This window comes from Streptomyces sp. NPDC057438, assembly GCF_042802995.1.
Taxonomy (GTDB): domain Bacteria; phylum Actinomycetota; class Actinomycetes; order Streptomycetales; family Streptomycetaceae; genus Streptomyces.
This window is the reverse complement of sequence record NZ_JBHVDD010000028.1, coordinates 1-94,598: the sequence shown is the minus strand read 5'-3', so window position 1 is coordinate 94,598 and position 94,598 is coordinate 1. Positions and strand designations below refer to the sequence as shown.

Annotated in this window: 74 protein-coding genes and 3 pseudogenes; 38 read left to right on the top strand and 39 right to left on the bottom strand. The window is 72.9% G+C overall.

What is annotated here, in order from left to right:
• Window positions 1-115: 115 nt before the first annotated feature.
• Window positions 116-1,183: a phospho-N-acetylmuramoyl-pentapeptide-transferase gene (gene mraY / locus ACFU5F_RS18050; RefSeq protein WP_383887941.1), complete on the bottom strand. Its 1,068-nt coding sequence runs from the start codon at window positions 1,181-1,183 to the stop codon at window positions 116-118.
• 445 nt (window positions 1,184-1,628) lie between these two features.
• Between mraY and ACFU5F_RS18045 the strand changes: the two genes are divergently transcribed.
• Window positions 1,629-2,129, top strand: a complete 501-nt coding sequence (locus ACFU5F_RS18045) for a hypothetical protein (RefSeq protein ID WP_383887939.1) — start codon at window positions 1,629-1,631, stop codon at window positions 2,127-2,129.
• A 48-nt stretch (window positions 2,130-2,177) separates the two neighbouring features.
• On the opposite strand, the gene ACFU5F_RS18040 is transcribed toward ACFU5F_RS18045, so the two are convergent.
• From ACFU5F_RS18040 to ACFU5F_RS18030, 3 genes are all read right to left on the bottom strand, one after another.
• Window positions 2,178-3,146, bottom strand: a complete 969-nt coding sequence (locus ACFU5F_RS18040) for an aldo/keto reductase (protein WP_383887937.1) — start codon at window positions 3,144-3,146, stop codon at window positions 2,178-2,180.
• Window positions 3,147-3,223: 77 nt separating this feature from the next.
• The gene (locus ACFU5F_RS18035) at window positions 3,224-4,525 is read right to left on the bottom strand and encodes an MFS transporter (protein WP_383887935.1); all 1,302 of its coding nucleotides are present in this window, start codon (window positions 4,523-4,525) and stop codon (window positions 3,224-3,226) included.
• Window positions 4,526-4,672: 147 nt separating this feature from the next.
• Complete coding sequence (locus ACFU5F_RS18030; RefSeq protein WP_383887947.1) at window positions 4,673-5,278, bottom strand: LysE/ArgO family amino acid transporter; 606 nt, start codon at window positions 5,276-5,278, stop codon at window positions 4,673-4,675.
• 79 nt (window positions 5,279-5,357) lie between these two features.
• On the opposite strand from ACFU5F_RS18030, the gene ACFU5F_RS18025 reads away from it, so the two are divergent.
• On the top strand, window positions 5,358-6,266 hold the full coding sequence (locus ACFU5F_RS18025) for a LysR family transcriptional regulator ArgP (protein WP_383887933.1): 909 nt from the start codon (window positions 5,358-5,360) through the stop codon (window positions 6,264-6,266).
• 6 nt (window positions 6,267-6,272) lie between these two features.
• Here the strand turns inward: ACFU5F_RS18025 and ACFU5F_RS18020 are convergent, their stop codons facing one another.
• The gene (locus ACFU5F_RS18020; protein WP_383887931.1) at window positions 6,273-6,947 is read right to left on the bottom strand and encodes an NUDIX domain-containing protein; all 675 of its coding nucleotides are present in this window, start codon (window positions 6,945-6,947) and stop codon (window positions 6,273-6,275) included.
• 103 nt (window positions 6,948-7,050) lie between these two features.
• Between ACFU5F_RS18020 and ACFU5F_RS18015 the strand changes: the two genes are divergently transcribed.
• A complete protein-coding gene (locus ACFU5F_RS18015) occupies window positions 7,051-7,728 on the top strand; it encodes an AIM24 family protein (RefSeq protein WP_383887929.1) in 678 nt (225 codons plus the stop codon).
• Window positions 7,729-7,823: 95 nt separating this feature from the next.
• The gene (locus ACFU5F_RS18010) at window positions 7,824-8,450 is read left to right on the top strand and encodes an alpha-ketoglutarate-dependent dioxygenase AlkB (protein WP_383887927.1); all 627 of its coding nucleotides are present in this window, start codon (window positions 7,824-7,826) and stop codon (window positions 8,448-8,450) included.
• 117 nt (window positions 8,451-8,567) lie between these two features.
• Here ACFU5F_RS18010 and ACFU5F_RS18005 read toward each other — a convergent pair whose 3' ends face one another.
• Window positions 8,568-9,785: an FAD-dependent monooxygenase gene (locus tag ACFU5F_RS18005; RefSeq protein ID WP_383887925.1), complete on the bottom strand. Its 1,218-nt coding sequence runs from the start codon at window positions 9,783-9,785 to the stop codon at window positions 8,568-8,570.
• A 338-nt stretch (window positions 9,786-10,123) separates the two neighbouring features.
• Here ACFU5F_RS18005 and ACFU5F_RS18000 point away from each other — a divergent pair, with 338 nt between their 5' ends.
• The 3 genes from ACFU5F_RS18000 (at window position 10,124) to ACFU5F_RS17990 (ending at window position 11,931) form a co-directional block, all read left to right on the top strand.
• Window positions 10,124-10,495 carry a tyrosinase cofactor gene (locus tag ACFU5F_RS18000; RefSeq protein WP_383887923.1) on the top strand — a complete coding sequence of 124 codons (372 nt, stop codon included), beginning with the start codon at window positions 10,124-10,126 and terminating at the stop codon, window positions 10,493-10,495.
• A gap of 63 nt (window positions 10,496-10,558) precedes the next feature.
• Complete coding sequence (locus ACFU5F_RS17995) at window positions 10,559-11,383, top strand: tyrosinase family protein (RefSeq protein ID WP_383887921.1); 825 nt, start codon at window positions 10,559-10,561, stop codon at window positions 11,381-11,383.
• 95 nt (window positions 11,384-11,478) lie between these two features.
• A complete protein-coding gene (locus ACFU5F_RS17990) occupies window positions 11,479-11,931 on the top strand; it encodes an SRPBCC family protein (RefSeq protein ID WP_383887919.1) in 453 nt (150 codons plus the stop codon).
• A gap of 32 nt (window positions 11,932-11,963) precedes the next feature.
• Here ACFU5F_RS17990 and ACFU5F_RS17985 read toward each other — a convergent pair whose 3' ends face one another.
• A complete protein-coding gene (locus ACFU5F_RS17985; protein ID WP_383887918.1) occupies window positions 11,964-12,701 on the bottom strand; it encodes a ribonuclease H in 738 nt (245 codons plus the stop codon).
• A gap of 61 nt (window positions 12,702-12,762) precedes the next feature.
• Window positions 12,763-13,572, bottom strand: coding sequence for a VOC family protein (locus tag ACFU5F_RS17980; protein WP_383887916.1), 810 nt, complete (start codon window positions 13,570-13,572; stop codon window positions 12,763-12,765).
• A 195-nt stretch (window positions 13,573-13,767) separates the two neighbouring features.
• Between ACFU5F_RS17980 and ACFU5F_RS17975 the strand changes: the two genes are divergently transcribed.
• The 3 genes from ACFU5F_RS17975 (at window position 13,768) to ACFU5F_RS17965 (ending at window position 16,300) form a co-directional block, all read left to right on the top strand.
• The gene (locus ACFU5F_RS17975) at window positions 13,768-14,190 is read left to right on the top strand and encodes a DUF6153 family protein (protein ID WP_383887914.1); all 423 of its coding nucleotides are present in this window, start codon (window positions 13,768-13,770) and stop codon (window positions 14,188-14,190) included.
• A 138-nt stretch (window positions 14,191-14,328) separates the two neighbouring features.
• Window positions 14,329-15,018, top strand: a complete 690-nt coding sequence (locus ACFU5F_RS17970; RefSeq protein ID WP_383887912.1) for a DUF3105 domain-containing protein — start codon at window positions 14,329-14,331, stop codon at window positions 15,016-15,018.
• Window positions 15,019-15,379: 361 nt separating this feature from the next.
• Window positions 15,380-16,300, top strand: coding sequence for an SGNH/GDSL hydrolase family protein (locus ACFU5F_RS17965; RefSeq protein ID WP_383887911.1), 921 nt, complete (start codon window positions 15,380-15,382; stop codon window positions 16,298-16,300).
• A 15-nt stretch (window positions 16,301-16,315) separates the two neighbouring features.
• On the opposite strand, the gene ACFU5F_RS17960 is transcribed toward ACFU5F_RS17965, so the two are convergent.
• Together ACFU5F_RS17960 and ACFU5F_RS17955 are read right to left on the bottom strand one after the other, a co-directional pair.
• Complete coding sequence (locus ACFU5F_RS17960; RefSeq protein ID WP_383887909.1) at window positions 16,316-17,323, bottom strand: TerC family protein; 1,008 nt, start codon at window positions 17,321-17,323, stop codon at window positions 16,316-16,318.
• A gap of 156 nt (window positions 17,324-17,479) precedes the next feature.
• Entirely contained in the window at window positions 17,480-17,959 is a 480-nt protein-coding gene (locus tag ACFU5F_RS17955; protein ID WP_383887908.1) for a VOC family protein, read from the bottom strand.
• Between the two features lie 218 nt (window positions 17,960-18,177).
• On the opposite strand from ACFU5F_RS17955, the gene ACFU5F_RS17950 reads away from it, so the two are divergent.
• The gene (locus tag ACFU5F_RS17950) at window positions 18,178-18,834 is read left to right on the top strand and encodes an ATP-dependent Clp protease proteolytic subunit (RefSeq protein WP_383887906.1); all 657 of its coding nucleotides are present in this window, start codon (window positions 18,178-18,180) and stop codon (window positions 18,832-18,834) included.
• Window positions 18,834-19,436, top strand: a complete 603-nt coding sequence (locus tag ACFU5F_RS17945; protein ID WP_383887904.1) for a ClpP family protease — start codon at window positions 18,834-18,836, stop codon at window positions 19,434-19,436. Before ACFU5F_RS17950 ends, ACFU5F_RS17945 begins: the two co-directional genes overlap by 1 nt.
• A 37-nt stretch (window positions 19,437-19,473) precedes the next feature.
• On the opposite strand, the gene ACFU5F_RS17940 is transcribed toward ACFU5F_RS17945, so the two are convergent.
• Window positions 19,474-19,872 carry a helix-turn-helix domain-containing protein gene (locus tag ACFU5F_RS17940; RefSeq protein ID WP_383887902.1) on the bottom strand — a complete coding sequence of 133 codons (399 nt, stop codon included), beginning with the start codon at window positions 19,870-19,872 and terminating at the stop codon, window positions 19,474-19,476.
• An 85-nt stretch (window positions 19,873-19,957) separates the two neighbouring features.
• Window positions 19,958-20,551 (bottom strand): DinB family protein, encoded by a 594-nt coding sequence (locus tag ACFU5F_RS17935; protein ID WP_383887901.1) that lies wholly within the window; start codon window positions 20,549-20,551, stop codon window positions 19,958-19,960.
• Between the two features lie 242 nt (window positions 20,552-20,793).
• Here ACFU5F_RS17935 and ACFU5F_RS17930 point away from each other — a divergent pair, with 242 nt between their 5' ends.
• The gene (locus ACFU5F_RS17930; protein ID WP_383887899.1) at window positions 20,794-22,263 is read left to right on the top strand and encodes an esterase; all 1,470 of its coding nucleotides are present in this window, start codon (window positions 20,794-20,796) and stop codon (window positions 22,261-22,263) included.
• A gap of 34 nt (window positions 22,264-22,297) precedes the next feature.
• Here ACFU5F_RS17930 and ACFU5F_RS17925 read toward each other — a convergent pair whose 3' ends face one another.
• Window positions 22,298-23,620: a DUF6777 domain-containing protein gene (locus tag ACFU5F_RS17925; protein WP_383887897.1), complete on the bottom strand. Its 1,323-nt coding sequence runs from the start codon at window positions 23,618-23,620 to the stop codon at window positions 22,298-22,300.
• A 213-nt stretch (window positions 23,621-23,833) separates the two neighbouring features.
• Here ACFU5F_RS17925 and ACFU5F_RS17920 point away from each other — a divergent pair, with 213 nt between their 5' ends.
• Window positions 23,834-25,120, top strand: a complete 1,287-nt coding sequence (locus ACFU5F_RS17920) for a streptophobe family protein (protein WP_383887895.1) — start codon at window positions 23,834-23,836, stop codon at window positions 25,118-25,120.
• Window positions 25,121-25,260: 140 nt separating this feature from the next.
• On the opposite strand, the gene ACFU5F_RS17915 is transcribed toward ACFU5F_RS17920, so the two are convergent.
• On the bottom strand, window positions 25,261-26,613 hold the full coding sequence (locus ACFU5F_RS17915; protein WP_383887945.1) for a lysine N(6)-hydroxylase/L-ornithine N(5)-oxygenase family protein: 1,353 nt from the start codon (window positions 26,611-26,613) through the stop codon (window positions 25,261-25,263).
• 106 nt (window positions 26,614-26,719) lie between these two features.
• On the opposite strand from ACFU5F_RS17915, the gene ACFU5F_RS17910 reads away from it, so the two are divergent.
• Window positions 26,720-27,667: a methionyl-tRNA formyltransferase gene (locus tag ACFU5F_RS17910; protein ID WP_383887893.1), complete on the top strand. Its 948-nt coding sequence runs from the start codon at window positions 26,720-26,722 to the stop codon at window positions 27,665-27,667.
• A 39-nt stretch (window positions 27,668-27,706) separates the two neighbouring features.
• Here ACFU5F_RS17910 and ACFU5F_RS17905 read toward each other — a convergent pair whose 3' ends face one another.
• The 3 genes from ACFU5F_RS17905 to ACFU5F_RS17895 form a co-directional block, all read right to left on the bottom strand.
• Window positions 27,707-28,621 (bottom strand): ABC transporter ATP-binding protein, encoded by a 915-nt coding sequence (locus ACFU5F_RS17905; RefSeq protein ID WP_383887892.1) that lies wholly within the window; start codon window positions 28,619-28,621, stop codon window positions 27,707-27,709.
• A gap of 4 nt (window positions 28,622-28,625) precedes the next feature.
• Window positions 28,626-29,735 carry a FecCD family ABC transporter permease gene (locus ACFU5F_RS17900; RefSeq protein WP_383887890.1) on the bottom strand — a complete coding sequence of 370 codons (1,110 nt, stop codon included), beginning with the start codon at window positions 29,733-29,735 and terminating at the stop codon, window positions 28,626-28,628.
• Between the two features lie 369 nt (window positions 29,736-30,104).
• A complete protein-coding gene (locus ACFU5F_RS17895) occupies window positions 30,105-31,145 on the bottom strand; it encodes a FecCD family ABC transporter permease (RefSeq protein ID WP_383887889.1) in 1,041 nt (346 codons plus the stop codon).
• A gap of 196 nt (window positions 31,146-31,341) precedes the next feature.
• Between ACFU5F_RS17895 and ACFU5F_RS17890 the strand changes: the two genes are divergently transcribed.
• Entirely contained in the window at window positions 31,342-50,301 is an 18,960-nt protein-coding gene (locus ACFU5F_RS17890) for an amino acid adenylation domain-containing protein (RefSeq protein ID WP_383887887.1), read from the top strand.
• Window positions 50,302-50,315: 14 nt separating this feature from the next.
• Window positions 50,316-50,525 carry an MbtH family protein gene (locus tag ACFU5F_RS17885; protein WP_013005929.1) on the top strand — a complete coding sequence of 70 codons (210 nt, stop codon included), beginning with the start codon at window positions 50,316-50,318 and terminating at the stop codon, window positions 50,523-50,525.
• A 73-nt stretch (window positions 50,526-50,598) separates the two neighbouring features.
• Here the strand turns inward: ACFU5F_RS17885 and ACFU5F_RS17880 are convergent, their stop codons facing one another.
• The 3 genes from ACFU5F_RS17880 to ACFU5F_RS17870 are packed head-to-tail and all read right to left on the bottom strand — an operon-like array spanning window position 50,599 to window position 55,252.
• Window positions 50,599-51,669 carry an iron-siderophore ABC transporter substrate-binding protein gene (locus tag ACFU5F_RS17880; RefSeq protein WP_383887885.1) on the bottom strand — a complete coding sequence of 357 codons (1,071 nt, stop codon included), beginning with the start codon at window positions 51,667-51,669 and terminating at the stop codon, window positions 50,599-50,601.
• Window positions 51,669-53,537 carry an ABC transporter ATP-binding protein gene (locus ACFU5F_RS17875; protein ID WP_383887883.1) on the bottom strand — a complete coding sequence of 623 codons (1,869 nt, stop codon included), beginning with the start codon at window positions 53,535-53,537 and terminating at the stop codon, window positions 51,669-51,671. Before ACFU5F_RS17875 ends, ACFU5F_RS17880 begins: the two co-directional genes overlap by 1 nt.
• The gene (locus ACFU5F_RS17870; protein ID WP_383887881.1) at window positions 53,534-55,252 is read right to left on the bottom strand and encodes an ABC transporter ATP-binding protein; all 1,719 of its coding nucleotides are present in this window, start codon (window positions 55,250-55,252) and stop codon (window positions 53,534-53,536) included. Before ACFU5F_RS17870 ends, ACFU5F_RS17875 begins: the two co-directional genes overlap by 4 nt.
• 310 nt (window positions 55,253-55,562) lie before the next feature.
• Here ACFU5F_RS17870 and ACFU5F_RS17865 point away from each other — a divergent pair.
• Both ACFU5F_RS17865 and ACFU5F_RS17860 read left to right on the top strand, forming a co-directional pair.
• Window positions 55,563-55,835: pseudogene (locus ACFU5F_RS17865) on the top strand (amidohydrolase family protein); the annotation flags it as partial.
• A 124-nt stretch (window positions 55,836-55,959) separates the two neighbouring features.
• Window positions 55,960-56,646: a hypothetical protein gene (locus tag ACFU5F_RS17860; RefSeq protein WP_383887879.1), complete on the top strand. Its 687-nt coding sequence runs from the start codon at window positions 55,960-55,962 to the stop codon at window positions 56,644-56,646.
• A gap of 4 nt (window positions 56,647-56,650) precedes the next feature.
• Here the strand turns inward: ACFU5F_RS17860 and ACFU5F_RS17855 are convergent, their stop codons facing one another.
• Both ACFU5F_RS17855 and ACFU5F_RS17850 read right to left on the bottom strand, forming a co-directional pair.
• A complete protein-coding gene (locus ACFU5F_RS17855) occupies window positions 56,651-57,142 on the bottom strand; it encodes an SRPBCC family protein (protein WP_383887877.1) in 492 nt (163 codons plus the stop codon).
• Window positions 57,139-57,531, bottom strand: a complete 393-nt coding sequence (locus ACFU5F_RS17850; protein WP_383887875.1) for an ArsR/SmtB family transcription factor — start codon at window positions 57,529-57,531, stop codon at window positions 57,139-57,141. The genes ACFU5F_RS17855 and ACFU5F_RS17850 overlap by 4 nt, the downstream gene beginning before the upstream one ends.
• A 349-nt stretch (window positions 57,532-57,880) precedes the next feature.
• On the opposite strand from ACFU5F_RS17850, the gene ACFU5F_RS17845 reads away from it, so the two are divergent.
• On the top strand, window positions 57,881-58,345 hold the full coding sequence (locus ACFU5F_RS17845) for an RpiB/LacA/LacB family sugar-phosphate isomerase (RefSeq protein WP_383887873.1): 465 nt from the start codon (window positions 57,881-57,883) through the stop codon (window positions 58,343-58,345).
• On the opposite strand, the gene ACFU5F_RS17840 is transcribed toward ACFU5F_RS17845, so the two are convergent.
• From ACFU5F_RS17840 to ACFU5F_RS17825, 4 genes are all read right to left on the bottom strand, one after another.
• A complete protein-coding gene (locus tag ACFU5F_RS17840; protein ID WP_383887871.1) occupies window positions 58,317-59,321 on the bottom strand; it encodes a serine/threonine-protein kinase in 1,005 nt (334 codons plus the stop codon). The two genes, ACFU5F_RS17845 and ACFU5F_RS17840, sit on opposite strands and share 29 nt — an antisense overlap.
• Complete coding sequence (locus ACFU5F_RS17835) at window positions 59,314-59,997, bottom strand: hypothetical protein (protein WP_383887869.1); 684 nt, start codon at window positions 59,995-59,997, stop codon at window positions 59,314-59,316. Before ACFU5F_RS17835 ends, ACFU5F_RS17840 begins: the two co-directional genes overlap by 8 nt.
• Before the next feature lie 5 nt (window positions 59,998-60,002).
• Entirely contained in the window at window positions 60,003-62,330 is a 2,328-nt protein-coding gene (locus ACFU5F_RS17830; RefSeq protein ID WP_383887867.1) for an FHA domain-containing protein, read from the bottom strand.
• Window positions 62,331-62,444: 114 nt separating this feature from the next.
• Entirely contained in the window at window positions 62,445-62,855 is a 411-nt protein-coding gene (locus tag ACFU5F_RS17825) for a hypothetical protein (protein ID WP_383887865.1), read from the bottom strand.
• Window positions 62,856-63,279: 424 nt separating this feature from the next.
• On the opposite strand from ACFU5F_RS17825, the gene ACFU5F_RS17820 reads away from it, so the two are divergent.
• Entirely contained in the window at window positions 63,280-63,669 is a 390-nt protein-coding gene (locus tag ACFU5F_RS17820; protein WP_383887863.1) for a nuclear transport factor 2 family protein, read from the top strand.
• Window positions 63,670-63,787: 118 nt separating this feature from the next.
• Window positions 63,788-64,066, top strand: coding sequence for a DUF1905 domain-containing protein (locus ACFU5F_RS17815; RefSeq protein WP_013005916.1), 279 nt, complete (start codon window positions 63,788-63,790; stop codon window positions 64,064-64,066).
• A 14-nt stretch (window positions 64,067-64,080) separates the two neighbouring features.
• On the opposite strand, the gene mgrA is transcribed toward ACFU5F_RS17815, so the two are convergent.
• On the bottom strand, window positions 64,081-65,079 hold the full coding sequence (mgrA, locus tag ACFU5F_RS17810) for an L-glyceraldehyde 3-phosphate reductase (protein WP_383887861.1): 999 nt from the start codon (window positions 65,077-65,079) through the stop codon (window positions 64,081-64,083).
• A 125-nt stretch (window positions 65,080-65,204) separates the two neighbouring features.
• On the opposite strand from mgrA, the gene ACFU5F_RS17805 reads away from it, so the two are divergent.
• On the top strand, window positions 65,205-66,110 hold the full coding sequence (locus ACFU5F_RS17805) for a LysR family transcriptional regulator (RefSeq protein WP_383887859.1): 906 nt from the start codon (window positions 65,205-65,207) through the stop codon (window positions 66,108-66,110).
• Here ACFU5F_RS17805 and ACFU5F_RS17800 read toward each other — a convergent pair.
• Window positions 66,100-67,740, bottom strand: a complete 1,641-nt coding sequence (locus tag ACFU5F_RS17800) for a helix-turn-helix domain-containing protein (protein WP_383887857.1) — start codon at window positions 67,738-67,740, stop codon at window positions 66,100-66,102. The two genes, ACFU5F_RS17805 and ACFU5F_RS17800, sit on opposite strands and share 11 nt — an antisense overlap.
• 244 nt (window positions 67,741-67,984) lie before the next feature.
• On the opposite strand from ACFU5F_RS17800, the gene ACFU5F_RS17795 reads away from it, so the two are divergent.
• Together ACFU5F_RS17795 and ACFU5F_RS17790 are read left to right on the top strand one after the other, a co-directional pair.
• Window positions 67,985-68,605 (top strand): hypothetical protein, encoded by a 621-nt coding sequence (locus ACFU5F_RS17795; RefSeq protein WP_383887855.1) that lies wholly within the window; start codon window positions 67,985-67,987, stop codon window positions 68,603-68,605.
• Between the two features lie 126 nt (window positions 68,606-68,731).
• Window positions 68,732-69,247, top strand: coding sequence for a DinB family protein (locus ACFU5F_RS17790; RefSeq protein WP_383887853.1), 516 nt, complete (start codon window positions 68,732-68,734; stop codon window positions 69,245-69,247).
• A gap of 28 nt (window positions 69,248-69,275) precedes the next feature.
• On the opposite strand, the gene ACFU5F_RS17785 is transcribed toward ACFU5F_RS17790, so the two are convergent.
• The 3 genes from ACFU5F_RS17785 to ACFU5F_RS17775 all read right to left on the bottom strand — a co-directional run bounded on the left by ACFU5F_RS17785 (window position 69,276) and on the right by ACFU5F_RS17775 (window position 72,288).
• Window positions 69,276-70,343, bottom strand: a complete 1,068-nt coding sequence (locus ACFU5F_RS17785) for an adenosine deaminase (protein ID WP_383887851.1) — start codon at window positions 70,341-70,343, stop codon at window positions 69,276-69,278.
• A 94-nt stretch (window positions 70,344-70,437) separates the two neighbouring features.
• Entirely contained in the window at window positions 70,438-70,836 is a 399-nt protein-coding gene (locus ACFU5F_RS17780) for a VOC family protein (RefSeq protein WP_383887849.1), read from the bottom strand.
• A gap of 240 nt (window positions 70,837-71,076) precedes the next feature.
• The gene (locus ACFU5F_RS17775) at window positions 71,077-72,288 is read right to left on the bottom strand and encodes a hypothetical protein (protein WP_383887847.1); all 1,212 of its coding nucleotides are present in this window, start codon (window positions 72,286-72,288) and stop codon (window positions 71,077-71,079) included.
• Window positions 72,289-72,895: 607 nt separating this feature from the next.
• On the opposite strand from ACFU5F_RS17775, the gene ACFU5F_RS17770 reads away from it, so the two are divergent.
• The gene (locus tag ACFU5F_RS17770) at window positions 72,896-73,402 is read left to right on the top strand and encodes a hypothetical protein (protein WP_383887845.1); all 507 of its coding nucleotides are present in this window, start codon (window positions 72,896-72,898) and stop codon (window positions 73,400-73,402) included.
• A gap of 269 nt (window positions 73,403-73,671) precedes the next feature.
• On the opposite strand, the gene ACFU5F_RS17765 is transcribed toward ACFU5F_RS17770, so the two are convergent.
• Window positions 73,672-74,559: a glycoside hydrolase family 19 protein gene (locus ACFU5F_RS17765; protein WP_383887843.1), complete on the bottom strand. Its 888-nt coding sequence runs from the start codon at window positions 74,557-74,559 to the stop codon at window positions 73,672-73,674.
• 269 nt (window positions 74,560-74,828) lie between these two features.
• Window positions 74,829-75,182, bottom strand: a complete 354-nt coding sequence (locus ACFU5F_RS17760; RefSeq protein WP_383887943.1) for a MarR family transcriptional regulator — start codon at window positions 75,180-75,182, stop codon at window positions 74,829-74,831.
• Window positions 75,183-75,471: 289 nt separating this feature from the next.
• Between ACFU5F_RS17760 and ACFU5F_RS17755 the strand changes: the two genes are divergently transcribed.
• Together ACFU5F_RS17755 and ACFU5F_RS17750 are read left to right on the top strand one after the other, a co-directional pair.
• The gene (locus ACFU5F_RS17755) at window positions 75,472-76,515 is read left to right on the top strand and encodes an acyl-CoA dehydrogenase family protein (protein ID WP_383887841.1); all 1,044 of its coding nucleotides are present in this window, start codon (window positions 75,472-75,474) and stop codon (window positions 76,513-76,515) included.
• A gap of 55 nt (window positions 76,516-76,570) precedes the next feature.
• Window positions 76,571-77,071 (top strand): GNAT family N-acetyltransferase, encoded by a 501-nt coding sequence (locus ACFU5F_RS17750; RefSeq protein ID WP_383887839.1) that lies wholly within the window; start codon window positions 76,571-76,573, stop codon window positions 77,069-77,071.
• A 10-nt stretch (window positions 77,072-77,081) separates the two neighbouring features.
• On the opposite strand, the pseudogene ACFU5F_RS17745 reads toward ACFU5F_RS17750, so the two are convergent.
• The 3 genes and pseudogenes from ACFU5F_RS17745 to ACFU5F_RS17735 all read right to left on the bottom strand — a co-directional run.
• Window positions 77,082-77,306, bottom strand: a pseudogene (locus ACFU5F_RS17745) (alkanesulfonate monooxygenase); the annotation flags it as partial.
• 257 nt (window positions 77,307-77,563) lie between these two features.
• Window positions 77,564-79,654, bottom strand: a complete 2,091-nt coding sequence (locus ACFU5F_RS17740; RefSeq protein WP_383887837.1) for an MMPL family transporter — start codon at window positions 79,652-79,654, stop codon at window positions 77,564-77,566.
• 170 nt (window positions 79,655-79,824) lie between these two features.
• On the bottom strand, window positions 79,825-80,331 hold the full coding sequence (locus ACFU5F_RS17735; RefSeq protein WP_383887835.1) for a MarR family winged helix-turn-helix transcriptional regulator: 507 nt from the start codon (window positions 80,329-80,331) through the stop codon (window positions 79,825-79,827).
• A 126-nt stretch (window positions 80,332-80,457) separates the two neighbouring features.
• Here ACFU5F_RS17735 and ACFU5F_RS17730 point away from each other — a divergent pair, with 126 nt between their 5' ends.
• Complete coding sequence (locus tag ACFU5F_RS17730) at window positions 80,458-81,987, top strand: SDR family oxidoreductase (protein ID WP_383887833.1); 1,530 nt, start codon at window positions 80,458-80,460, stop codon at window positions 81,985-81,987.
• Between the two features lie 143 nt (window positions 81,988-82,130).
• On the top strand, window positions 82,131-83,492 hold the full coding sequence (locus ACFU5F_RS17725) for a cryptochrome/photolyase family protein (protein ID WP_383887831.1): 1,362 nt from the start codon (window positions 82,131-82,133) through the stop codon (window positions 83,490-83,492).
• Here the strand turns inward: ACFU5F_RS17725 and ACFU5F_RS17720 are convergent.
• Window positions 83,426-84,508 (bottom strand): MerR family transcriptional regulator, encoded by a 1,083-nt coding sequence (locus ACFU5F_RS17720; RefSeq protein ID WP_383887829.1) that lies wholly within the window; start codon window positions 84,506-84,508, stop codon window positions 83,426-83,428. The two genes, ACFU5F_RS17725 and ACFU5F_RS17720, sit on opposite strands and share 67 nt — an antisense overlap.
• Before the next feature lie 100 nt (window positions 84,509-84,608).
• On the opposite strand from ACFU5F_RS17720, the gene ACFU5F_RS17715 reads away from it, so the two are divergent.
• The 4 genes from ACFU5F_RS17715 to ACFU5F_RS17700 all read left to right on the top strand — a co-directional run bounded on the left by ACFU5F_RS17715 (window position 84,609) and on the right by ACFU5F_RS17700 (window position 88,490).
• A complete protein-coding gene (locus tag ACFU5F_RS17715; protein WP_383887827.1) occupies window positions 84,609-85,184 on the top strand; it encodes a sigma-70 family RNA polymerase sigma factor in 576 nt (191 codons plus the stop codon).
• 315 nt (window positions 85,185-85,499) lie between these two features.
• Window positions 85,500-85,955 (top strand): SPW repeat protein, encoded by a 456-nt coding sequence (locus ACFU5F_RS17710; RefSeq protein ID WP_383887825.1) that lies wholly within the window; start codon window positions 85,500-85,502, stop codon window positions 85,953-85,955.
• A gap of 125 nt (window positions 85,956-86,080) precedes the next feature.
• Window positions 86,081-87,331 carry an aminoglycoside phosphotransferase family protein gene (locus tag ACFU5F_RS17705; RefSeq protein WP_383887823.1) on the top strand — a complete coding sequence of 417 codons (1,251 nt, stop codon included), beginning with the start codon at window positions 86,081-86,083 and terminating at the stop codon, window positions 87,329-87,331.
• A 274-nt stretch (window positions 87,332-87,605) separates the two neighbouring features.
• Complete coding sequence (locus ACFU5F_RS17700) at window positions 87,606-88,490, top strand: GNAT family N-acetyltransferase (protein ID WP_383887821.1); 885 nt, start codon at window positions 87,606-87,608, stop codon at window positions 88,488-88,490.
• Between the two features lie 22 nt (window positions 88,491-88,512).
• Here ACFU5F_RS17700 and ACFU5F_RS17695 read toward each other — a convergent pair whose 3' ends face one another.
• Window positions 88,513-89,307: a GNAT family N-acetyltransferase gene (locus tag ACFU5F_RS17695; protein WP_383887819.1), complete on the bottom strand. Its 795-nt coding sequence runs from the start codon at window positions 89,305-89,307 to the stop codon at window positions 88,513-88,515.
• Window positions 89,308-89,522: 215 nt separating this feature from the next.
• Between ACFU5F_RS17695 and ACFU5F_RS17690 the strand changes: the two are divergent.
• Window positions 89,523-89,849, top strand: a pseudogene (locus ACFU5F_RS17690) (hypothetical protein).
• A 60-nt stretch (window positions 89,850-89,909) separates the two neighbouring features.
• Entirely contained in the window at window positions 89,910-91,076 is a 1,167-nt protein-coding gene (locus tag ACFU5F_RS17685) for an acyltransferase family protein (protein ID WP_383887818.1), read from the top strand.
• Here ACFU5F_RS17685 and ACFU5F_RS17680 read toward each other — a convergent pair.
• Window positions 91,054-91,902, bottom strand: a complete 849-nt coding sequence (locus tag ACFU5F_RS17680) for a GNAT family N-acetyltransferase (RefSeq protein ID WP_383887817.1) — start codon at window positions 91,900-91,902, stop codon at window positions 91,054-91,056. The genes ACFU5F_RS17685 and ACFU5F_RS17680 overlap by 23 nt on opposite strands.
• Window positions 91,903-92,248: 346 nt before the next feature.
• On the opposite strand from ACFU5F_RS17680, the gene ACFU5F_RS17675 reads away from it, so the two are divergent.
• Both ACFU5F_RS17675 and ACFU5F_RS17670 read left to right on the top strand, forming a co-directional pair.
• Entirely contained in the window at window positions 92,249-93,886 is a 1,638-nt protein-coding gene (locus tag ACFU5F_RS17675; protein ID WP_383887815.1) for an alpha/beta hydrolase, read from the top strand.
• Between the two features lie 124 nt (window positions 93,887-94,010).
• Window positions 94,011-94,541, top strand: coding sequence for a DUF4232 domain-containing protein (locus ACFU5F_RS17670; protein ID WP_383887813.1), 531 nt, complete (start codon window positions 94,011-94,013; stop codon window positions 94,539-94,541).
• Window positions 94,542-94,598: the final 57 nt, after the last annotated feature.

Below are 94,598 nucleotides of genomic sequence, written 5' to 3'. Positions count from 1 at the left end.
GGTTGTGGGGGGGGGGCCGGGCGCCCGGGGGGGGGGTGTCGGGGGGGGCGCCCCCGGGCGGGGGCCCGGGGGGGGGGGGGGGGGCCCCCCCCCCGCCCCCCGCCGCCCGGCCCTCTCAGCCGGCTGCCCACGCCGTGTAGAACAGGCCGAGGCCGGCGATCACACAGATGCCCTGGATGGTCCAGAAGCGGACCACGACCAGGACCTCGGACCAGCCCTTGAGTTCGAAGTGGTGCTGGAGCGGGGCCATCCGGAACACCCGCTTGCCGGTCAGCTTGAACGAGCCGACCTGGATGACCACCGACAGGGTGATCAGGACGAACAGCCCTCCGAGGACGGCGAGGAGCAGCTGGGTGCGGGAGCAGATCGCGAGACCGGCGAGGGCGCCGCCGAGGGCGAGGGACCCGGTGTCACCCATGAAGATCTTGGCCGGCGAGGTGTTCCACCACAGGAACCCGAAGCAGGCACCCATCAGCGCGGCCGCGACGACGGCGAGGTCGAGCGGATCGCGCACCTCTATGCAGGAGGCGGGGTCGGTGAGTTCCATGGCGTTGGCGCAGGAGTTCTGGAACTGCCACAGGCCGATGAAGGTGTAGCCGCCGAAGACCATCACCGACGCGCCGGTGGCGAGACCGTCCAGACCGTCGGTCAGGTTCACCCCGTTCGACATGGCCAGGATCATGAACAGGGCCCACACGACGAACAGCACCGGCCCGATGGTCCAGCCGAAGTCGGTGACGAACGACAGCTTCAGGGAGGCCGGCGTCTGGCCCCGCTCGTCGGCGAACCGGATGGCGAGCAGGGCGAACACGATGCCCACGATCAGCTGGCCGGCCATCTTCGCCCCTGCCCGCAGTCCCAGTGAGCGCCGCTTCACGATCTTGATGTAGTCGTCGAGGAACCCGACCATGCCCATGCCCGCCATCAGAAACAGCACCAGGAAGCCGGGGTACGTCGGGCTCTCCCCGGTGATGACCTTGGTCGCGGCATAGGCGACGAGGGTGGCCAGGATGAAAGCGATACCGCCCATCGTGGGCGTGCCGCGCTTGCCGGCGTGGCCACGCGGGCCGTCGTCACGGATGTACTGCCCGTAGCCCTTCCGGGCCAGCAGCTTGATCAGCAGCGGTGTGCCGATCAGCGTCAGGAACAGGCCGATGGCCCCGGCAAACAGGATCTGGTTCATCGGACGGCGGTCTCCCCATCGGTCGCGCTCTGATACGCGACGGCCTCACCGGTGTCGCTGGTTCTCACGGGCCCCACCCTATGCAGACACCTGATCTTCGTACGGCGGCGGGTAGTTGACGGTGAAGAGACGGTGCTCCGGCCGTTCCGTGCCTGGCCGCCGCGGTGCACGTCGGCCTCGCCGCGCGTACGGCGAGGGTGGTCCCGGGGAGCGTCGTCCACGGCGGCGGGTGATCCCAGAGAACCGCGTTCCAGCCACGGCGCCGCTCATCGGTCACTCGAAACGGTGCTCGCGGCACGGCCGGTCCACGGGCGGCGTCCGGGGCTCCACCGTGGCGAGCGCCCCGCGGTCCGGGCGCCGACCGAGCGTCCGGCACGGCTCGCGCCACCCCTCCCCCACCGGGCCCCCGCTCCGTCCTCCGGCCAGGGCTGAGACACTGCACGTCATGGCCACCTTCACTCCCGCGCGCGCCCTGCTCATGCTGACCACCGGGCTGACCTGTCTGCTGATGGCGGTCGGCGCCCTCATAGGCGCGCTGATCGGCGGCGGTCCCGTCGCACTGGGGGCGGCCGTGTGCGCCGGGCTGGTCGGCATGGTGGGCTCGCTCATCGTGCGCCGACGGGCCATGGCCCACTTCGCCATGGCCCAGCGGCAGGCCGGGCAGCGGGGCTATGCCGAGGGCATCGCGCACGGCGTGCTCATCCATGTCACCGCCTACGAGGCCGCCGTCTTCCCCCGCACCGGGCCGCACGGCGTCAGCTCCGAGGAGCGTGAGGCCCGCCGTACCATCGCCTACCGTATGGCCGCCCTCGACGAGGTGCCCCAGAAGGTCCGGGTGGCCGCCGCGGACGCCCTCGCCCTCCTCGACAGGACCGACCGTGAGGGCGCCGAGGAAGCCCTGGCCCGCCTCGCCACCACCGTGCGCCTGGAGTACGCCCGGCTGTGAGACCCGCGCGGCAGGCGCCCGCCCCTCACCGGCCGGGCGCCGCCGGTCTCAGTGTCCGCTGATCGCGCGGGGCGTGTAGGGCCGCTCCAGTTCCTCGATCTCCTTGTCCGTCAGGGTGACGTCGAGTGCGGCGACGGCGTCGTCGAGGTGGTGGGGCCTGGTCGCGCCGACGATGGGCGCGGTCACGGTGGGGCGGCTCAGCAGCCACGCGAGGGCGACCCGGGCGCGGGGCACGTCGCGCTCACCGGCGATCCGGGTGACGGCGTCGACGATCTCGCGGTCGCCGTCCTGGTAGAGGGTCCTGCCGAAGTTGTCGCTCTCGGCGCGTGCGGTGACGGTGCCCCAGTCACGGGTGAGACGGCCGCGGGCGAGCGGGCTCCAGGGCAGGGTGGCGACGCTCTGGTCCTCGCACAGCGGCAGCATCTCGCGCTCCTCCTCGCGGTAGAGGAGGTTGTAGTGGTTCTGCATGGACACGAACCGCGTCCAGCCGTGCAGGCGCGCGGTGTGCTGCATCTTGGCGAACTGCCAGGCGTACATCGAACTGGCCCCGATGTAGCGGGCCTTGCCGGCCTTCACGACGTCGTGCAGCGCCTCCATGGTCTCCTCGACCGGGGTGCGCGCGTCGAAGCGGTGGATCTGGTAGAGGTCCACGTAGTCGGTGCCGAGGCGCCGCAGGCTGGCGTCGATCTCCGTCATGATCGCCTTACGGGACAGGCCCAGGGCGTTGGGCCCCTGGTGCATGGCGCCGTTCACCTTGGTCGCGAGGACGATCTCCTCGCGCCGCGCGAACTCGGCCAGCGCGCGGCCGACGATCTCCTCGCTGGTGCCGTCGGAGTAGACGTTCGCCGTGTCGAAGAAGTTGATCCCGGCGTCCAGCGCCCGCCGGATCAGCGGGCGGGACGCCTCCTCGTCCAGGGTCCACTCGTGGGGGCCTCGGTCGGGGAGTCCGAAACTCATGCATCCCACGCAGATCCGGGACACGTCCAGACCGGTCGGGCCGAGCTTCACGTACTGCATCGTTGCGACTCCTGCCTGTGGGGTGTGCGGCTGCCCAGCGTACGGAACGGCGGCGGAGGAACGGAGGGGCCGATCGGTCAGATCCGGTACCGCCTCAGGTCCGGTGTGACGGTCGCCAGGAGCAGCATCGCGGCGATGACGAGCAGGCCGCCGCCGACCACGGCCGTCCGGGCCCCGAAGGCCGCGCCTGCGGTGCCGTGCAGGACGTCGGCGAGCCGGGGTCCGCCGGCGACGACCACGGTGAAGACGCCCTGCATCCGGCCGCGCATCTCGTCGGTGGCGGCGGACAGCAGGATGGCACCGCGGAAGATCATGGAGACCATGTCCGCGACCCCCGCGGCGGCGAGGAACAGCACCGCGAACCAGAGGCTGGTGGTGAGCCCGAAGCCCGTGACGGCCGCGCCCCAGGCCATGACGGCCACGATCACCATGAGTCCGTGCCGGCGGGAGCGGGAGAAGGTGCCCGACATCAGACCACCGACCAGGGCGCCGACGGGGACGGCGGCGAACAGCAGGCCGAGGGCGAGACCTTCGCCGTAGGGCGCGTACGTGGTGTCGGCCAGTTGGGGGAAGAGGGCGCGGGGCATGCCGAGGACCATCGCGATGATGTCGGCGAGGAAGGACAGCAGGAGCACCTTGTGCAGGGCGATGTAGCGGAAGCCCGCGAGGACCTCCCGCCAGCCGGCGCGTCGGGGCTTCGCGTTGTCCAAGGGGGGCAGGGAGGGCAGCTTGTGGACCGCCCAGAGGGTGACGCACAGGGCCAGCGCGTCGATCAGGTACAGCTCGGCCAGGCCGATGACCGGGATGAGGGCGCCGGCGAGCAACGGGCCTGCCACCAGGCCCAGTTGCATCACGGTCGAGCCGAGGGCGGCTGCGGCCGCCAGTTCACCGGCGGGGACCAGCCGGGCCACGGAGGCGTTGCGGGCGGGTGAGTTGAGACCGAAGAACGCCTGCTGGAGGGCGAGCAGGGCCATCAGCGCCCACACCGATTCCAGCCCGATGACGGCCTGTACCCAGAACAGCACCGAGGTGGCGGCGATGCCGGTGTTGGTGACGAGCAGCAGGGTGCGGCGGTCCACGCTGTCGGCGACCGCGCCGCCCCACAGGGCGAACACCACCAGGGGCAGCAGACCGGCGAGGCTCGCGTAGCCGACCCAGGCGGAGGAGCCGGTGATGTCGTAGATCTGCTTGGGTACGGCGACGGCGGTGAGCTGGCTGCCGACGGCCGTCACGATGGTGGACGACCACAGCCGACGGTAGGCGGGGCGGCGCAGGGGGCGGGTGTCCATCGCCCAGCGGTGACGGCCCCGGCGGGGCGGCGTCGGGGCGTCGCCCTCCGGTGCGGTGTCGTCGCCGGCGCTGCTCTCGGTGGTGTCCACGGGCATCCTGATGCTCGATACATCTTTCGATTCGGGCACCACTATCGCGGAGATCACCGCTGCCGGGACAGGCAGCCGCGCAGCCGTCTCACATGCTGTCGCCCCCGCGCCTCACCGGGGAGGGTCGCCGTGTCCCGCCGGAGGGGATCACGCCCCGGCGATCAACATCCCGCCGAGCGCGAGCATCGTCACCGCGACCAGGCCGTCGAGGACCCGCCAGGCAGACGGGCGGGCCAGGAAGCGGCTGAGCAGGCGGGCACCGAAGCCGAGCGCGGCGAACCAGCACAGGCTGGCGAGGCCGGCGCCGAGGCCGAAGGTCCAGCGCAGGGGGCCACGGTCGGAGGCGATGGAGCCGAGCAGGAACACGGTGTCGAGGTAGACGTGGGGGTTGAGCCAGGTCAGGGCCAGACAGGTGAGGACGGCCCGCCGTCGTGAGCCCGCCGACCCGTTGTCCGCGCGCAGGGCGGCGTCGCCCGGCCGCAGGACGCGGCGGACGGCCAGGGCGCCGTAGACCAGGAGGAAGCCGCCGCCGACCAGGGCGACCGCCTTCAGCGCGCCGGGCCAGGCGACGACCACCGCGCCGACCCCGGCGACGCCGAGGGCGATCAGCACCGCGTCGGAGAGGGCGCAGATGGCCACGACGGGGAGCACGGCGTCGCGGTGCAGTCCCTGGCGCAGGACGAAGGCGTTCTGGGCGCCGATGGCGACGATGAGGGAGAGGCCGGTGCCGAATCCGGCCGCGAGGGCGGTCATTTCGCTGAACACACCCTCGACGCTAGGAAACGCACCACCCATGCGTACAGCTAAAGATTCTTACGTATCATTAGCATTCGTGATGTCTCAGCTTCCGGCCGACCTGGTGCGCACCCTGCTGACGGTGGTGGACGAGGGTACGTTCGACGCGGCCGCCGCCGCCCTGCATGTGACACCGTCGGCGGTCAGCCAGCGGGTCAAGGCACTGGAGCAGCGGGTCGGCCGGGTCCTGCTGGTCCGCGCCAAGCCGGTGCGGACGACCGAGTCCGGTGAGGTGATCGTCCGGTTCGCGCGCCAGCTGGCCCGCCTCGAACACGACGCGCACACCGCGCTCGGCATGACCGGCGCCGACGAGACCACGCGGGTGTCCATCGCCGTGAACGCCGACTCGCTGGCCACCTGGTTCCTGCCCGCCCTCACCCGCGTGCCCGAGGAACTGCGCCCTTGCTACGAACTGCTGCGCGAGGACGAGCAGCACACGGCCCGGCTGCTGCGCGAGGGTCTGGTGACGGCTGCGGTCACCTCGGCGCCGGACGCCGTGGCCGGGTGCTCGGTCCGGCCGCTCGGCCGGATGCGGTACCTGCCGTGCGCCTCGCCCGGCTTCGCCGAACGGTGGCTCGGCGCCGGAACGGACGTGCCGCTCGAAGACGTGATCACGGACGCGCCGGTCGTGTTCTTCGACCGGCGGGATGACTTCCAGAACGTCTTCGTCCGCCGCCTGACGCGGGGCCGTCCGGCCGGGGCGCGCCGGCACTACGTGCCGACGTCCGAGGGCTTCGCCGACGCCGTGGCCTCCGGGATGGGCTGGGGCATGGTGCCCGCCGCGCAGGCCGAGCCGTTGCTCGCCGCCGGACGGCTCGTGGACCTGGCCCCGGAGCGACCCGTGGACACCCCGCTGTTCTGGCAGCAGTGGAAGCTCGACTCGCCGACGCTGACTGCCGTGGCGGACGCGGTCGCCGCGGAGGCCGCCGAGGCGCTCGACCCCTGAGTCGGCTCATCCGGGGGCGAACGGCCCTTCCAGCGCCGCCCACTGGAGCAGCATGATGGTCTTGGCGTCGGCGATCTCCCCGCTGCGGATCATCTCCAGGGCCCTACGGAAGGGCAGTTCGACGAGTTCGATGTCCTCGCCCTCCTCGTCGAGGCCCCCACCCTCGTGCGTACGGGTCGAGGGGCCGTACGAGGCGGCGTAGAAGCTCACGCGTTCGGTGACCGAGCCGGGGCTCATGTAGATGTCGAAGACGTGCTGGATCTCGCCGATGGTGTGGCCGGTCTCCTCGATCACCTCACGCCGTACGGCGATCTCGGGGTGCTCGTCCTCCTCGTCGAGCAGGCCGCCGGGTGTCTCGATCAGCATTCCGTCGGGGTGCCCGTTGACGTACACCGGGTAGCGGAACTGGCGGGTGAGCAGGACAGTTTCGCGCCCGGCGTCGTAGAGGAGGACGGTGGCGCCGTTGCCCCGGTCGTGCGTCTCGCGCTCCTGGGTGCTCCAGGTGCCGTCCGCGTGCTGGAAGTCGAAGGTCGTCGTGCGCTCCACGTACCAGTGGCTGGACAGCAGTCGCACGTCCCGGACCTTCACGCGCGGGTTGCCGGTCAGGTCCCGGCCGGTGCGGTCGAGCCCGGTGCGGCCCCGGCGGTCCGGGAGGTCGACGCCGACGGTCTTGTTGGTCATGCGTCCGCTTCTACCACCCCGGCCACGGCCTTGTCAGTCGCCTCAATTGGCGTGCACCGCGCGTCGCTTGGCGGAATCGGGCGCTCCGGGACAGCATGCCCGTATGAAGAGTGATCTTTTCTCCCACGAGAACATGGTGCAGCTGGCCCACGCGCCCGGCATGACCCTGCAGAACGCCAAGTCCATCAAGTACGCGGTCAACGGCGAGATGCTCGCCCGGCAGGGCGCGATGATCGCCTTCCGGGGGAACCTGCAGTTCGAACGCAAGGGCCAGGGCATGGGCGGCATGCTCAAGCGCGCGGTCACCGGGGAGGGGCTGCCGCTGATGGCGGTGCGCGGTCAGGGCGAGGCCTGGTTCGCGCACGAGGCGCAGAACTGCTTCATCGTCGATGTCGAGCCGGGCGACGTGTTCACCGTCAACGGCCGCAACGTGCTCTGTTTCGACGCCTCACTGTCCTACGAGATCAAGACCGTGAAGGGGGCCGGCATGACCGGCGGCGGTCTGTTCAACAGCGTGTTCACCGGGCAGGGCAGACTGGGTCTGGTGTGTGACGGCAATCCGCTGGTCATCCCCGTCTCACCGCAGCTGCCCGTGTTCGTCGACACCGACGCGGTGGTGGGCTGGACGGCACATCTGAACACCTCGCTGCACCGCTCCCAGTCCTTCGGCTCGATGATCCGGGGCGGCTCCGGGGAGGCCGTGCAGCTGAAGCTGGAGGGCGAGGGCTTCGTGGTCGTGCGGCCGAGCGAGGTGACACCGCAGAAGGCCCAGCAGCACTGACCGGGCGGTGGTGGACGAGGGAGCCCCGCGACCGACCTGGGCGGATCCGACATCTCGCTCGAACAAGCTGTCGAATCTGGGAGTACGCTGGCCATATGGCCATGCACCTCCAGGGCTCCCTCTTCGACCAGTCCGACGACCTCCGCCTCGGCCCCCTCGACGGGCTACGCCGGCGCGAGCTGGGCGCCGGCGCCTGGATCGACCTGCTGCCCGGCTGGCTCACCGGTGCCGACGCCCTCTTCACCCGACTCGCCGAGGAGGTGCCCTGGAAGGCGGAGCGGCGGCAGATGTACGAGCAGGTCGTGGACGTACCGCGACTGCTTGCGTACTACGGCGCCGAGGACGCCCTCCCCGACCCCGTCCTGGACGAGGCCCGGGAGGCGCTGTCCACGCACTACGGCTCCGAGCTGGGCGAACCGTTCGCCACGGCGGGGCTGTGCTTCTACCGCGACGGCCGCGACAGCGTGGCCTGGCACGGCGACCGGATCGGGAGGGGCGCCCGGGAGGACACGATGGTGGCCATCCTGTCCGTGGGCGACCCCCGCGACCTGGCCCTGCGTCCGCACGGCGGCGGGGAGACCCTGCGGTTTCCGCAGGGGCACGGCGACCTGATCGTGATGGGCGGCTCCTGCCAGCGCACCTGGGACCACGCGGTCCCGAAGTCGACACGGGCGGTGGGGCCGCGCATCAGCATCCAGTTCCGGCCGCGGGGCGTGCGCTAGGGCCCTTCTGCCGGATCTCCGCGGCGTCGCGACGCCCGGCACGCCGAGAGCACGCACCGAACGCCGCTCCTTCTCCCATGGAGACCCGTCAGACGGGCCCTGGCCCGAGTGCCTGAGCTACATCCGGTCGGCGTCGGCGAGGGCCCGCGCCTGTGAGGACCGGGCCAGCCTGGGGCCCAGCCAGCGCTTGAGGCGGCGCAGGGCCTCCAGGCGGCCCGCCGCACGGTCGAGGCGGTAGTAGAGCTGCGGCGGCACGTACGGCAGCAGCGGGGAGTGCCGCTGGCCGAGGAGCGCGAACATCTGTTCCGGGGGCAGGTCGATGTACCGCTGGATGTTCTCGTACCACTGCGCGCTGTGGCGGGCCGCGCTCTGCAGCCGCAGCAGCTCCGACTTGCGCCGCCCCTCGTACGCGGTGAGCGCCGCCTCCGTGTCCGGGTGTGCGCCGAGGGACTCGGCCAGGCAGATCGCGTCCTCCAGGGCGAGGGTGGTGCCGGCGCCGATGGAGTAGTGCGTGGTGTGGGCGGCGTCGCCGAGCAGGACGACGTTGCCGTGGTGCCAGGCGCGGTTGGTCAGCGTGCGGAAGTTGAGCCACTGGGCGGTGCCGTCGTCCTGGGCCCGGCCGAGGAGCGGGTGCCCGTCCAGGATGCCGGCGAAGATCTTCTCCAGCAGGGCGAGCCCGTCACCCTCGCCGAGACGGTCCAGACCCAGGCCGCTCAGCGTCCGCGGGGAGCACTCGATGACACAGGTGCTCTGCTCGTCGCTGAACGGGTAGGCGTACGCCCAGATCCAGCCGTGGTCGGTCTCCTGGAAGGAGAAGGTGAACGCGTCGTGGACCTTGCTGGTGCCGAGCCAGATGTAGGCGTTGCGGCCGAGCGTGATGTCACTGCCGAAGCGGTCGGCGTGCCGCTCGCGCACGGTGCTGTTGACCCCGTCGCCCGCGACGACGAGATCGGCGTCCGGGAGGTCGTCGGCCGTGATGCCGTCCTCGTACGCGACGCGGACGCCCAGGTCCCGCGCCCGCTCGGCGAGCAGTTCCAGCAGGCGGCGCCGGCCGATGCCGAAGCCCCGGTCGCCCGGCTGGACCGTCGTGCGGTCGCGGACGTGGGCGACCCCGCGGTTCCAGGTGACGGAGTTCTCGCTGATGGCGAGAGCCGTCTCGGGATCCTTCTCGCGGAGCTTGTCCAGTAGCTCGGCCCAGTAGGTCACACCCCAGCCGTAGGTCGATCCGGCCGGGTTCCGTTCATGGACGGTGATGTCGTGGGACGGGTCCTGCCGCTTCATCAGGATCGAGAAGTACAGGCCTGCGGGTCCGCCGCCGACGCACGCGATCTTCACGCACACTCCCATTTCGCTGCGCAAAGCGATCAATTGACCACGAAGAGTAGCAGTGCGGGCGCGCCCCGGAATCGCGTCACTTTGCGCGCGTGACAGCCGTCACCCGATCCGCACACCTCCCGCAAGATCATCGGCCACACCCCCCGCGTCGGGCGGAATCTCTCCCTCCACCCCTGCGCGAAGATCCGCCACAGCAAGATCATCTTCGTTCAATCTTGCACGACATGTACGCGATTGTCCTGATCTCAGCCAACCGGATTCCGGGAATTTCCCCCGTTCCCCACTTGATCGATAGGCATGACGGGTCATCAATCACCCCTTGTCCAGAAGGTTCTCGCATGCCCGACATCACCCGCCGCCACGCCCTCGGAGCGGCGGCCGCCCTCGCCGCGACCGTCGGCGCCCCGCTCACCGCCGCCGCGGACGACCACGAGACCCACCAGGGTCACCAGGGCGCCGCGGCCCCCGAGACCTTCGACGAGGTGTACCGGGGCCGCCGCATACAGGGGCACGCGGCCGACGGCGGCGCTCACCATCACGGCGGCGGGTACGCCGTGTTCGTCGACGGGGCCGAACTGCACGTCATGCGCAACGCCGACGGCAGCTGGATCAGCGTCGTCAGCCATTACTCCCCCGTGCCGACCCCGCACGCCGCCGCCCGCGCCGCGGTCGACGAACTCCAGGGCGCCCGTCTCGTCCCCTTCGGCTGACCCGCACCCGCAGCACCGGAACCACCCGAGCCACCCCGAACCACCGCAAGGAGCCGCAGAGCCATGACCATACGCAAGAACCAGGCGACCCTGAGCGCCGACGAGAAGCGGCGCCTGGTCGACGCCCTGATCGCACTGAAGCGCTCCGGCCGCTACGACGAGTTCGTGACGACCCACAACGCCTTCATCCTCGGCGACACCGACAACGGCGAACGCACGGGCCACCGTTCGCCGTCCTTCCTCCCCTGGCACCGCAGATTCCTGCTGGAGTTCGAGCGGGCCCTGCAGTCCGTGGACCCCGCCGTCGCGCTGCCCTACTGGGACTGGACGGCCGACCGCACGACCCGGTCCTCCCTGTGGGCGCCGGACTTCCTCGGTGGCACCGGACGCAGTCGCGACGGACGGGTGATGGACGGACCGTTCGCGGCGTCCACCGGCAACTGGCCCGTCAACGTACGCGTCGACGGCCGTACGTATCTGCGCCGCTCCCTCGGCGGCGCGGTGCGCCAGTTGCCGACCCGGGCCGAGGTGGACTCGGTGCTGGCGATGTCCACGTACGACATGGCGCCCTGGAACAGCGCCTCGGACGGCTTCCGCAACCACGTGGAGGGCTGGCGGGGCGTCAACCTGCACAACCGGGTGCACGTCTGGGTGGGGGGACAGATGGGCACCGGCGTCTCCCCCAACGACCCGGTCTTCTGGCTGCACCACGCCTTCGTGGACAAGCTGTGGGCCGACTGGCAGCGTCTGCACCCCGGCTCGGCCTACGTACCGGCGGCCGGGACGCCGAACGTGGTCGATCTGAACGAGCCGATGAAGCCGTGGAACGACACGAGTCCGGCAGCACTGCTGGACCACACCGCGCACTACACCTTCGACGCCGCCTGACCACGTTGATCCCCGGGGGACTTGGGTACCCGCTCCGGACGCGCCCGGGGCGACCCGGTCGCGACCGACACGCAACCGATGTGAGGAGGCGACCGATGACCCAGATCGAGGAGTCCGTCGAGGTCCACGTCCCCGTCCGGACCGCCTACAACCAGTGGACGCAGTTCGAGACGTTTCCCGAGTTCATGAGCGGGGTCGAGCGGATCGAGCAGCGTTCGGACACACTCACGCACTGGGTGACCAAGGTGGACGGCGTGCGGCGGGAGTTCGACGCGGAGATCACCGAGCAGATTCCGGACGAGCGAGTGGCATGGACGACCGTCGGCGGCGAGGCCCGTCAGGCCGGCGTCGTCACCTTCCACCACCTCTCCGAGGAACGCACGAAGGTCATGCTGCAGATGGTCTTCGAGCCCACGGGCACCGCCGAGAAGGTGGCCGACAAGCTCGGGGTCGTGAAGCGGCAGACCAAGGGCGACCTGGAGCGCTTCAAGACCTTCATCGAGAAGCGCGGCCGGGAGAGCGGGGAGTGGCGCGGCGCCGTCGTGTGACGCCGCACCCCACGCGTCGTGCCGTGCGGCGGCTACTCGGCTCCGGCCGACGCCGCCGTACGGCACTCCGGGTGGCCCCAGCCCTGGTCGTTCTTGGCGATGGGTTCACCCGCGGCGTACGAACGGCCGCACAGACAGCGGCCGGGGAACTTCGCCTTGATCGTGCGGGACGAGCCCGAGGACGAGGACGACGAGCTGCCCCGGGTGCCGGGCCTGCCCGATTTCCCGGACTTCTTCGCCGCGCTCCAGCGGGACGGGACGGTGTCGGGCGCGGCCGGCGGCTCCGGGGAGCCCAGCTCGGTACCGGCCGGCTCCTGGACGACGGCCGCCTGGCTCGCCGCACGGTCGGCGAAGTCGTTCAGGGGGTCGCCGTCGACCTGGTGCGCGGGCACGTAACGGAAGTCCACGGTACGGCCGGTGAGCAGCTCGTCGATACGGACCACGAGTTCCTGGTTGGCGACCGGCTTGCCGGCGGCCGTGCGCCAGCCGTTGCGCTTCCAGCCCGGCAGCCAGGTGGTGACCGCCTTCATCGCGTACTGGGAGTCCATCCGGATCTCGATCGGAACCGCCGGGTCGGTGGCCGCCAACAGCCTCTCCAGCGCGGTGAGTTCGGCGATGTTGTTGGTGGCCCTGCCCAGCGGGCCCGCCTCCCAGCGCGAGGGGGTCTCGTCGTCCTCGGCGACCACCCAGGCCCAGCCCGCTGGTCCGGGGTTTCCCTTGGAGGCTCCGTCACAGGCGGCCACGACACGTTCCGGCATGCACTCGATCATGCCATGCGCGAGGGCGTGGGACCGTCCACGGGTCCCACGCCCCCGCGCGTCCGGCAGCGCCTCAGTCGACGTCCGTGAGCGTCGGCATCTCGCCCTGCGTGGTGCCGACGTCGATGACCGAGAAGGACGCGCCCTGCGGGTCGCTGAGCGCGGCGAAGCGGCCGAAGGGGGTGTCCATCGGGCCGAAGCGCAGGACGCCGCCCCGCGCGGTGGCCCGGGCGACCGCGTCGTCGCAGTCGGGGACGGTGAAGTACACGTTGATGTACGAGGGCACCTCGGGCGGGAAGTCCTCCGCGGTCATGTTCATCCGGCCGAGCAGCGGCTTCTGTCCCAGGTCGAAGACCCGGAAGTCCATGTGGGGGTTACCGGGGTCGTCCATCCGCTTGGAGCGGAAGGAGAAGACGGCCGGGAAGAACGCGTCCGACTTCTCGGGTTCACGGGTGAAGATCTCGGCCCACACATACGCGCCGGGTACGCCCATGGCTTCGAAGCCCTCGTGGACGCCCGCCTGCCAGCCGCCGAAGACGACGCCGTCCGGGGAGCGGGCCAGCAGCATGGAGCCGAACTCACCGACCTGCATCGGCTCCATCAGCACCTCGCCGCCGTTCTCACGGATCCTGGCCGCGGTGGCGTGCACGTCGGACGAGGCGAAGTACAGGCACCAGGCGGACTGGCCCTCCTGGCCGGGCATCGGCGGGACGACCGCGGCCACCGCCTTGCCGTCCGCGTACGCCTGGGTGTAGTTGCCGTACTCGGACGACGACTCGCCGAACGTCCAGCCCAGTACGTCACCGTAGAAGGCCTTCGCCCCCTCGACGTCGCTGAACATCGCGTCGACCCAGCAGGGCGTTCCCTCGGCTTGTGCGGCCATCGCGCCACTCTCCTCGGTTCGGCAGGTGGTTTCCCCGGCTCTCACGCTAGCCAGGACCGGTGCCGCACGCGCGCCGAAGGGGACGGATCGCGTGAAACCGGCACGGGATGCGCGGGGCGGGACCACGACTGTGCGGCGTCTGATAATTTCAGCGGCGCTCGCACTCTCGTTCGCCTCGACTCGTGAGGTGGCTCCATGCCCGGCCGGCCGTTCAGACCTACGGCGCTGCCGTGCGTCCGGGGCCGGTCGGCGCGCGTGCTGCTCGTGGTCGTGTCGGCCGTGACCACGTTCCTGTTGTTCTGCGCGGGCTCGCCTCCCGGTGACACTCCGGCGCAGCGCCCGCACACGGTCTCTGCGGGGCCTCGGGCGGAGGTTCCCGTCGCCGCGCGAGCGGGTCAGGTGGACCGCGATCCCTGCGAGCACCGTCCCGGCGGACGCGACTGCCACTCCCCCGACCCCACCGCGGTGCTCGTCCAGGTGCCGTCGCCCGGCGCCGACCACACCGCCACCTCCTGGCAGCCGGTGACGGCCGGGGCCCCGGTGGCGCCCGCCGGTTCGCGGGAGCCGGGGCGGTCCCGCCCTCCCGATCTCCACGAACTGCAGTTGCTCCGCGTCTAGGCCATGCGCCGGGAGCCCCGTGGGCCCCGCGGAGATCCCTCCGCGGGGCCCAGCGCGGGCACCGGCCCCCGCGACAGATCCGAGACGACCAGCAGCACCGCCCGGCCGTACGCGGCACGGCGGGGAGAAGGACACCCCATGGCTTCATCCAAGGCGAAGGCCAACAACGGCGGCCCGAAGGGCAGGAACAACAGCCCCAAGGCGAGGGAGGCGGCGCGGCGCGCCCGTGTGGAGGAGATACGCAAGGCCGAGCAGGCGCGTGAGCGACGGACGCGGGTGCTCATGATCGGCGTCACCACCGCCATCCTCGCCGGGCTCGTCGGCGGCGGCTGGTACCTCATCGACTCCGCGCAGGACAAGGAGGCCGCGGAGGCGGCGGCGAAGGCCGCGCCGGTCGACGGGGTCAAGAGCTGGTCCAAGCTCACCCAGAACCACGTCACCGAGCCCGTCGAGTACAAGATGAGCCCCCCGGTGGGCGGCGACCACAACCAGGTGTGGGTCAACTGCGACAAGCAGGTGTACACCAAGGCCGTGCCGAACGAGAACGCGGTGCACGCGCTGGAGCACGGCGCCGTCTGGATCACGTACAACGACAAGGCGGCCGAGGCCGACGTCAAGTCGCTGACCGGCCTGGTGAAGAAGACGACGTACTCGTTCATGAGCCCCTACGAGGACCAGTCCTCCCCCATCGTGCTGAGCGCCTGGGAGCACCAGCTGAAGGTGGACAAGGCGTCCGACCCGCGGGTGCGGAAGTTCCTGAACAAGTACATCCAGGGCGAGCAGACGCCGGAGCCGGGTGCCGCGTGCAGCGGCGGCATGACCCCGTGACCTGAGCGCTGACGGGGGCGCCCGGCCGGACCGGGCGCCCCCGTGTGCCCGCGAGGGCACGACCGCCTCGGCTCCGCCGCTCACCCGGGTGCGCTGCGCCCGGGCCGCACGGTAGCGGGCTGTCCGACCTCGCAGGACCCCACGGGCGGCTGGGTGACTGGGTGTCGAGCCGACGGAGTGAGCGAGCCGCGAGTCGTACCACGGGCCTCGGCGGGCCGTCCGGGTACGGGATCGCCCCCCGGGCCGCACGGGCCGGCGCACCGGCCGGGGCCTTCCGCGTGGCCGACACATGTCTTCCGCCGCGCGGCGGGCTGTGCTTGCCTGGGGAACCGTTTTCGATGGCCGGGGCCGGAGTCGCCGTATGCGCAGGGCGTGGATCGTGGGAGTGGCGGGAGCGGTGCTCGCCGCGCTGTCCCTGGGCGCGTGCGGGGATCCGGAGTCCGCGCCGGACGGGCCCCCGCCCTCGGCCACGGCGCCCGACCCGTCACCGACCACCCGTTCGCGGGCCACCACCGCGCCCCGGGACAGCGAGGCCGCGAAGCCGGCGCCGAAGGTGCTCTACCTCGGGGACTCGCTGGCCGTGGAGAACCAGCGCGTCCTCGGCACTCTGCTGAAGGACGGTCTCGGCGCCCGCTACACGAGCGTGCCGTACGGGGGCACCACGCTGTGCGACTACCTGGAGGGCACGGCCGACCGGTCGCTCGTCCCGCCCCGGGACAAGGCGGCCGCACTGGTGCGCCGGCTGCGTCCGGACTACGTGGTCCTGCAGTTCTGGGGCAACGCGTGGGACTACACGCCCTGCATGGACGGCGTCACCTACGGCAAGGCCCGCGCGGAGTACTTCCGGCGGTACGAGGCCGCCGCCGACGGGCTCACCGAACAGATCGCGAACGCGGGCGGCGAGCACCGGCCCACGATCGTCTGGGTGCTCCAGGGCCCGGACCCGATGACCCCGGACCGGGTCCGCCGTGTGAACGCCCTGTACGAGAGGCAGGCCGAGGACTCCGGCGACCTCACCGCGGACGCCGGCCGGGCCGTGAGCCCGGCCTCGGACCGCTACACCTGGACCCAGTACCTGCCGTGCACCCCGTACGAACGCGCGCACGACGGCTACTGCACCCAGCCGGACCGGGCCCGTACCGCCCTCCACCACGACAAGGACTATCTCCACTTCTGCCTGGCCCCGACGACGTCCAGGCCGAGGCCCTGCCCGGTCGTGTCCCCCGGCATCACGCGCATGGCCCGCGCGATCACGCGGGCCATCGCCGACGACGCGTCCTAGAGCCGTGGATCCGGCCTAGACGGGCTGCGAGGTGTGCTCGTCGTCCCCCGCGGCCGTGTTCTGTCCCCGCCGGTCCCGCTCCCGCTGTCGCCTGGAGGCCCAGAGGCTGGTGGCGGTGGTGACGGCGAGGACGAGGACGATGAAGCCGAGGGAGAAGGGGATGGTGATCTCGGGGACGTGGACGCCGGACTCGTGCAGGGCGTGCAGGACGAGTTTGACGCCGATGAAGCCGAGGATGATCGACAGGCCGTAGGAGAGGTGGACGAGCTTCTTCAGCAGGCCGCCGATCAGGAAGTACAGCTGACGCAGGCCCATCAGGGCGAAGGCGTTGGCGGTGAAGACGATGTACGGGTCCTGGGTGAGGCCGTAGATCGCGGGGATGGAGTCGAGGGCGAACAGGACGTCGGTGGAGCCGATGGCGAGCATCACCACCAGCATCGGCGTCATCACGCGCCCGCCGTTCTCCTCCACCCACAGCCGGGTGCCGTGGTAGCGGTCGGCCACCCCGAAGCGTTTCTCCACGGCCTTGAGGAGCTTGTTCTCCTCGTACTCCTCCTCGTGGCCGCTCTTGCGGGCGTCCTGCACCAGCTTCCAGGCCGTGTAGATCAGGAACGCGCCGAAGAGGTAGAACACCCAGGAGAAACTGGAGATGATCGCCGCGCCGGCGGCGATGAAGACCGCACGCAGCACCAGGGCCATCAGGACACCGACCATCAGCACCCGCTGCTGGTACTGCGGGGGCACCGCGAACTTCGCCATGATCAGCACGAAGACGAAGAGGTTGTCGACGCTGAGGGACTTCTCGGTGACGAACCCCGCGAAGAACTCCCCCGCGGGCCCGCCGCCGCCGAAGGCCAGCACGCCCAGGCCGAACGCGACCGCCAGGGCGATCCACACGGCCGACCAGATCCCGGCCTCCTTCACCGACACCTCGTGCGGTTTCCGGCCGATGAAGAAGTCGACGGCGACCAACAGCCCCAGGGCCACGATCGTGAGCAGCCAGGTGGACAGCGAGACGTTCAAGGTTCCTCCGGGTCACAGGCGTTGCACGGGAAAGCCTCACCGGAGTCCTTTGCGACCGCTACCCGGCCCAGGTAAAGAATGACCGAAATCGCGGTGCCCGGCTGGTGGGAGGCCCGGCCGGGAGGGCCGCCCACCGGAAGGAGGATGTGCGGACCGCTACTCGCCCGCGTACGCCTTCTGCAGCGCGGCGAGGTCGAGCTTGCCCATCGCCATCATCGCCGCCGTGGCGCGGGCCGCCTTCTGCGCGTCCGGGTCGCTGATCATCTCGATGAGAGCGGTGGGCACGACCTGCCAGGACACGCCGAACCTGTCCTTGAGCCAGCCGCAGGGGCCGGGCTCGCCCCCCTCGGTGAGGCTGTTCCAGTAGTAGTCGATCTCGTCCTGGTCGGCGCAGAGGATCTGGAAGGAGACGGCCTCGGTGAACGTGAACTGCGGGCCGCCGTTGAGGGCGACGAACCGCTGGCCGTTGGCCTCGAAGTCCACGGTGAGCACCGTGCCGGCGGGCTGGTGCGCGCCCTCGCCGTAGTGGGTGACCCGGCCGAGCCGGGAGTTCTTGAAGATCGAGACGTAGTGGGCGGCCGCCTCCTCCGCCTGGCCGTCGAACCACAGGCAGATGGTGAATCCGTCGCTGGACATGAGTGCCTCCTCGGGGCGGGGTGTGTCGTCTCTGTATCGACCGGTCCCGCTGCCGAAACTCATCGGTGGCGCGGGCATCCGCTGGGGAGGAGCACGGCGGGCGACCGGCCTCTGCTGTCGGCTAATCTGCCGTGGGCAGAGAAAGTCCAGGTGAGGGGGGTTCGTGGGGAGGGTGGAGTCAGCGGCCACCACGGTCGCGTCCATCCGAGGGAGGAAAAGTGACTCCATCGACCACCGGCCGGGCCCCCGCGTTCGCCCCGCGCGCCGAGGAGGGCGACACCCCGGCGTCCCGCTTCGACGACCATCTCGCCGCGCAGCTCCTCGCGCAGCGGATCGTCTTCCTGGGCACCCAGGTCGACGAGGTCTCCGCCAACCGGGTCTGCGCCCAGTTGCTGCTGCTGTCGGCGGAGGATCCGCGCACCGACATCAGCCTCTGCATCAACAGCCCCGGCGGTTCGGTCACCGCGGGCCTCGCCGTCTACGACACGATGCGGCTGATCCCGAACGACGTGTCGACGCTGGCGATGGGCTTCGCGGCGAGCATGGGCCAGTTCCTGCTGAGCGTGGGCGCCCGCGGCAAGCGCTACGCACTGCCCAACGCGCGGATCATGATGCACCAGCCGTCGGCGGGCATCGGCGGCACCACCGCCGACATCGAGATCCAGGCGGAGAACCTGGAGTTCACCAAGCGCGCCATCGAGCGGATCACCGCCGAGCACACCGGCCAGAGCGTGGAGACGATCTCCCGGGACGGCGACCGCGACCGCTGGTTCACGGCCGAACAGGCCAGGGAGTACGGGATGGTCGACCGGGTCGTCGAGGCGCTCGACGACGTACGGCCGGCCACCTCGCGCCGACGGATGGGGCTGCAGTGATGGGGACGTACACGATTCCGAACGTGGTCGAGCGGACGGCGCAGGGCGAGCGGTCCTACGACGTGTTCAGCCGGCTCCTGTCCGAGCGGATCATCTTCCTCGGCACCGAGATCGACGACGGGGTGGCCAACGTCGTCATCGCGCAGCTGCTCCATCTGGAGTCCTCGGCGCCGGAGAGCGAGATCGCGATCTACATCAACTCGCCCGGGGGATCGTTCACTTCGCTGATGGCGATCTACGACACGATGTCCTACGTACGTGCGCCGGTATCGACGTTCTGCGTCGGGCAGGCGGCCTCGACGGCGGCGGTGCTGCTGGCGGGCGGGGACGCCGGGCGGCGCTTCGTGCTGGAGCACGCGCGGGTGCTGCTGGGGCAGCCGGCGAGCGGGGGCCGTCAGGGCACGGTCTCCGATCTCGCCCTGCAGGCCAAGGAGATGGTGCGGATCCGGGCCCAGGTCGAGGGTGTGCTCGCGCGGCACACGGGGCGCGAGGTGGCCGATCTGCGGGCCGACATGGACCGGGACAAGGTGTTCACGGCTCAGGAGGCGGTGGCCTACGGGCTGGCGGACGAGGTGCTGAACCGGCGGCTGGTGGGGGTCTGAGGGCCCGCGCCCCGGCGAGGGGCGCGGGGTACGGCAGTCAGGCCACGAGGCACAGGCCGTCGTAGGGGGCCCGGGGGGTCCTGCGGGTGGCGTGGCGGGTCAGCTCCGTCTGCGCCAGCGACAGCAGGTCACCGAGGCCCAGGCCGAGGGCCTGGGCGGCGGCCGCGAGGACCTCCGAGGAGGCCTCCTTGCGGCCTCGTTCCACCTCGGAGAGGTACGGCATCGAGATGCGGGCCTCGTCGGCGACGTCCTTCAGGGTGCGTTCCTGTGCCAGCCGTTCGCGGCGCAGCACGTCGCCGACCAGGTCGCGCCAGAGGGGTTCCCTGGCAGGGGGAGCGGCCGGGCCGACCGGACGGACCGGGCGGGCGGCCGCCGGGCCCGTCGGCGCCGGGCGCAGCGGGATGACTCGGGCTTCGTTCGAGGCGTGTCGGCTCACTTCTCCAGCCTAGGAACTCGAGGCGGGAGGGGAAGGGGGCGGCGTTCCGCCCTCAGGGAAATCGCCGGGTGGCGGCTCCGGGGCGTCACTCGCCGATGCGGCCGTCGATGCGTTCGCGCAGGAGGTCGGCGTGGCCGTTGTGCCGGGCGTACTCCTCGATCAGATGGACCAGGACCTCGCGCAGGGCGATGGGCTCGCCGTCGTGGCGTCCGGTGGCCGCGAGGTCGGGGGCCGCCGCCACGAGGCGTTCGGCGAAGTCGACCTCGCCGCGCCAGGTCCGCCAGGCATCGGCGACGGCGTCCGGGTCCGCCACGGCGTCGTTGAAGTCCCCGTCCGGGTCGTCCCCGGCGCGATAGTGGCGCGGCGACGGGGGCTCCCCCGCCAGCACCTGGCGGAACCAGTACTGTTCGACGCCCGCGAGGTGGCGTACGAGGCCGAGCAGCGACATGTTCGACGGTGGCACCGAACGGCGGGCCAGGGCCTCGGCGTCCAGATCCGCGCACTTCAGCTCCAGGGTCAGCCGCTGGTTGCGCAGATACCCGACCAGCGTGGCCCGCTCTCCCTCGAAGCCTCCGTCGCCGCGCGGATCTCCTTCGGGGCCGACGAACCGGTCCCCCCAGCCGGGTTTCCGCTCGGGCAGGGGCTGTTCGTCGGGCCGGGTCACACCAAGGTCACTCATACGCAGGAGCATCGACGGTCATGGTGCCGCCGCGCCACCCCATTTCCGCCGGTCACGCCGCGTCGGCGTGCTCCGGCGGCGGGGCCCGGGGGCAGGTCCGGAGGCTAAGCCTCCTGAACCGGCCGTGGATTCCCGTACAACCCTTGCTCACCACGAGGTGTCGAACACGGCGCCGGACAAGGAACGGGCCCTTTCCGGACACCCCCGCGCTGCCCGGCCGTTCTTACTTCCAGGAGCCGAACATGCGCAAGAACCGTTCGGCAGCGCTCGCCGCTGCCACATTTCTTCTTGTCTCGGGCGCGGCCATCGCCACCGCGCCGTCCGCCTACGCCGGCGCGCCCGGCAGCACACGGGCCGGTGACCGCAACAGCGACTTCAACGGCGACGGTTACGAGGACATCCTGGTCGGCGCGCCCGGAGCCACCGTGAGCGGCAAGCAGGGCGCCGGCCTGGTGACCGTGCAGTACGGCTCGTCCAAGGGCATCGGCACGAGCAATGCCACCCGCTTCAGCCAGTCGACGTCGGGGGTCGCGGGCGCGGCCGAGACGGGAGACGGGTTCGGCCGGGCGGTCGCCACGGGCGACCTGGACGGCGACGGGTACGACGACGCCGTGGTGGGCATCCCCGGCGAGGACATCGGCACGCTCAAGGACGCGGGCGGCGTGGCCATCCTGTGGGGTTCGAAGGCCGGGCTCCAGGGTGCCGCGAGCGACTGGCTGGAGACCGAGGAGCCCGCCGCGGGCGAGCAGTTCGGCACCGGTCTGGCCGCCGGCCGCTTCACCGCCGAGACGGACGGCGACATCCTCGCCGTCCTCGACCCGTACGGAGTGGAGCTGTTCGCGTACGACGAGGCGGCGCGCGGCCCGATGCGCCGGGAGTCCGCCCAGCGGTTCGACGCGAAGGCCGAGGCCCGTGACATCCGGCCCGTGTCCATGACCACCGGAGACTACGACAAGAACGGCTTCGCCGACCTCGTCGTGTCGGGGCTGAGTCTGGGCGACGAGCCCGGGTACGGGTGGTCCGCGTATCTGTCGGGCAACGCGGACGGACTGAAGTACGAGCGCGATCTGCGTGGCGGTCCGGTCGCGGCGTCCGGGGACATCAACAACGACGGTTACGACGACCTGGTGACCGGTGATCCGAACTCCCCGGACGACCAGCCGGGTGAGACGCAGACGGGCGGGCTCGTCGGCGTGCGCCTCGGGGGTCCGGACGGCCCGGCGGCGGACCCGGACTGGTGGGTGCAGGACTCCCCGGGCGTGCCCGGTGTCGCCGAGGCCGGTGACGGCTGGGGCTCGGACCTGTCGGTCGCGGACACCGACGGGGACGGGTTCGCGGACGTGGCGATCGGCGCCGCGGGCGAGGACATCGGCACGGTGAAGGACGCGGGCGCCGTGTGGGTGCTGCGCGGCTCCGCCGCCGGGCTGACCTCGGCCGGCGCCCGGTCCTGGGACCAGAACTCCGCGGACGTGCCGGGCGCCGCGGAGAAGGGCGACAAGTGGGGCGCCCAGGTCCGGCTGACCGACCCGAACGGCGACGGACGCTTCGGGCTGCTGGCCGCCGCGCCGGGCGAGAACACCGGCGACGGTCATGTCTGGGTGCTCTCGGCGGGCTCGGGCGGTGTCACGGCGGCCGGGTCGTGGACGTACAACGCCGCCTCCCTCGGGGCGCCCCATGTGAACGCCCTGTTCGGGTCCGCGATCGACGAGTGAGGCGACGGGGCCCCGAAACGGCCGCGCGAGCCGGTCAGGAATCCGGGTCGGCCGGATCCGGGACACCGTCGAGGGATGCCGACCCGGTGGTCGTGGTGTCGTCCGGCGGCGCGTCGGCCGTCTCGGGGCTCTGCGGCGGTGTCGTGGGCCCGGTGGTCGGTGTCTCCGGCACCGACGGGGGCGAGGTGGACGGGGTCGCGGAGGACGAGGAGGGGCAGGGGCTGGCGCTGCCGTCGGAGTCCCTCTTCTCGGGGTTCTTCGTCGCGTCGCTCGGGGACGAGGGGCACGGCTCGGGGGATTTCGAGGGCGGTTCCTCGGAGAACGACGTCGACGCCGACGGGGAGGGCTGGTTGACGGGCGGGGTGGTCTTCTTGTCCTTCCCGCCCGTGTCACCGGCGGGGCGGGTGAACCAGTCGTCGTGCTCGGGGTCGTAGAGGACGAACACATCGACGACCACGGTGGAGCGCTCGACGACCACGACGTTCTGCGGCCGGTACGACGGCCAGGAGTCGCCCTTCGGCTCCGGTGTGGTCTTCAGCGCGACCGGCGGCTTCAGCGGGTTGCCGCACGCGCAGCGCACCCGGGGGACGCCCCGGTCGTCGATGAGGACGGCCGTGCCGGACTGGAGGACGGCCTGGTAGCTGGTGGCGGCCCCGTCGCGGTAGCCGTGGTTGGTCACCCGGGTGTCCATGCGCAGCTGTACGGGGGTCAGTGAGCGCAGATAGGCGGGTACCCCGGAGGAGTCGACACCGGCGACGGAGGCGAACGCGTCGTTCTTGGCGGGGTTCGCCCCCAGCACCTTGATCTGCTTCTCCACGTCACAGCTGGAGACGTTGCGCGTGCCGCCGTAGAGGCCGGGGGACGAGCCGTCCACGGCACGGGTCACGTTGGCGGGTTCCGAGCTGCTCGGTGTGGCCGTGGGGGTCTCGGGCACGGTGGAGCTGTCCGTGGCCGTCGACTCGGTGAACGGGTCGGGGCCCGCCTTGCCTGCGGCCTGGAGAAAGACCTCGCCGCCGGCGGAGCCGCCGGAGTCGTCGGAGCGGGTGAAGACGACGATCAGGACCACCGCGACGAGAGCCGCGGTGACCATGAGGGCGACACGGGGAGCGGACCGCCACCACGGATGACCGGGGCTTCCGGGGCCGCCGGTTCCTCCCGAGCCGCCCGGGCCACCCCCGGAGCCGCCGGTGCCGCCCGGACCGCCGGTGCCACCGGGGCCCGAGGCGTCGTCCGGTGGCACCGGGGCGCTCGGCCGCGTGGGGCTGGGCGGGGCGGTGGGACCGGGCTGCTGCGGCCCGGACAGAGGACCGGAGGGCGGTCCTGTGGGACGGCCGGAGGACGGCTGTTCGGAACTCACGGGTCTTCTCCCGGCGTAGGGATTTCGCGGCGAAGCACTGGGACCGATGTCAGTCGATTGATCGACGTCGGTCGATGCACATGTTTAACCGCTTTGTGACTCTTTTCTCCGTAACAGGGCCATTGTGTCCTCTGGTCCCGCGGCGCCCGCAAGCCGAACGAGGCCGGGTGCTCCGGCGCGCGGAGTGTCACCGCCGTGCTTAGCGTGGCAAGAGTGAGCCCTCGGACCCTGTCGCCCCGGCAGCCCACCGCACCCGAGCGGGCGGTCGCCCGCCACGGCTGGCTCCACGCCCTCGCGACCGTGCTGGCCGGGCTGATCGCGATGATCGTGGTGGCGTCCCTCGGCCTGTGGGCGGCGGGCGCGGCGGACCTCCCGGACGGCGCGTTCCCCCGGGTCGTCGCGGCCACCGTCGTGACGGCGGTCGGCGGCACGATCGAGCTGTCCGGGGGCGCCGGCTCCCTCGCCGAGACCCGGGCGGGCCTGACCGTGATGCCGCTGTCGGTGACCGTCGTGGGCGCGCTGGTGATCGCGGCCGGGTTCCTGCGGCCGTTGCGTCATCGGGCGGTGACGGGCGCGGCCGAACTCGCCGGCTGGGCCGCCCGGATCGCCGTCCTGTGGCTGGCGGCGCTGACCGGCCTGGCGCTCTCCGCCCGGCAGAGCTTCGACATCCCGCTCGGCGACGTGGGCGACCTCCTCGGCACCTCCGCCGACGTGGGGTTCGAGGCGGCCATGGCGCCGACCCTGTTCTTCGGACTGGTGTGGCTCGCCGGGGTTCTCGTCCTGGCGCTGCTGGTCGCGCGCGGGGCGCCGCTGCCCGCGCGGCTGCTGCGGTCCCAGGAGTCGGTGCGCCCGGCCGCGTACGCGATGGTCGGCCTGCTGCTGGCGTGCCTCGCCATCGGACTGGTGATCGCGGCCGTGGTCGCGATCACCCGTGGGCACGCCGCGGAGACCGCGGCGCTGATCCTGCTGGGCCTGCCGAACGTGGTGTGGCTCGCCTTCACGATCGGCCTGGGCGCCACCTGGGACAGCCAGGTGGAGGGCCCCTTCGGGCTGCCGATGCCGAAGATCCTGGACGAGGTCGTGCGCGGGCCCGACGTGTCCACCCTGAACCTGGGCTCGCTCGCCGAGTACGACGGCCGGGTGTGGTGGTTGCCCGCCGTGAACGCCGTGCTGCTGCTCGTGGCCGCGTTCGTGATGGCTGCCCGCTCCCCCGCCCGGATACGGCTGTGGCAGCACGCCGTGCACATGGCGGCCGCTCTCGCGCTGACGGTCCTGATGGTCTGTCTCGTGGCCCGGATCTCCGCGCACTACGGGCTGTCGGTCCTCGGTATCGGTGACCTCGGCGGCGGCCTGGGCGGGGAACTGTTCCTGCGGCCCCACCTGTGGACCGCGCTCGGGCTCGCCGTGCTGTGGGGACTCGTGACCGGGTTCCTGGGCGGGGCGCTGGCCAGGGGTGTGCGGCGCCGGGGCGCGGTCGGCGAGGGCGCCGGCCGCCGGTAGGCGGGGCGCGGGCGTCCGGGAGCGGGCGCCGGGCGACGCCCGCGTGGAGGGGCGCCGCGCGGCCTGCGGCGCCCCGGTCTCAAGCGCTCACGTGCACGCCCTGGGGGCACCGCTCACGCTCACGCCTTCGGGGCCGCCGCTCACGCCTCCGTCGTCGTCAGTCTCTCCGCGCGGCGGGAGAGGAGGGAGGCGCAGATCTCCCCGGCGCGGACGGCGGTGGTGGAGAGCAGTGTCGAGGTGAGGCCGTGGGTGTGCTCGGTGCCGCCCTGGAGGTAGATGTCCGCGCTGACGTCGGGGGCGGTGGCCACGCGGTGGTCACGGCCGACCTGGAGGGCGTCCTCCTCGTCGCGCAGGCAGAGCTTGCCGATCTCGCCGAGGTTGTCGCCGACCCCGCGCGGCCGGTAGCCGGTGGCGTGGACGAGGAGGTCCGCGGAGAGGGTCTCGCGCTCCCCCGTCGGCAGGAACTCCACGGTGACCCGGACGTCGTCCGTGCCCGCCTCCACCTCGCGCAGGCGGGAGACGTTCATCATCCGCAGCCGTTCCCGGCCCTGGACCTTCTCCTGGTACATGGTCCGCGACAGCGACTCGATCAGATCCATGTCCACGACGGAGTAGTTGGTGCTGCGGTGGTAGTCGAAGAGGGACTGCTTCACCTCACGGGGCGAGCCGTAGTACAGGTCGACGGCCTCGGGGTCGAAGATCTTGTTGGCGAAGGGGCTGTCGTCGGCGGGCGTGTAGCCGTACTTGGCGAAGACGGAGCAGATCTCGGCCTCGGGGAAGCTGCGGTGGAGGTAGTCCACGGCCTCCGCCGCACTCTGTCCGGCGCCCAGGACGACGGCGCGGCGTATCGGGCGGCCCGAACGCTGGGCCTGCGCGACGCGGGGCAGCAAGTCGCTGGTGTGCCAGACGCGGTCGGACAGGACCGCGTCCGGCGGGAGGTGCGGTTCCAGGCCCGCGGCCACACAGATGCTGCGGGCACGGCGGACGGTGAACCGCTCCGGGTCGCCGGGGGTGCGGCTGGTGACGTCGAAGTAGCGGATCTCGCCGTCCCGGGTGACGGGGCGCACGGAGACGACCTCGGCGGAGTACTCGACGAGGTGGGAGACGCGGGCGGCGGCCCACTCGAAGTAGTCGTGGAACTCGATGCGCAGCGGGAAGAGGGTCTTCAGGTTGAGGAAGTCGACGAGCCGGCCCTGGTCGCGCAGGTAGCACAGGAAGCTGAAGTCGCTGGTGGGATCACGCATCGTCACCAGGTCCTTCAGAAAGGACACTTGCATGGTGGCATCGTCGATGAGCATGCCGCGGTGCCAGCCGAACCGGGGTTGTCTCTCCAGGAAGCCGACCCGCAGCCCGTCCTCGGGGGCGGCCCCGGCGGAGTGTTCGTGCAGCGCGATGGCGAGTGCCAGATTCGACGGGCCGAATCCGATCCCCAGTACGTCGTAGATGGAATCCGGCCCGGTGTGCAGCATCGTCACCGCGTCATCGCCTTTCATCGAGAAAAGGGGTCCACACAGTCGCCCCAGCAGGAACACCGCCTCCCCCAGCAGAGACATGTTAGATAAGGTAAGCCTTACCTAGCAACGGTTGAGGAGGGCTCATATGCGGATCGCCATGTTCGGATACCAGACGTGGGGACACCGGACGCTGCGTGCGCTGCTGGATTCCGGACACGATGTGGTACTCGTCGTCACCCATCCCCAGAGCGATCACGCGTACGAGAAGATCTGGAACGACTCGGTCGCCGATCTCGCCGAACAGCACGGTGTACCGGTGCTGTTGCGCAACCGGCCGGGCGACGAGGAGCTGCTGCGCGCACTCAAGGAGGCCGATCCGGACCTCATCGTGGCCAACAACTGGCGGACCTGGCTGCCGCCCGAGATCTTCGACCTGCCGGCGCACGGCACGCTCAACATCCATGACTCGCTGCTCCCGACGTACGCGGGGTTCTCCCCGCTCATCTGGGCGCTCATCAACGGCGAGCAGGAGGTCGGCGTCACCGCCCACCGCATGGACGGCGAACTCGACATGGGCGACGTGCTGTTGCAGCGTTCGGTGGCGGTCGGGCCGAAGGACACGGCGACGGACCTGTTCCACCGCACGGTCGACCTGATCGGGCCGTTGGTCACGGACTCACTCGAACTCATCGACTCCGGCAGGGCCGTGTGGACGCCGCAGGACCGCTCCCGGTCGAGTTTCTTCCACAAGCGGTCCCTGGAGGACAGCCGGATCGACTGGACCTGGCCCGCCGAGGACCTGGAGCGCTTCGTCCGGGCGCAGTCCGACCCGTACCCCAACGCCTTCACCCACCACCGGGGCGAGCGGATCCGGATCGTCGCCGCCTCCGTCTCCGAGGGTCGCTACGGCGGCACGCCGGGTCGGATCTTCATCCGGGAGGGCGACGGGGTCGTGATCGTGGCGGGTGCCGACGCCCGCTCCGGGCGGCTGCCGGGACTGGTGGTCGAGCGGGTGCGGACGGAGGACGGCACGGAGTACGCGGCGACGGACTACTTCCGCACGATGGGTGGTTATCTGACGGCCCGCCCGTGACGGGCCGTCGGTGAGGCAGGGGGCGTCGGCGGCCGCGGGTCAGCCGGCGGCGCCCGACACGGGCACCGCGGCCTTCGCCGCATCCGCGCCGGTGCCCTCGTGGTGACGGCCCATCGGGATGACCAGGGGGGTACGGCTGACGGGGTCCTCGCCGACGACGCAGCGCAGCCCGAAGACGTCCTCGACCGTCGCGGCGGTGATGACGTCGGCGGGGGCGCCCTCGCCCGCGATGCGCCCGCCCTTCATGGCGATGATGTGGTCGGCGTACCGGCAGGCCTGGTTGAGGTCGTGCAGGACCATGACGACGGTGCGGCCCTGGTTCCGGTTGAGGTCGGTGACCAGGTCGAGGACGTCGATCTGGTGGGCGAGGTCGAGGTACGTCGTCGGCTCGTCCAGCAGCATCACGGGGGTGCCCTGGGCGACGGCCATGGCGATCCAGGCCCGTTGGCGCTGTCCGCCGGAGAGTTCGTCGACGGGCCGGTGCGCCAGGTCGGTCATCGCGGTCGCCCGCAGCGCCTCGTGCACGGCCTCCTCGTCGCTGCGCGACCACTGCCGCCACCAGGTCTGGTGCGGTGAACGCCCCCGCCCCACCAGGTCGACGACCGTCAGCCCCTCGGGGGCCACGGGCGTCTGCGGGAGGATGCCGAGCTTCTGTGCGAGGGTCCGGGTCGCCATGGTGTGCACCGCGCGGCCGTCGAGGTGGACGGCACCGGCCTTGGGTGTGAGCAGCCGCGCCAGCGCGCGCAACAGGGTGGACTTGCCGCAGGCGTTGGCGCCGACGATGGCCGTGACGCGGCCGGTGGGGATGACCAGGTCGAGGCCGTCGACGACGATCCGGTCGTCGTAGGCCAGGCGCAGACCCTCGGCGCGCAGTTCGGGCCCGTCGGCACGGTCGCCGGCGGACGCGTCCGCGCGGGCCTCGCGCTCCGCGGCCGGTTCGTACTTCGATGACACGTCTTCAGCCTCCTGAACCGGCGCGGTTGGCGCGGATGAGCAGCCACAGCAGGACGGGGGCGCCGAGCACCCCGGTGACGATCCCGACCGGGAGTTCCGTGCCCGGGACGATCTTCCGGGCGGCGAGGTCGGACACGAGCACCATCACGGCACCGGTGAGGCCCGCCGCGAGGGGTGGCGGGAACGGGGTGCCGGCCAGGCGCTGGGCGATCTGGGGCGCGGCGAGGGCCACGAAGGCGATCGGGCCGGCGGTCGCGGTACCGAAGGCGACGAGTCCGACCGAGATGAGCAGGACGGCCACCCGGACGATGTGGACCCGGGTGCCGAGGCCCCTGGCGACGTCGTCCCCGAGCTGGAGCACGCGGATCTGCCGGCCGAGCAGTACGGCCGGGGGCACGAGCACGGCCATGGTGAGGGCGAGCGGGCCGATCTGGTCCCAGGTCCGGCCGTTGAGGTTGCCGACGAGCCAGCCGAGGGCGGCCTGCGCCTGGAAACGCTGGCCGCGGGCCAGGAGGTAGTCGGTGATGCTGGTGCAGACCCAGGAGACGCCGATACCGACGAGGACGATGCGGTAGCCGGTGGTGCCGCGTTTCCAGGCCAGGACGTACACCAGCAGCCCGGCGGCCAACGCGCCCAGCAGGCCCAGGGCCTGGGTGCCGAGGCCGCCGTCCCAGCCGAGGACGATCCCGGCGACGACCACCGCGCCCGCGCCCTGGGTGATGCCGATCATGTCGGGGCTGGCCAGCGGGTTGAGCGTCACGGTCTGGAGCAGGGCCCCCGAGATGCCGAACGCGATGCCGACGAGCAGTCCGGCCAGGGCACGCGGCAGCCGCAGCTCGTGGACGATCAGCTCGGTGCCGGGGTCGCCCGTGCCCACGAGGGCCTTCAGTACTTCGGTGAGCGGCAGGTCGATGTCGCCGACGGAGGTCTCCACGGCGAACGCGAGGAACGCGGCGGCGGCGAGCAGCAGGGAGACGGCCAGCAGCCGGGGCCGTACGACACCGGAGACGGGCGGCATCGGAAGCCGGAAGGCGAGACGGTCGGCCGTTCGCCGCCGGGCAGCCGCCTCCGCGCCGCCCTTGGCGGGCGGCACGGGCACGAGGTCGGTCGTCATCGGCTCACCACTCCACGGCTCCGGTCTTCATGGGGCATCGTCACCACGGTTTCGCAGGCGGGGAGTCGGCTAGGGCCCTTCTGACGGGTCTCCGTGGGAGAAGGAGCGGCGTTCGGTGCGTGCTCTCGGCGTGCCGGGAGGAAGACCTCGTACTGGACGTACGTGGGCTTTGGCCCGGTGCGGCGAGAGGGCGTGCCGGGCGTCGCGACGCCGCGGAGATCCGTCGGCAGGGCCCTGAGCGAGAGGTCGGCGGTCACGGGTCGGCGACGCGCGCGGGCGGCCGTCGCGGGTCGGCGGGATTCCCGAGACCCGGCGGTCACGGACCGGGTGTCCGCCGGAGGCCGACACCTCCCCCGTCGAGGCGTCATCTCACAGCTCCGCGAGGCGTCGGCGGCGTACCAGGGCGATGAAGAAGGGGCCGCCGAGGAAGGCGACGAGGATGCCCGCCTGGATCTCGGTCGGGCGGGCGATCAGGCGGCCGGCGATGTCGGCGGCCAGCAGGAGGCAGGGGGCGAGGACGGCCGACAGGGGCAGCAGCCAGCGGTGGTCCGGGCCGATACCGGCCAGTTGGGCGAGGACGCGGGCGATGTGCGGGACGACCAGGCCGACGAAGACGACGGGTCCGATGACGGCGACCGCTCCGCCGGTGAGGAGGGTGACGGCGACGACACCCTGGACTCGGATCAGCCCGAGCTTGAGACCGAGCGACTTCGCCACGTCGTCGCCGAGCGCGAGGCTGTTGAGGGCCGGGGCGCAGGCGAGGGCGAGGAGCGCGCCGACGGCCAGGAACGGCAGGACGCGCAGCAGGACCCCCTCGTCCTGGTCGGCGAGCGAGCCGGCGCTCCAGAACCGGTACCGGTTCAGGGCGTCCGGGTCGGTGAGCGCGATGGCGCTGGTCAGCGAGAACAGCAGGGAGGTCACGGCGACCCCGGCCAGGGCGAGCTTCACCGGGGTGGAGCCGGACCGGCCGAGTCCGCCCAGGAGGTACACCAGGACGCTGGCGGCGAACGCGCCGCCGAAGGCGAACCAGATGTAGCCGTACACCGACGAGATGCCGAGCACACCGACCGAGAGGACCACCGCGAAGGCGGCGCCCGCGCTGACGCCGAGGATGCCGGGGTCGGCGAGCGGATTGCGGGTCAGCGCCTGCATCAGCGCGCCGGAGAGACCGAGGGCGGCGCCGGTGGCGAGTCCGAGCGCGGTGCGCGGCAGGCGTACGGACCAGATGACGGTGTCGACACGGGCGCTCGGGGCGTCGCCGAGCAGGGTGTGCCCCACCTGGTCGAGGGGGACGCCGAGCGCGCCGAACGCCATCGACAGGGCGCACAGGGTGAGCAGGGCCGCGCCCGAGAGCGTCAGCAGCAGTGCCGCGCGGGGGCCTTTCGCCGCCCGGACCGAAGAGGTCCCCACGTCTTCAACTTTCTTTGATGAGGCTTGCCTTAACTGTAGGGCGAGTGCGGGTCGAACTGTAGGGCCTCGGTGGATTGCCGTCCCGCCCTCGGGGCAACCCTCACCAGGAGACGCTGTGAATTAGGTAACCCTTACCTTAGTATGTCGGCGACCCGGCTCAGAACCGGACCCCGACCTGGTGGGAAGGCTCACTGCTGTGTGCGGTACCGAGGAAGTCCTGGCCTACTGGCGGCGGCTGCTGACATCGCCGCCGCTCGAGATCTCACTGCCCGCCGACCGGCCTCACCCGCCCCACCCCCTGCCCGAACGCGACACCCGCGTACGGGTGGACGTCCCGGACGCTCCCGACGCCGTACATCTGGCCGCCTTCGTCGCCCTGCTGCACCGCTACACCGGGGCGACGGACCTGACCGTGGGCCATGACGGGCTCCCGCTGCGGGTGTCCGTCGAGCACGACCCCTCGTTCGCCGAGCTGGTGCGGCGCGTGACGCAGGCGCACGAGGAGGCGGAGACCCACCGGGTGCCGGTCGGGCTGCTGGTCGAGGAGCTGCGGCCCCGGCCGACGCGCGGCGGCGGCCTGTTCTTCAACACGGCCCTCGCCACCCGCGCACGGCCCGTCGGCGACCTGCCCGGCCCGGTCGACGTGCTGCTGGAGGTCGGCGAGGGCTCCGCCCGGGCCGCGTACCACCCCGGCGTCTTCGACGCCACGACGATCGAACGGCTCCTCGGCCACTACCGCACGCTCCTCGCCGACGCACTCGCCCGGCCCGAGACCCCGGTCGCCCGCCTGGACCTGATGAGCCCCGAGGAGTACCGCCAGGTCGTCCTCGCCTGGAACGACACCGCGCACGCGGTGCCGGCGGACACCTGGCCGGCGATGTTCGCCGAGCAGGTGCGGCAGCGGCCGGACGCCGTGGCGCTGGTCTTCGAGGACGAGGAACTCACCTACGCGGAGCTGGACGCGCGCGCCAACCGCCTGGCGCACGCGCTGCTCGCGCGGGGCGCGGGCCCCGAGCGGATCGTCGCCCTGGCCCTGCCGCGCTCGGCCGAGCTGATCGTGGCGGAGGTGGCCGTCCTCAAGGCGGGCGCCGCCTACCTGCCGATCGACCACGACTACCCGGCGGACCGCATCGCGTACATGCTGGGCGACGCGCGGCCCGTCTGCCTGGTGACGACCGTGCAGACCGCGCGGGACCTTCCCGGCCCCGCCGACGGCATGACCGTCCTGGAGCTGGACACGCCCGCCACGACGGCCGAGTTGGCCGGGCGTCCCGACCATGATCCCGCCGAGGCGGACCGCGGCGGACCGCTCACCGTCCTGAACGCCGCCTACGTCATCTACACCTCCGGCTCGACCGGCCGCCCCAAGGGCGTCACGCTCTCCCACGGCGGGGTGGCGAAGCTGGTGGCCACGCAGAGCGAGAGGTTCGGCATCGGCCCGCACAGCCGGGTGCTGCAGTTCGCCTCCCCGAGCTTCGACGTCGCCTTCTGGGACCTCTGCCTCGGGCTGCTGTCCGGCGGTCGGCTCGTCGTCGTGCCCGCGGAGCTGCGGGTGCCGGGTGCGCCGCTCGCCGACTACGCGAACGCACACGGCATCACCTTCATGATCCTGCCGCCGGCGCTGCTCGCCGCCATGCCCGAGGACGTCGAACTGCCGCCGACCGCCACGCTGTTGGCGGGCACCGAGCGGGTCTCCCCCGAGCTGGTGGGGCGGTACGCGCGCGGGCGGATGATGTTCAACGCGTACGGCCCGACCGAGGCCACCACCAACTCCACGCTCGGACTGTGCGACCCGGACATCCCGGCCGGGGCGATCGTCCCCATCGGTGTGCCCGACCCGGGCACCCGGGCGTACGTCCTGGACACGTACCTGCGGCCGGTTCCCGCCGGGGTCACGGGTGAGCTGTATCTCGGGGGCGCGGGCCTGGCCCGGGGTTACCTGGGCCGCCCGGACCTGACCGCCGAGCGCTTCGTCGCGGACCCGTTCGGGGAGCCCGGCGAGCGGCTCTACCGCACCGGCGACCTGGTCCGCCGACGGGCCGACGGGCGGCTGGAGTTCCTCGGGCGCGCCGACGCCCAGGTGAAGATCCGCGGGTTCCGGATCGAGCCGGGCGAGATCGAGTCGGTGCTGCGCGGCCACCCTGCCGTCGACCAGGTCACCGTGATCGTCCGCGAGGACCGGCCCGGCGACCGCCGCCTCGCCGCCTACGTCGTCCCCGCCCTCGACGCGCAGCACGACGCGGACCCGGACGAACGCGTCGAGGAGTGGAAGGAACTGCACGAACTGCTCTACGGGGCCGCCGGCAGCGAGGACTCGGGCGGGGCGCAGCCCGAGGATTCCGGCCTCCGTGAGAATTTCGCGGGCTGGAACAGCATGTACGACGGCACGCCGATCCCCGTCGAGGAGATGCGCGAGTGGCGGGCTGCGACCGTCGAGCGCATCCGTGAACTCGGCACCGGACAAAAGGTGCTGGAGATCGGCGTCGGCAGCGGGCTGATCCTGTCCCGGATCGCGCCCGAGTCCGAGGCGTACTGGGGCACCGACCTCTCGCCGGCGGCCGTCGCGGCCCTGCGCGCCCAGGTCGACACCGATCCGGAGCTGGCCGCGAAGGTCGAACTGCGGGCCCGGCCGGCCCATGACACCGACGGGCTGCCCGCCGGGTACTTCGACACCGTCGTCATCAACTCCGTCGCCCAGTACTTCCCCAGCGAGGAGTACCTGGCAGACGTCCTGCGTCAGGTGTCGGGGCTGCTGGCCCCCGGCGGCCGGATCTTCGTCGGCGACGTCCGCAATCTGCGGCTGCTGCGCACGCTGCGCGCCGCCGTGGAGACCCGTCGGACGACCGGCGGTGACGAGGCGGACAAGAGCGCGCTGCGGACGGCCGTCGAGCAGTCGGTGCGCTGGGAGGGCGAACTCCTGCTCGACCCGGACTTCTTCGCGGCCCTGGAAGGCTTCGACGCGGAGATCCGCGTCAAGCGGGCCACGCACCACAACGAGCTGAGCCGGTACCGGTACGACGTCGTCCTGCGCCCGGGGGCCCCGACGGCCGCCCGGGAGCTGCCGGAGCTCGACTGGGCGACGGCCGGCGGGCTCGCCGGACTGGCCGAGCTGCTGACCGGTCGGCCGGACGGGCTCCGCGTCACCGGTGTGCCCAACGCACGCCTCGCGGACGATCTGGCGGACCTGCGGCGGCTGGAGGGCAGCAGCCGGGAGGCGGCTTCCGGCGCCGACCCCGAGGACCTGTGGGCCCTGGCGGCCGAGCACGGCTACCGGGCGGCGCTCACCTGGAACGGGAACGCCGACGACGGCGCGTTCGACGCCGTGCTCGTCCTGGACGGGCCCTTCGGACCCCTGTACCGGACGGCCGGCGCCTATCCCCACGCCAACCGGCCGGCCCCCTTCCGTGACGTGACCGCGCTCATGCGGACGCTGCGCGGACACGCGGCCGAGTGGCTGCCCGACTACATGGTCCCCGCGGCCTTCGTGCCGCTGCACGCCCTGCCGGTCACGCCCAGCGGCAAGATCGACGCACGCGCCCTGCCCGCCCCGGACTACGCGACCATGAGCTCCGGCCGCCCCCCGCGCACCCCCCGCGAGAAGCTGCTGTGCTCGCTGTACGCCGAGGTGCTGGGGCTGGAGTCCGTGACGGCCGAGGACGACTTCCTCGCGCTCGGCGGCGACAGCATCAGCGCCATCCAACTCCTCATCCGTGCCCGGGAGTCGGGCCTCAGACTGACCACCCGTGAGGTGTTCCGGCACCGTACGGTGGAGGCGCTGGCGCAGGCCGCCGTCGAGCGGGTCGCCGAGCGCCCCGCCGACGAGCCTCTGGTGGAGGCCGACGAGGCCGAACTCGCGGAGATCCAGGGCACGCACCCGCTGCCGGTCGAGGAGCTGCTGCCGCTCACCCCACTCCAGCAGGGCTTCTTCTTCCACGCCCTCACCGGGGGCGACGGGGACACCTATGTCGTCCAGCAGGTGCTGGACCTCGCAGGCCCCGTCGACGCCTCCCTGCTGCGCCGGGCCGCTCAGCACCTCCTGGACCGGCACGCCCCGCTGCGGGCCGCGTTCCGGCAGCGCCCGGACGGCACCCCGGTGCAGATCATCACGCGGCACGCCGAACTGCCCTGGCGGGAGGTCGACCTGTCCGCGCAGGACGGCGAGGTCCGCGAGTCACTGGGCGACGCGGTGGCCGCGGACGAACGCGCCCGGGGCTTCGACCTGGCCGCGCCGCCCCTGCTGCGCTGCGCCCTGGTCCGCCTCGGCGGGGAGCGCAGCCGCCTCGTTCTGACGTTCCATCACATCGTGGCGGACGGCTGGTCCTTGCCGGTGCTGCACCGTGAACTGATGGCGTCCTACGGCACCGACGCACCCCCGCTCCCTTCCGTGGCCCCCTACCGCGGCTTCCTGCGCCGCCTGGCCGGGCAGGACCGCGACGCGGCCCGTACCGTCTGGCGCGACGCGCTCGCCGGACTGGACGAGCCGACACGGCTGGTCGGCGACCCCGCCGACACGGCACCCGTTCGTCCGGAGCACGTCCGGGTGGAGCTTTCCGAACGGACGACCGCGCGGCTCACCGAGCGGGCCCGCGAGTACGGGATCACCCTCGGCACGGTCGTCCAGGGCGCCTGGGGTCTGCTGCTCGGCAGGCTGACCGGCCGGGACGACGTGGTGTTCGGCACCACGGTCTCCGGGCGCGACGGCGAGGTCGAGGGCATCGCCTCGATGGTGGGCCTCTTCATCAACACCCTGCCGACCCGCTTCCGTTGGAGCCCGCGCGAGTCGCTGGGGACGCTGCTCGTCCGGCTCCAGGAGGAGCAGGCCCGGCTGCTGGACCACCAGCACCTCGGTCTCGCCGAGATCCAGCGGCTCTCCGGGCACGCGGGCTCCGGCGAACTCTTCGACACCCTCGTCGTGTTCGAGAACTACCCGGCCGAGACCGACCTGCGGGACGCCTCGGGCGCCGTCCGCATCACCGGCGACGCCTTCCACGACGCCGTGCACTACCCCCTCGCCCTCGTCGTGAAGCCCGGCCGGCGGCTCGACCTGCGGCTCAAACACCACGCGGAACGCCTCGGCGGCGACACCGCGCGCACGCTGGGCGACCGGCTGGCCCGAGTCCTGGAGGCCATCGCCGAGGCACCGGACCGCGCGGCCGCCACCGTCGACCTTCTCTCCCCCGACGAGGCCCTGCACGCCCACCCCGCCGGCGAGGAACGCCCCGTACCGGGGACCACCCTGGCGGAGGGCTTCGCGGCGCAGGTCGCCCGGACGCCCGACGCGACCGCCGTCGTGTTCGAGGGCGAGCGGCTGAGCTACGCCGAACTGGACGCACGCGCCGATGAGTTGGCGATACGCCTGCGCGGCAGGGGCGCCCGGCCGGGCACCTTCGTGGCGGTCGCCGTGCCGCGTTCGGCGGAGCTGATGGTGGCGCTGCTGGGCGTCCTGAAGTCGGGGGCCGCCTATCTGCCGGTGGACCTGGACTATCCGGCGGACCGGGTGACCCACATGCTCGCCGACTCGGGCGCCACGACCGTGGTCACCCTGTCGGCCACGGCCGCCCGCCTGCCCGGGGAGACCGTGCCTTCGGTACTGCTGCTCGACGCCGCCGACGGCGAACCCCCCGCCGGGGAGCCCACGGCCCCCGCACTCCCCGACGACCCCGCCTACCTCATCTACACCTCCGGTTCGACCGGTCTGCCCAAGGGCGTGGTCGTCACCCACCGTGCCATCGTGAACCGGCTCGCCTGGACGCAGGGCGCGTACGGGCTCGGCTCCGACGACCGGGTGCTGCAGAAGACGCCGTCCAGCTTCGACGTGTCCGTGTGGGAGTTCTTCTGGCCGCTCCTCGAAGGCGCGACCGTGGTGCTCGCCCGCCCGGACGGCCACCGCGACCCCGCCTACCTGGCCGGTCTCGTCCGCGAACAGGCCGTCACCACCCTGCACTTCGTGCCGTCGATGCTGGAGGCCTTCCTGCAGCACGACGAGGTCACCGGCGACCCCGCCTGGTCGGCGTCGCTGCGCCGGGTGCTCAGCAGCGGCGAGGCGCTCTCCGTCGCCGCCGCGAGCCGCTGGCACGCGCTGACGGGCGTACCGCTGCACAACCTCTACGGCCCGACCGAGGCGGCCGTCGACGTCACGTACCACCCGTACGCCCCCGACGAGGACCACGGCACCGCGGTGCCCATCGGGCGTCCCGTGTGGAACACCGGCCTGCGGGTCCTGGACACCTGTCTGCGGCCCGTCCCCGACGGCGTCCCCGGTGAGCTGTACCTGACCGGCGTCCAGCTCGCCCGTGGCTACCACGCCCGCCCCGCACTGACCGCCGAGCGGTTCACCGCCGACCCGTACGGGCGGCCCGGCAGCCGGATGTACCGCACCGGTGACCTGGTCAGACGGCGCGAGGACGGGGTGATCGAGTACCTGGGCCGTACGGACCGGCAGGTCAAGCTGCGCGGCAACCGGATCGAACTCGGCGAGGTCGAGGCGGCGCTCGTCCGGCTGCCGGAGATCGCGCAGGCCGCGGTGACGGTACGGGACGACGCCCTCGTCGCCTACGTCGTGCCCGCCCCGGGCGCCGCAGCCGAGGTCGGCGATCTCCGCGAGAGCATCACCGGCTCGCTCCCCTCCCCCATGGTGCCGAGCGCCTGGGTGGTGCTCGACGCCCTGCCGCTCACGCCGAGCGGCAAGCTGGACCGGGCGGCGCTGCCCGCCCCGCAGGCCGTTCGCGGCACCGTCACCCGTGCGCCGGGCGACCCCCGGGAGCAGCTGCTCGTCGAGATCTTCGCCGCCGTGCTGAAGCTCGCCGAGGTCGGTGTCGACGACGACTTCTTCCTGCTCGGCGGGGACAGCATCAGCTCGATCGCCGTCTCCAGCCGGGCCCGCCGCGCGGGTCTGGCGATCGGACCGCGCGAGGTGTTCGAGCACCGCACCCCGGCGGCACTCGCGGCGACGGCCGCCCTCGACGAGCCGGCCGCCGGGGAGACCCCCGCCGAGTCCGCGTTCGCGCTGACCGAGGAGGAGCGGGAACGGGTCGAGCGGCTCGCCCCGGGCCGGATCGAGGACGTGTGGCCCCTCGCCCCGCTCCAGGAGGGCCTGTTCTTCCACTCGAACTTCGACGCCGGCTCCCTGGACGTCTACACGGTCCACGAATCCTTCGACTTCGCCGACCGCGTGGACGCCGAGCGGCTGACGGCGGCCGTACGCGCCCTGCTGGCCCGCAACCCCGGCCTGCGGGCCGGGTTCACCAGCGAGGGGCTGCGCCGGCCGGTGCAGTTCATCGTGCGGGACGCGGCGATCCCGCTGACCGAGGTGGACCTCGTGGGGCTCCCGGCCGCCGAACAGGACCGGCGGATGCGGGAGTTGCTGGAGGACTCGCGTGCCCGCCGTTTCGACCTCACCCGGCCCCTCCTCTTCCGCATGCTGCTCGTCCGGCTAGGCGAGGAGCGCGGCGACCGGCTGATCGTCGGCCGTCATCTGATCCTGTGGGACGGCTGGTCGGCCTGGCTGTTCCTGGACCAGCTGTTCGCGCTGTACGAGAGCGGCGGCGACCCCGCGGACCTCGCCCGCCCCGGCTCGTACCGCGACTACCTGACCTGGCTGGAACGGCAGGACGACACCGAGGCCACCCGGGCCTGGCGGGCGGCCCTGTCCGGTTTCGAGGAGCCCACGCTGCTGGTGCCGGCCGCCTCCGACCGGGGTCAGGAGCCGGTGATCCCGGAGCAGCTGGACGCCGTGCTGGAGGAGCGGGTCGCCGAGCGGCTGCGCGACCTCGCGCGGGGCCACGGTCTGACCCTCAACACCGTGCTCAACGCGGCCTGGGGTCTGGTCCTGGCCGGCGCGACCGGGCGTACCGACGTCGCGTTCGGTACGACGGTCGCCGGGCGGCCCACCGAGGTGCCGGACGTCGAGAACGTCATCGGCATGTTCCTGAACACCGTGCCCGCGCGCATCGCCTTCGACCCGCGCGAGCCGGTCCTCGGTCTGCTGCGCCGGATCCAGGGCGAACGGCTGGAGGTCATGCCGTACGAGCACCTGGGTCTGGGTGTGCTGCAGGCCGAGTCGGGCCACCGGCGACTGTTCGACACGCTGTTCGTGCTGCGCAACGCCGACACCGACGAGCGGCTGGCCGAACTGCGCGAGCGGCACGGCGCGACGGCCGTGGCCAACGTGGACGCCACGCACTACCCGGCCAACCTGGTCGTCACTCCCGGCGAGCGGGTCAGGGCGACGCTCGCCTACCGGCCCGACCTGCTGGACGGCGCCCATGCCCAGAGCCTGTTGGACCGCTTCGTGCTCCTGGTCGGCCGTCTCGTGGCCGACCCGCACGCACCCGTCGGCTCGCTGGACTCCCTGCTGCCCGCCGAGGCCGCCGCGCTCGCCCGCGAGGAGGCCGGACAGCGGCAGCCCGTGCCGCACGAGACGGTGGCGGACATGCTCGCCGCGCAGGCCGCCCGGACCCCGGACGAGACCGCCCTCGTCTTCGGCGCGCAGACCCTGACCTACGCCGAACTCGACGCCCGCTGCGACCGCATGGCCCGGCTGCTGATCGCCCGGGGCGCCGGACCCGAGAAGGTGATCGCGCTCGGGCTGCCGCGCTCGATCGACATGGTGGTGGCGCTGTTCGCGGTGCTGCGCACGGGGTCGGCGTATCTGCCGCTGGAGCTGGACCACCCGGCCGACCGGCTGGCGCTGATGCTGGCGGACGCCCGGCCGCTGCTGCTGCTGTCCACGGCGGCCGTGTCGGCGACGCTGACGGGCGACACGCCGCGCGTGCTGCTCGACGACCCGGCGGTGGCGGCCGAACTGGCCTCCTTCCCGGCCGGCCCGGTGTCGGTGACCTTCAGCCTGGACCACCCGGCGTACGTCATCTACACCTCCGGGTCGACCGGTCGTCCCAAGGGTGTCGTCACGCCGTATCTCGGCCTCACGAACATGCAGCTCAACCACCAGAAGGAGATCTTCGCCCCGGCGATCGCGTCGGCGGGCGGGCGGCGGCTGCGGATCGCGCACACCGTGTCGTTCGCGTTCGACATGTCCTGGGAGGAGCTGCTGTGGCTCGTCGAGGGGCATGAGGTGCACGTCTGCGACGAGGAGCTGCGGCGGGACGCGACCGCGCTGGTGGCGTACTGCGAGGAACACCGCGTCGACGTGGTGAACGTGACGCCGACCTACGCCCATCTCCTGCTGGAGGAGGGGCTGTTGGAGGGGCACCGGCCGCCGCTGGTGCTGCTCGGCGGCGAGGCCGTCACCGAGACGGTGTGGAACACGCTGCGGGACACGGAGGGGACGTACGGCTACAACCTGTACGGCCCGACCGAGTACACGATCAACACGCTCGGCGGCGGCACGCAGGACAGTGCCACACCGACCGTCGGCAAGCCCATCCGCGCCACCCGCGCCCGTGTCCTCGACACCTGGCTGCGGCCGGTGCCGGACGGGGTGGCGGGCGAGCTGTACATCGCGGGTGTGGGTCTGGCGCGCGGTTACCTCGACCGGCCGGGCCTGACCGCCGAGCGGTTCGTGGCCGACCCGTACGGGCAGCCGGGCGAGCGCATGTACCGCACCGGTGACCTCGTACGACGCCGCCCGGACGGCAACCTGGACTTCCTCGGCCGTACCGACGACCAGGTCAAGATCCGCGGCTACCGCGTGGAGCTGGGCGAGATCGAGACCGCGCTCGTCCAGCACCCCGAGGTGTCCCGGGCCGCCGTCGTCGCCCGCGACGACACCTCCGCGCCCGGCACCAAGCGGCTGGTCGGCTATGTCGTCCCCGCCGAACCCGACGCCGAGGCACGGGAGTCGGCCGAGCGGGAGCAGATCGGTGAGTGGCGGGAGATCTACTCCGCCGAGTACGCCGAGATCGGCACCGCGCTGTTCACCGAGGACTTCGCGGGCTGGGACAGCTCCTACGACGGCGCCCCCATCCCCGTGGAGCACATGCGGGAGTGGCGCGAAGCCACCGTGGAGCGCATCCGGGAGCTCGCGCCGCGCCGGATCCTGGAGATCGGCGTCGGCTCGGGCCTGCTGCTGTCGAAGCTCGCGCCGGACGCCGAGGCGTACTGGGCGACCGACTTCGCCGCACCCGTGATCCGCAAGCTCACCGAGGGCGTCAAGAGCGACCCCGTGCTGGCGGGGAAAGTCGAACTGCGCTGCCGCCCCGCCGAGGTGACCGACGGGCTGCCCACCGGCTACTTCGACACGATCGTCATCAACTCCGTCGTCCAGTACTTCCCGAGCCTGGACCACCTCCACCAGGTGATCCGGGGCGCGCTGGACCTGCTGGCGCCCGGCGGCGCCCTGTTCCTCGGTGACGTCCGCGACCTGCGGCAGGCCCGGGTGTTCCAGGCCGGCATCCAGGCAGCTCGCGCCGACGCGGACACCGCGCCCGACGGCCTGCGCCGGGCCGTGGAGCGCGGTCTCGCCCTGGAGAAGGAACTCCTCGTCGACCCGGACTGGTTCACCACCCTCGGCGTCGGCGTCGACCTGCGCACGAAGGCGGGCCGTCACCACAACGAGCTGACCCGCTACCGGTACGACGTGGTGCTGTACGAGGGGGAAGCCGGGCTCTCCCTGGACGGTGTGCCGACGGTCGCCTGGACCGGACGGGACGCGCTCCTCGCCCGGCTGGACGGCAGCGGGCCGCTCCGGGTGCGGGGCGTCCCGGACGCCCGCACCGCCGGTGACCTGGCCGGACTGCGCGCCCTGGACTCCGGCCGACCGACGGCCGTCGCGGCGACGGGCGTGGAGCCGGAGGACCTGCGCGACACCGCCGAGGCGCACGGCTACCGGCTGCTCACCACCTGGTCCGCCGAACCGGGCTCCTACGAGGCCGTCTTCGTGCCCGAGGACCCGACCCCCGGCACGGACACCGGTACCGGCACCTCTCGCACGGCGGGCCTGTACCGGCCGCGCGCCGACCGGGCCGACGACGCCCCGTACGCCAACACGCCGGCCGCCGGACGCGGCCACGCCGCGCTGATCCGGCGGCTGCGCGACGACCTCGGGCAGCGGCTGCCCGGCTACATGGTGCCCGCCGCCTTCGTGGTCCTGCCCGGGCTGCCGATGAACGACAACGGCAAGCTCGACGTCCGCGCCCTGCCGGACGCCGAGCCGGCGGTCGCCCTGTCGGCCGGACGCGGCCCGCGCACCCCCGTCGAGGAGGTGCTGTGCCGGCTGTTCGCCGAGGTGCTGGGGTTGCCCCGCACCGGCGCGGAGGACAACTTCTTCGATCTGGGCGGCCATTCGCTGCTCGCCACCCGGCTGATCAGCCGGGCCCGCACCGAGCTGGGCGCCGAACTGGCCATCCGTGACCTGTTCGAGGCGCCCACCCCGGAGACGCTGGCCCTGCGGGCGGCCACCGGGCAGCCGGCCCGCCCCGTGCTGGAGCCCGCCGCCGAACGGCCCGCCCGCATCCCGCTCTCCGCCGCCCAGCGCCGGCTGTGGCTCGTGGAGCGGATCACCGGGGACGGGGTCGCGTACAACTTCCCGCTCGTGTTCCGGCTCCGGGGCGCCCTGGACCTGGACGCCCTGCGCGCCGCCCTGCGCGATGTGACGGATCGTCACGAGGCGCTGCGGACACGGTTCGTGGAGGCGGACGGGGAGCCGTACCAGTGGATCGCGGCGCCCGGTGCGGCAGAGCCGGAGTTCCGGCTGACCGAGGGTACCGAGAGCGGGCTCGTACAGTGGACCGAGGAGGCCCAGCGTCGCCCGTTCGACCTGGGCACCGAACTGCCGGTGCGCGCCGAGGTGTTGCGGCTCGGGACGGACGACCACGTGGTGGCCGTCGTCCTGCACCACATCACCACCGACGAGTGGTCCGACCGGCCGTTCCTCGCCGACCTGCACCGCGCGTACACGGCCCGCGCCGCGGGCGCCGCACCCCGGTGGGCTCCGCTGCCGGTGCAGTACGCCGACTACACCCTCTGGCAGGAGCGTCTGCTCGCCGAGGTGGAGGAGGGGCAGCTCGCCTACTGGACGGACGTCCTGAGCGGGCTCCCGGCGGAGATCCCGCTGCCCCTGGACCGGCCGGGGGCGCCCCGTGCCACCGGACGGGGGGCCGTGGTCCGTGCCACGCTCCCGGGCTCCACCGGGGACGCGCTGCGCGACCTCGCCGGCGCCCACCAGGTCAGTATGTTCATGCTGTTCCAGGCCGCCACGGCGGCGCTGCTGCACCGTCTCGGTGCCGGGGACGACATCCCGCTCGGCGCGCCCATCGCGGGCCGCACCGACAGCGCGGTGGACGACCTGGTCGGCTTCTTCGTCAACACGCTGGTGCTGCGCACCGACCTGTCCGGCGCCCCCTCCTTCGAGGCGCTCCTCGGCCGGGTGCGGGAGGCGGCCCTGGCCGCGTTCGAGCACCAGGACGTGCCGTTCGACCGGGTCGTCGAGGCCGTCAACCCGGTCCGGACCGCCGACCGCAACCCCCTCTTCCAGGTCATGCTCGGCTACCACCACCGGCCCGACGGCGACCCGGAGCTGTTCGGGCTGCCCACCGAGTGGTTCGACATGGACAACGGCATGGCCAAGTTCGACCTGGACTTCACCTTCGTCGACCACGGCCCCGGCCGGGACATGGCCCTGCTGCTGGAGTACGCCACCGATCTCACCGACGAGCCGACCGCCGCCGGGCTCGCCGGACGGCTGCTGCGGCTGCTGGAGCGGGTCGCCGCGGAGCCGCGACGCCCGCTGCGCTCCCTCGGAGTCCTCACCGACGAGGAGGAGACGGCCGTCGCCGGTGTCTGGAACGACACCGCCAGGCCCCTGGAGACCCGGTCCGTCCCGGAGATCCTCGACGAGGTCGTCCGCTCCCGGCCCGACGCGCCCGCTCTCACCACGGGGACCTCCCGGCTCACCTTCCGTGAACTGGGCGAGCGCGTGGACGCCGTGGCCCGGCTGCTGCTCGGCCGGGGCGCCGCCGCCGAGCGCGTGGTCGGCCTCGCCCTGCCCCGGCACCTGATGGTCCCGGCGCTGCTGGGCGTCCTGAAGTCCGGTGCCGCCTACCTGCCGCTCGACCCCGAACACCCCACCGAGCGGCTGGAGTTCATGCTCCGCGACGCGGCGCCGCTGTGCGTGCTCAGCACGGCGGAGCTGGCGGCGAAGCTGCCGGAGGGGGCCCCGGTCGTCCTGATCGACGACCTGGCCCCGAACGAGGGGGAGGCACCGGCCGTCGCGCTCCCGGCGCCGACCGGCACCGCGTACGTCATCTTCACCTCGGGTTCCACCGGCACCCCCAAGGGCGTCGTCGGCACCCACCGCGGCCTGAGCAACCTCTTCGCCGCCCACCGGGACGATCTGATCCGGCCCGCCGAGCGCTCCCTCGGCCGGGAGCGGCTGCGGGCGGTGCACGCGGCCTCGTTCAGCTTCGACGGTTCCTGGGAGCCGCTGCTCTGGCTGCTCGCCGGACACGAGCTGCATGTCGTCGACGAGGCCGTGATGGCCGACCCGGGCGCGCTGCTCGCCCACCTCGGCCGGGCGGACATCGACTTCCTCGACGTCACCCCGACCTACCTCCGCGAACTGATCCACCACGGGTTCCTGGAGCCCGGCGCCCACCTCCCCGGCGTGATCGCCGTGGGCGGCGAGGCGACCCCGGCCCCGCTGTGGGAGCGGCTGTGCGCCCTGCCCGGTACCCAGGTCCACGACCTGTACGGGCCGACCGAGAGCGCGGTCGACGCCTACGGCTGGCACAGCGACGCCACCGGCCGCTGGGCAGCGCCGCTGGACAACATCCGCGCCCATGTCCTGGACGAGCTGCTGCGGCCCGTCCCCGTGGGGGTCACCGGTGAGCTGTACCTCGCCGGTGAGGGCCTGGCTCGGGGCTACCTCAACCGTCCGGGGCTGACCGCCGAGAGGTTCACGGCGGACCCCTCCGGCGCGCCCGGCAGCCGGATGTACCGCACGGGCGACCTGGTCCGGCGCCGCCGGGACGGCTCACTGGAGTTCCTGGGCCGCGCCGACGACCAGGTCAAACTGCGTGGCTTCCGCATCGAACCCGGCGAGATCGAGGCGCTGCTCGCCCGCCACCCCGACGTGGCCACGGCCGCCGTGGTGGTCCGCGAGGACACGCCCGGGGTGCGCCGGCTCGTCGCGTACGTCCTGCCGGCCGCCGGGCGCACCCCGGAGCCGGCGGAACTGCGCGGCCACGCGGCCGGGGCGCTGCCCGCGCACATGGTGCCGAGCGCCTTCGTCACGGTGCCCGCGCTGCCGCGCACGGTCGCGGGCAAGCTCGACGCGAAGGCGCTCCCCGCGCCCGACCTCGGTGCGCCCGTCTCCGGCCGCAGGCCGCGCACCCCGCGCGAGGACCTGCTGTGCGAGGCGTTCGCCACGGTCCTCGGTGTGCCCGAGGTCGGCGTCGACGACGACTTCTTCGCGCTCGGCGGCCACTCGCTGCTCGCGATGCGCCTGACCGCCCGCGTCCGGGCCACGCTCGGCGCCGAGGTGTCGCTGCGCACCGTCTTCGACGCCCCGACACCGGCGCGGCTCGCCGGTCACCTGAGGGGCGCCGCCGACGCGGGCGCGACCCGCCCGGCCCTGACGGTCCGGCCGCGACCCGAACGGCTGCCGCTGTCCTCCGCACAGCAGCGGCTGTGGGTGCTGTACCAGGTGGAGGGTCCCAGTGCCACGTACAACATCCCCTCGGCCTGGCGGCTGACGGGCGCGCTGGACGTGGCGGCGCTGCGGGCCGCCGTGCACGATGTGGTGGTCCGGCACGAGACGCTGCGCACGGTCTTCCCCGACGACGAGGGCCGGGCCCACCAGCTGGTGCTGGCGCCCGACGAGGTCCGCGTCCCGTTCGAGGTCGTCGACACCGACGAGGAGCTGCTGCCGGAACTGCTGGCGGAGGCGGGCGCGTACGGCTTCGCGCTGGACCGTGAACTCCCGCTGCGGGTGACTGTGTTCCGCACGGGTGAGGAGGAGTGGACGGTCCTGGTGCTCATGCACCACATCGCGGGTGACGAGTGGTCGGAGGGCCCGTTCGACCGGGACCTCGCGCTCGCCTACGCCGCCCGTACGGCCGGACGCGCCCCCGAGTGGGAGCCGCTGCCGGTGCAGTACGCCGACTACACGCTGTGGCAGCGGGACGTCCTCGGCGACGAGAAGGACGAGGACAGCCTCGCGGCTCGGCAGCTCGCGTACTGGAAGCGGGCGCTGGCCGGGCTGCCCGAGGAGCTGGCACTGCCGGTGGACCGGGCCCGCCCGCTGGAGTCCACCCACCGGGGCGGCTCCGCCGATCTGTCGCTGGACGGCGAACTCGCCGCCGCCCTGCACGCGTTGGCCCGTGACAACGGGGTCAGTGTGTTCATGGTGCTCCAGGCGGCCGTGGCGGGCCTCCTCTCGCGGCTCGGGGCGGGGCACGACATCCCGATCGGCAGTCCGATCTCCGGGCGCACCGACGCCCATCTGGACGACCTGGTCGGGTTCTTCCTCAACACGCTGGTGCTGCGTACCGACACCTCCGGGAACCCGACGTTCCGGGAGCTGCTCGGCCGGGTCAGGGAGACCGACCTGGCCGCGTTCGACCACCAGGACGTGCCCTTCGAGCGGCTGGTGGAGGTGGTCAACCCGGCCCGGTCGCTCGCCCGTCACCCGCTGTTCCAGGTGATGGTCGTGTACCTGGCGTCGGGCGGTGACGACACCGGACTGCCCGGGCTGGACACCCGCCGGGACGACGTGGCGCAGACGACCGCCAAGTTCGACCTGTCCTTCGACTTCGTGGAACGCGGCGACGGCAGCGGGGTGGACGGCGTCCTGGAGTACAGCGCCGACCTGTTCGACCACGCCACCGCCCAGTCGTTCGCGGACCGGCTGCTGCGGGTCCTGCGTGCCGTGACCGCCGACCCGGACACGGCACTCGGCAGCGTCGACATCCTCGGCGCGGACGAGCGGGCCCGTCTCGTCGGTGGCTGGCACGGCAGGCCCGCCGCCGGGGCGCCGACCACCGTTCCCGCCCTGTTCGAGGAGCGGGTACGCCGGCACGGTGAGCTGCCCGCCGCCGCGTCCGACGGGACGGAGCTGACGTTCGCCGGACTCAACGCGGACGCCAACCGGCTGGCCCGGCTGCTGGTGGCGGCGGGCGCCGGTCCGGAGCGGTTCGTGGCGCTCGCGCTGCCGCGCACCGCGCATTTCCTCACGGCCGTCCTCGCGGTCCACAAGGCGGGCGCCGGCTATCTGCCGCTCGACCCGGACGCCCCGCCGGAGCGCACGGCCGACGTCCTCGCCGACGCCCGGCCGGTGCTGACCCTGACCACCCGCGACCTGGCCGCGACCCTGCCGCCCGGCACCGCACCGCTGGTGCTGGACGACCGGGACACCGGGGCACGGCTCGCGGAGCAGGACTCCTCCGACCTCACCGACGCCGACCGCACCGCCCCGCTGACGCCCCGCCACCCGGCGTACGTCATCTACACCTCGGGCTCCACCGGCCGCCCCAAGGGCGTGGTGATCACCCACGAGACGCTCGGCAACCTGTTCCACAGCCACCGCGAGACGCTGTACGCGCCGGCGGTGGAGGCGGCGGGACGGCGGCATCTGCGGGTCGGGCACGCCTGGTCGTTCTTCTTCGACGCGTCCTGGCAGCCCCAGTTGTGGCTGCTGGACGGGCACTGCGTGCACGTGCTGTCGGAGGAGGTCCGGCGTGATGCGGAGCTGGTCACCGAAGCCGTGCACCGGCACCGGTTCGACTTCCTGGAGGTCACCCCGTCGTTCTTCACGCAGATGGCCGACAGCGGGCTGCTGCGGGACGGCGAGTGCCCGCTCGCGGTCGTCGGCGTCGGCGGCGAGGCGGTCCCCGTCGCGCTGTGGCAGCGGCTGTCGCAGCTGCCCGGCACCGAGGCGTTCAACCTGTACGGGCCGACCGAGTCGACCGTGGACGCGCTCGTGGGCCGGGTCCGCGACAGCGAACGGCCGCTCGTGGGGCGGCCGGTGGCCGGCACCCGGGCGTACGTCCTCGACGACCGCCTGCAGCCGTTGCCGCCCGGTGTCCCCGGTGAGCTGTACCTCGCCGGCGGCGGTCTCGCCCGCGGCTACCTGGGCGGCCCCGCCCTGACGGCCGAGCGGTTCGTGGCCGACCCGTTCGGTCCGGCCGGTTCACGGCTGTACCGCACGGGCGACCTGGCCCGCTGGACCGCCGACGGACGGATCGACTACCTCGGCCGCGCCGACGACCAGGTGAAGATCCGCGGTTTCCGGATCGAGCCCGCCGAGATCGAGGCCGCGCTCACCTCCCACCCCGAGGTCGGGCAGGCCCTGGTGACCGTCCACCAGGACGGCCCCCGCAAGCTGCTCGTGGCCTATGTCGTCCCGGCCCCGGACACCGCGCCCGACCCGGCACGGCTGCGCGCCCATGTCGCCGGGCGGCTCCCGGACCACATGGTCCCGGCGGCCGTCGTCGCCCTGGAGCGGTTCCCGCAGCTGGCCAACGGCAAGCTGGACCGGTCCGCGCTGCCCGCGCCCGACTTCACCGCCCTGTCCTCGGGACGGGCGCCCGCGACCCCCGTGGAGGAGCTGCTCTGCACGGTCTTCGCGGAGGTGCTGGGCCTGAGCCGGGTCGGTGTCGACGACGACTTCTTCGCCCTCGGCGGGGACAGCATCGTCGCCATGCAGCTCGTGGGCCGGGCCCGTGCGGCGGGCCTGCGGATCAGTCCGCGGCTGGTGTTCCGCCACCGTACGGTCGCCGCGCTGGGCACGGTCGCCGAGGCGGCCGACGTCCATGCGCCGCGTCCGGCGGACGACGGCACCGGCGGCGTGCCGCTCACCCCGGTCATGCACTGGCTGCGCGAACTGGGCGGTCCCTTCGCCTCGTACCACCAGGCGGCCCTGGTGCGCACCCCGGCGGCGCTGGACCTGCCCGGTCTGACGACCGTGCTCCAGGCGCTCGCCGACCGGCACGACCTGCTCCGGGCCACCCTGGTCCGGCCCTCGCGCGAGGACACCGAGAGGTGGTCGCTGCACGTGCCGCCGGCCGGTACGGTCGACGCGGCCGGCTGGATCGAGCGGGTCGACGTGTCCGGGCTGGACGCGGCGGCGCTGGGCGACGCCGTACGGGAACACACCGCGGCGGCACGGGCGTCGCTCGACCCGGACGCGGGGATCGTGGTCCGGGCGGTGTGGTTCGACGCGGGTGACGCGCCGGGCCGGCTGCTGCTGATGGGCCATCACCTCGTCGTGGACGGCGTGTCCTGGCGGGTGCTGCTGCCCGACCTCGAAGCGGCCTGGCGGGATGTGTCCGCCGGTCGGCCGGTCGGCCTGCTCCCCGTCGAGACGTCGTTCGCCCGCTGGTCCCGGCTCCTCACCGAGCTGGCCCAGGCACCGGAACGGGAGGCCGAACTCCCCCTGTGGGAGGCGATCCTGGACGGCGGCGCGTCCCTGCCGCTCACCCGGGAGCGGGACGCCGACCGCGACACCGCCGCCACCCGGCGCGAGGTCGTGCTCCGGCTGCCCGCCGAGCGGACCGGGCCGCTGCTGTCCGCCGTGCCCGCCGCGTTCGGCGCCGCCGTCAACGACGTGCTGCTCGCCGGTCTGGCCCTCGCCTTCGCCGACCTGCGGCGGCGGAACGGCGGTACGGACACCTCCCTCCTCGTCGACCTCGAAGGCCACGGCCGCGAGGAGGAGCTGGGCGGCGACGGGGTCGATCTCTCCCGTACGGTCGGCTGGTTCACCAGCGTCCACCCGGTCCGGCTCGACGCGGGGCCGGCCGACCCCGCCGACGCCTTCGCCGGGGGTCCGGCCGCCGAGGAGGCCGTACGACGGGTGCGCGAGCATCTGGCGGCGCTGCCCGCGAACGGCGTCGGGTACGGGCTGCTGCGGCACCTCAACGCCCGTACCCGTGAGGTGCTGGCGGCCTATGAGCCGCCGCGCGTGGAGTTCAACTACCTGGGCCGGTTCGGCGTCCCGGAGGAGACGGACTGGTCGTACGCGCCGGAGGAGGACGCGGCGGACATCGGGTCGGAGGGCTCGACGCGGGAGGGCCACGCCCTGGAGATCAACGTGGTGACCGAGGACCGCGCGGACGGGCCGGTCCTGGCCGCGCACTGGTCCTACCTGGAAGGACTGCTGCCGCGCGACACGGTCCAGGATCTCGCCGAGACCTGGTTCCGGGCCCTGGAGGGGCTCGTCGCACGGGCGGAGCGGAACACCGACGCGAGCGACGCGAAGTGAGAGAGAGGAATGCCATGAGCAACCCGTTCGAGGATCCCGAAGGCACCTACCTGGTGCTGGTCAACGACGAGAACCAGCACAGCCTGTGGCCGGACTTCGTGGAGGTGCCCGCCGGCTGGCGGGTGGTGCACGGACCCGGCTCGCGGCAGTCCTGCCTGGACCACGTCGAGACCCACTGGACCGACATGCGGCCGCGGAGCCTGGCCGAGTCGATGGACGGCTGACGGGCCGGGGCACGGACACACGGGAAGGGGGCCGGTCGGTGACCGGCCCCCTTCCGTACTCCCACCCGCCGCGTCAGGACGCGGGCTGCTCCACCTTCGTGTCCGTCTTGCCGTCGACGGCCGCCGCCAGCTGCGGGGCCAGCCGCTCGACCACGTACGGCAGGCTGAGGACGGAGACGAAGGACGTGGCGTTGCCGTAGTCGCTGCTCTCGTCCACGAAGACCTCGCGGCCCTCCTTGACGACTCCCAGGTCCTTGTAGGAGGCGTCCTTGTGCAGCTTCGCGGCGTCCTTGGCCGGGTCGCCGACGATCCACACGATGGCGTCCTGGTCCAGCAGGTCGGTGCGTTCCTTGCTGATGTTCGCCCCGAACTGGTCGCCGATGGCCTTGTCCAGGTCCGTCGGCAGGGAGAACCCGAGGCCGGTCAGCAGGCGGGAGCGGGCGTCCTGGCTGCCGAAGACGAACATGCCCTCGTACGGGGTGGCCATCACGCCCGTGGCGCCCTTGAACGCCGGGTACTGGTCCGCGGCGGCCTTGATCTTCGCCTCGGTGGCGGCGACCGCGTCGGCGGCCTCCTTCTCCTTGCCGAGCGCCTTGCCGATCGTCTCGGTCTGCTCCTGCCACGGGACGCCGTAGTCGTTGTACGCCTTCGGCTGGGCGACCACGGGCGCGAACTTGGACAGCGACTCGTACTGCTCCTTGGTGAGTCCGCCGTACACCGCGAGGATCAGGTCGGGCTTGAGGGCCGCGATCTTCTCGATCTGCGGGCCGGTGCCCGTGTCCTTGAGGACGGTCGGCACCTTTCCGGAACCGAGCTTGTCCTCGGCCCAGGGGCCGATGGCGCCCTTGTAGCCGCCGAGCCACTCGGTGGTGCCGACGGGGACCTTGCCGAGGGCGAGGACCGCGTCCTGGTCGGTGAGGCCGACGGTGACGATCCGCTCGGGCTCGGTTTTGATGGTGGTGCTGCCGTACTTGTGGTCGACGGAGACCGGGAAGGACTCGCCGGAGGTGCTCGCCTCGGCGCCGGCGCCCGGCGTGTCGGCGGCGTCGTCCGAGGAGGAGCCACCTCCGCACGCGGTGGCGAGGAGCAGGGTGGCGGAGGCGAGCACGACGGCGAGCCGTGGCGCTCTGCGGGAGCGGAACATCACAGGTCCTTCGGTTCGGGGTTCTTCGGAGCGGGAGGTGTGGGGGTCTCGGGGGCCGGCCGGGGGCCGGTGACGCGGGCGTCGGACCAGGCCGACCAGAGGGCGGCGTAGGGGCCCCGCGCGGCGTGGAGTTCGTCGTGGGTGCCGCTCTCGACCACGCGGCCGTCCTCCATGACGACGACGCGGTCGGCGGTGGCCGCCTGGCTGAGGCGGTGGGCGACGATCAGCGCGGTCCGCCCGTCCACGGCGCGGGCGACCGCCTTCTCCAGGGTCCGCGCTCCGGCGCTGCCTGCCTCGGCGGTGGCCTCGTCGAGGATCACCAGGGGCGGGTCGGCGAGGATCAGCCGGGCCAGCGCGAGGGCCTGGGTGCGTTCGCCGCTGAGCCGGTGGCCGCCGTCGCCGACGACCGTGGCGAGCCCGTCGGGCAGGGCCTCGGCCCAGGCGAGGGCGTCGACGCGGTCGAGGGCGGCGCGCAGTTCGTCGTCGCCGGCATCGGGCTTGGCGAGCCGCAGGTCGTCGGCGAGGGGGCCCGCGAAGACGTGGGTCTCCTGAGTGATCAGGGCGATCGTGCGAGAGGCGGCGGGGCCGAGTTCGGTGGGCGGGATCCCGCCCACCAGGACGCTGCCGGTGGTGGGCGGCTGAATGCCCGCGACGAGCTTGGCCAGGGTGGTCTTGCCGGCTCCGCTGGCGCCGACGAGAGCGACGCGTTCGCCGTGCCGGATCGTCAGGTCGATGTCGTGCAGGACCGGATGGCCGGGCCGGTAGGCGTGGCCGAGGCCGCGGACGCTGACGTCGGCGCCGCCGGCCCGCACGGGGTGCGTGGGCGCCGGGGGCACCGGCTCGTCGGTGACGCCGACGAGCCGGGCGAGTCCGGCCGTGGCCGACTGGGCGTCGTCGAGGAGGGCGAGGGCCGCGTTGACGGGGCCGAACAGGCCGTGGAAGTACAGGGCGGCGGCGGTCGCCGTACCGATGCTGGCCGAGCCGTCGCGGACCAGCCAGTAGCCGGTGACCAGGACGGCGGCGAGCCCGATGTACTCGGCGATGTGCAGGCGGCTGTAGAAGCCGAGGACGAGCCGTACGCCCCGCATCGTCAGCGCCACCACGGACCAGGAGCGTTCGGTGACCCGCTCGGTGTGCTCCGGGCCCAGCCGGAACGCCCGCACGGTGGAGCCGCCGCCGATGGTGTCCAGCATCTGCTGCTGCTGGGCGCCCGCGGCCACCCGCTGCTCGGCGTAGAGCGGGATGGCGCGGGTGACGTACCAGCGGGCGGTGGCGGCCTGGACGGGGACGGCGAGGAGCGCGGCGAACAGGAAGCGCCAGTCGAGCAGGGCCATCGCCCCGAGGGTGAGGACGATGGTGAGCACGGAACTGCCCAGCGCGGGCAGCGCGTTGCGGACGGCATCGGCGATGAGGGAGACGTCGGCGGTGACCCGGGCGGTCAGGTCGCCGGCGCCGGCCTTCTCGACGCGCTCCAGCGGGAGCGTGAGGGCGCGTTCGACGAAGCGTTCGCGCAGCCGGGCGAGGGTCGTCTCGCCCAGCCGGGCGATCTGGGAGAGCCCGAACCCGGCGGTGACGCCCTGCGCCACGGCGACGGCCACCAACAGGACGGCCGTGACCGTGATGGCGTCGGCGGACCCGCGGCCGGCGGCCAGGTCGACGATCCGGCCCAGCAGCGGCTGCACGAGCAGGCCCACGGCGGTGGAGGCGACCATCACGGTGAGGGCGGACAGCGCCAACCGACGCTGCGGGCGCAGCAGTTCGGCGACCGCGGCCCGGGTACGGGCGGGCGTGGCGACGGGCAGCAGGTCGGGTCCGGTGCGGTCGTCGCCGCGGGCGACGGCGTCGACGGCGTCGGATCGCTCGGTCATGTGAGGACCGCCGTACGGTAGTCGGCGCGCTCGCGGACGAGGCGCTCGTGGTCTCCGGTCGCGGTGATCCGGCCGTCGTGGAGGAGGACGGCGCGGTCGGTGACGGCGAGGAGGGCCGGGCTGTTGGTCACCAGGAGCGTGGTGCGTCCGCCGCGGACGTCCCTGATCCCGGCGGCGATCCGTGTCTCGGTGACGGCGTCGACGGCGGTCGCGGGCTCGTGCACGACGAGGACGGGCGCGTCGGCGGCCAGGGCGCGGGCCAGGGCGACGCGCTGGCGCTGTCCGCCGGAGAGCGAACGGCCGCGCGCGGTGACGGCCGTGTCGACGCCGTGGGGCAGCGCCCGGGCGACCTCGTCGGTGCCGGAGGCGGCCATCGCGGCCGTGACTCCCGCCGGCAGGGGCGGTGCGGTGGCGGGGAGTGCCGCCGTGACGTTGTCCAGGACGGTTCCCTCGAACAGGTCCGCGTCGTGCTCGGCGACGAGGATCGCCGCGCGTACGTCGGTCAGGGCCAGCGACGTCAGGGTCGTGCCGTCGAGTTCGACGGCGCCGTCGTCGGGGTCGGCGTGGCGTCCGAGGAGGCGGAGCAGGGCGGCGGCGTCGGCGGGGGCGGTGACGGCGATGCCGACCGTCTCGCCGGGGGCGATGTCCAGGTCGAGGCCGCGCAGGGTGCCGCAGGTGACGGACCGCAGGGTCAGCCGTCCCTCGACGGCGCCCGCGGTGAGGGTGTCCGGGGACGGTGCCTCGGACACGTCGCCGGGGGCGTCCAGCACCTCCGCGATCCGGGCGGCGGAGGCGCGGCCCTGGGCCAGTTCGGCGTTGATCCAGGCGAACTCGCCGAGCGGGCCGACGAGGAACAGGGCGAGGCCGACGGAGGAGACGAGTTCGCCGATGCCGATGTCGCCGCGGGCGGCGAGGCGTCCGCCGACGAGGGCGACCAGGGCGATGAAGGCGCCGGTGAGGATGGTGACGACACCGTGCTGCCACGCCTCGGCGCGGGCGGCGCGCAGGGTGGAGGCGAGGGAGTCCTGGCTGACGCGGCGGTAGCGGGCGACGGCGGCCCGCTCGGCGCCGATGCCCTTGAGGACGCGCAGTCCGGCCACCAGGTCGGCGGCGACGCCGGAGGCCTGTGCGGCACGTTCCTGCTCGGTCTCGCTGCGGCGTTCCAGGGGCTTGCTCAGCAGGTGGCCCAGCCACAGCAGCAGCGGGGTGCCGAGGAGGACGAGCAGGCCCAGGGCGAGGGAGACCCGTAGCAGCGCGACCGCGCCGACCACGAGACCCGCGGTGGCCGCGAAGGCGACGATGAGGGCCATGGCGACGGCACCGACCCGTTTGGCGTCCTCGGTGGCGATGTTGGTCAGTTCGCCCGGCAGTCTTCCCTCCTCGGCGCCGCCCTCGGGAGCGAGGACACGGCCGACGAGTGCGGTTCTGAGGTGGTGGGCGGCCGTGACGGCGGCACGCTCGCCGGCCCGCGCGCTGAAGCGGAAGCTGAAGGAGAGTCCGACGTACACCGCGGCCAGGACGACGAGCCACAGCAGGAGTCCGGTGACGTCGCCGTCCACGACTCCGCGGTCGATGGCCAGTCCGATGAGTACCGGCACCAGCGCCTCGCCCGTCTGGTGGCCCATCCCGAGGACCGCGCCCACCACGACATCCCGACGCTGTCCGCCGACCGCGCGCCACAGGACCTTCCGTCCCGGCGGGTCCGCCTTCCTCACGTGTCCCTCCGGACCGGTTTCACCTACACAGAAAAGTACAAGAAACTTAGGTAAGGCTAACTACATTTGCCGTGCCGTGACCAGCCCCGAGACGTCTTCGAGACCTGACCGAGCTTCCCCGGACGCCGGGACGCTACCCCACAGCCCCCTCAACTGGCCGAATTATCAAGCCAGTTCACCGACACGAGAGACATCGGGCGACCGCCCCGACCGGAAGGACCTGTCCGTGCTCAGCACCAGGATCACCAACGCCCGCGTCATCACGATGGACCCGGACCGGCCCGCCGCCCGGGAACTGGGCATCTGGCAGGGGCGGATCGTCGGCCTGGACGAGGACGTGGCGGCGCTCCCCGCGCGGCGGACGGTGGACCTGGACGGCCCCACGCTGCTCCCCGGGGCCCTGCGCGCGTACACCACCGAGGCGGCGTACGCCTGCCACTGGGAGGCCGACGCCGGCACGCTCACCCCCGGCAAGCGGGCCGACCTCGTGGTGCTGGGCGACGATCCGCGCCGGGTGGAGGTGTCCCGCATCGGGGAGATCGAGGTGGTGCGGACGTTCGTCGAGGGCGAGGAAGAGTTCTGACGCGGCGTGCGGCACCGGCGGCACAACCGCCCGTGCCGCAAAGGTCGTTGGAACGCGGTCCTCGTCGTATACGGCGGGGACCGGACGCCCAATACTGTGCCCAGACGTCGTCAGGGGGCACTCGATGAAGTGGTTTCAGCGCGAGCGTGCCGGGCAACGGGCCGTCGTGGCACCGCCGTCCGGGCCGGGCGAGAGCGACGAACCGCCGCGGCAGGCACCCCCGCCGCTCACCACCGGCGAACCGGCCCTCCAGCGGATCGGCGGCCACACCGGCCAGGTCACCCGGCTGACCACCGGGACGGATCCGGTCATCCTCGACATCACGCACACGGGCACCGGGCACTTCGCCGTGGACGCCCTGGACGAGCGGCTGCACTCCCAGAGCCAACTCGTCTACACCGGCGGGCCCTTCTCGTGCCGTGCCCTGGTGAACGCCGACGACCGGCCGGTGCGGGCGCTGCGGATCCAGGCGGCCGGACCCTGGACGGTCGACGTGAGCCCGGTGACGAGCGTGCTCGCCTGCGGGGGACACACCCGGCGTCCCGCCTCCGACGTCCTGCGGCACACCGGGGGCCCCGGAACCGCGGTCCTGCGCTACGAGGGCGATCCGCGGTCCGACGACGGCGGCTACTTCCTCGTCGACGCCTTCGAACCGGACGGCACCGCCTACCTCGGCCAACTGGCCGACCACGTGGGCCCCTGGGAGGGCGAAGCGACCCTCACCGGTCCCTGCCTCATCCACGTCCGTTCCGACGGGCCGTGGTCGATCACCGTCCGGCCGCGCCCGTCGCGGGAACAGCGGTCCGGATGACGACTCAGGCCAGGGACTCGTAGTACGCCTTCTGTGCCGGGTAGTAGTCCTCGAACTCGGGCCGGGGCCCGCCCGCGCGTGCGGTGGTGAGCATGTCCAGGTAGTACTCCCAGCCGGGGCCGGTCGAGCCGAGGGCGTCCGGGGTGACGAGATGGTGGACCAGCCGGAGTTCGGTGACACCCTCGGTCTCGGCCAGCAGCAGCTCCAGCGACCAGGAACCCGCCTCGTCCTCCATGGAGACGGCCAGGCGCCGGGGCGGCTCACAGGCCTCGATCCGCATCGGACACCACGGGGCCGACTCCTCGAACGCCAACCGCACCTCGATGGTGCGGCCCGGCGCGGCCTCGCCACGCCAGGGGCCGAACCAGCGCGCGGTGCGCTCGGGCTCGGTGACGCTCGCCCAGACGTCGGTCGCGGGGGCGGCGTAGGTACGGGTGAGGACGAGGTCGTATCCAGACGGCGTGGACAGGAGCTGTCCGGTGGGTTCGGGGGTCATGCGATGTCCTCCCTGGGGTGGGGCGCGCTGGGTGAGGGGGTGTCGGGCTCGGCCCGCTTCCGGTCCCTGCGGGTCCGGTGGACCTCGGTCTCCAGCGCCGCGAGGCGCTGCGACCAGCCGGGCCGGCGGGCGTCGAACAGGGCGAGCCAGGTGGCGAGGTGGGCCAGCCGGGTCGGCACGAGCGAGTACCGGCGGTGGCGTCCGATCTGCTCGTCCCGGGCCAGTCCGGCCTCACGCAGTACGCGCAAGTGGCGGCTCACCGCGGGCCGGCTGATGGGGAACCGGCCCGCGATCTCGCCCGCCGTCAGCGGGCTGTGCCGCAGCAGGAGCAGGATCTCCCGGCGCACCGGATCGGCGATGGCCTCGGCCACCTCGCTGAGGTCGTCCACCCCAAAAGCGTAACCCATAGGTTACGCATTTGGGTTCAGGGTTTCCGGACGCGCGCGGATCCCGGCGGTCTCCTCCCCCGGCCACGCCCACCGCACGGGCCCCGGCCGCCGTCGGCACCCGGCCCTGGCCCGCCGCCCATGCAGCCGGGTGGTCCGCCGACGACGAGGAGGACCAGCTGTCGGCGGAGGCGGATTCGGACAGCGCCACCGAGGGCGACGATCAGCCCCCCGGCTGAGCCCGTCAGCACGAGCGCGAGAGGCGTGACCCGCGCCGATGACCAGGGAGCCCAAGACCAGGGTGAACGTGGGGCCGCGGGCGTCGGTCAGCTCGCCGGGTAGCCTCGGGGGCATGCGGATCTCCGTCTCCTCGGACATGGACGAGCCCGTCGCCCGCCTCCTCCTCGCGGAGCTGCGCGGCCGGGGGCACGAGGTGCTGACCCACGGCGCGCTGCGCGAGGGCGACGACCCCCGGTGGGCGGTCTGCTCGGAGGCGGCGGCACGCGATGTCGCCGCCGGGAGGGCGGACCAGGCCGTCGTGTGCTGCTGGACGGGCACCGGCGCGTCGATCGCCGCGAACAAGGTGCCCGGGGTACGGGCCGCCCTGTGCGGGGACGCGTACACGGCCGACGGTGCCCGCCGCTGGAACCACGCCAACGTCCTGGCGATCGGGCTGCGGCTGACCTCCGGGCCGCTGCTCAAGGAGATCCTCGACTCCTGGTTCGCCGCCGAGGACGGCCAGGACGCCGACGACCGGGAGAACGTGGCCCGCGTCGGCCGACTCGATGTCAGCCGGGGTGAGGACCGGACCGGATGAAGACGGGTGCGGCCCAGGGCGGCGGGTCCGGCGGGGCCTCGGGCGGCCCGGACGCCTTCGGCGTGGACACCCTCGCCGGCATCGGCCCCTGCGGGTGGCCGCCGGCGACGTCGGCGGCCCTGAGCGCGGCCACGAAGGACAGACAGGAGTCGTACCGGTCGTCCGGGGACTTGGCCAGCGCCGTCGCCAGCACCGTGTCGACGGCCGGCGGCAGATCGGGGCGCCCGGCGGTCAGCGGGGGCGGCTCGTCGTACTGATGGGCCCACAACAGGGCCATGTCGTCGTCCCGCTGGAAGGGCGGCCGGCCGGCGAGCGTCTCGTGGACGACGCAGGCGAGGCTGTAGACGTCGCAGCGGCCGTCGACGGGCTTGCCGGAGATCTGCTCCGGGGCCACGTAGTCGAGGGTGCCCACGAACTGGCCCACGCTGGTGAAGCCGGTCAGGGACAGGGACTTCTTCGTCAGGCCGAAGTCGGTGAGGTAGACGTGCTCGGGGTGGTCGCTGTCGGTGCCCTGCGCGACGAGGATGTTGCCGGGCTTCACGTCCCGGTGCACCAGACCGTGGTCGTGCGCCGCGTCGAGCGCGGAGGCGACCTGGGTGGCGATCCGGGTGGCGGCCCGGACCGGCAGGGGGCCCTCCCGGTCCAGGAGGTGCCGCAGATCGCTGCCCGCGACGTACCGCATGGCGATGTAGAGGACCCCGTCCGTCTCGCCCGCCTCGAAGACCGGCACGATGTGCGGGTGATCGATCGCGGCGGCCACCCGTGACTCGTGCGTGAAGCGCCGCCGGAAGGTGTCGTTGCGGGCCAGTTCCGGGGCCAGCAGCTTGAGCGCGACCGTCCGTTCCAGGCGCAGGTCCAGGGCCTGGTAGACGACGGCCATACCGCCCCGGCCGATCTCGCGTTCGATGCGGTAGCCCGCGATCTGCCGTCCGACCAGCTCGGAGGGGCGCCCCGCGTACGGCTGTGTCTCACTCATCGCGGGTCACCGGCGGGACCAGGCGGGTGGGTTCGTGATCGCGCGGCCCGTGGTCCGCCGGCCGGTGACCGGACGGCGGACGGTCGGCCGTACGGTCCCGCTCCGGTTCGGGGCCGGGTTCCGCCACGACGCGCGTCGCTTCTGGGGCCGGGGCGGTGGCGGGCGGGAGGCGTGGGGCGGCCGGGGTCGCGCGCGGGGCGTCCCCGACGGCGAAGGCGCTCAGTCGGGTCCCGTCGCAGTACACCCACCGCTCGTGCGCGGCGTCGAACAGCCACAGAGACTCGCCGTCGACGACCACCCCGATCCGCAGACCCTTCGTGCGGTCGTGGAAGGACTCGCCGTCGCGGTGCCCCGCGGCCAGCGCCTCCGCCTCGGTGCGGTAGCGCGTCAGGGCCTCCTCGGCCCGGGCCAGCAGCGGACGCGGGTCGGCGGTGCGGGCGTCGTCCGCGCCGGCCGCGGGCGGGTCCCGGGGTACGGCGACGAGGAGACGGGCGTCGACCCACGCGGACCAGCCGTTGGCGCACAGGGCGTGCCCCCAGTCGCCGCGCCGCTCCAGGAGCTGGACGGGCAGCAGCGCGTCGAGGGCCACGGTGGGCCGGGAGGGGTCGGGAAGCTCCCAGGCGGGCAGTCCGCCCGGCGGGACGACATGGGTGGGGAGGAAACCGGGGGTCGTCATCGCGGCTACTTCCGCATCACCGCGGGCTCACGGCGCCGCAGCAGCCGGGCGACGAGCCAGCCGCAGAGCAGGGACAGGACGACGAGCATCCCCATGTCGAGCAGCCACACGCCCGCCGAGTGCGCGAACAGCGGGTCCGAGGTGTCCGGGACGATCTCCTCCAGGTCGATCGTGCCGGCCATCGCGGCGAACGCCCACCGCGACGGCACCAGCCACGCCAGCTGTTCGAGGACGATGGTGCCCCTGACGTCCAGCAGGGCGCCGCAGAACACCACCTGGACGATCGCGAGGAGCACCAGCAGCGGCATGGTGACCTCCTCCTTGCGCACCAGCGCGGAGACCACCAGGCCGAGCATCATCGCGGTGAAGGCGAGGAGCGCCACGGCGCACGTGATCTCGACCAGGGGCGGCATCAGCACCCCTTCCCCGCCCGGGGCGCCCAGGTCGACGCCGAGCAGGGCGACCAGGGTGAGGACGACCGCCTGGAGGACGGTGATCGTGCCGAGGACGACGACCTTGGACATCAGGTAGGCGGATCTGGACAGGCCGACGGCCCGTTCGCGCCGGTAGATCACCCGTTCCTTGACCAGTTCGCGCACGGCGTTCGCCGCACCCGTCAGCACCCCGCCCACACACAGGATGAGCAGCGCGTTCATGGCGGTCTCGCGGTCCAGTTCGCTCCCGGCGAGCGCCCTGGCCATCGCGCCCATCACGAACGGCAGCGCGATCATGATGGCGAGGAAGGTCCGGTCGGCGCCGAGCGCGGCCGCGTACCGGCGCACCAGTGTGCCCAGTTGGGCGCCCCAGCTCTGCGGTTTGGGCGGCGATGCCACGGCGATCGGCTGGGGATCCTCGGGCAGGTACGGGCGGCCCATGGAGGCGGTGACGTACCGCTGTCGGAACGGCGAGTCGCGGTACTCCCCCGCCCAGTCCCGCTCCCGGTCCCGTTCGAACGCTTCGAAGGCCTCCGGCCACTGGGCGAACCCGAAGAAGGCGAGGGTGTCGTCCGGCGGTCCGTAGTAGGCGACCTTGCCGCCGGGCGCGAGGACGAGGAGGCGGTCGCAGACGTCGAGGCTGAGGACGCTGTGGGTGACGACGATGACGGTGCGGCCGTCGTCGGCGAGGCCGCGCAGCATGTGCATCACCGAGCGGTCCATGCCCGGGTCGAGTCCTGAGGTCGGTTCGTCCAGGAACAGCAGGGAGGGCTTGGTCAGCAGTTCCAGGGCGACGCTGACCCGTTTGCGCTGGCCGCCGGAGAGGCTGTGGATGGGCTGGCCGGCCCGCTGTTCCAGGCCCAGTTCGCGGATCACCTCGTCGACCCTGGCCTGCCGCTCGGCCTTCGCGGTGTCCTGGGGGAAGCGGAGTTCGGCGGCGTAGGAGAGGGCCCGGCGGACGGTCAGTTGCGCGTGCAGGATGTCGTCCTGCGGGACGAGGCCGATGCGCTGGCGCAGTTCGGCGTAGTCGCGGTAGAGGTCGCGGCCGTCGTAGAGGACCGTGCCGCTGTCGGCGGGGCGTTGCCCGGTCAGGGCGTTGAGGAGGGTGGACTTGCCGGCGCCGCTGGGGCCGACGACGGCGAGGAGGCATTTCTCGCCGACCGGAAACGAGACCTCGTCCAGCAGCGTCTTGCGGCCCCGGTCGACGGCGACGGTGAGTTCCTGGACATCGAGGGAGACCTCGCCGGTGTCGACGTACTCCTGCAACTGGTCGCCGACCAGGCAGAACGCGGAGTGCCCGATGCCGATGATGTCACCGGCCGTGACCGGTGCGCGATCGACGGGGGTGCCGTTGAGGAAGGTGCCGTTGTGGCTGCCGAGGTCGACGATCTCGTAGGTGCCCTCCGGCCGCGCTCGCAGTTCCGCGTGCCGGCGGGAGACGACGAGGTCGTCGATGACCAGGTCGTTGTCGGCGGCGCGGCCGATCCGGACGGTCCGCTCGGGCAGCGGGCGGACGCTGGTGGGCCGGCGGAACGTGCCGGTGGAGGCGGGGTGGAAGATGCCGGAGGGGCGCTCGGGGGCGAGGCCGGTGAGCACCGCCCGGGGGCCGTCGGGGAGGCTTCCGAAGTGGATGACGGTGCCGGGGCCGACGTCCCACTCGTGGATGCGGTGGCCGTCGGCGTAGGTGCCGTTGGTGCTGTGCTCGTCCTCGATCGTCCAGTGGCCGGCCTCGGCCCGCAGAACGGCGTGGTGCCAGGAGACCCGGTCGTCGTCGAGGACGACGTCGCTGAGCGGGTCGCGCCCCACGTGGTACGCGTGGCTCGGAGTCATCACCGTGGAGCCCGACTCGGTTTCCAGCACGAGTTCGGGCGCGGTCGGTGCGAGGGACCGCTCTGCCATACGGAAAATTCTACCGATTCACCCGGTTTTGTGCCCGGTCGCTCCGGCGAGACCGCCTGGACCGGCGAGGGCGGCCCGGGAGTGTGGTCGCCGGGGCGGAGCCCTCCCGGGAGGTCAGGCGGCGGGCGCGGCGATGCGCTGGGCGATGCGCTGCATACGGACGGCGTCGACGGACTCCGCGAGCAGCTCGTACTCCGTGGTGTCGTCGTTGGTGGCGATGCGGACCAGGTTTCCGGCGGCCAGCTCGTCGGCCACCAGGCCCTGTTGCGCTTCGTCGGTGGACCAGGCACGCAGCAGGGCCGGCACGTCCGGCACGGTGTCGGCGACCGGAACGACCGCGTTCGGGGGGAAGTTGGGGTTCTCGGGGTACGGGTCGAGGCGTTCGGCGATCCATAACGCGCGGTCGCGCATCCACCACAGGGCCAGCGCAAGCGTCGGGGCGCGATAGGTCCCGAGGGGCACGCCGACGCGCCGGCCGTCGCACCATCCGTACGCGGTGACATGGCACAGGAATTCGTCGTGCACGCTTCGCTCCCCCGATCGCACCGCCGTCCCGCCCGGCCTCCTCGCCGCGCGGACTTGCTCTCGCCTCACAGATTTGCTGGTCGTACACATCCGGCGACCCGAAAGTCACGCACAGTGACGCGATGGACGCGCACGGGTGCGCGTTCGTTCATGACTCAATCGCCCTGTCAGTCGAGTATCGCCACGGCTGACACTCTGTCACCATGCCAATTCAGCCAGTCTCCTGGCATATGCGGGCACGCGAGTGGCCGAAACGACGCGTCAGGCCCTGTGACCGGGCCTTCCTCGGGATGACCTCCGAGGTAATCGACGCCCTGGGCGGGTGCGGGCATCGTGTGCGGTGCCGGATCACGAGGACACCGCGGACGGTTCCGGATCCGGTCCCCGTCTTCTACGCATCTGCCCGATGGAGGGTTCAACGATCATGCCCACGAATCAAGAGCGCCGAGACCGCTACGCGACCGCCGTCGCCCGCTACTTCGAGGCGTGGAACGCGCCCGGTGAGGACGAGCGGGCCGAAGCCGTCGCCGCCGCCTGGGCCGCCGACGGCGGCTACACCGATCCGCTGGCCGACGTGCGCGGCCACGAGGAGATCGCCGCCCTGATCACGGCGGCCCGGAAACAGTTCCCCGGCCTCGCCTTCCACCTGACCACGGCTGTGGACGGACACCACGACACCGCCCGCTTCGCCTGGGAGCTGGTGGACGAGTCGGGCGGCGGCGCCCCGGTCGCCGGGTTCGACGTGATCACGCTCGACGCGCAGGACCGCATCCGGAGCGTGTACGGCTTCCTGGACCGGGTGCCGGCGGCGTAGGGCTCGTCCGACGGATTTCGGCGGCGTCGCGGGAGCGGGTCCACCGCCCGGCGATGAGTTCTCCCGCTCCCGGAGGTCTCCTGTTCGTAGCGGACCACCGGAAGCGGAGGACGACATCATGAGCACGCTCGACGAGCAGTTCACGGCGGAGCTGCGCAGGAGCCCCGCCGAAGGCGGCTGGACCTACCTCGTATGGCCCCGCTCCGCCGCCTTCTTCGGCACCCGCGGTCTGGTCAAGGTCCGCGGCACCATCGACGGGCACCCCTTCCGCAGCTCCTTCATGGCCCTCGGCGACGGCACCCACAAGCTGCCCGTCAAGGCCGAGGTGCGCAGGGCGATCGGGAAGGAGGCGGGTCAGTCGGTGACCGTCCGGCTGGAGGAGCGGATCGACCGCTGACCGGGATCAGGCGGTCAGCCCTTGCCCTCGATGATCGCGTCGATGCGGGCCAGTTCGTCCGCCTCGAAGTCGAGGTTGGCGATGGCTCCGACACTGTCCTCGATCTGCCGGGCGCTGCTCGCGCCGACGAGGGCGGAGGTGACCCGGCCGCCGCGCAGCGTCCAGGCCAGGGCGAGCTGGGCGAGCGTCTGGCCACGGGACTTGGCGACCTCGTCCAGCGCGCGCAGCCTGCCCACCAGGTCCTCGGTGACGGCGTCGGACCGAAGGAACGGGCTGTCGCTCGCCGCGCGGGAACCCTCCGGGATGCCGTCGAGGTAGCGGGAGGTCAGCAGGCCCTGCTCCAGCGGGGAGAAGACGATGGAGCCGACCTGCAGCTCGTCGAGCGCGTCGAGCAGGCCCTCGGTCTCCGGGCGCCGGTCGAGCATCGAGTACCGCGGCTGGTGGATGAGGAGCGGGGTGCCCAGCTCGCCCAGGATGCGGGCGGCCTCCCGGGTCTGCTCGGCCGAGTAGTTCGAGACGCCGACGTACAGCGCCTTGCCCTGCTGGACCGCCGAGTGCAGCGCGCCCATCGTCTCCTCCAGCGGAGTCTCCGGGTCGGGGCGGTGCGAGTAGAAGATGTCGACGTGGTCCAGGCCCATGCGCTTCAGGCTCTGGTCCAGCGAGGAGAGCACGTACTTGCGGGAACCCCACTCACCGTACGGGCCGGGCCACATCAGATAGCCCGCCTTGGTGGAGATGACCAGCTCGTCGCGGTACGGGGCGAAGTCGGCCTTCAGGGCCTCGCCGAGAGCGGACTCGGCGGAGCCGGGGGGCGGACCGTAGTTGTTGGCCAGGTCGAAGTGGGTGACGCCCAGGTCGAAGGCGCGGCGCAGGATCGCGCGCTGCGTCTCGACGGAACGGTCGGGGCCGAAGTTGTGCCACAGGCCGAGCGAGAGCGCGGGAAGCTTCAGACCGCTGCGTCCGGTGCGCCGGTAGGGCATGTCCGCGTAGCGGTCGGGGTGTGCGGTGTACAACGCGACTCCAGAGGTTGGCACGGGAGGACCGGGGTCCCTGAGAACCGGTGTCCACTCTTTCGCGACCTGGGGGCATTGGTCCAACAGAAGAATCCGATGGGATTCAGCACCTACGCTTCTCAGTCATGGAACTCCGCCACCTCCAGCATTTCGTCGCGGTCGCCGAGGAGGAGCACTTCACCCGGGCCGCCGAACGGCTGCTCGTCTCCCAGTCCGGTCTGTCCGCCTCCGTTCGGGCCCTGGAGCGCGAGCTGCAGACGCCGCTGTTCGTACGGACCACCCGCCGGGTGACACTCACTCCCGCCGGGCGGGCCCTGCTGACCGAGGCGGAGCGGATCCTCGCGCAGGTGCGGTCGGCCCGGGAGGCGGTGGCCGCCGTACAGGGTGTGCTGCGCGGCATGCTCGCGCTCGGGTCCGAGCAGTGTCTGGCCGGGCTGCACGTGGCGGGGCTGCTGGCCTCGTTCCGGCGGCTGCACCCCGATGTGGAGATCTGTCTGCGGCAGGCGGGCTCGGGCGCGCTCGCGGAGGAGGTGGCGAGCGGACGCCTGGACCTGGCGTTCGCCGTGCGGACCGCGCAGGAGGACACCGACCAGCTCCGGGTCGTCCCGCTGTCCAGCGAGCCGATGACCGTGCTGTGCCACCCCGGTCACCGTCTCGCGACCGCCGGCGCCGCCGTGACCCCGCAGGAGCTGGGCGGCGAGGTCTTCGTCGACTTCCACCCGGACTGGGGCCCGCGCCGCACCACCGACTCGGTGTTCGCGGCGGCGGGTGTCCGCCGGTCCGTCGCCCTGGAGGTCAACGACGTGCACAGCCTCCTCGACCTCGTCGACGAGGACCTCGGCGTCGCCGTCGTCCCGCGCCACTTCCGGCACAAGCGCGACTCGCTCGTCGCCCTCCCCGTCAAGGACACCGGCGAGACCGTGTACGAGACGGTGGCCCTGCTTCCTCCCCCGCAGGCCACGAGTCCGGCGGCCCGGGCCCTGATGGACCTCCTCGACCCGCCGGCCGGCCGGGGCCGGATCACTCCGTGAAGGGCGTCCACCGGTGGCTCTCGGTGGCGTACGAGTAGCGCGGCAGGCCCTTGATCCCGGTCGTGCGGAACGGGCGGCCGCCGTCGTCGATCCGGACCGTGCCGGTGCGGCCCTCGGAGGACCACTCCAGCTCCAGGTACCACTGGCAGTCGCAGCTCTCGGTGTCGGCGCTGACGCTCAGGACCGCCGGGTCCCCGGCCGCCACGCTGTACGGAAAACGCACGGCCGGGATCGGGGTGTCCAGGTCGGCGCCGTCGACCGGGCGGGCGATCGGCCGGTTCTTGTCCAGGTCGACGTCGAAGTACGAGGGGGTGACCCGTCCTCCGCAGCCCTGGTCCATCGCGTAGGCGTTGCCCGCGGCGGGTGCCGTGCGTCCGACGACACGCACCCGCAGCGCCGTCAGGACGACGGCGGCGGACGTGCGGCCGTGCACCGTGACCTCCACGATCGTGTTCCGCCCGTGCACGGCGCCCTGGGTCGCCGCCCAGGCGCCCGCGTCCTGCGGCGGCGGGGGCGGGGGCACCTCCTTGGGCGGCTTGGCGATGACGTAGTCGTGCCCGCAGCCGAGGTTCCAGATCTGTGAGTTCGCCGTCCAGGTGATCGGCACACCGGTGGCCCGGGACCGCGGCTCGTCGGCCGCACCGCCCTTCGTGGCCTTGCTCCGGGGTTCGCCGGGCGTGGGCGAGGCCGTGTCCGAGGGGGTGCTGGTGGCGTCCGGCGAGGGGGACGGACTCGTGGGCGCGGCCGACGGGCGCTGGGCACCCGCGGTCGTACGGGAGGGCGCCCGGACCTCGCCCGGGGCGGCGGTGTCCGCCGGGGGCCGCCCGGACGGCAGTGCGGCGATGCCGCCCAGGGTGGCGAGCAGCACCGCGACGACGGCCGCGCTGACGAGCGTACGGCGGCGACGGTGCCAGGCGCGCCGGGCGGGCGCCGGGGCCGAGAGCAGGTCCGGCGGGAGGGACTCGCGCGCGCCTGCCTCGGCGGAAGCGGCCGGATCACCGGCGTCGGAGGACCGGGCAGGTCGTCCGGATGCTCCGGCGGCTCCGGCGGCTCCGGCCGATGAGGATGAGCCGGCTGACGGGGACGAACCGGCAGCGTCGGAGGACCCGGCGGATGCGGGCGCCCCGGTGGCCTCCGACAACCCGGCGGGAGCGCTCGGGCCGGCCGCGCGGGCCCGCCCGGTGGCCGCGACCGGCCCTCCCGTGCCTTCGGCCGGCCCCGCGGCCGCGGTCGGCGTGCCCGATCCCCCGGTCGACGTGTCCGGTCCCGGGGCCGACGAGTCGGCACCTGTACCGGCCGCCGCCGGTCCGGGCGCGCCCGGCTCCGGCTCCGCGCTTCCCGCCCCGGCCGCCTCTGCCCCGGCCCCTCGCACCCGCTGGCGTGCCGCCATCGCCGACAGCCACAGGCGGTGGAGTTCCAGCCGCTCCTCCCCCGTCGCCCCGCAGAGCACGGCGAAGCGCTCGACGGGTGCGAAGTCGAGCGGCACCGTGCCGCCCGCGCAGTAACGGTGCAGCGTCGAGGTGTTCATGTTGAGGCGCCGGGCCAGCTGCCCGTAGCTGCGGTCCGTGCGTTCCTTGAGTCGCGTGAGCGACGCCGCGAACCGCTGGACGTCGTCCCCTGCTGCCGACACTGTTCCCCCGTGTCCTCACCGGCCCGGGACGGTATCCCAGGCACTCCCTGTATGTGCACGTCAGAGGGGCTGGGATGGTTCCAGGGGCGCGGATCGGACCTTGGCCGTTGCGCCCTCACCCCGGGACGGCCGATGCTCTTGGTGTCGCCCCGACCAGGGCCGGACGGACCATCCGGCCGACGGCGCGACGGCACCACACACTCATCCACGTACCTGTCGAGGTACATGTTCACGGGGGACACCCATGCCCAAGCGCACCCGAGCGAACACGCTCACCGCACTCCTCGTCGCGGGTCTCACCGCGGGCTCCGCCCTCGCCGCCGGCGCCGTGCCGGCTGCCGCGGCGAAGGCGAGCAGCGCACCGAAGTACCTGTCGGCGTCCCAGCTCCCGCCGCACCCCTCGTCCTCCTGGACGGCGGGCAGGATCGAGGACGGCGTCCCCGAGGAGCTGCAGTACTGCCTGGGCGACGCGTTCCTGGCGTACGACGTCAACCACCGCTCCTTCCGGACGGACCTGGAGACCAGCGCCCGGCAGGTCGTCGTCGTCACCGGCAGCAACAGCAAGGCCAAGGCACTCGCCGCACGGCTGAACAAGGACTTCCGGGACTGCGTGAGCGAGTCCTCCGACCCGGACGTCGAGGTCGACTACCGGGATCTCGGGACACTGCCCGTCGAGGAGGGCGCCCGTGTCCACGGCGTCGCCAGTGTCACGTCCTGGGGAGCCATGGACATCCGGCTCCTGTCGGTGGGCCGGGACGGCCGGACGGTCACCGTCGTGGACTGGGGCCAGATGGGCGGCTTCAAGGACGCGCCGGTCAAGGCGTTCAAGAAGACGACCACCACCGCCGTCAACAAGCTCTACTGACCGGCACGCACCCACGCGGACGGCGTCCTGCGCGCCCAGAACGTCCCCGTCCGGTGGCAGGTCACCGACACGGCACCCGAACGTGAGGGCGGTGCGGGTCGGCGCCGGATGCCCGATGGTGGACGTATGGATGTGAAGGACGTTCTCATCGACGCGTTCGGCCGGATCAAGGAGGAGGTCCACGCGGTCGTGGACGGACTCTCCCCGGCAGCGCTCCACGCCCGGCCCGCCCCCGGCGCCAACTCGGTCGCCTGGCTGGTGTGGCATCTCACCCGGATCCAGGACGACCATGTGGCCGACGCCGCCGGACGCGAACAGGTCTGGCCGTCCCAGGGCTGGGAGAAGCGTTTCGGGCTGGCCCTGCCGGCCCGGGACACGGGGTACGGGCACAGCCCGGAGCAGGTCGGGCGGGTACGGGTCGACTCGGGCGACCTGCTCACCGGATACTTCGACGCCGTGCACGAACAGACGGGGGAGTTCGTGCGCGGCGTCGATGCCGACGCCCTCGACCGGGTCGTGGACGAGCGGTGGACGCCGGCCGTCACCCTCGGCGTACGGCTGGTCAGTGTCCTGGCCGACGACCTTCAGCATGTCGGCCAGGCGGCGTACGTACGAGGACTGGTGCTGCGCGAGGACCGCTAGCGGACCGCCCGGGTCACCGCCGGGACGATCAGGAAGCGGCGTAGCCGGGCAGGACGACGTTCTCGATGAGGGCGTTGCGCTCGTCGAACGGGATGAAGGCGCTCTTGAGGGCGTTGACGGTGACCGTGCGCAGGTCGTCGAGGGTCCAGCCGGCGTCCTCGACGAGCAGGGTCATCTCCCGGGTCATGGTGGTGCCCGAGACCAGACGGTTGTCGGTGTTGAGGGTGACGCGGAAGCCGAGGTCCTTCAGCTCCGTGATCGGGTGCTCGGCGATCGAGGTGGCGCACCCGGTCTGGAGGTTGGAGGTCGGGCACATCTCCAGGGCGATCCGGCGGTCGCGGACCCAGGAGGCGAGGCGGCCGAGCTTCCCGTCGACGATGTCCTCGGTGATGCGGACGCCGTGGCCGATGCGCTGGGCGCCGCAGACCTGGAGGGCCTGGTGGATGCTGGGCAGGCCGTGGGCCTCGCCGGCGTGGATGGTGAAGGGGACGCTCTCGCGGCGCAGGTGCTCGAAGGCGGCCAGGTGGTCGGCGGGCGGGAAGCCGTCCTCGGCGCCCGCGATGTCGAAGCCGACGACGCCGGCGTCCCGGAAGACCACCGCCAGGTCGGCGGTCTCGCGGACCCGGTCGAACATGCGCATCCCGCACAGGATCGTGCCGACGCGCACCGGCGTGCCCTGGGCCGCGGCCTTGGCCATACCGGCGGCCAGACCCTCCTGGACGGTCTCGACGACCTCGCTCATGGTGAGCCCGCCGGCCGTGTTGAGCTCGGGGGCGTAGCGCACCTCGCCGTAGACGACACCGTCGGCGGCCAGGTCGAGCACGTATTCCTCGGCGGTGCGCAGCAGTCCCTCTCGGGTCTGCAGCACCGCGAGGGTGTGCTCGAAGGTGGCTATGTAGCGCACCAGGTCACCGGAGTTGGCGGCCTCGTAGAACCAGGCGGCGAGGGCCTCGGGATCGGTCTGGGGGAGGGTGTGGCCGACCTCGGCCGCGAGCTCCACGAGGGTGGCGGGGCGCAGGCCGCCGTCGAGGTGGTCGTGCAGGACGGCCTTGGGGAGGCGGCGGATGGTGTCGGCGTCGATGCGGGGCTCGGTCATGGCGTTCGTTCCTCGGCAGGTGGTGCGGTGATGGGTCGGAGCGGGTGACCGAGGTGCTCGGTCGGCGGCGGGCGCGGCCCGGTGAGCGGCCCGTTCAGTCGGCGGCGGGCTGGAGGAGGTCCCAGCGGTTGCCGTACAGGTCCTCGAAGACGGCGACCGAGCCGTAGGGCTCGTGGCGCGGTTCCTCCAGGAACGTGACGCCCGCGGCCCGCATCCGGGCGTGGTCGCGGGCGAAGTCGTCGGTGTGCAGGAAGAAGCCCACGCGTCCGCCGGTCTGGTCGCCGATCCGGGCCCGCTGGGCCTCGTTCCCGGCCTTCGCGAGCAGCAGTCCGCCGCCCGGCCCGTCGCCTCCCGGTTCGACGACGACCCAGCGGCCGCCGCCGGGCCTCGACTCGTCCTCGGCGAGCCGGAACCCGAGCGCCTCCGTGTAGAAGCGGATCGCCGCGTCGTAGTCGTCGACCACGAGGGTGACCAGGGCGATGCGTCGTCTCATCGGGGCCTTTCGGGTGGGGCGCGGACCGCGGGAAGATCGCGCGGGATCGTGGGTCGGCGGTCCGTCGGCCGCTCGGGGTTCCCGGGAGGTTATACGTAACACGCACGGGACGGCAAATAGCATTTCGCCCTGGTCGCGTGAGGGATGTCACGTGGTTCCGGTGAGCAGGCTCCCGGCGGTACGACCGAGGCCCCCTGCCGCGCAGGGGGCCTCGCCGCTCTGATGGGCCGGAGCCCGGGGTCACTCGCCCGGCGACGCCTTGCGCAGCGCGGCGATGCAGGTGTTCAGGGCCTGCTGGAGGTCCTCCAGGCGCTGGAGCATGTCGTCCTCGTAGATGGCGTCGAGGTCGACGGCGTCGTCGAGGGTCAGCTCCTCGAAGACCTTCGTCGCCTTCTGGAGGCTGCTGTAGAACTTCGTCCGGCGCTCCTGGACCCGCAGCTCGGGGTCCGCCTCGACGGTCTGCACCACGAGTTCCTTGACGGTGTCGTAGGCCTCCGACGCCCACTCGCCGGTGTCCTCGTCGTCGTCCAGCTCGTCGATGAGGGACAGATGCCGCTCGGCCTCGGCGCGCAGCTCGGCGGTGGCGTCGATCACCTGGCCGGCCGGGGTCTTGACCTGGCCGTTCTCGACGATCTGCCGGACGTACCCGATACGGGTGGCCGCCTGGGTCTCGTTCGCGACGGCCTTCTTCAGCTCGTCGGTGCGGGCGATGTCGCGGGCCAGTTCCGTCTGGAGGGAGGGGTCCTCCTTCAGACGGTCCAGGAGCGCGGTGCGGGCCGCCTGTGCGGTGGACGGGTCGGCGAGGATCGCGGCGCGCAGCGCGGTGGGGTTCTCGGCGACCTCCAGCGCCTTGGTCGGGCGGATGCCCTCGGCCTCGGCCGCCGCCGTGATGGTGGCGCCCCGGTCGGAGGTCGCGCTCGACCGGGAGCTGTAGTACGTCAGCCAGACGTCGGAGTCGGGGAGGTCGATCTCCTCGCCGGGGGCGAGCGCCTCGAAGTGCGGGACCATGCCGTCGTCGGCCGCCCGGTCCCACGCCTTGTAGTAGCGCATGACCCGCTCCGGCGAGCACCCGGCCAGCTCGGCGAACCGCTTCGCCGACACCTTCGCCGTCTCACCCGCCGTCTCCCCGCCGGGCCGCACGCTGCGCGCCACCTTCAGCGCGAACGCCCAGCCGCCGGTGCGCGCGTACACCCCGAACTCCCGGGCGTCACGGGCGACCTGCTCGTCCACGGCGTGGATGGCCGTGTCGCCGTCGGAGGTCTGAGCGCCGGACGGCTGCGCCGGTACGACCCCGGCCCCGGACGCGTCCCCGGCGGCCTGCGCCCCGGCCGCGACGGGCTCGACCCAGAAGCCCTCGTCCCGCGCGGGGGCCGCCTCGGCGGCCTCCTGAGCGGCGGGCGTCTCGTCGGCGGGCGGTACGGCCGATGCGGAGTGGGCGGTGGCTACGCTCACGGTGACTCTCCCGGGTGGTGACGAACGGCAGGGACGAACAGGCAGCCTATATGAACCCGTTGATGCCGCTTTGCCCCGACGCCGTGCCCGGAGTCAGGGGGTCGGGCTTCGGCGGGCAGGGTCCCGCCGCCGTACGAGCCGGACGACACCGGCGCCGATGTTATCGGTTAGCCGGTCCGGATCTCCCGTGCCGAGCATGGTGGGGGTGGGGGGGCGTACGGGGCCGGGGTCGGCACGGGAGATGCGCAGGGTTGCCGAACGGGACAGCGAACCCGACTCGGTCCGTTCTTCCGACCGGCGCACCCACCGGCAGCACCTCGGCCCACCCCCCACCCCCCCCGCCTCCCGGCTCCTGCCTGCACGCACGGGGCGCCGGCAGCGATGACCACAACGACCTCGGGCGAGGCCGGAGTCGGCGGGCGGCGGCCGTGCGGCTGCTCCGCGTCGCGAAGGGCGCCGGTGCAATCGGTGAGCAAGGTCGAGCCGTCCCGCGGCCCATGCTCGTCCGATCGGTCGGATCTTCCGACGGTCACGCTGGGCGCGGCAGGGCTGAGGTTATGAATGCGACACCGGATCATCCATGATCGTCAACCTCAGGAGCCCCACGATGCGCCCCCTCAGCACAACCTGCCTCGGCACGGCCACCGCGCTGGTCACCCTTCTCGCCTGCGCCCCCGTCGCGGGTGCCGCCGCGACCGACACGGATGTGGCCCACCTCGGAGGAAAGGGCAAGGTCATCACACTCATCGGCCGTCTCGCGCAACAGACGCGCTTCCCCGTGAACCCCGGCGGCAGCCCTGCTCAGGGCGATCGGACCGTCTTCCGCTCGACCCTTTTCGACGAGAAGGGCAACCAGGTCGGGGAGACGGGCGGCACCTGCGACACCACTCGGGTCGACAACGGCGGAGCCGAGGTGTGTGTCGTGACCTACACCCTCCCGGGTGGCCAACTCTCCGTGCAGGGAATGGTCTTCGGCATCCTCAACCCGGGCCCTCCCCCCTCGTTCGACAACGGGATCACCGGCGGAACCGGGAAATACGACCGGGCTCGCGGCTCCGTCCACGCCGACACGATCGCTCCGGGCACGAGGCGTTTCACGATCAACCTCGTCTGACCGGAGCCCTGCACCCGACACGTCGTCGGCCCGGTGACGGTGGTTCCCCGAAGCCTGTCGCCCGGGCCAGGGTCAGGCTGCTTCCGGGCCCGGCGGCTGCCACGTCCCGGAACCTGAACCTCACCTCCCGGACCAGGTTCTGGCCGAACTACCGGAAGGAGACGCCCGGGTCGGTGCGCCGTCGGCGCGCACGGCGCGGGGCCCGGCCGTGCGCGGTCGGGCCCCGCCGATAGTCAGGTACATGACACACGTGAGGCACCTCAGAGGCGTCAGCAGTAGAGGTTGCCGCCCGCCGAGGTGCCGAGGATCTGGACGAACCGCTGGTACGCGCTCACCCTGCTCTGCACCTGCGCCGGGTTCTTGCCGTCGCACTCCAGCGAGCCGTTGATGCTGCGGATCGTGTGGCCGAAGCCCGCACGGGTGACCATCGCGTTGTGGCCGGTCATCGAGCCGGGGCCCCGCTGGGTGTTCCAGTACCACAGCGCCGTCTTCCAGGCGACGGCCGAGTCGTTCTGCACGAGCCAGGGGTTGCCCAGGAGGTTCAGGCCGAGCGCGTCCCCCGCCGCCTTGTAGTTGAAGTTCCAGCTGAGCTGGATGGGACCGCGCCCGTAGTAGGCCGCCTGTCCGGCCGGGCAGCCGTAGGACTGGCTCCAGTCGCAGTACGTGGGGTAGTTGGCGGTGTTCTGCTCGACGATGTGGACGAGCCCGCCCGTCTCGTGGTTGACGTTGGCGAGGAAGGCGGCGGCCTCCTGCTTCTTGACGGTGTCACTGCCGGTGGTCGCGAAGGCCGGGAAGGCGCTCATGGCCGCCCGCAGCCCGCTGTACGAGTAGAACGAGTTCCGGTTCGGGAACATCTGGTGGAACTGCGCCTCGCTCACCACGAACCCGGAGGGGTTGCCCGGCCCGTTCTCACAGGCGTACGGCTCCCAGTACCAGGTGCTGATGGTGGGGTCGTAGCCCGGATTGTCATGCTCGGCCACGTACGCCCTGCCGTCGGTGTAGCGCACGATGTTGCCGGTGACGTAGGACTTGCCGGCCACCCAGTTCGCGTAACTGGAACAGGGGGCCGCGGACGCGCTCTGGGCGGGCAGCAACAGCGGGGTGGAACCGCCGATGACCAGGGCGGTCAGTACGGCGGAGATACGGCGCCTCGACACGGGACCAACTCCTTCGTGGAGCACGGCCGCACCCGGGCGAGAGCCCGGAGGAACGGCGGGGACGGACCTCGCGCGCACGCGCCGGAGGGACCGGTCACGCGTGGGCGCGGCCGTGGTGGGGGGTGTGGGGCACACTCAACCGCGCTGGTCTGTACCAGTCAAGGGTGTAGACCAGTCAACTCGTCTGAGGCCTGGTCAGGTGCCGCGCGTGTCCGCAGTGGGGCTGCTTGGAGCCGCCCGTCGAGCCCGCGAGGCCGCCGCGCGTGTCGTCAGTCGGCGGAGTGAGGGGCGACGGGGCGACGGGGCGAGGGACCAACGCCGTCTCCGCGTGTGCGACGAAGTCGCCGGCCGGCCGAAGAGGCGGGCGAGAAGTCGCCGCCCTCCGTCGACCACTCGCTCAGCGCCGTCCCGACGCCCCGGCGGCCGGCCTCCCTGACACGCTCGAAGGCCGCGAGCCCGGTATCGGTGATCCGGACGCGTTGCGCCCGGCGGTCGTCCGGGTGGGGGAAGCGCCGCATGTAGCCCGCATCCTCCAGCTGCCTCACCTGCCGCGTGACATGCGAGGGCTCCACGGACAGCCGCACCGCGAGCACCCCCGGGCGTGACGGCTCGCTCTCGGCGATGTGCCGCAGGATGGACAGGGAGGCGCGGCCCGTGCCGGCGCGCCCGGCCGGACAGATGCGCGATGCGGGTGAGAAGTCGCTCGATCTCGGTCACGTCCGCGACGGTGGCCGCCGCGGCGGGCCGCGGGGTGGGCATGCGGCCACCCCAGCAGGTGCTTGCCTAAGTCAAGTAATATCGTGTCGCGTGGATCATCTTCCCCGCGTCGACCAGGAGGACGGGTGGGGAATGCGGTGATCCTCCGGCCCCGAAGATGTGATCTCCGGGGCTGTTGCCGGGGAGAATCACCCCATGACCACGTCACCGCACCCCCTCGTCGTCCAGGCGCGCCGCATCGCCGCCGAGGTGCTCGCGCCTCGGGCGGAGCGCGTCGACCAGGAGGGAGTGCCCGCGAGCAGTGTCGAGGCGATCAAGCGGTCGGGGCTGCTCGGAGTGAGTGCGCCGGTGGCGTACGGCGGGTCGGGGGCCCCGAACTCCGTGGCGCGGGAGACCGCCGAGATCCTGGCCGGGGCCTGCTGCTCGACATGGTTCGTGCAGACCCAGCACCACACGCCCGTGCTGACCCTGGCGAAGAGTGAACTCCCCGCTCGTGAACACCTGCTGGGGAAGCTGGCCACCGGTGACCTGCTGTCCGGCGTCGCGTACGCCCATCTGCGCAGATATCCGCAGGTCCCGGTCCGGGCGGTCCCCAAGCGCGGTGGCTGGCTGTTCCACGGCACGGTGCCCTGGTACACCGGGTGGGGGCTCAACGACGTGATGCTGCTGGCCGGGGTGACGGACGCGGACGAGGTGGTGTTCGCCTTCACCGAGGCCAGGGAGCAGTCCGGGCTCAAGGCCTCCGCGCCCATGCGGCTCGCGGCGCTCACCGCGGCCCGTACGGTCTCGCTCCACCTCGACGGGCTGTGGATCCCCGACGACGCCGTGGCCCTGCACGCCCCCTACGAGTCCTGGGCCGCGAGCGACCGCCCCAAGCCCACCAACGCATCGCCGGCGGTGTTCGGGGTCGCCGAGTCCGCCCTCGCCCTGCTGGACCAGGAGGATCCCAGGACCAAGGGGCTGCGGCTGCGGGTGGACAAGGTACGGCGGCAGGCGTACGCCCTCGCCGACCATCCCGCGCCGCACGAGCACATGGAGGAGCGGCTCGCCCTGAAGACCAAGGCGTTCGACCTGATGCGCACGGCGACGACCGCCGCGGTCGTCGCCGGTGGCGGACGGGCCCTCGACCTGGACAGCCGGGCGCAGCGTCTGGCCCGCGAGGCCCTGTTCCTGCTCGTCCAGGGCCAGACCGACGAGGTGCGCCGGGCTCACCTCGGCGCCCTGTCGGCCCCGTACTGACCGGGGCGCCGGGGGCTCGTGCACGGCCCGGCCGGTGGCCTGCGATGCTGGCGTCATGACTGATCAGCGCGATGTCCATGTCGTCCGGTGGCCGAGCCGGACGGCCTCCACCGGCGGCGGCCCGGCCCCGTTGCTGACGGCCTACCACCTGCGGACGGAGGCCGAGAAGGGAGCCCCCGTCGCCGATGCGGCGGAGCTGCCGGACCGCTACCGGGCCGAGATCTCCGACCCGGGGTCCGCGTTCGCCGACGACGTCGTGCTGCTGGCCCTGGGCGAAGACACCGCGATGGGCTGCGTGGTGGTCACTGCCCCCGCCGACGGGCGCGCGGAGATCAAGAGGCTCTGGACGGACCCGGCGTTCCGGGGCCGGGGCGTCGCCTCCGCTCTGCTCGACGCCGCGCTCGCCCACGCCGCCGACCGGGGAGCGGAAACGATACGGCTGTCGGTGTGGGCGTGGCGGACCGGCGCCATCGCCCTGTACGAGCGCCTCGGCTTCCACATCACCGAGTCGTGGGACGCGCGGGAGCGACTGGTGTGCATGGAACGCGCGGTGTGACGTTCGCGGCCTACGCCGGCCGGCTCGCGAACGGCACCTGCGCCGGGGCGGCCGACGGCCGGGCGAAGGGGTGCTGCCACAGGCCCCGGGCGGCGAGGCGGGGGAGGACGTTCTCGCCGAACCAGCACACCTCCTCCAGGTGCGGGGAGCCGGAGAGCACGAACTCGTCGATGCCGAGGGCGGGGTACTCCTCGACCCGGGCGGCGACCTCGTCGTGGCTGCCGACCAGGGCCGTGATCGGGTCTCGTATCGCGGACCGTCGCATTTCACATCGGGCGGCGGGGAATCCCTTGCACGGGTGGGGAATTGGGCGCGATATTGCGCGCCCGGGCGAACGGAACGGACCGAACCGAGGCACGACCGGCGACCACGGGGTGCCCGGGCCGCTTCCGCCCCGGGCACCGCGTGGTCGCCGGTCATCAGTCGCCGGCCATAGGTCTTCGGCCTCCACCCTCGGATGTCCGTCACCGGCTGTCGGCCATCGGGCGTCCGTCACCGCTCGCCGCGGGCCCCCGTCCCGCCGGAACGTAGGGTCCCCGGCCACCAGGCGCGCTCGCCGAGGTCCCGGACCAGTGCCGGCACCAGGAGCGAACGCACCACGAGGGTGTCGAGGAGGACCCCGAAGGCCACGATGAAGGCGATCTGCGCGAGAAAGGCGAGCGGGATGACGCCCAGCGCGGCGAACGTCGCGGCGAGCACCACGCCGGCCGAGGTGATCACCCCGCCCGTGCTGACCAGGCCGCGCAGCACACCCTGGCGTGCGCCGTGCCGCAGTGACTCCTCGCGGACCCGGGACATCAGGAAGATGTTGTAGTCGACGCCCAGCGCGACCAGGAAGACGAACCCGTAGAGCGGCACGGACGGGTCGGTGCCGGTGAACCCGAGGACGTGCCGGAAGACGAGCGCGGAGACGCCCAGCGTGGCGAGGAAGTTCAGGGCGACGGTGGCCACCAGCAGGACGGGCAGCAGCAGGGAGCGCAACAGGCCCGTCAGGATGAGCAGGATGAGAACGAGGACGACGGGGACGATCAGTGTGCGGTCGCGTTCGGCGGTGCGCAGGGTGTCGTACTGCTGTGCGCTGTAGCCGCCGACGAGGGCGTCGGCGCCGGGCACGGCGTGCAGGGCGGACCGCAGACGGGCAACCGTCCGCTTCGCTGCGTCGCTGTCGGCGGCGGCATCCAGGGTGACGTCGACCCGTACGCGTCCGTCGACCACCAGGGGCTCGCCGCCGGGCCGCCCGGTCCAGTCGACGGCGTCCGCCGTCGCGACGCCGTCGGTGTCCCGGGCCGCGGCGAGCACCCGCTCCAGCCGGTCCGCGTCCGCGACGACGACGGCGGGATTGCCCGAGCCGCCGGGGAAGTGCTCGCCGAGGGTCTGCTGCGCGGCGACGGAGGGCGCGTCGTTGACGAAGGTCTCGTCCAGGGGCACGCCCTTGGAGGTGAGCGTGGGCGCGAAGGCGGCCCCGGCGAGCAGGAGGGCCAGGGTCAGCGCCCACACCCGGCGCGGCGCCCGGTCGACGAGGTCCGCGACGCGCCGCCACACGCCCTCACCCTTGCTCGGGGCGGCCGACGGGCCGCCGGGCCGGGCTGGCCAGTAGGCGGCGCGGCCGAGCGCGACGAGGACTGCGGGCAGGAACGTGAGCGTGGCGAGGACCGCGCAGCCGATGCCGATGGCGCCCACCGGCCCGAGCGCACGGTTGTTGGTGAGGTCGCTGAGCAGCAGGGCGAGCAGGCCCAGGGCGACGGTCGCGGCGCTGGCCACGATGGCGCCCCAGGACTGGCGCAGCGCGGCCCGCATGGCCGCGAAGGGGTCGGCGTGCGCGCCCAGTTCCTCGCGGAAGCGGGCGGTGAGCAGGAGGGCGTAGTCGGTGGCGGCGCCGATGACGAGGATCGACAGGATGCCCTGGACCTGCCCGTCGACGCGAACGACGCCCTGGTCGGCGAGCGCGTACACGACCGCGCAGGCGAGGCCGAGGGCGAACACCGCGCCCAGGATGATCACCAGCGGGAGCAGGACGCTGCGGTAGACGAGGAGCAGGATCACCAGGACGGTGAGGAGCGCGACGGCGAGCAGCAGGCCGTCGATCCCGGCGAAGGCGTCGGAGAGGTCCGCCTGGCTCGCGGCGGGGCCCGCGAGTTGGACGGTGGTGCCGGGGACCTGTTCGGCGACGGCCCGTACGCGGTCCAGGGTGCCGGGCAGGGCGTCGCCGAGGTCGGGTCGCAACGGGACGACCCCGCGGAGCGCCTCGCGGTCCTCGGACAGCAGGGCGGGCGAGACCTGTCCCGCCACGCCGGGGGTGCCGTCGAGGGAGGCGAGGGCACGGTCGGCCGCGGCGCGCCGGCCGGCGAGGCTCTCCCCCGTCCAGACGACGACCGCCACGAGCGTCTCGTTCTGACGGAAGGCCCGTTGGGCGGCTATGACCTCGGTGGATTCGGCGCTGCGCGGAAGGAACGCGGCCTGGTCGTTGGTGGCGACCTCGCCGAGACGTCCGGCGTAGGGGCCGAGGACTCCTCCGACGACGAGCCAGACGGCGATCAGCAGGAGGGGAACGAGCCGGCGGGCGCGTCGGGGGGTGGTGGGCATGGTGCTCCAGGCTCAGGGGCGGACGGATCTCACTGTCTCAAGCACTGTCTCAATGAAAAACAATCTCAATGATTGAACTTGTTTGTCGGCGGCGATCATAGACATCACCGCTTCTTCCGCCCGCACCCGGCCCCTGGATGCACCCCGGCCGCTCCGCCCGAAGTGCGCGGTCAGCGTGCCCGGTCGGCGCTCGCGCCCAGTTCCTCGTTCATCGCGGCGAGGAAGCGCAGCACCACACCCAGCTCGTCCCCGGTGAACCGCGCGCGGGCGGCGTCGGTCGCCTCCGCGAGCGGCCGGAAGTAGGTACGGGCGGCCGCGCGCGCGTCGGCCGCGTAGTACAGGTGGACCACCCGGCGGTCGGCGCTCTCCCGGACCCGGCGGACGTGTCCGGCGCGCTCCAGCCGGTCCACACAGGCGGTGACGGCGCCGGAGGTGAGTCCGAGGTGTTCGCGCAGGCGCTTCGGGGTCATGGGGGCGTCCGCGTCCAGGATCGCCGCGAGGGCCTGGACGTCCGTCGCGTGCAGTCCGTGGTCGCCCGCGAACGCGTGCACCAGCCGGTTGATCTCACCGTTCATCCGGCGCAGCGCGACGGCGAAGGCGTGCAGATCGGTCGCTGCCGCCGGGCCTCCGGACCCGTCCTCGCCCGCCCGGCGCCCGGGGTCGTTCACTGTGGCCACGCGGTCAGCGTAGCCGTCGTACCGATCACCCGAACGCGCGGCGGTACCCCTCCGGCGCATCCGGGACCGCTCTCGCGGTGGAAGGGATGGCGAGGGGGGACGCCGACGCGAGGAACCGAGGAACCCATGACGGGAGACGTACGCGACAGCGGACCGCTCTGCCTGGTGACCGGCGCGACCGGGTACATCGGCGGGCGGCTCGTCCCGGAGCTGCTGGAGGCGGGCCTGCGGGTGCGCTGTCTGGCTCGCTCGCCGGAACGGCTGCGCGACCATCCGTGGGCCGGCTCCGTCGAGGTGGTCCGCGGCGACGTCACCGACGCGGAGTCCGTGGCGCGGGCGATGCGGGGCGTCGACATCGGCTACTACCTGGTGCACGCGCTGGGGACCGGCACGGACTTCGAGGAGACGGACCGGCGGGCGGCACGGATCTTCGGGGAGCACGCCCGGGCGGCCGGGGTGCGCCGGCTGGTGTACCTGGGCGGGCTCACACCGTACGGCGTGCCGGAGCGGGAACTGTCGCCTCATCTGCGCTCGCGCGCCGAGGTCGGCCGGATCCTGCTGGATTCCGGGGTGCCCACGGCGGTGCTGCGGGCGGCGGTCGTCATCGGCTCGGGTTCGGCCTCCTTCGAGATGCTGCGCTATCTCACCGAGCGGCTGCCGGTGATGGTCACCCCCAGCTGGGTGCACACCCGCATCCAGCCCGTCGCCGTCCGGGACGTGCTGCGGGCGCTCGTCGGTTCGGCCCGACTGCCGGACGACGTCAGCCGGACCTTCGACATCGGCGGGCCGGACGTGCTGACGTACCGCGAGATGATGCGGCGGTACGCCGTCGTCGCCGGGCTGCCGCACCGGCTCATCCTGCCGGTGCCGATTCTCTCCCCGGGGCTGTCCAGCCACTGGGTCGGGCTGGTGACGCCGGTACCGGCGTCGATCGCCCGGCCGCTCACCGAGTCGCTGCGGCACGAGGTGGTCTGCCGCGAGCACGACATCGCGCGGTTCGTGCCGGATCCGCCCGGTCACCCGGTCGGCTTCGACGAGGCGGTACGGCTCGCCCTGCGGCGGGTGCGCGAGGCCAAGGTCGCCACCCGCTGGTCGTCCGCCTCCCTGCCCGGCGCGCCCAGCGACCCGCTGCCCACCGACCCCGACTGGGCGGGAGGCAGCCTCTACACCGACCACCGCGAGCTGTGCGTGGACGCCCCGCGCGCGTCCCTGTGGCGGGTCATCGAAGGTATCGGCGGCGACAACGGCTGGTACTCCTTCCCCCTCGCCTGGGCCGTGCGCGGCTGGCTGGACCGGCTCGCGGGCGGGGTGGGCCTGCGCCGCGGCCGCCGGGACGCCGCCCACCTGCGGGTGGGCGACTCGCTGGACTTCTGGCGGGTCGAGGAGATCGAGCCGGGACGGCTGCTGCGGCTGCGGGCGGAGATGCGGCTGCCGGGCCTGGCGTGGCTGGAGATGCACGCGGACACCGACGGCACGGGACGCACCCTGTTCCGTCAGCGGGCCCTGTTCCACCCCCACGGGCTGCTCGGTCACGCGTACTGGTGGAGCGTGGCCCCCTTCCACTCCGTCGTGTTCGGCGGCATGGCCCGCAACATCGCGCGGGCGGCGGTGGCGGACGCGACCGCCCGCGCACGGGAGGGGGCACCCCGGCCCTGACGCCCGCCCCCGCACCCGCTCGCGCCCGCCCCTTCCGGGCGCCCTCCGGCCCTGTGCCCCGCCGCGCCGCCGGCCCGTGCATCCACCGGCTGCCTCCGGCCGGAAGCAGCCGACGCCCCTCCCTCTTCTCCCCGGAGCCCGTCATGAACGTCTCGGTCGTCCTGTTCACCTGCGATCTGCGGCTGCACGACCATCCGCCGCTGCGCGCCGCGCTCGACGGATCACGGCAGGTGGTCCCGCTGTTCGTACGCGACCGGGCCGTGACCGGCGCCGGGTTCGCCGCACCCAACCGCCTGGCGTTCCTCGCCGACTGTCTGCGCGACCTGGACACCGGGCTGCGGGAGCGGGGCGGCCGGCTCGTGGTGCGCTCGGGGGACGTGGTGGAGGAGGTGTGCAAGGTGGCCGCCGAGGCGGAGGCCGACGAGGTGCACCTCGCGGCCGACGTCAGCGCGTACGCCCAGCGTCGCGAGGAGCGGCTGCGGCGCGCGCTGGAGGCCGAGGGCGTACGCCTGCACGTCCACGCCACGGTGACGTCCGCCGTGGACCCCGGCGCGGTGCTGCCGAGTTCCTCCGACCACTTCGCGGTCTTCACGCCGTACTTCGGCCACTGGTCGCGGCAGCGGCTGCGGGAGGCATCGGCCGCCCCGCGGACCGTACGCGTGCCGGACGGCGTCGGCTCGGAGGGCCTCCCCTCCCGCGCGGGGCTGTCCGGCGTCTCCCCCGGACTGGCGGCGGGCGGTGAGACGGAGGGCCGCAGCCGGTTCTCGGCCTGGCTGCGGTCGGGCATCGAGGCCTACGAGGACCGGCACGACGACCTGGCGGGCGACGCGACCTCCCGGCTCTCGCCCCATCTGCACTTCGGCACCCTCTCCCCCGTCGAACTCGTGCACCGGTCCCGCCGGGCGGGCGGTCCGGGCGCCGAGGCGTTCGTCCGGCAGCTGGCCTGGCGGGACTTCAACCGCCAGGTGCTGGCCGCGCGTCCGGCGGCCGCGCGGGCGGACTACCGCGCCAAGCACGACCGTTGGCGTGACGCGCCGGACGAGGTCGAGGCGTGGCGGGCGGGCCGCACCGGCTATCCGGTGGTCGACGCCGCCATGCGCCAACTGCGCCACGAGGGCTGGATGCACAACCGGGGCCGGCTGCTGACGGCGAGCTTCCTCGCCAAGACCCTGTACGTCGACTGGCGCGTCGGCGCCCGCCACTTCCTGGACCTGCTGGTCGACGGGGACGTGGCCAACAACCAGCTCAACTGGCAGTGGATGGCCGGCACCGGCACCGACACCCGCCCCAACCGGATCCTCAACCCGGTCACCCAGGCCAAGCGGTACGACCCGGACGGGGAGTACGTACGGCGCTGGGTCCCGGAACTGGCGGACCTCGCGGCACCGGCGGTGCACGAGCCCTGGAAGCTGCGAGGGCTGGACCGTGCCGCGCTCGACTACCCGGAGCCGGTCGTCGAGCTGGCGGAGGGGCGGGAGAGGTTCCTGCGCGGGCGCAGCTCCTGATCCGGCCGGGCCGCCCGTCCGTACAGTGCGGCCAGCGCCTCCACCGCCTCCGCCAGCGAGGACGGCCGGACGGTTCCCGGCGCGGGGCGCCCGTGCCAGCCGGGGCCGCCGAGCACGACGAGCGGCTGCCGGCGGGCACCCTTCACTCCCCAGCGCATGGCGGCGAGGTGACCGGCCAGGGGCGGACTCGCCGTGGAGCGGGCCTGGGCCCACAGGACCACGGCCGCCGGGCCGAGCCGCTCGACCGCCGCGGTGAGCGCCTCGGCGGGGACGGCCGGGCCGAACATCCTGGCGGGCAGGCCGAGTTCACCGAGCACCGCGCCGAGCGCCTCCAGCGGCAGGCTGTGCTGTTCGCCGGGTACGCAGGCCAGGACGACCGGGCCGGGGGCGGTGGCGTCGTGGCGGGGCGCCGGTGTCCGGGTGTGACGCCGCAGGGCGGTGGAGACATGCCAGGACAGCAGGTGCTCCACCTCGACGTAACGGTCTCCGGACGACGCCCACTTGCGGCCCACCGCGTGCAGGGTCGGCACCATCACGTCCTGCCAGGCGGCCGTCAGCCCGTGCCGCCCGACGGCCTCGGCCAGCAGATCCTCCACGGCCGGGGCGTCGAGGCGTACGGCGGCGCGGGCGAGGCCCCGGCACTCCTCGCGGGTGCCTCCCGGGGGCGACGTCCGACCGGATCCGGGCTGCCGCACGGGAGGGCTCCCGTCGGTCGGCCGCACACCCCCGGCCCTCTCCCGCGCCTCACTCGTCGCCGGGGCGCCGGTCCCCGCGCGCGCCACGCGTGCCGCCTCGGCCGGGGGCAGTCCGGCGGACGTCAGCCGGCACATCTCCTCCAGCACCGCCACGTCCCGCGGGCTCCAGCGCCGGTGCCGGCCGTCGCCGCGGACCGCGGGCCCGATGCCGTAGCGGCGGTCCCAGGACCGCAGCGTCGTGGGCGACACACCCAGCCGCCGGGCCAGGGCACCGCTGGTCAGTCCCGGATCGGCGGGGCTCTCCTCCCCGTTCGCAGCCATGCGGCGATCATACGATGCAGAACCGATGCGATTTGAAGCCCCGCCTCGCGGGCTCGCACGATGGCGGCATGCGCACCGCCCGGCGTGAGGAGCCGCCCTCGTGAGTCCTGTGGGTCCGACCGCCGTGCACGCGGACGAGGAACTGGCACGGGGCCTGGTCGCGGGCGACGACGACTGTCTGGCCGTCGCCTACCACCGCTGGTCGGCGCTGGTCCACGCGCTCGCCCAGCGGAGTCTCGGGGACAGCGGCGAGGCCGAGGACGTCACCCAGCAGGTGTTCCTGGGGGTGTGGCGCGGCCGGCACGGCTACCGCTCCGAGCGCGGCGCGATGGGAGCCTGGATCGTCGGGATCGCCCGGCGTCGCATCGCCGACGCGCTGTCCGCGCGGACCCGTCGTGCGGACCTGGTGACCTCGGCGGGCGTCGCGCTCACGCTCGTCGGCGGGCAGAGCGACCGCGCGTGCCCCGAGGCCGCACTCGACCGGGTGCTGGTCCGCGCCGAACTCGCCGGGCTTCCCGCGCCCCAGAGGCTGGTCCTGCACCTGGCGTTCTACGAGGACCTCACCCAGCTCCAGATCGCCGAGCGAACGGGCCTGCCCCTCGGCACGGTCAAGAGCCATGTCCGGCGGGGACTGCGGCGGCTGCGGAGCCGCCTGGACGAGGCCGGCGGCGACTGAGACTCGCGCGGACAGGTATTCGACGCACAAACGTTTCGTGTGATCGGGAGTGATCCGGCGCATCCCTCCACCGCCCGGTCACGGAAGAAGCAGGCGCGGGGCCGACGACCGGGGCGCTTCCGGTCGAGGGCGCGGCCCCCGCCAGGACCCGCCTCCGAGGAGCGGTCGGCGCTCTTCGGGGGCGGGTTCGCCTCCTTTCCCTCGTCTCCGACGACTACACATAAGGGAAAAATAAGAGCAGAATGAACGCACGCGGCGCTCACCGCACACCCCACCGGACGCGGTCAGGCTGCAGCGTTCAAAGGAGTTCGAGTCATGGCCAACGTCTCACACAGGAGTGACATCACCAGCCACCCCGACGCACCCGAAATGCAGGCCCGATTCGCCCGCATGCTGGGGGGTCGTGATGTGGCACTCGTGGACGGACCGGTGTTCCTCCTCGGTCTGTACTGCGCCGTGTCCCCGTGGATCCTCCACTACACGACGAGCCAGCCGGCGCTCGCGTCCCACAACCTCGTCGTGGGCATCGCCATCGGTCTGCTGGCTCTCGGCTTCACGGCCGCACCGGACAGGATGTACGGGCTGAGCTGGGCCATGTGCGCGATGGGCGTATGGATGATCATCGCGGCGTGGATCGTCGGCGACAGTCCCGATGCCGGTGTCGTGGTCAACAACATCATCATCGGCTGCCTGGCGCTCCTGCTGGGGCTGATGTGCGCCGGCGCGGCGGCGAGGGGCACCCAGCGTGCGGGCCGCGCGTCGCAGGTGTAGAACAGGACGCCCGCGAGGGGTAACGGCGGCCGGCCCGCTTCCGCGAGCCGGCCGTCGCCTTCCGTCCCGGCCCGCGCGGCGTTAATCGCTGGCCCGTCGCCCGCCGCGGCACCCAGACTGTCGCCGTGAGTCGAACCTTCAGCGCATGGGTGACCTCGGGTGCGGACTTCCTCGGCGTCACCGGCCCCTTCCCCGTCGACGTCCCGTGGTGGGCCGAGGTCGAACCCGTCGCGGCCCGGCTGGAGCACACGCTCGGGGTTCCCGTCCTCGTCCTGCGGCTGCTCGACGCGGACGGCGGCGAGAGCGGGCGCGACGGACACGTGACGTACCACGTGGAGGCGAACGGACGGCCCCGCGCCGGGGCCCTGCGCAGAGACCACGTCGACGAGGGCCTGTTGCGGACGGACGACGCCCTGCGCGCGCCGTGGGCACGGGCGGACGGACTGCGGGAACTGCTGGACTGGGCCTCGCGCGCACTCGCCGCGCTGGGGCGTCCGGTGACGGGGCCGGCCGAGCAGCGGCGGACCTGGAACCTCGCGGGACTCTTCCGGCTGCCCACCGCCCACGGGCCGGTCTGGCTCAAGGCGACTCCGCGGTTCGCCGCCGACGAGGCCGCGGCCATCGCCGCGTTCGCCGGGGTGGACACGGACCTCGTGCCGAGGGTCCTCGCCTCCGGCGAGCGGCGCGTGTTGCTGGAGCACATCCCGGGCGAGGACTGCTGGACGGCCGACGCCGCCACGGTCGAAGCCGGGGTCCGCCGGTTCGTCGCCGCACAGGCGGCACTGTCCGGCCGGCGCCCGCCGGGACTGCGCGACCGCCGGGACCGGGCCCTCGGCGGGCTGGTACGCGAACTGCTGGACAGACGCCAGGAGTTGGGACTCGACGACGAGGAGCTGGACCGGGCCCGGGAGCTGACGCACCGCTGGGAGCGGCTCGCCGGGTGCGGGCTGCCCGACACCCTCGTCCACGCGGACTTCCATCCGGGGAACTGGCGCAGCGACGGCCGCCCGCCCGTGGTCGTCGACTTCGCCGACTCCCACTGGGGCAACCCCGTGCTGGACTGTCTGCGCCTGTACGACTTCCTGCCCGAGGAGGTACGCCCGACGGCCGTCCGTGTCTGGACCGAGGCCTGGAAGACCCACGCCCCGTCGAGCGACCCCACCGGGGCGCTCGCGCTCGCCGAGCCTCTCGCCCACCTCGCGTACGCCCTGCGCTACCAGGAGTTCCTCGACGGCATCGAGGCGTCCGAGCGGCCGTACCACGAGGGGGATCCGGCGTCGGTGATCCGGCGGGCACTGCGGGCCGCCACGCACCCGAGCCTCCCCGCCGTGCGGACGGCCGACCGGCCGGACCGTGCCGAGACGTCGCCCCGGTGAGAGCGGGACGGACAACGGACACAGACGGCGGGCGTCCACCGGCCCCGGCGGCTCGTCCGGATCGCGCGGCTCACCCGGTCCGAACGGCTCGTCCGGATCGTCCCGGCCGCACCGGGCCTCGCGGCACCGAGGCGCCGACGCGACGCGGGGCCGCAGGATCCAGGGCCAGGACCAGGGACGGCGCCCGTGTGCGCCTGAATCGCGTTGCGGGACGTCCTGACCGGCGGCTAGCGTCACCGGGCCTCGCCATCCACCGACCAGCCCCGGAGCCCCCTTGCCCCCGCGCGTCACCCAGCTCGTCGATCCCGCCGCCACCCCGTCCGCTCACCGTCTCGCCTGGCTGGCGTCCGAGGCGGACGGTGTCCCTCTCGGATCCGTCTTCCTGCGGCTGTTCACCAGGGAGGGGCAGAGTCACCTGGCCGAACTGGAGGGCGCCGTGCATCCCGCCGAGCGGCGACGGGGCGTGGGCACCGCGCTCCTCGACGCGGCCGTGTGCGCGGCACGCGCCGACGGCCGGCGCGCGGTCATCGCCCAGGCCGAGCAGGGCTCCCCGGGCGGCACCTTCCTGGCGGCGCGCGGCTTCCGCCCGGTGCTGACGCTGACGTACGCCCGGCTCGACCTCGCCACGATCGACCCCGGACACTTCACGCGCATCCTCGAACAGCCGTGTCCGGGCTACCACTTGACCAGCTGGACGGGCGTCGTGCCGGACGGGCTCGCACGGAGCTACGCCGCGTCGCGCCGCGCGATGGACGACATGCCGATGGGGGACACCGACTACGGGACGGTGGTCTGGGACGTGGAGCGCGTCGTCGCCGCGGCCGAGGCCATCGCCGAGCGCGGCGACTCGCTGTACACCGTGGCCGCGGTGCACACGTCGAGCGGCACCGTCGTGGGCTTCTCGGAGCTCGTCCTGCCCGGCGACGGCCGGGAGCAGGACGAGGGGCAGCACTACGGTACGGCCGTGCTGCCCGAGCACCGGGGCCGTGCGCTGGGGCTCCGGATGAAGGCGGAGGCCGTGCTGTACGCCCACGGCCGGGCTCCCGGCCTCGCCCTGCTCACCGACACCGCCTCGGAGAACGCCCCGATGCGCCGGGTCAACGACGCGCTCGGCTACCGGCCCACGCACACGTCCGTCGAGTACCAGCTCGATCTGTGACGCGACAAGAGCCTCCGGAGGGTCAGCGGGACTCCGCGCTCCCCACGGCGTACTCGTACGGCGTGGTCGTCGTGAGCGGCTCGAAGCCCAGGCGGGCCAGGATCGGGCGGCTGGTGGCGAGCGCGTCGACCTGCACGTACCGGTAGCCCCGGTCGGCGGCGACGCGGGCGCGGTGGGCGACCAGGGCCCGGTAGACACCCCGGCCCCGCCAGCCCTCGACGGTGCCGCCGCCCCACAGGCCGGCGAAGCGCGTACCGGGGAGCAGCTCCATCCGGGCGGCGCTCACCGGTTCGTCGCCGACGAGCGCCACGACGGCCACCACGGACTCGGGGTCCCCCGTGAGCTGGGCCAGCAGCTGATGGCGCATCCGGGTGCTGTCCGTGCCGAAGGCCCTCTCGTGGACCTGGGCCACCAGGTCCACGCCCGCGCGGTCGGTGACCGGGAGCAGCCGTACGCCCTCGGGCGGCTCGACGTCGAGGGTAAGGTCGGCGACCTCCGCGACCATCAGCGTCTCCTCCGGGGCGGCCGTGAACCCGGCGTCGCGCAGGCGCTGCCCCAGGTCGACGGGGAGGTCGTGGCCGTACAGCTTCCACTCGAAGTCGCGGCCGAGGCCGGAGAAGTACCGGATCTGTTCGGCGATCGCCGCGTCGGCGCCCGCCTCGTCCAGGTCGGACCAGACGACGCCGCTCCAGCCGTTCTCGAAGCCGACCTGCCGCACCACCCCGCCCACGCGCTCGATCCGGGCGCCGGGCCCGTCGGGGTGGGCGCCCTCGCGCATGTCCCGGTCGAACAGTGCCAGCACAGCAGCGTGATCCATACCGCTCACTCCATCATCAGTCGTTCGCCCTGGCAACGGAATTCGCCCGCTTCTCCGCGTCGGGGACGCTACGGACCCGCGCCCGCGCGGTCGCGCCGGACCGCCCGACGGGGCTGTCCGGGTGTCTCTCGCGCGAGCGTCCGGGACGCGGGCACACGACGTAGGGTCCAGGTCGCTACACATGGCCGAGCCGTTCGAGGAAGGCGTGGGCGACCATGCCGGACGAACCCGCGCTGGTGTACCTGTGGCGCTGTGTCGAGCTCGCGGCCGAGGCGCTGGAGACCGGCGCCGAACCGTTCGGTTCGGTCCTGGTCGGCGGTGACGGCACGGTGCCGGCCGAGGACCACAACCGGGTGGCCGGGGGCGACCGCACCCGCCACCCGTAGTTCGAGCCGGCCCGCCGGTCGGTCGCGCGGCTCACCGTGGCGGAGCGCGCCGGGGTGACGGTCGAGGGGCCGGTGCCCGAGCCGGCCGGGCAGGTGCGGGCCCTGCACCGCCGGTTCCACGCCGGAGGCGGGGGCGTCGTCACCGGCCAGGAGTGAGCCGGGCGGGACGGGGCAGACGGTCCGGGTTCCGTCGTCGTAGCCCGGAGACCCTCCCCGATGTCCGAAGACCTGGTGCAGCACACCGGCCCGGGCCCGTCGGCCCCACCCGAGCGGGCCCGGCCACGGGCGCGGCGGACGTCACGGGACCCGTACTTCGACAACGCGAAGTACCTGACCATCGTCCTGGTGGCCTGCGGGCACGCGTGGGAGCCGCTGACGTACGGCAGCCGGACCGTGACGGCCGCGTATCTGACCGTCTACGCGTTCCACATGCCGGCCTTCGCCCTGATCTCCGGCTACTTCTCGCGGAGCTTCGACATGGCGCCGGGCCGGCTGAAGCGGCTGATGACCGGGGTGGTGCTGCCGTACGTCGTGTTCGAGACGGCGTACACGCTGTTCTACCGCTGGGCGCAGGACGATCCGGGCTATCCGCTGAGCCTGCTGGACCCCTGGTACGTGATGTGGTTCCTGGTCGCGCTCTTCGTCTGGCGGCTGACCACGCCCCTGTGGCTGATGCTGCGTCATCCGCTGCCCGTCGCGCTGGGTCTGGCGACGCTGGCGGCCGTCTCGCCGGATCTCGGCGGCGACGTCTCCATCCAGCGCGTGCTGGGGTTCCTGCCGTTCTTCGTGCTGGGGCTGACCCTGCGGGCCGGGCACTTCGAGCGGCTGCGGACCCGCCGGGTGCGGCTGTGTCTGCTCCCCGTGGGCCTCGGGGCGTTCCTGGCCGCCTACCTGGTGGCGCCGTGGTTCGACGCGGGCTGGTTCTACCACCGGGGCAGCGTCACCGGTCAGGGCGTGTCCCGCTGGGCGGGCCTGCTGACCACGCCCGCCCTGTTCTGTCTGGCGGTGCTGCTGACGGCCTGCTTCCTGGCCTGGGTGCCGCGCCGACGGCTGTGGTTCAGCGCGTTGGGCGCCGGCACGATGTACGGCTATCTGCTGCACGGCTTCGTGATCAAGTGGGCGCGGTTCCGGGACTGGTACGCCGTGGAGTGGGTCCACACCCCGCTCGGGCAGCTCGCGGTGACGGCCCTGGCGGCCGGCGGCATCACCCTGCTGTGCACCGCGCCCGTCCGGGCCGTCCTGCGCTGCGTCGTCGAGCCGCGTATGGAGTGGGCGTTCAGGCGGGGCGGCGCCACCGCCCCGCCGGCCGGGACCACGGACACGGCGGCCCGGGCCGGGGCGGGGGGCACGGCCGCGTCGTCTAGCCCAGTTCGAGAGTCGTGACCCCGTAGACGCGTTCCGCCGCGTACGGCCGGACCGGCCCGGTGTACATCCGGGCCGTCTCGAAGGACGGCGTCAGCCCGAACTCCTCGGCCAGCGCCACGGCGGCCGTGTTCGGCTCCGGCACGTCGATGGCCAGTTCACGGCCCGCGGCCTCGGCGGCGAGCCCGGTGAGGAGCGCGCGGGCGTCGGCCGGGGTGTCGGCGAACAGGGGGCCGATCCGCAGGGCGTCCCGGCCGGGGCGGATCACGCCGTAACCGGCGAGCCGCCCGTCGACGATCCGGGCGAGGGCCCGGTGCCCGTCGGCGGTCAGCCACCGCTCCAGGAAGCGGGGGCGGTCCGCCGGGTGGCAGAGGCTGTCGTAGGCCGCGAGGGACACGGCGTCGCGGACCGGCAGGAGGCCGTCGGGCGGGGTGGCCTCGGGGATCACGCCCGAGTACCGGTAGGTGCGGTGGGCGGGCTCGAAGCCGGACCGGCGGTAGTTGTCCTGCTGGGCGACCACTCCGTCGAGGCCGACCGTTCGGTCGCCGGCGTGGCCGAGCGCGGTCTTCCAGGTGGCGAGGCCGTGTCCCCGGCCGCGCAGATCCGGGCGGACCAGGTAGAAGCCGAGGAAGGCGTGGTCGGCGCCGTAGGTGACGACGGAGACGGAGGAGACCGGTTCGCCGTCGAGCCGACCGATGAAGAAGCCCTCGGGGTCCTGCGCGAAGAAGCACGCCGGGTCCGAGAGTCCCGGGTTCCAGCCCTCCTCGCCCGCCCATCGGGCGACCACCGCCCAGTCGTCGGGCGTGGCCCGGGTGACGACGAGGTCCTGATGCCCCGCAGACGTCATCTGCGCGCTCCTTCGCTGACGCGAGTGCGGCCCTGGTGCGGCCGCGGGCGCGGGTGGTGGACCCGCGCCCCGCAGCATCCTCGCCAACGCCCGAACGCACCCGCGACGCCTGAAACGGTCGATCTCGCCGCGCGAAGGGCTGGCCGCCGGTCCCCTTCACACGGACGAGCGACCCGCCCGCGACGGTGACGCGGCGGTGCGGCGGTGCGGCGGTGCGGCGGTGCGGCGCACAGAGTACGGCGGTTCCGGCCGTTCCGCCCGCTGGGAGGCGTGGCCGCGAGGGGCCGCCTATGGTGATCCGGGGGTCGTCCCCGGTCGCCCCGGCCGGGTGTCCCTGGAGGCACGCATGCGGTCCACGCACAGACGGTGCCCGTTCGCCGGAGCCGCGGTCGCGGTGCTGGCCCTGCTGGGGGCCGGACTGCCGGCCACGGTGGCGGGCGCCGACAAGCAGCAGGACGCCGGGCAGGCCGACCTGAGCCGCTTCTACCGGCAGAAGATCAAGTGGTCGACGTGCGAAGGCATGGAGGCACCCAGGGATCTGCGGTGCGGCAAGATCACCGTGCCGCTCGACTACGCGCGGCCCCGGGCCGGCACCCTCGACCTGGCGGTGGCCCGCTACCGGGGCACCCGTGACCCGCGCGGCTCGCTGCTGCTGAACTTCGGCGGACCCGGTGGCCCCGGCGTCCCCGAACTCGCCTACAGCGGCGCGGACTTCATGGATCTCACCAACGGCTACGACCTCGTCTCCTTCGACCCGCGCGGTGTGGGCCGCTCCTCCCCCGTCAGCTGCGGCGACGGCACCGAGAAGGCCCTGGAGGCGACCGACGACGGAAACGACGCCGACGATCCGCAGGCGGCACTGGCGACGCTGCGGCGGGCCGCCGCCGCGTGCCGGAAGAACTCCGGCCCCGTGCTGCCGCACATCGGCACCCTCGACGCCTCGCGCGACCTGGACGTGATGCGGGCCGCCCTCGGCGACAAGAAGCTCAACTACCTCGGCTTCTCCTACGGGACCCGGCTGGGCGCGGTCTACGCGGCGCAGTTCCCCGACAAGGTGGGCCGTATGGTCCTCGACGGGGTGGACACCCTCACCGAACCGCTGACCGAGCAGGGACTGGTGGGCGCGGCGGGCCAGCAGACCGCGCTGGAGGACTATCTCGACGCGTGCACCGAGCAACTGACGTGCCCGTTCGGACAGGACGCCCGCTCGGCCCGCGAACAGGTCGTCGCGCTCGTCGAATCGCTGGACGAGAACCCCGTTCCCTCGGACTTCGGGGCGGACCTCACGGGTCAGGACCTGGTGGGGGCCATCGGGCACGCCCTCTACAGCGAGCAGATGTGGCCCCTGCTCACGCAGGCGCTCAACATGCTCGTCCACGACGGCGACACCCGGGGTGTCATGGCCCTCTCGGGCGGCGGCTTCGCCCCGCAGACGGCCCCGTACCGGTCAGCGGTCCCGGCCCGCCCGCACGAGCCCGCCGAACCCACCGCCACCGGCAACCCGGTACCGCACGCCGGGCTGGTCGACGCCGAGAAGGTGCCGATGGACAACTACCCGGCCGCGCTCATGGCGATCAACTGCGCCGACGACCCCGACCGGCCCACCGCCAGGAGGATCACCGACGATCTGGAGGAGCTGCGGAAGGCATACGAGGACGCCTCCCCCGTCTTCGGCGCCTACCGGCTGACCCAGGTGCTGATGTGCTACGGCCGCCCCGCGGGCACCGACTTCATCCGCGAGAAGGTACGGGACGTCGACACCCCGAAGATGCTGCTCGTGGGCACCCGCGGGGACCCGGCCACCCCCTACCGGTGGACCGTGGAGACGGCGAAGCGGCTCGGCTCCTCGGCCGTCGTGCTCGACAACAAGGGCAAGGGGCACACCGGGTACGGGTCCTCGAAGTGCGTGCACGAGAAGGTGGACGAGTTCCTGCTGTTCGGAACACTGCCGGACGACGGAAGTTCATGCGGGGCCGACGATTGAGCATCGGGCGTGTAACACGCACGGGTCCGGTACAACCACGCCCACACTCCGGACGTCACACTGGGCAGACGTCACGTTTGCGCGTGCCGTACCTGTACGTGACCAATACTGGGGGATTCCACCGATGCGTATCCGTTCCTTCCTCACCGTCTCGACCGTGGCGACCGCCGGCGCCGCACTGCTCATCGCCGCCGCCCCGCAGGGACTGGCCGCCCAGCCCGCCGCGAAGACGCCGGTCTGCAAGGCGAAGGTCCTGAAGCTCGCCGCCAAGCAGGCGAAGGACACGCGGGTCGTGCACATCAGCGTCAAGAACACCGGCACCCGCACCTGCACCATCGACCGCCTGCCCGTGGTCACCTTCGGCGACCTGGACGGAGCGGCCCAGCCGGTGCCGTCCGGTGAGAGCGGCCCGTACAAGGTCGGCGCGGGCAAGACGGTCTACGCGGCCGTCCGCACCATCGCCGATCTGAAGGACCCGGAGGCTCGTCGCGTCGACACGATCACGGTGTCGGCCAACCCCAACCTCGACGGCCGTACGTTCACCCTGAAGCAGCTGGGCGCGAGCAAGAAGGTCAAGGTCTGGGAGCCGGTGACGACCTGGTGGAAGCCGTCCAAGGCCGCCGCCGACAAGGCGCTGGAGAAGGAAGTCGGCTGACCCCGGCAATGACAGCACGGCATGGAGGAGCCCGTGGGCGCGCACCATGGGCGAGGG

Excerpts from the sequence above, each read along its gene's own strand:
- mraY (WP_383887941.1), bottom strand. The coding sequence starts at position 1,183 with ATGAACCAGATCCTGTTTGCCGGGGCCATCGGCCTGTTCCTGACGCTG.
- ACFU5F_RS18045 (WP_383887939.1), top strand. The coding sequence starts at position 1,629 with ATGGCCACCTTCACTCCCGCGCGCGCCCTGCTCATGCTGACCACCGGG.
- ACFU5F_RS18040 (WP_383887937.1), bottom strand. The coding sequence starts at position 3,146 with ATGCAGTACGTGAAGCTCGGCCCGACCGGTCTGGACGTGTCCCGGATC.
- ACFU5F_RS18030 (WP_383887947.1), bottom strand. The coding sequence starts at position 5,278 with ATGACCGCCCTCGCGGCCGGATTCGGCACCGGCCTCTCCCTCATCGTC.
- ACFU5F_RS18020 (WP_383887931.1), bottom strand. The coding sequence starts at position 6,947 with ATGACCAACAAGACCGTCGGCGTCGACCTCCCGGACCGCCGGGGCCGC.
- ACFU5F_RS18015 (WP_383887929.1), top strand. The coding sequence starts at position 7,051 with ATGAAGAGTGATCTTTTCTCCCACGAGAACATGGTGCAGCTGGCCCAC.
- ACFU5F_RS18010 (WP_383887927.1), top strand. The coding sequence starts at position 7,824 with ATGGCCATGCACCTCCAGGGCTCCCTCTTCGACCAGTCCGACGACCTC.
- ACFU5F_RS18000 (WP_383887923.1), top strand. The coding sequence starts at position 10,124 with ATGCCCGACATCACCCGCCGCCACGCCCTCGGAGCGGCGGCCGCCCTC.
- ACFU5F_RS17995 (WP_383887921.1), top strand. The coding sequence starts at position 10,559 with ATGACCATACGCAAGAACCAGGCGACCCTGAGCGCCGACGAGAAGCGG.
- ACFU5F_RS17990 (WP_383887919.1), top strand. The coding sequence starts at position 11,479 with ATGACCCAGATCGAGGAGTCCGTCGAGGTCCACGTCCCCGTCCGGACC.
- ACFU5F_RS17985 (WP_383887918.1), bottom strand. The coding sequence starts at position 12,701 with ATGATCGAGTGCATGCCGGAACGTGTCGTGGCCGCCTGTGACGGAGCC.
- ACFU5F_RS17980 (WP_383887916.1), bottom strand. The coding sequence starts at position 13,572 with ATGGCCGCACAAGCCGAGGGAACGCCCTGCTGGGTCGACGCGATGTTC.
- ACFU5F_RS17975 (WP_383887914.1), top strand. The coding sequence starts at position 13,768 with ATGCCCGGCCGGCCGTTCAGACCTACGGCGCTGCCGTGCGTCCGGGGC.
- ACFU5F_RS17970 (WP_383887912.1), top strand. The coding sequence starts at position 14,329 with ATGGCTTCATCCAAGGCGAAGGCCAACAACGGCGGCCCGAAGGGCAGG.
- ACFU5F_RS17965 (WP_383887911.1), top strand. The coding sequence starts at position 15,380 with ATGCGCAGGGCGTGGATCGTGGGAGTGGCGGGAGCGGTGCTCGCCGCG.
- ACFU5F_RS17955 (WP_383887908.1), bottom strand. The coding sequence starts at position 17,959 with ATGTCCAGCGACGGATTCACCATCTGCCTGTGGTTCGACGGCCAGGCG.
- ACFU5F_RS17945 (WP_383887904.1), top strand. The coding sequence starts at position 18,834 with ATGGGGACGTACACGATTCCGAACGTGGTCGAGCGGACGGCGCAGGGC.
- ACFU5F_RS17935 (WP_383887901.1), bottom strand. The coding sequence starts at position 20,551 with ATGAGTGACCTTGGTGTGACCCGGCCCGACGAACAGCCCCTGCCCGAG.
- ACFU5F_RS17930 (WP_383887899.1), top strand. The coding sequence starts at position 20,794 with ATGCGCAAGAACCGTTCGGCAGCGCTCGCCGCTGCCACATTTCTTCTT.
- ACFU5F_RS17915 (WP_383887945.1), bottom strand. The coding sequence starts at position 26,613 with ATGAAAGGCGATGACGCGGTGACGATGCTGCACACCGGGCCGGATTCC.
- ACFU5F_RS17910 (WP_383887893.1), top strand. The coding sequence starts at position 26,720 with ATGCGGATCGCCATGTTCGGATACCAGACGTGGGGACACCGGACGCTG.
- ACFU5F_RS17900 (WP_383887890.1), bottom strand. The coding sequence starts at position 29,735 with ATGACGACCGACCTCGTGCCCGTGCCGCCCGCCAAGGGCGGCGCGGAG.
- ACFU5F_RS17885 (WP_013005929.1), top strand. The coding sequence starts at position 50,316 with ATGAGCAACCCGTTCGAGGATCCCGAAGGCACCTACCTGGTGCTGGTC.
- ACFU5F_RS17880 (WP_383887885.1), bottom strand. The coding sequence starts at position 51,669 with ATGTTCCGCTCCCGCAGAGCGCCACGGCTCGCCGTCGTGCTCGCCTCC.
- ACFU5F_RS17875 (WP_383887883.1), bottom strand. The coding sequence starts at position 53,537 with ATGACCGAGCGATCCGACGCCGTCGACGCCGTCGCCCGCGGCGACGAC.
- ACFU5F_RS17860 (WP_383887879.1), top strand. The coding sequence starts at position 55,960 with ATGAAGTGGTTTCAGCGCGAGCGTGCCGGGCAACGGGCCGTCGTGGCA.
- ACFU5F_RS17855 (WP_383887877.1), bottom strand. The coding sequence starts at position 57,142 with ATGACCCCCGAACCCACCGGACAGCTCCTGTCCACGCCGTCTGGATAC.
- ACFU5F_RS17845 (WP_383887873.1), top strand. The coding sequence starts at position 57,881 with ATGCGGATCTCCGTCTCCTCGGACATGGACGAGCCCGTCGCCCGCCTC.
- ACFU5F_RS17840 (WP_383887871.1), bottom strand. The coding sequence starts at position 59,321 with ATGAGTGAGACACAGCCGTACGCGGGGCGCCCCTCCGAGCTGGTCGGA.
- ACFU5F_RS17835 (WP_383887869.1), bottom strand. The coding sequence starts at position 59,997 with ATGACGACCCCCGGTTTCCTCCCCACCCATGTCGTCCCGCCGGGCGGA.
- ACFU5F_RS17830 (WP_383887867.1), bottom strand. The coding sequence starts at position 62,330 with ATGGCAGAGCGGTCCCTCGCACCGACCGCGCCCGAACTCGTGCTGGAA.
- ACFU5F_RS17820 (WP_383887863.1), top strand. The coding sequence starts at position 63,280 with ATGCCCACGAATCAAGAGCGCCGAGACCGCTACGCGACCGCCGTCGCC.
- ACFU5F_RS17815 (WP_013005916.1), top strand. The coding sequence starts at position 63,788 with ATGAGCACGCTCGACGAGCAGTTCACGGCGGAGCTGCGCAGGAGCCCC.
- ACFU5F_RS17805 (WP_383887859.1), top strand. The coding sequence starts at position 65,205 with ATGGAACTCCGCCACCTCCAGCATTTCGTCGCGGTCGCCGAGGAGGAG.
- ACFU5F_RS17795 (WP_383887855.1), top strand. The coding sequence starts at position 67,985 with ATGCCCAAGCGCACCCGAGCGAACACGCTCACCGCACTCCTCGTCGCG.
- ACFU5F_RS17790 (WP_383887853.1), top strand. The coding sequence starts at position 68,732 with ATGGATGTGAAGGACGTTCTCATCGACGCGTTCGGCCGGATCAAGGAG.
- ACFU5F_RS17785 (WP_383887851.1), bottom strand. The coding sequence starts at position 70,343 with ATGACCGAGCCCCGCATCGACGCCGACACCATCCGCCGCCTCCCCAAG.
- ACFU5F_RS17780 (WP_383887849.1), bottom strand. The coding sequence starts at position 70,836 with ATGAGACGACGCATCGCCCTGGTCACCCTCGTGGTCGACGACTACGAC.
- ACFU5F_RS17770 (WP_383887845.1), top strand. The coding sequence starts at position 72,896 with ATGCGCCCCCTCAGCACAACCTGCCTCGGCACGGCCACCGCGCTGGTC.
- ACFU5F_RS17755 (WP_383887841.1), top strand. The coding sequence starts at position 75,472 with ATGACCACGTCACCGCACCCCCTCGTCGTCCAGGCGCGCCGCATCGCC.
- ACFU5F_RS17750 (WP_383887839.1), top strand. The coding sequence starts at position 76,571 with ATGACTGATCAGCGCGATGTCCATGTCGTCCGGTGGCCGAGCCGGACG.
- ACFU5F_RS17740 (WP_383887837.1), bottom strand. The coding sequence starts at position 79,654 with ATGCCCACCACCCCCCGACGCGCCCGCCGGCTCGTTCCCCTCCTGCTG.
- ACFU5F_RS17730 (WP_383887833.1), top strand. The coding sequence starts at position 80,458 with ATGACGGGAGACGTACGCGACAGCGGACCGCTCTGCCTGGTGACCGGC.
- ACFU5F_RS17725 (WP_383887831.1), top strand. The coding sequence starts at position 82,131 with ATGAACGTCTCGGTCGTCCTGTTCACCTGCGATCTGCGGCTGCACGAC.
- ACFU5F_RS17720 (WP_383887829.1), bottom strand. The coding sequence starts at position 84,508 with ATGGCTGCGAACGGGGAGGAGAGCCCCGCCGATCCGGGACTGACCAGC.
- ACFU5F_RS17710 (WP_383887825.1), top strand. The coding sequence starts at position 85,500 with ATGGCCAACGTCTCACACAGGAGTGACATCACCAGCCACCCCGACGCA.
- ACFU5F_RS17695 (WP_383887819.1), bottom strand. The coding sequence starts at position 89,307 with ATGGATCACGCTGCTGTGCTGGCACTGTTCGACCGGGACATGCGCGAG.
- ACFU5F_RS17685 (WP_383887818.1), top strand. The coding sequence starts at position 89,910 with ATGTCCGAAGACCTGGTGCAGCACACCGGCCCGGGCCCGTCGGCCCCA.
- ACFU5F_RS17680 (WP_383887817.1), bottom strand. The coding sequence starts at position 91,902 with ATGACGTCTGCGGGGCATCAGGACCTCGTCGTCACCCGGGCCACGCCC.
- ACFU5F_RS17675 (WP_383887815.1), top strand. The coding sequence starts at position 92,249 with ATGCGGTCCACGCACAGACGGTGCCCGTTCGCCGGAGCCGCGGTCGCG.
- ACFU5F_RS17670 (WP_383887813.1), top strand. The coding sequence starts at position 94,011 with ATGCGTATCCGTTCCTTCCTCACCGTCTCGACCGTGGCGACCGCCGGC.